Source organism: Enterobacter cloacae complex sp. 394F7 (genome assembly GCF_057320385.1).
The window spans coordinates 115022-230364 of record NZ_JBXWCS010000009.1 but is presented as its reverse complement, the minus strand read 5'-3'; the positions used below and the strand labels follow the sequence as shown (position 1 = coordinate 230364).

Sequence of the window (115343 nt, the reverse complement as noted above, 5' to 3'; positions counted from 1 at the left end):
CCGTTGTCTACCTGATTATCACTCTGGTTCTGAGCTTCGTTCTGCGTCGTCTTGAAAGAAGGATGAAAATCCTGTGATTGAATTTAAAAACGTATCCAAGCACTTTGGTCCAACCCAGGTGCTGCACAATATCGATCTGAGCATCAAACAGGGTGAAGTGGTTGTCATTATCGGGCCCTCTGGCTCCGGTAAATCCACGCTGCTGCGCTGCATCAATAAGCTGGAAGAGATCACCAGTGGCGATCTGATCGTCGATGGTCTGAAGGTAAATGATCCAAAAGTGGATGACCGTCTGATTCGTCAGGAAGCGGGCATGGTGTTCCAGCAGTTTTACCTGTTCCCGCACCTGACGGCGCTGGAAAACGTGATGTTTGGCCCGCTGCGCGTACGCGGTGCCAACAAAGCGGCGGCGGAAGCGCTGGCTAAAGATCTGCTGGCGAAAGTGGGCCTCGCAGAACGTGCTCACCACTACCCTTCTGAACTTTCCGGTGGACAACAGCAGCGTGTGGCTATCGCCCGCGCGCTGGCGGTTAAACCGAAAATGATGCTGTTTGATGAGCCAACCTCCGCACTCGACCCGGAGCTGCGCCACGAGGTGCTGAAAGTCATGCAGGATCTGGCCGAAGAGGGCATGACGATGGTGATCGTGACCCACGAAATCGGCTTCGCCGAGAAAGTAGCGTCCCGCCTTATCTTCATTGATAAAGGCCGTATCGCAGAAGACGGTAACCCGCAGGCGCTGATTGCAAACCCGCCAAGCCAGCGTTTGCAGGAGTTCCTGCAGCACGTCTCCTGATTGCCAGACCTCTGAAATACAAAGCCGGGCATGCCCGGCTTTTTTACGCCAGATTGTTCCCAAAACACGCCCTCCGCTCCCTGCCCTCTATACTTATCATTTTGTTCGACATTTTCACCGGAGGGCACCGTGCCGTGGATCCTGCTGTTGTTGCTTAGCTTGTTTAGTGCGCCATCGATAGCCGTTGCTATCCCCGGCGTCACCACCGGAACGTCCACTGCGCAGCAAAAAACGCCTCCACCGGAACCGGATGCAGAAGAGAAAAAAGCCGCCTACAGTGCGCTTGCCGATGTGCTGGAAAACGACACCTCCCGACAAGAGTTAGTCGATCAGCTGAGAAAAATTGCCGCCACACCGCCCCAGGAGCCCGTTCCAACCATCACCCCGCCGCCGGTAGAAGAGCAAAAAACGGTGCTGGAAAATGTGACTGAGGTTAGCCGCCACTATGCCGATGCCCTCTCCTCGCGCTTTGCCCAGCTCTATCGCAACCTGATGGGCTCTTCGCACAAGCCCTTTAACCCCCGGACGTTTACCGCGGCTGCCACGCAATTTTTATTGCTGGCGTCCGCCGTCTTCATTTTTTACTGGCTGGTGCGCCTGTGTGCGTGGCCTCTGTACCGAAAAATGGGGCAATGGGGTCGCAAGAAGAATCAGCAGAAAAGCAGCTGGTTGCATCTACCGCTGATGATCGCCGCCGCGTTTATCATTGATTTACTGCTGCTGGCGCTGACGTTGTTTACAGGGCAATTGCTGGCCGACAGGCTGAATACCGGCAACAAAACTATCGCCTTCCAGCAGGCGCTGTTTCTGAATGCCTTCGCCGTAATTGAGTTCTTTAAGGCGCTGCTGCGGCTGATATTTTGCCCACGCGTGCCGGATCTTCGCCCTTTCACTATTCGGGATAGCAGCGCCAGATACTGGGCGCTGCGTCTGAGCGTGCTCAGCGGGTTGATTGGTTATGGTCTGCTGGTTGCCGTGCCAATCATCTCCAACCAGGTGAATGTCCAGTCTGGTGCGCTGGCGAATGTGCTGATTATGATCTGCATTACCGTCTGGGCGCTCTACCTCATCTTCCATAACAAAAAGACGATCACCGAGAGCTTGCTGCATCTGGCCGACCGTTCCCTTTCGTTCTTTAGCCTCTTTATTCGCGCTTTTGCCCTGGTGTGGCACTGGCTGGCCAGCGCTTACTTCATTGTGCTGTGCTTCTTCTCGCTGTTCGATCCCGGCAACAGCCTGAAATTTATGATGGGAGCCACGTTTAAAAGCCTGGCCATTATTGGCGTCGCGGCCTTTGTTTCCGGCCTGCTCTCTCGCTGGCTATCGAAAACCATTACCTTGTCTGCGCAGGTCCAGCGCAATTACCCGGAGCTGCAAAAACGGGTGAACGGCTGGCTCTCGGTTTCACTGAAGGTGGCGCGCATTCTCACCGTCTGTGTGGCGATTATGCTGTTGCTCAATGCCTGGGGACTGTTCGATTTCTGGAACTGGCTGCACAACGGCGCGGGGGAAAAGACCGTTGATATTTTAATTCGTATCGCGCTGATCCTGTTCTTCTCTGCCGTAGGCTGGACGCTGCTGGCCAGCCTGATTGAGAACCGCCTGGTCTCTGACATTCACGGCAGGCCGCTGCCAAGCGCGCGTGCCCGCACCTTGCTCACCCTGTTCCGCAACGCGCTGGCGGTTATCATCAGTACCATCACGATTATGATTGTGCTTTCGGAAATCGGCGTGAATATCGCGCCACTGCTGGCCGGTGCGGGTGCGCTGGGTCTGGCTATCTCCTTCGGCTCGCAGACGCTGGTGAAGGACATTATCACAGGTATCTTTATTCAGTTTGAAAACGGCATGAACACCGGGGATCTGGTGACCATCGGGCCGCTGACCGGCACCGTTGAGCGAATGTCGATTCGATCCGTCGGCGTGCGCCAGGACACCGGGGCGTACCACATTATTCCGTGGTCATCGATTACCACCTTCGCCAACTTCGTCCGGGGTATTGGCTCGGTGGTGGCAAATTACGATGTCGATCGTCATGAAGATGCCGATAAAGCCAAGCAGGCGCTGCGGGATGCGGTAGATGAGATGATGGCCATGGAGGATATTCGCGGCCTGGTGATTGGCGAGCCGTCGTTTGCCGGTATTGTCGGGCTGACCAACACCGCCTTTACCCTGCGCGTGTCGTTCACCACCCAGCCGCTCAAACAGTGGACGGTACGTTTTGCCCTCGACAGCATGGTGAAAAAACACTTTGATCTGGCGGATGTGCGTATGCCGGTGCAGACGTATCAGGTGCTGCCGCCGCCCGCCTCGCCGCTCCCTCCGCAGGAGCCGACGCTGTAACCGAGCCGGGTGGCGGCTTCGCCTTACCCGGCTTACGACGGCGTGCTATTTGCGACGTTTGTTATCGTCCATAAACGTCCAGGCAATAAAGCGGCTCTGTTTTTGTCCTTGCGCCATCTCTTTTTTCACCACCTTCACGGCACCGGCTTCGGTCAGCGCGCGGTAGAGCGGCGGCAGGTTATCGCCGCGCGAAACCAGCGTGGTAAACCATTTCACCTGGCGGGCAAACTGTTTACTTTCCGCGATCATGCGCAGGATAAACGCCACCTCGCCCCCTTCGCACCACAGCTCCTGCTGCTGGCCGCCGAAGTTGAGCGCGCCATCTTCAGCCTGACCCAGATTGCGACGCTTACGTTCGCTCCCGGCCCGGGCGGCAGCCGCTGAATCATGGAATGGCGGGTTGCAGAGGGTGGCGTCGTAGTGCTCGTTCTTGTGGATAATGCCGTTGAAAATAGAGGCGGCATCTTTCTGACGGCGTAAGCGAATAGACCGACTTAAGCCAGGATTGGCATTAATGATCGCCTGCGCGCTGGCAAACGCCTCAGCGCCAATTTCGCTCCCGGTAAAGCGCCAGTGATATTCATGCACCCCGATCAGCGGATAAATCAGGTTCGCGCCGGTTCCAATATCCAGAACCGTGGCCTGCTGAGGAATAACGCCGCCACGATCGTCAGCCAGAAGATCGGCAAGATAGTGGAGATAGTCGGCACGCCCCGGCACGGGCGGGCAGAGAAAGCCTTCCGGGATATCCCAGTGCGTAACGCCGTAAAAATGCGCCAGCAGGGCTTTATTCAGCATTTTTACCGCCTGCGGGTCGGCAAAGTTGACCGAAGGCTCACCGGCTGGGGTCTGCACGATGTAGTCCTGCAGCGGAGGGCAGCTCTGGCATAACGCCTTCATGTCATAGCGGCTGCGGTGGCGATTTCGCGGGTGTAATCCCGGCTTGGAAGTCATGGCATTCTCCTTTAAACAGCGGCGTAAGATACCCTGTGCGGGAGCAACGGTAAATATCTCTCTGCTGTGCGCAAAAAAACGCCATAAATCAGTGACCTTTATGTCGCTGATCTGTCAGCGAATTGTCAATTTATATCGTTCAAAAAATAAGCAGATCATCATCAAATTTTTGCGCTAAATCACACTCGTCAGGCTTCTAAACTTAAAGGGAATCACCTGTTGTTTCCCCCTGAGGATGTGATTATGAAAAAATACCTGACTCTTGTTGTTATCGCTGGCGCGCTGGCGAGTGCGTCATTTTCTGCCATGGCCGTTCAGTCACTGACCGAAAGTACCGATACCAGCCAGCTGCGCCCTGCAGGCACCGTCTCGGTAAGTCGTGCAAGTAACCTTGACGATCTGCAAAACAAGCTGGCCGAAAAAGCGCGCGAAGAAGGTGCGAAAGGCTTCGTGGTGAATTCCGCCGGCGGCGATAACCATATGTATGGCACAGCAACCATCTATAAATAAGTTCCCCTTCCGAGAACCACTGCATCTGGCTGACAGATGCAGTTCTCAACTCCCGTCTTGACTGTACGTTTTTTGACCCCATATGAATAAGATACACACCGAACGTGAGGATAAGCCATGGCTTCCGGATGGGCGAATGATGACGCCGTTAACGAACAGATCAACAGTACCATTGAAGATGCTGTTGCCCGTGCTCGCGGTGAAATTCCGCGCGGGGAAAGTTTAACGGAATGTGAAGAGTGCGGAGAAACGATTCCGGAAGCGCGCCGTAAAGCCATGCCCGGCGTACGGTTATGCGTCTCCTGCCAGCAGAATAAAGATTCAAAAAACAAATCACATTCAGGATATAATCGCAGAGGATCGAAAGACAGCCAGTTACGTTGACTTTCCTTTACCGAAGTTCACCGCGCAAGCGATTTCCTTTACGCTCACGATTTTTTAACAGGCGCGTAGCAAAATGTGCCATGAATCATGCGTCTGTAAACCGGAGCGACAAGAACTGTAAATTGCCCTTCTGAATTTATTAATATTCAATAAGTTATTTGTCATTCAATTTTTTTGAGCAACCACGTCAATTCTCTTCGATTTTATCTGCCGAAAAAAAACGTGATACTTATCACATCGACGGAACATCGTCCCCTTAACAGAAAAACCTGCGAGAGATTAATTATGAAAACCATCAAATATGCTGTTGCTGCTGTTGCCCTGTCCGCTCTGTCTTTTGGCGCTTTCGCTGTAGAGCCCGTTTCTTCTGCTCAGGCACAGAACATGAATAAAGTAGGTGTGGTGAGTGCTGATGGCGCAACCACGCTGGACGGTCTGGAAGCCAAACTGGCTGAGAAAGCGGCAGCGGCCGGTGCAAGCGGATACACCATTACCTCCGCTAACGGCAATAACAAGCTGAGCGGCACTGCGGTTATCTACAAATAATCGACTGAATTAATGCTCCACCCTCACCGTACCCTCTGGTGAGCTGCTCCAACCCTCATTGACCCTGTTGTTACCCTTGCTTGCCCGTCCGCCACTGGACGGGCTTTTTTTTGCCTAAAACGCCTGTTCCACACGGGCTAACCCCGCCTGGACAGACTCCACTTCTCCGGTTGCCAGCAGGCAGCAGGCCATCTGCAGCTTAAGGGCGTGCGGAACAGGGACATTACCGGCTAGACACTGCTCAATCCAGTGCGCAGTCGTGTGCGGATCTTTGGCCTCCGGCAACACCACATCCACATTCTCTTCACCCCGCTCCAGCACGGGTCGCGTGCCGGCGGCATCAATCAGCACCAGCTGCGGGCAGCGCTGCGGATTGGCATAAACTTCCCCTTCGGTGCCATGCATCAGCAGCGCCCTGCCGCCGATATCTTCAAAGAACTTGCCCACCCGCGTGACATACTCCGGGTGCGATACACTGGAGAGGCGCAGGGCATCCGCTTCACCAAACGGCGTCGCCAGTTTCGCCAGGGTGTGCGCACTGTTGCGCACGCCCATGCGCCAGCGCATATCCAGCTGTTTTTCCAGCGGTGGACAGAGCGCCTTAACCGGAATAAAGACCGGCTGATGACCATCCAGCTTTGCCTGTGCCTGTCCGGCGTGCAGGGTCGGCTCGATACCTAACATGCCGAAAATGGTCTCCGTCAGGACGCGAGTCGGATCTTCGCTAACGCCATGGACAACTACCGGGAACCCGAGCTTATGCAGCAGAATAGCCAGCAGTGGCGTCAGATTCGCCTGTTTGCGCGCGCCGTTGTAGGTAGGGATGACAATCGGCATCGGTCTGGCTACCGGTGGCGTTAAGCGCAGCGTTTGCGCCTGCATCGCGTCATAGAAACCGCGCATCTCCGCTTCGCCTTCACCTTTAATGCGTAGCGCAATCAGGATACCGCCCATCTCCAGATCGGGCACGTCGCCGTTAAGCATATGGGTGTACAGCGCACGGGCCGTTTCCTGATCCAGGTCGCGGGCATGGTTTTTCCCCCGCCCTACCTCTTTGATAATTTTACGATAGTCCACGACATCTCTCCTTGCGGCTCTTTGCAGATACTATAGCCCTGATAAATGCCTGGCGGGTAATCATTTTCCTTTCTCTCCCGACACCCTGACAAACGCCCTTCGAGGGTAAAAATGGTCTGAAGATAAATTGAACGAAAAATAGTTCTCAGCGATAGTTCATGCCGAATTAATCAGCCACGTGATGATTAATACCTGAAGTGCCATACTTTCATTCAGAGGATTTAAATGAAAAAAATGATTATTGCGGGGATCGCCGCCGGGATGGCGTGTGCTTCCGTTTCTGTATTTGCGTCCAGTGGTGAAGGTCAAATTAATTTCACAGGTGAGATTATTGATTCTGCATGTACTGTGGTAAACGGTTTAAGCAATCCGCTTAATGTTTCATTAGGTAAGGTGTCTAAATCTGCATTTACCGGAAGTGGTTCGACGACCTCGACAACCCGCTTTAGTATTCAGTTAAAAGATTGTCCTGAAACGGTTACCAGCGCCTCGGTGACATTCGGCGGGACGCCTGACAGTAACAACAAAGATATTCTTGCTGTGACATCAGGAACCGGTTCGGCGTCAGGAGTGGGTGTTCAGTTGCTGGATAAAACGGAAAATCCACTGAGCTTATATACGGCCTCTGCTGCGTATACGCTCACGCCAGGTACCACAACAAACGATCTGCAGTTTGGTGCACGTTATATCCAGACCGGAGGAACGGTGTCTGCCGGACTGGCGAATGCCGCTTCTACCTTCACTATCGTTTACAACTAATAAAACAGATATTAGCTACCCCAGTGGCTAATATCTGTTATTGCTTTATTACGGTGTCACTATGCGAAAATATCTTCTGGCCTCCTCTTTTTTATTTATTGCTTCCGTTGCCCATGCGGGTATTACCATTGGCGGCACGCGCGTGGTCTACCCAGAAAGTAAAAAAGAATCCTCTATTGGGATCACCAACCCGGACAATCTCGATTATCTGGTGCAGTCATGGGTCGAAACGGAAGATAACGCACGTGAGAAAGCGCCGTTCCTGATCACGCCGCCGCTGTTTCGCCTTGATGCGAAGCAAGAGAACGTTCTGCGCATCATCAGAACCGGGGGAAACTTACCTGCCGATCGCGAATCGCTGTTCTGGTTGAATATTAAATCCATCCCCTCTTCTGCGCGTAATGAGAGCGTTAATACGCTGCAGATTGCGATTAAAACCCGCATTAAGCTGCTTTATCGTCCGTCAGGTATTACCGGTAAACCGGAAGATGTTGCCACGCAATTATCCTGGCACACCCGGGGAAACCAGCTGATTGTCGAAAACCCCACGCCGTTTTATATGAATTTCCAGGAAATAACTCTCGACGGTAAAAAGGTCGATAAAGCCACCTATGCCGGCCCAAAAAGTGAAACCCATTTCGCGACACCAGGAAATATTACAGCACACACCGTGACCTGGAAAATCATCAATGATTACGGCGGTATTAGCCAGTCCTATAGCGCACAGATTAAATAACGTCTGGAATAGCGAAAATCATTATGAGCTGGGACTACTCCACCGAACCACCCAAACAACACGGACGCTCAATGCTTATTGCATTGGGCTGCACGCTGTTGGGTGTGTGCGTGCAAAAAGTGCTGGCCGATGATTATTTCAACCCGGCGCTACTGGATATTGATAACCCAGGCCAGGGTAAAACCGACCTCAGTATTTATGAGATTGGTCCAGGTCAGGCTCCCGGTAAATATCACGTTGATGTCTACGTCAACAATAATAAAGTGGCAAGTAAAGAGATTGAGTTCACGCTGAAGAAAGACGCCAGCGGTAAATCAACCCTGCAGCCGTGCCTTAGCGCCGCCCAGCTAAAAAGCTTCGGTATTAATATCGAAAAATTCGGGCAGGACGATAAGGCGCAGTGCATTGACCTGAGCGTGATCCCCTCCGCCAGCGCAACGTTTCATGTTAATCCGCAGCAGCTGCTGTTAAGCATTCCCCAGACCGCAATTACTCAGGTACCGCGTGATTACGTCGACCCGCAGGAGTATGACGAGGGAATTAACGCCCTGCTGCTCAATTACAGCTTCACCGCCGGGAACAACCGCGGCAAAGGTGAAAACGGTAGCGATCAGCGCAGCGAGTTTCTTAACCTGCGTCCGGGTCTTAACCTCGGGGCGTGGCGTTTTCGTAACTACTCCACCTGGAGCAAAACCAGCGGTGACGGTGACGCAGAGAGCCAGTTTTCTTCGGTCTATACCTACGCCCAGCGCGATATTATCGCCCTTGGCGGGAACGTCACATTCGGCCAAAGCTCTTCCCCTTCCGATGTGTTTGACAGCATCTCTTACACCGGGGCGCAGATCGCCTCGGATGACGACATGCTCCCGGACAGCATGAAGGGCTTTGCGCCGGTGATCCGCGGTACGGCGCACAGTAACGCCCAGGTTATCGTTCGCCAGAATGGTTACGTCATTTACCAGAACTATGTCGCTCCCGGCGCGTTCGAGATCAACGATCTCTACCCCACCGGCGGAAGCGGCGATTTGAACGTCACCGTGAAAGAGACGGACGGCAGCGAACAGCATTTTGTGGTGCCTTATGCGTCAGTGCCGGTGTTGCAGCGTGAAGGCCGCTTTAAATACAGCCTCACCGCGGGGCGCTATCGCAGCTATGACAACGACGTCGAAAAAACCCCGTTTATGCAGGGTACGGCAATCTACGGCTTGCCTTACGGCTTTACGGTCTACGGCGGCGTGCAGGCAAGCCAGTATTACGATGCGCTGGCGCTGGGGGTCGGCAAGAATATCGGCGATCTCGGGGCCTTTTCGGTGGATGTCACCGACGCCAAATCAGAGATGCAGGATCAGGATCCCACCCGCGGGCGCTCCTGGCGCATCCGCTACAGCAAAGATTTCGCCACCACCGGTACCCATTTTTCCATTGCTGGCTATCGCTATAACAGCAAGGGGTTCTACACCCTGCAGGACACGCTGGATTCCCATACCCGTAATGACGACTGGGAAACGCCGGACACGCGCCGCAGCCGCGAGGAGGCGACTGTCGACCAGTCCCTGGGCGGGGCGTTTGGTTCCCTGACGTTAAGCCTGGTCAAAGAGAACTACTGGAATTCAAGCCAGGGGATGACCTCACTGAACCTCGGCTACAACAACTCCTGGCACGGGATCAGCTACGGTCTCAGTTACGGACTGGATAAAAACACGCGTGACAGCGGGGATGACAATAATGAGAAAACCAGCGAGCAGACGATTGCATTTAACGTCTCCGTTCCGCTCGATCGCTGGCTCAGCAACACCTGGGTGAACTACAACCTGAACAGCACGAAGCACGAAACAACCCAAAGCGTGGGTCTGAACGGCACGGCGCTGGCCGGTAATAACCTCAGTTGGGGGGTTCAGCAGGGCCATAGTCAGAGCAGTGGGGACAGCACCAGTCTGAATGCCGATTATAAAGGCACCTACGGCGAAGTGAGCGCCGGGTATTCCCAGGATAACCAGCAGCAACAGCTCAATGTCGGTCTTCAGGGCAGTATGATCGCCCATGCGCACGGCATCACCCTCGGTCAGCCGATGGGTGAGACCGCTGCGCTGATCGAAGCGCCGGGCGCAGACGACACCAACGTCACCAATCAGACAGGCATCAACACCGATTATCGCGGCTATGCCATTGTGCCGTACGTTTCGCCATACCGTCACAACACCCTCGCGCTGAACACCGAAACCTTGCCGGAAAATGCCGATATCGACCAGGCCGCAAAAACGGTGACACCAACGCGCGGCGCCATTGTGCGAGCACATTATGAAACGCACGTAGGCAGTCGGGTGTTGATGACACTAAAACACGCGGATGGTCGCCCGATCCCCTTTGGCGCAACGGCATCTCAGGCCCATCAGGACGGTGAATTTATCGTAGGCGACGGCGGGCAGGTGTACCTCACCGGTATGCACGAGACAGGTACGGTTAACGTCAGCTGGGGGAAAACCGCCGACAGCCATTGCACGGCAACTTATCACCTGCCCACCAAAGCCGACGGCCCTGTTCTTAACGTTACGGCGCAGTGTGTATGACCCTTCCCGAGGAAAAAATGAACATGTGTAGATATGTCTTCGCACTGCTGGTTTTACTCACGAGCGCGTGTCTGGTGCCGCATGCCCAGGCGGCAACCTCCTGTGACAGCGCCGATCTGCCTTATACCCTTGATGCGGGCACGCTTTCTGTACCCACAACACTCGATATTGGCGGCGTCATCCCGGGTTCGGCAAAGACCCATACCGTTAACGGCAGCTGTACCGGCACGATGACGAATCACACCCTTATTTCCTGCTATTACGGAACGGGAACGGAAGTGCCTGGCATGCCGGGCGTGTATACCACCAATGTTGACGGCATCGGCATTGAGCTTCTGAACAGCAGCGGGCAGATCGTTCGCGGCAAAGGGTACTCATGCGATACAACCGCCACGCCCATCGGGACGGTCAGCAGCGACAGCGGACAAACATTTTCTTTCAGCTACACCCAGCGGTTAATCAAAACGGCATCACATATCGGTAGCGGTACCCTTTCGCTCGCGCAGGATCCCTATGGATTCGGGGTTTTTAACTCTGTGGGGATTTCTGGTGCACGTAATACCAGCCACTATTCCGCCACGGTCAGCGAAAGAACGGCGACCTGTTCTATTGATCCGCTAAATCTGACGGTGACCCTCGGCAATTTCCCGGTGTCGCAATTTACCCACGTGGGCAGCTATACGGCCTGGAAGTATTTCAACATCACCGCCACCTGTACCGAAGAGGTCAATCTTACGGCCTCGGTAACCAGCGCAAATGGCATCAACAGCCAGTATGCAGATGTCCTGAACCTGACGCCCGGCAGCGACAGCGCCACGGGCGTGGGGGTGAGAATGCTGCTTGACGGTGTCGATCTTAAATACGACTACCCAATCCCGGTGGGTGGAAGAGCCGAACCAGGCGTTCCGGATGTGATCCCCTTCGCGGTGCAGTATTACCAGACAGATGCCAGCGTCACGGCGGGGAAAGCCAATACAATTGCCACCATCGATCTTGAATACCAGTAACGGAGCGAAGATGAAAACGTTATCCCTGTTGCTCGCTCTGACGAGCCTCTCTGCGAGCGCGACCGACGTCACGCTCAATATCGAAGGGAATATTTACGACACCACCTGCCAGGTAGACAGCGCCAGCCAGAACATGGTGGTGGATCTGGGACAGGCCGTCGCCAGTGATTTTAAGGATATCGGCGACACCGGCCCGTGGAAAAACTTCGATTTAAAGCTCACCAATTGTCCGCCCACGCTGACGGTTGCCACCATCAGCGTTGACGGCCCCCGCGATACGGAACACCCCTTTAAATTCGCCAATAGTGGCACCGCCAAAGGGGTGGCATTAGAGCTGGCCGACCGTCTGGATTACATCGTGCTTGCCCCCGAAGCCCGCTTTAGCGTGGTGATTGACGCCGGTACCCACACCGCCGATTTTCCCATGGCGGCACGCTATTACGCTACCGCCCTGCCTGTGACGGCGGGTACCTTCAACAGCGTTGTTCAGGCCACCTTTACTTACCAGTAGGACCGCGCCCCTTAGCACGGATGCTTTTCCGACGCCCGGCAGTCTGTTTTGCCGGGCGTTTTTTTATTTCAGGCACCTCCGGCTGTTCTATCGGGAACACCGGCAGGGCATTCAGCAGGCGCTGACCATAGTTTTTGGTGAGCAGACGCTTGTCATAGATCACCACTTCGCCCCAGCAGCCGTGGCTACGAATCAGACGACCCACCTGCTGAATCAGGTTAAACGACGCCGCCGGAAGACTTTGTACCTCAAACGGATAGCGGTTGAGGCTTTTCAGCCATTCTCCTTCGGTGATCACCACCGGGCTGTCGATGGGCGGGAAGGCGATTTTGTGAATATGCACCTGGGTCAGATAGTCGCCCTTCAGATCCAGACCTTCCGCAAAAGACTGTAACCCCACCAGCACGCTGCGCTCGCCGTTATCGATGCGCTGGCGGTGGAGCTCTACCAGCCGATAGCGCGGCTGATCGCCCTGCACCAGCAGCAGTAAACGCAGATCGGTAACATGTTCCAGAAAGCGCTGCATGGCGCGTCCGCTGGCAAACAGCACCAGCATGCCGGGGTATTTTTTACTCTCCAGCTGTTCGCGGAAATAGGCGGCCATTTCGGCAATATGCTGCTCTTCGTTATCGATAAGCGGCTCATAGCGCATGCGCGGGATCACCAGCTTGCCCTGCTCGCAGTGGTTAAACGGCGAGTCCAGCGCCACGAAACGGTCCCCCGCTTTTTCTTTCAGGCCGCTCATCTCCTGCAGCCGCGAGAAGCTGTTCAGGGAACGCAAGGTTGCTGACGTTACCACCACGTGCGGCACGCTACGCCAGATCAGCTTTTCCAGCTGATCGGCCACGCGGATGCCCACGCAGTGGAAAAAGAGGTGTACCTGCCCGTCTCTCACTTCGCGGGTGGCCCATTTGGTGACCGGCGCGCCGGACGCCTGCGCCATTGAGGCCAGCCGCCAGAGTTTGCTTTGCGCTTCAAACATGCCCAGCGCACGGTTCATTTGCAGCAGAATACGGTGCAAACGCACCACGTCATGGGTGCCGGTCTTTTCACTGAGATCGTTTAAGAACATCTCTGCCAGGCCGCGCAGCTTTTCCAGATGCTTCGCCAGCTGCTGGCAAATCTCCATCACCTCGTCCGGCAACTCCCCCATGGCAAAACGGTGCTCTGCCTCCTGAGTCGCCGGGAGATACAGATTCAGAATGTTGTTCAGGGATGCGATAAGGCCGTAGACCTCTTCACAGTGTTCACTCAGACGCTCGGGCACCGCCAGCGGCGGCGTGGTTTTAGGACGGAACTGCTCCATGCAGGTGGCCACCAGCTTGCAGAACAGATCGAGCTGCAGGCGGAACCACGGGGCCGTGATTTCAGCACTCATCTCCAGCGCATCCCGGGCTACGTCAGGCAAATGGTGGCCTTCATCAAGCACCAGCAGCAGGTTTTTCGGCTCCGGCAGCACCGCCTCGCTCTCCAGCGCCGCCATCACCAGCGCATGATTGGCGACCACCACTTCCGCTTCCTGGACCTCCCGCCGGGCGACAAAAAACGGGCACTCGCGGTAGTAGTGACAGTTACGGTTGAGGCAACTGGCTTTATCGGTGCTGAGCCTGCGCCATAAGTCATCGCCAATGGCCTGGCTGGTGTGATCGCGCAAACCGTCCCACCTGTAGCTGTCGAGATCGGCTTTCAGCTTCGCGCACTGTTCCTGCTCCGCCTTGTTGTTTGGCGTCAGTTCGTCATCAAGAAACGCCAGCAGATCCTGCTGGGTGGGCTCACTGCTGGCGAGCGCCGCCAGGTTACGCGGGCAGACATAACGTCCGCGGCCAAAGGCGGCGGTAAAACGCAGCTCGGGGATAATTTTGCGCAGCAGCGGCAGGTCTTTGCTGAAGATCTGATCCTGTAGCGCCACGTTAGCGGTGCTGACCACCAGCGTCTTTTGTTCTTCCCGCGCAATAGCGATGCCCGGGATTAAATAAGAGAGGGTTTTACCGACCCCGGTTGGCGCTTCAATGGCCAGATGTCGCCCGTCGTCACCGGCGAGCGTTTTTGCCACATCGGCAATCATCTGCCGCTGTGGTGCCCGGGGGATAAAGTCGGGGATCTGCTGCTGGAGTGCCTTATACCAGGCACCAATCTGCGCTTTCAGCGCCGCGGTTAAAGCCATCGGAAAACCTGAAATACTGTATAAACAGCCACTATTGTGGCACTTTATTTTCGTCGCCGCAAAAAGAAAAGCCCGGCTTTACGGCCGGGCTTCCAGATTACTGTGGGTTAGCCGGTTTACGCGGACGGCGACGGCGCTGCCCTTCTCCTGCCGGTTTCCCTTCGCCGTCGCGGCGAGGCGGTTTATTGCCCGACTTCGGCGCGCCGCCTTCGGCACGGCGTGGCTGCTGCTGACCACGGCCGCCGCCCTGACCGCGTCCACCGCCGCCACGCTGCTGGCGACCATTCTGAATTGGCTCCGCTTTAATGGACGGATCCACTTCGTATCCCGGCGTTTCAATACGCGGGATCTCTTTCTTCAGCAGACGTTCGATATCGCGCAGCAGTTTGTGTTCATCCACGCAGACCAGCGAGAGCGCTTCGCCAGTGGCCGCCGCACGACCGGTACGGCCGATACGGTGAACATAGTCTTCCGGCACGTTTGGCAGCTCGTAGTTCACCACGTGCGGCAGCTCTTCAATGTCCAGACCACGGGCAGCGATGTCGGTGGCCACCAGCACGCGGATATCACCGGATTTAAAGTCCGCCAGCGCACGGGTACGCGCCCCCTGGCTCTTGTTACCGTGGATAGCCGCACTGCGAATACCGTCTTTGTTCAGCTGTTCCGCCAGGTGGTTTGCACCGTGCTTGGTACGGGTAAAGACCAGCACCTGCTGCCAGTTACCCTGACCAATCATCTGGGAGAGCAGTTCCCGCTTACGCTTTTTATCAACGAAGTGCACGTGCTGGGTCACCTGCTCAGAGGCGGTGTTGCGACGCGCCACTTCAACTTCAAGCGGGTTATGCAGCAACTTTTCAGCCAGCGCTTTGATCTCGTCGGAGAAGGTCGCGGAGAACAGCAGGTTCTGACGGCGCGGCGGGAGCTTAGCCAGCACGCGGCGAATATCGTGGATAAAGCCCATGTCGAGCATGCGGTCGGCTTCGTCCAGCACCAGAATTTCGACGTTATCTAGCTTCACGGCGTTCTGATGTTCCAGATCCAGCAGACGGCCCGGCGTTGCCACCAGCACGTCCACGCCGCCGCGCAGTTTCATCATCTGTGGGTTAATGCTCACACCGCCGAAAACCACCAGCGAACGAATGTTGAGATAGCGGCTGTAATCACGCACGTTCTCGCCAATCTGCGCCGCCAGCTCGCGGGTTGGGGTGAGGATCAGCGCACGAACCGGGCGACGCCCCTTCGCGTGCGGCTGATTTTTTACCAGCAGCTCTAACAGTGGCAGGGTGAAGCCTGCAGTTTTACCGGTCCCGGTCTGGGCACTGGCCATCAGGTCACGGCCCTGCAGAACGGCAGGGATCGCCTGCTGCTGGATTGGGGTTGGCTCAACGTAGCCCTGCTCTGCGATCGCGCGCAGAATTTCCGGGTTCAGGCCAAGGGAATCAAAAGACATAAAAACTCCGAACCGCCCCGACCATCACAGGTGTAGTTTTCAGGGAGATATAACAATTAGGAGGACAAAAACCACAATGTCGCGAAGGGGCGGAGTGTAGCAGCTTTTGTGACGTGGCGCATAAAATATCCCTCCACCTTCCCTCGACGATTTCGCTAATCAGGCATAATCTTAATCAATCGATTGATTAATTTTTAATGCCGCTATGAATACAACCCCGACAACTTCTAAAGGCGAACAGGCTAAAAGCCAGCTTATTGCTGCCGCGCTGGCGCAGTTTGGTGAGTATGGCTTGCACGCCACCACCCGGGATATCGCGGCGCAGGCCGGGCAAAACATTGCGGCTATCCCCTACTATTTTGGCTCAAAAGAGGATTTATACCTCGCCTGTGCCCAGTGGATCGCCGATTTTATTGGCACGCAGTTTCACCCGCACGTGGAGGAAGCCACCGCGCTGCTCAGCCAGCCGTCGCCCAATCGTAACGCTATCCGCCAGCTGATCCTCAACGCCTGCCACAACATGATCCGCCTGCTGACGCACGACGACACGCTGAACCTGAGTCGATTTATCTCCCGTGAACAGCTCTTCCCCACTGCCGCCTACCAGCTGGTGCATGACCAGGTGATTGCCCCGATGCACACGCACCTGACCCGGCTGATTGCGGCCTATACCGGGCAAGACGCCAACGATACCGCTACGATTTTGCATACCCACGCCCTGCTGGGTGAGATTCTGGCCTTCCGTCTGGGGCGAGAAACGATTCTGTTACGCACCGGCTGGACACAATTTGATGAGGATAAAGCCGCGCAGATTAGCCAGGTTATCACCTGTCATCTGGATCTGATCCTGCAAGGCTTAACGCAAAGGAGCCTGAAGTCATGAAAAAACCTGTCGCCATCATTCTGGTGGTTGTTGTTTTGCTTGCCGCAGGCGTCGGTGGCTGGCTGTGGTATAAAAGCCATCAGGATCGCGGCCTGACGCTGTACGGTAACGTTGATATTCGCACCGTGAACATGAGCTTCCGCGTCGGGGGGCGGCTGGCGTCGCTTAACGTGGATGAGGGCGACACCATCAAAACCGGGCAGACGCTGGGGATGCTTGATAAAGCGCCCTACGAGAACGCGTTAATGCAGGCAAAAGCCGGGGTTTCCGTCGCCCAGGCGCAATATGATCTGATGCTGGCCGGTTATCGTGACGAAGAGATTGCCCAGGCTGCTGCCGCAGTCAAACAGGCGCAGGCAGCCTATGACTATGCGCAGAATTTCTATGCCCGCCAGCAGGGGCTGTGGAAAAGCCGCACTATTTCGGCCAACGATCTGGAAAACGCCCGTTCATCACGCGATCAGGCTCAGGCAACGCTGAAATCCGCACAGGACAAACTGAGTCAGTACCACACCGGTAACCGCCCGCAGGATATCGCCCAGGCCAAAGCCAGCCTTGAACAGGCGCAGGCCCAGCTGGCCCAGGCGGAACTCGATCTGCATGACACCACGCTGGTGGCACCGTCTGACGGCACGCTGATGACCCGCGCCGTGGAGCCCGGCAGCATGCTCAACGCCGGAAGCACCGTTTTAACCCTGTCGCTCACCCGTCCGGTATGGGTGCGCGCCTACATTGATGAACCAAACCTCGGCCAGATGCAGCCGGGTCGCGAACTGTTGCTCTATACCGACGGTCGTCCCGATAAGCCATATCACGGCAAAGTGGGCTTTGTTTCGCCCACCGCTGAGTTCACGCCAAAAACGGTGGAAACGCCGGATCTGCGTACCGACCTGGTGTATCGCCTGCGCATCATCGTCACCGATGCGGACGACGCGTTGCGCCAGGGCATGCCAGTCACCGTAAAAGTGAACAGCGGGGAACGACATGAATGACGCGGTTATCCGGCTCGACAATCTGGTCAAACGCTTCGCGGGCATGGAAAAACCGGCCGTCGCGCCGCTGAACTGTACCATCCAGAAAGGCTATGTAACCGGGCTGGTTGGCCCGGACGGCGCAGGCAAAACCACGTTGATGCGGATGCTGGCAGGCCTGCTTAAGCCCGATGAAGGGGCGGCCAGCGTGCTCGGGCTCGATCCGATTAAAGATGACGGTGCACTCCACGCCATGCTCGGCTATATGCCGCAGAAGTTTGGTCTCTATGAAGACCTGACGGTGATGGAGAACCTTAATCTGTACGCCGATCTGCGCAGCGTGACCGGTGAAACCCGCCAGCAGACTTTCGCCCGTCTGCTGTCCTTCACCTCCCTCGGTCCCTTCACCGATCGTCTGGCGGGTAAGCTCTCCGGCGGGATGAAGCAAAAGCTGGGGCTGGCCTGTACGCTGGTCGGCGAGCCGAAAGTGCTGCTGCTGGATGAGCCCGGCGTGGGCGTGGACCCCATTTCACGCCGCGAATTGTGGCAGATGGTGCACGAGCTGGCCGGTGACGGAATGCTGATCCTCTGGAGCACCTCCTATCTGGATGAAGCCGAGCAGTGTCGCGATGTGCTGCTGATGAACGAAGGCGAGCTGCTTTATCAGGGAGAACCGACGAAGCTGACCCAAAGCATGGCCGGACGCAGTTTCCTGATGCACAGCCCGCAGGAGTCGAACCGCAAACTGCTGCAACGGGTGCTGAAGCTGCCCCAGGTCAGCGACGGGATGATTCAGGGCCGTTCGGTGCGCGTGATCCTGACCAAAGAGGCGACCGAAGCGGATATTCGTCACGCGCCGGGCATGCCTGACATTGAGATGGAAGAGACGGCTCCCCGCTTTGAGGACGCGTTTATCGATCTGCTGGGCGGAGCGGGTACTTCGGAATCGCCGCTCGGGGCGATCCTGCACACGGTGGAAGGTACGCCGGGTGAGACGGTGATCGAAGCCAAATCCCTGACCAAAAAATTCGGTGATTTCGCCGCCACCGATAACGTCAATTTCGCGGTGAAGCGCGGTGAAATTTTTGGCCTGCTCGGGCCAAACGGCGCGGGGAAATCCACCACCTTTAAGATGATGTGTGGCCTGCTGGTGCCTACGTCCGGCAAAGCGCTGGTACTGGATATGGATTTGAAAGTCAGCTCCGGCAAGGCGCGTCAGCATCTGGGGTATATGGCGCAGAAGTTCTCGCTGTACGGCAATCTGACGGTCGAGCAGAACCTGCGCTTTTTCTCCGGCGTTTACGGCCTGCGAGGGCGCGCCCAGGACGAGAAAATCCACCGCATGAGCGAGGCGTTTGGCCTGACAGCTATCGCTTCCCACGCCACGGATGAGCTGCCCCTTGGCTTCAAACAGCGGCTGGCGCTGGCCTGTTCGCTGATGCACGAGCCCGATATTCTGTTTCTGGATGAACCCACGTCAGGTGTTGATCCCCTTACCCGCCGCGAGTTCTGGCTGCACATCAACAGCATGGTGGAGAAAGGGGTAACGGTGATGGTAACCACCCACTTTATGGACGAGGCGGAGTATTGCGACCGCATCGGGCTGGTCTATCGCGGCAAGCTGATTGCCCACGGCACGCCGGATGACCTGAAAGCCCAGGCCGCAGACAACGAGGTACCGGACCCGACCATGGAGCAGGCCTTTATCACCCTCATCCACGACTGGGATAAGGAGAATGCCGATGCGCAATAAGGCGATTTCCTGGCGCCGGGTGCGCGCGCTGTGCATCAAAGAGACGCGTCAGATCGTGCGTGACCCCAGCAGCTGGCTGATTGCGGTGGTTATCCCGCTTCTGCTGCTGTTTATCTTCGGCTACGGGATCAACCTCGACTCCAGCAAACTGCGGGTTGGCATTTTACTGGAGCAGCAGAGCGAAGAGGCTCTGGACTTCACCCACGCCATGACCGGCTCGCCCTACATTGACGCCACCATCAGCGACAACCGGCAGGAGTTGATTCAGAAGATGCAGGCCGGGAAGATCCGCGGTCTGGTGGTGATCCCGGTCGATTTCGCCGCCAACATGGCGCGGGCAGATACCGCTGCACCGATCCAGGTGATCACTGACGGCAGCGAGCCGAATACCGCCAACTTTGTCCAGGGCTACGTGGAGGGGATCTGGCAGCTCTGGCAGATGCAGCGCGCCGAAGACCGGGGCGAAACGTTCGACCCGCTGATCGACGTACAGATGCGCTACTGGTTTAACCCTGCCGCCATCAGCCAGCATTTTATTATCCCGGGTGCGGTCACCATCATTATGACGGTGATTGGCGCAATCCTGACCTCGCTGGTGATTGCCCGCGAGTGGGAGCGCGGCACCATGGAGGCGCTGCTTTCAACCGAAGTGACGCGCCTTGAGCTGCTGCTCTGTAAGCTTATCCCCTACTACTTCCTCGGCATGCTGGCGATGCTGCTCTGTATGCTGGTCTCGGTGTTTATCCTCGGGGTGCCGTACCGCGGCTCACTGGTGCTGCTCTTTTTCATTACCAGCCTGTTCCTGCTGAGCACGTTGGGCATGGGGCTGCTCATCTCCACCGTCACCCGCAACCAGTTTAACGCCGCGCAGGTGGCGCTGAACGCCGCCTTTTTACCGTCGATTATGCTGTCCGGGTTTATCTTCCAGATAGACAGCATGCCCGCGGTGATCCGTGCCGTGACCTACATAATTCCGGCGCGCTATTTCGTCAGCACGCTGCAAAGCCTGTTCCTGGCGGGGAATATTCCGGTAGTGCTGATTATCAATACCCTGTTTTTGCTGGCGTCGGCGGCGATGTTTATTGGGCTGACGTGGATGAAAACCAAACGGCGTCTGGATTAAGGAGCGAACATGTTTCACCGTTTATGGACGTTAATACGCAAAGAGCTGCAATCGCTGCTGCGCGAGCCGCAAACCCGCGCCATTCTGGTGTTGCCGGTGCTCATCCAGGTGTTTCTGTTCCCTTTTGCCGCCACGCTTGAGGTGACCAACGCCACCATCGCGATTTACAACGAAGACAACGGTAAACATTCCGTCGAGCTGACCCAGCGCTTTGCCCGGGCGAAGGCTTTTACCCATATCCTGCTGCTGAAAAGCCCACAGGCGATCCAGCCCACCATCGATACCCAGAAAGCGCTGCTGCTGGTGCGTTTTCCGGCTGATTTTTCCCGTAATCTGGACACCTTCCAGCCCGCGCCCATGCAGTTGATCCTCGACGGGCGTAACTCCAACAGCGCGCAGATTGCCGCGAATTATCTGCAACAGGTGGTGAAGGATTATCAGCAGGAGTTGATGGAGGGGAAACCGAAGCCCAACAACAGCGAGCTGGTGGTACGTAACTGGTACAACCCAAACCTCGACTACAAATGGTTTGTGGTGCCGTCGCTGATCGCCATGATCACCACCATTGGGGTGATGATCGTCACCTCCCTGTCCGTCGCCCGCGAACGCGAGCAAGGTACGCTCGATCAGCTGCTGGTCTCCCCGCTGGCGACCTGGCAAATCTTCGTCGGTAAAGCAGTTCCCGCCCTGATTGTTGCCACGTTCCAGGCCACCATCGTGCTGGGTGTGGGGATCTGGGCCTACCAGATCCCGTTCGCCGGGTCGCTGGCGCTGTTCTACTTCACGATGGTGATCTACGGGCTGTCGCTGGTCGGGTTTGGCCTGCTGATTTCCGCGCTCTGCTCCACGCAGCAGCAGGCGTTTATTGGCGTGTTTGTCTTTATGATGCCGGCCATCCTGCTCTCCGGGTATGTTTCGCCGGTTGAGAATATGCCGGTGTGGTTACAGGATCTGACGTGGATAAACCCGATTCGTCACTTTACGGATATCACCAAGCAAATTTATCTGAAGGATGCGAGTCTGGATATTATCTGGGGAAGTTTGTGGCCGCTACTGGTCATAGCGGCCACGACGGGTTCAGTGGCGTACGCGATGTTTAGACGCAACATTGCGTAGCTTTTTCTCTTTGGCCAGCAAAGAGACCACCGCAGGCCCTGCAAGAATGGCCAGACCGGCCAGCGCCAGCAGCAGGTTGTTTTGCAGCACACGGGACAGCAGCCACAGCACAATCATTGCGGCACCAAAGTACCAGGTGGTGGTGAGCTCTTCGAGCACATCACCCACCTCGCGCCAGCGCGCTTCATGATGGCGCTGCAGGAACAACATCGACAGCACGGTGACGCCATAGAGGACGCATAGTCCTAGGCCAACACGCACCAGCGTGCCGCTCATCCAGCCCATCACCAGTACGGCCACGACCAGTAAATGCAACATTATCTGCCAGCAACTTAGACCCGTTGCGACACGAACACGTTGTTGCCACTTCATGGCTTCTCTCCTGAAGGATTTTTCTCTGCTTAATCAGACTACCGCACTTTACGGAAAATTCCGTAACACCGCATCTTTTTGTGACGACGACTACACTTTATTTTCATTGGGATAGTCACTCAGGAAGGAGCTTATGACCAAAAAAATGCAGCATTTCTCGCTTAAAGTGCTGACGATAAACATTCATAAAGGCTTCACAGCATTTAATCGCCGCTTCATTTTACCGGAGCTGCGCGACGCGGTTCGCACCGTCAGCGCGGACATTGTCTGCCTGCAGGAAGTGATGGGCGCGCACGAGGTCCATCCGATGCACTTCGAAAACTGGCCCGACACGCCCCACTACGAATTTCTGGCCGACACCATGTGGAGTGATTACGCTTACGGCCGCAATGCGGTCTATCCTGAAGGGCATCACGGAAATGCGGTGCTGTCGCGTTATCCCATTGAACATTACGAGAACCGGGACGTCTCCGTCGGCGAAAGCGAAAAGCGTGGGCTGCTGTATTGCCGTATCACCCCGCCGGATCTCGATTTTCCGGTGCACGTTGGCTGTGTGCATCTCGGTCTGCGGGAAGCGCATCGCCAGGCACAGCTGCAGATGCTGGCCGAGTGGACTAATGCCCTGCCCGAAGGAGAGCCAGTGGTCATTGCCGGAGATTTTAACGACTGGCGGCAGCGGGCTAACCACCCTCTGAAGGTGGAGGCCGGGCTGGAGGAGATTTTCACCCGCGCGCACGGCAGACCTGCGCGCACGTTTCCGGTGCGCTTCCCGTTGCTGAGGCTTGACCGCATTTATGTGAAAAACGCCCATGCCAGCAGCCCGACCGCGCTGGCGTTGCTTAACTGGCGCCACCTTTCCGACCATGCCCCGCTGAGCGCGGAGATCCACTTATGAAATGTACCTGGCAGGAAGGCAACCGGATCACGCTGCTGGTCAACGGGGACGAATATTACCCCGCCGTTTTTGATGCGATAGACCACGCGCAGCATAAAGTGATCCTCGAGACCTTTATCTGGTTTGAAGATGATGTGGGCAAACAGTTGCACAGCGTGCTGCTGCGCGCCGCCCAGCGCGGCGTCAAAATTGAAGCGCTGCTGGATGGCTATGGCTCGCCCGATCTTAGCGATGCGTTCGTGAATGAGCTCACTGCTGCAGGCGTTGTGTTCCGCTACTACGATCCCGGCCCTCGCCTGTTCGGCATGCGTACCAATCTCTTTCGCCGGATGCACCGCAAAATCGTCGTCGTTGATGAGACGGTGGCGTTTGTCGGTGGCATTAACTACTCCGCCGAGCATATGTCTGACTACGGCCCGGAGGCCAAGCAGGATTACGCCATCCGCATCGAAGGGCCTGTGGTTCAGGACATTTTGCTGTTTGAACTGGAAAACTTACCCGGCAAAGAGGCCGCCCGACGCTGGTGGAAGCGCCGTCATCGCCCGGAAGAGAACCGGAAGCCCGGCGAAGCGCAGGCGCTGTTCGTCTGGCGGGATAATGGCGAGCACCGGGACGATATTGAGCGCCACTACCTGAAAATGCTGGCGAATGCCAAACGCGAAGTGATCATCGCCAACGCCTACTTCTTCCCGGGCTACCGGCTGCTGCACGCCATGCGCAGTGCTGCCCGACGCGGCGTCCGCGTGAAGCTGATTGTGCAGGGCGAGCCGGATATGCCCATCGTCAAAGTCGGCGCGCGGCTGCTCTATAACTACCTGCTCAAAGGCGGAGTGCAAATCTACGAATACCGTCGCCGACCGCTGCACGGCAAAGTCGCGCTGATGGACGATCACTGGGCGACCGTCGGCTCCAGTAACCTCGATCCGCTGAGCCTGTCGCTTAACCTGGAAGCGAACCTGATCATTCACGATCGTCAGTTTAACCAGACCCTGCGGGATAACCTGCAGGGGCTGATCGTCAACGACTGCGTGCGCGTGGACGAGTCCATGGTGCCAAAACGCACCTGGTGGAATCTGGGGATCAGCGTAGTGGTGTTCCACTTCCTGCGCCATTTCCCGGCGATGGTGGGCTGGCTGCCGGCGCATACCCCAAAACTTGCGCTGGTGGATCCGCCTGTTCAACCCGAGATGGAAACGCAGGACCGCATTGAGGCGGAAGATGGAGGGAAAACCTGATGTCTAAATCGCATCCACGCTGGCGAATGGCGAAAAAGATCCTGACCTGGCTGTTTTTTATTGCCGTTGCGGTGCTGCTGGTGGTTTACGCGCAAAAGGTGGACTGGGAAGAGGTGTGGAAAGTCATCCGCAACTACAACCGGATGGTGCTGCTGGGAGCGGTTGGGCTGGTGATTGTGAGCTATCTGATGTACGGCTGCTATGACCTGCTGGGCCGCGCCTACTGCGGCCACAAGCTGGCAAAACGCCAGGTCATGCTGGTGTCGTTTATCTGCTACGCCTTTAACCTGACGCTCAGCACCTGGGTCGGGGGGATTGGCATGCGCTATCGCCTGTACTCGCGCCTGGGACTGCCCGGTGGGACCATCACGCGTATATTTTCGCTGAGCATTACCACCAACTGGCTGGGTTATATTCTGCTGGGTGGGGTGATCTTTACCATCGGCGTGGTGCAGTTGCCCGCACACTGGTATATCGATGAAGCCACGCTGCGGATTTTAGGTTTCGCGCTCCTGCTCATTATCGCCCTGTATCTCTGGGCCTGCGCCTTTGCCAGACGCCGCCATATGACCATCAAAGGGCAAAAGCTGGTGTTACCTTCATGGAAATTTGCCGTGCTGCAGATGGCGGTTTCCAGCGCCAACTGGATGGCGATGGGGGCAATTATCTGGCTGCTCATTGGCGAAGATGTGAATTATTTCTTCGTGCTGGGGGTGCTGCTGGTGAGCAGTATTGCCGGGGTGATCGTACATATTCCGGCCGGGATTGGGGTGCTGGAAGCGGTATTTATCGCCCTGCTTGCCGGAGAACATGTTTCTCATGGAACGATTATCGCCGCCCTGCTCGCCTACCGCATGCTCTATTACTTCCTGCCGCTGGCGCTGGCCACGGTCTGTTATCTGGTGCTTGAGAGCCGGGCGAAGAAGCTGAGAGCGAAGAACGAGAAGGCGATGGCAAAATAGGCGCAGCGGTCTGATGCCCTCACCCCGGCCCTCTCCCACAGGGAGAGGGAGAAAAACCGCACCGTTAGGGTGAGGGGCAGTATTTAACGACGGTTGCCGAAAATACGCAGCAGCATCAGGAACAGGTTGATGAAGTCCAGATACAGCGTCAGGGCACCCAGAATTGAGTATTTCCGCAGGTTGGAACTGTCACGCACGTCAATCTGCTCGCCGATGTTTTTCAGCTTCTGGGTGTCGTAGGCGGTTAAGCCAACGAAAATCACCACCCCGATATAGGTCACCGCCCACATCAGCGCGTCGCTCTTCAGCCACAGGTTTACCAGCGACGCCAGCACAATCCCGATCAGCCCCATGAACAGCATGTTGCCAAGACCGCTGAGGTCACGTTTGGTGGTGTAACCGTACAGGCTCATCACACCAAACATCCCGCCGGTGACCACAAAGGTGCTGGCAATAGAAGAGTAGGTATAGACGATGAAAATGCTGGAAAGCGTCAGCCCCGTCAGTGCCGAATAGAGCATAAACAGGGTGGTCGCCATCCCGGCACTCAGCTTCTGTACCAGACCGGAGAGCACAAACACCAGTGCCAGTTGCGCAATGATTAACCCGAAGAAAACAATTCTGTTAGAGATAATAAACATCATTACCTCAGGGGTATTCGCTGCAAACATCGCAATAAACGCTGTGAGCAGTAATCCCACCGTCATCCAGCCATAAACCTGAGCCATATACGTCTGCAGGCCACTACGGGTCTGCTGTACTATCGAATCGGAACGCGGAAATCGGTCCATGATTCACTCCTGATTAAGTAGACACACACGTTAAGACTAACACATCCACATAAACCTGTTACCAACGGCTGGCGGCCTGTTTGTCGCTGTCGCGCGATTCAACCCAGCGCTCTCCCTCCGGCGTCGCTTCACGTTTCCAGAACGGGGCTTTGGTTTTCAGGTAATCCATGATGAACTCCCCGGCGGCAAACGCGCTGCCGCGATGGGCGCTGGTCACCCCCACGAAAACGATCTCCTCGCCCGGCCACATCTCACCGATGCGGTGGATAACGGTCACACGCCCGAGCGGCCAGCGGTCTCGCGCCTCTTCGACGATCGCAGCCAGAGATTTTTCGGTCATGCCCGGATAGTGTTCCAGCGTCAGCGCTTTTACGCTGTCGCCAAGGTTGTGGTTACGCACTTTACCGGTGAAGGTCACAACAGCACCGTCTTCATCGCGCTCTGCCAGCCAGTGATATTCCGTACCGACGTTAAAGCGCTCAGGGCTAACCAGAATTCGCGTATCAGCCATCTTAACCCCCCGTCACCGGTGGGAAGAAGGCCACTTCATCACCTGCCGCCAGCGGATGGGTAAACTCCACCAGCGTCTGGTTGACGGCGGCCAGCAGCTTCCCTTCATCCAGCGCCAGCGCCCAGCGGTCGCTTTGCGCCGCCAGATGCGCACGCAGTGCGGCAACGTCTTTAAACGTCGCTTCCAGCGTCAGGCTGTCGGTATTCACCAGTTCACGCACCTGGGCAAAAAAGAGCACCTTAATCATGGCTGTCCACCTTAAAATCACCGGATTTGCCGCCGCTTTTCGCCAGCAGACGAACCGGGCCAATCACCATATCTTTCTGCACCGCTTTGCACATATCGTAGATAGTCAGCGCGGCAACGGACGCCGCCGTCAGCGCTTCCATCTCCACGCCCGTTTTACCGGTTAAACGACACAGCGATTCGATGCGCACGCGGTTGTGCTCTGGCTGGGCCTGAAGATTGACCTCCACCTTGCTGAGCATCAGCGGGTGGCAGAGCGGAATTAAGTCCCAGGTGCGTTTCGCCGCCTGGATCCCGGCGATGCGGGCAGTGGCAAAGACATCACCCTTATGGTGGCTGCCGTCGATAATCATCGCCAGGGTGCCTGGCAGCATGGTAACGAACGCTTCGGCACGCGCCTCGCGGACCGTTTCGGCCTTGGCGGAAACGTCCACCATATGCGCTTCGCCAGCGGCGTTAATGTGGGTCAGTTGCGACATAGCTTATTTCTTTAAATGGGGATGAAAATTACACGGACGGGTACGGGCATCCAGCTGCGGGGCGATAATGTTGTCCCACGCGGTGCGGCAGGCTTTGGTCGAGCCCGGCATGGCGAATATCAGGGTGTTGTTCGCCATGCCCGCCACCGCACGTGACTGCAGCGTCGAGGTACCTATCTCTTCAAACGACAGCATGCGGAACACTTCGCCGAAGCCTTCTACCTCGCGGTCAAACAGCGGGATAAGCGCCTCTGGCGCCTGGTCGCCTGCGGTAAAACCGGTGCCGCCGGTGATCAACACCACCTGCACCTCATCGCTGGCAATCCACTGGGAGACCTGCGCGCGTATGGCATAGCGGTTCTCTTTGACGATCGCTTTATCAACGATCTTATGCCCGGCGTCATGGGCGGCTTCGCGCAGCCAGTGGCCGGAGGTGTCATCCTCTTCGCCACGACGGTCGGAAACGGTAAGGATGGCAATACGTGTCGGGATAAATTCCGCGCTGACCTGACTCATCTTCTGGTTCCTTCTTAAGCCTGATTACCCGCCAATGTATGACAGGTTCTGAGTAATGCCGGTGTTGCCCTGATGCAGGAAGTGGGTCTGTTTTTTATGCGTCAGCGCCTCAGAAATACGCGCTTCCAGCGCGGCCTGTTGCGCATCGTCTTCCAGCAGATCGCGAAGGTTGACGCCGCCATCCCCGAACAGACACAGATGCAGTTTGCCCACCGAGGAGACGCGCAGGCGGTTACAGCTGGCGCAGAAATCTTTCTCGTAAGGCATGATAAGTCCAATCTCCCCTTCGTAATCCGGGTGACAAAAGACCTGCGCCGGGCCGTCGCTGCGCTGGCGGATCTGGTGGATCCAGCCGCGTTTAAGCAGCTCATCGCGCAACACCATGCCGGAGATATGGTGGCGGCGGAACAGCTCGCTGCCCTCGCCCGTCTCCATGAGTTCAATAAACCGCAGTTGAATGGGGCGGGATTTGATCCACGCCAGGAAGGTGTCCAGCTGATGATGGTTTACATCACGCATCAGCACGGTGTTGACTTTGACCTTATCGAACCCGGCGGTAAACGCAGCATCAATACCGTCCATCACCTGCTGGAATTTATCCTGGCCGGTAATGGCATGAAACTGACGGGCATCCAGGCTGTCCACGCTGACGTTAATGGCCGTTAAGCCCGCATCACGCCAGGTTGCGACATCGCGCGCCATGCGGTAGCCATTGGTGGTCACCGCAATCTGACGGATGCGTTCGTTTTCACGCACGGCGGCAATAATGTCGGGGAAGTCACGGCGCAGCGAAGGTTCTCCGCCGGTCAGACGCACTTTTTCCGTGCCGAGTGCCGAGAACGCGCGCGTAACGCGGCGAACTTCATCCACGGAGAGAAAGCCGTTATTGGTGACGCTGCCCGGTTTGTAGCCGTCGGGCAGACAGTAGGTGCAACGGAAGTTGCACACATCGGTAATCGACAGACGTAAGTAGTAAAACTTACGCGCGAAAGCATCAGTAAGTTGTGAAGCCATGTACACCTTTCCAGATACGGGAGGCACAGTCATTTCTTTCTGTACCCTGGTGGCATAGTTGCCACGGCCAGGGCGCCATATCTTTCGACACAGGCACCAGGGCTAGAGTGTATGTTTTCAAATTTGAAAACGTGGTTATGGCGATAGTAGCGCGTAAATCACCCTTTCGCCATTACCGCCTAACGCTATATAAACATGTATATAGCGACCTGATCGTGCATTTTTGTTACAGAATACGCCAAAACAGCAGATTCGCATTGATATACGTCATTTTGCCCTGGCTGAAGCATCGTCTTTTAGGGGTAGTTAGGTTACTGTTACGCAGATCGAACGTGATAAGGAATATGTATGCGCAATCGCACTTTTGCGGATCTTGACCGGGTGGTGGCACTAGGTGGAGGCCATGGTCTGGGCCGGGTGATGTCCTCTTTGTCATCCCTTGGCTCAAGACTGACAGGGATAGTAACAACAACGGATAACGGCGGATCGACGGGGCGGATCCGACGCGCAGAAGGCGGCATTGCCTGGGGCGATATGCGTAACTGCCTGAACCAGTTAATTACCGAACCGAGCGTCGCCTCGGCGATGTTTGAGTACCGTTTTGGCGGTAACGGGGAACTTTCCGGGCATAACCTTGGAAATTTGATGCTTAAAGCGCTGGATCACCTGAGCGTGCGCCCGCTGGAAGCGATCAATCTCATCCGCAATCTGCTCAAAGTGGATGCGTTCCTGATCCCGATGTCTGAACAACCGGTCGATTTGATGGCCATCGACGTGGAAGGCCATGAAGTGTACGGCGAAGTAAATATTGATCAGCTTACGCTGCCGCCGAAAGAGCTGATGACTTACCCGGCCGTTCCCGCCACGCGCGAAGCAGTTGAGGCCATCGCCGAGGCGGATTTGATCCTGATTGGCCCGGGCAGTTTTTACACCAGCCTGATGCCGATTTTACTGGTGAAAGAGCTGGCGCAGGCTCTGCGCAGAACGCCCGCCCCGATGGTGTACATCGGTAATTTAGGCCGCGAATTGAGTCCGGCAGCGGCCAGCCTGTCGCTGGCGGATAAACTGGAGCTGATGGAGCAGTACGTCGGTAAAAAAATCATCGACGGTGTTGTGGTCGGGCCGAAAGTGGATGTAACGGGTATTGGCGATCGCGTGGTGGTGCAGGAGCCGCTGGAGGCCAGCGATATCAAATACCGTCATGACCGTCACTTGTTGCGTGACGCGCTGGAGAAGGCGATTCAGGAGTTGGGTTAGGCTCGTTTTGTGCGGCCTGATGCCCTCATCCTGGCCCTCTCCCACCGGGAGAGGGCGAAAACACGCTGCTTTACCTAAGATGCGGCGATGAAAAGATCCCGCAGCTGATGCAGCTGGTCGCGAATTTGCGCTGCCTCTTCGAACTCCAGGTTCTGGGCGTGCTGCATCATCTGCGCTTCCAGCTCGTGGATTTTCTGCTGCAGCGCTTTCGGCGTCAGCGCGACGGTATCTTCCTCCACCACGGAACGCGCCTTGCCGCGTCCTTTCGCTTTGGTCTTCGCAATGTTCTGACCCAGCGCCAGAATATCCACCACCTTCTTGTTCAGACCCTGCGGCGTAATGCCATGCTCTTCGTTGTAGCGCTGCTGTTTCTCGCGACGGCGTTCCGTTTCGCCAATCGCTTTCGCCATCGACGGGGTGATTTTATCGCCGTAGAGAATCGCTTTACCGTTGACGTTACGCGCGGCGCGGCCAATGGTCTGGATCAGCGAGCGCTCAGAACGCAGGAAGCCCTCTTTGTCAGCGTCGAGGATTGCCACCAGCGAGACTTCCGGCATATCCAGACCCTCTCGCAACAGGTTGATCCCCACCAGCACGTCAAACTCGCCCAGACGCAGGTCGCGGATAATTTCCATACGCTCCACGGTATCGATATCCGAGTGCAGATAACGCACCTTCTCGCCGTGTTCTTCCAGATATTCGGTCAGGTCTTCCGCCATACGTTTGGTCAACGTGGTGACCAGCACGCGCTCGTTGATTGCCGAACGGGCGCGGATCTCGGAGAGCAGATCGTCCACCTGAGTCGCAACCGGACGGACTTCGATCACCGGATCCAGCAGCCCTGTCGGACGAACCACCTGGTCAACCACCTCATCGCCCGATTTCTCCAGCTCGTAGTTGCCCGGCGTCGCCGAAACGTAAATGGTTTGCGGTGCCAGCGCTTCAAACTCTTCAAACTTCATCGGACGGTTGTCCAGCGCCGACGGCAGGCGGAAGCCGTATTCCACCAGCGTCTCTTTACGCGCGCGGTCACCGCGATACATCCCGCCGATCTGCGGGATCGTGACGTGGGATTCGTCGATCACCAGTAACCCGTCCGCCGGAAGGTAGTCAAACAACGTCGGCGGCGGCTCGCCCGGCCCACGGCCAGAGAGGAAACGGGAGTAGTTTTCGATGCCGGAGCAGTAGCCCAGCTCGTTCATCATCTCCAGATCGAACTGGGTACGCTGGCTCAGGCGTTGCTCTTCCAGCAGCTTATTGTTCGCCAGCAACACCTTACGGCGTTCCGCCAGCTCCTCTTTGATCTCTTCCATCGCCTGCACAATACGCTCGCGTGGCGTTACGTAGTGCGTTTTCGGGTAGATGGTGTAACGCTGAATAACGGACTCGACGTGGCCGGTGAGCGGGTCGAACAGCGACAGGCGTTCCACCTCTTCGTCAAACAGCTCAACGCGCAGGGCAATGTCGTCCGATTCCGCCGGGAAGATGTCGATAACCTCGCCGCGTACGCGGAACGTACCGCGCTGGAACGCCTGGTCGTTACGGGTGTACTGCAACTCCGCCAGTCGGCGCAAAATCGCACGCTGATCGATGATCATCCCCTGCGTCAGGTGCAGCATCATCTTGAGGTAAAGATCCGGGTCGCCCAGACCGTAGATGGCAGACACCGACGCGACCACCACCACATCACGACGTTCCAGCAGCGCCTTCGTCGCCGAGAGACGCATCTGCTCAATGTGTTCGTTCACCGAGGCATCTTTCTCGATGAAGGTGTCAGAGCTCGGCACATAGGCTTCTGGCTGGTAGTAATCGTAATACGAGACGAAATACTCGACGGCATTCTCCGGGAAGAACTCTTTCATCTCGCCATACAGCTGCGCCGCCAGCGTTTTGTTGGGCGCCAGCACCATGGTGGGGCGTTGCAGATCCGCAATGACGTTGGCGATGGTGAAGGTTTTACCCGAACCGGTCACCCCCAGCAGCGTCTGGTGTGCCAGCCCATCTTCCAGCCCCTCTTCAAGACGACGGATCGCCTCAGGCTGGTCGCCAGAAGGACGGAAAGCAGAATTCAGTTTGAACGGTTTACTCATCGGCGACAACCTGGTGATGTAAAAAGCGGCAGGTGAGTAATTTTACTCGTTGTGGCCAGGAATGCCAGTAAAAAACACTGGATGTAAAACCAGTAGCGTGTCACGATATTTAGCATAGCACCCGAAGGATTAGCGTATTCCCGGTCAAAATTTCGACTGAGACGACATAAAACACCAGCCCTACCCGGTTATCCCCAGAACATTTTCATTTTTAACATTTGTCAAGCCAGGTAATGGTAGTTTTATGGCAACCGGTGACACTTTTATGACGGCAATTGATTTTATCTAACCAGTTAAATCTTAAAGGATATTTTCCAGAGCCGCGTTTCGCGTCAATTTGGGCGTAACCCGCGTCTTCTCTCGCTTATCGCGTGTTTTCTAACTCTAATGCACATGGTTATCCACAGGAATAGTGGATAACTGCGTCCAGCCCATACAGACTGCCGCTCAGCAAATTCCCGGTTTTTCCCACGAGGCGGTGACAAAAAATTTTTATCGCTAATTTTTGCCAATCAACCGTTGCGTTATACATAACCAACCAATGAGATCTTGCTCACAATTCAGCCATTTCAGTCCCTGCACCACCGCTAACAGTTCTGGCACTGAGACAGTGCAATCCGCTTATCGATCGGTCGTTTTGCGACGGCATTATCCTAAAAAAGTCTCTTTTTTAATCAGTTCAACGGTTCTGGCAGGAGATTTGCAGCTTCATTAACGAGCCTCACCCACATACATTTTTAAGGAGAGAAAGATGTTGAGTCTGCGTGCAGTCAATCAGTTTTACGGAAACCAACATACGCTATGGAATGTCGATTTGGATTTACCGCAGGGCTTATGCACAGGGGTGATTGGCCTGCCCGGCATGGGAAAAACCACCCTCATCAACTGCATCACCGGCGCGTTACCGGTGCAGAGCGGAACCATCGTCTGGCACGAAGCCGGTGCCCCACCCTGTGATTTACTGCGTCAGGCACCGGATCAACGCGCGCTGCCGGGGATTGGCTACGTGCCACAGGACCGACGGATTTTTTCGCAACTGACCATTGAGGAAAACTTGCACATCGCCATGCGGGCGACAGGGGCAACGGACACACGCGCAAAAAGCGATGTCTATGACCTGTTCCCGCAGCTGTGGGCGCTGCGACAGATTCGGGCGAACGGGCTCTCCCCGGACGATCAGTATCAGCTGGCGCTGGCTAACGCGCTGGTCAACCGACCGCGGGTATTGATTCTGGATGAGCCACTGCAGGGCGCAGGGTACAGCTTTGCTCAGAAGCTGGGCCATCTGCTGGCGAGGCTTAATCGTGAGCTGGGGATGACGGTGTTATTAGCCGAGCAGCAACTGTCGTTTATCCGCCGGGTAGTGGATCGCTTCTGTATGTTGTATCGCGGGCGTAACGTGGCCCAGGGCCACGTTACCGAGCTGGATGACGAGCTTATTGCCCACTGGATGTCGCGGGAAGCAAGGCACTGAGGTCGAGGTAATGTCCGGTGTCGGCGTGCTCAGCACCGTCCGCAAGCCATGGGATCTCCCCAAGGAACGGCGCAGGAAGCACTCGCCTGAGCGTGGCCAGATACTCCTGATGACGCTTACCGGGTGCGACCACGTCGTTGGCTATCCAGCCCGCCAGACGCAGCCCGGCCTGCTGAACGGCCTGTGCCGTTAACATGGCGTGGTTGATACAGCCGAGCTTCACCCCGACCACGAGGATCACCGGAAGCTGCTCGCGCTGGACCCAGTCCGCAAACGTCAGTTCGTCCGACAGCGGCGTAAACCAGCCCCCTGCGCCTTCCACCAGTACCCAGTTAGCCTGGCGTTCCAGTGCGCGCAGGCCGTCCGAGAGCACGGAAAACGCGATGGGGCGGCCTTCGTCGGCGCTGATAATGTGCGGCGACGTCGGCTCGGCAAAGGTATAAGGATTCACCGCCGCATAGTCCAGCGGCAGCGTGCTGTTACGCTGCAGCGCCAGCGCGTCGGTGTTGCGTAACCCCTGTGCCGTCATCTCACTTCCGGAGGCGACGGGCTTGTACCCGGCGGTGGTTTTGCCCTGCAGACGAGCCGCCTGCAACAGCGCGGAACTGGCCACCGTTTTACCCACTTCGGTATCCGTTCCAGTGACAAAATAACGTTCAGTCACGTTCGATAATCCCATGAAAGAGTTGATAAGAGAGCGGGAAAGTGCCCCGCCGCTGCGGCCAGGCCAGCTCCAGGCGCTGCAACTGCCCGCGCGTGAGCGGTTTTCTCTCGCGCCCGGCATGCAGATGCGTAGCGCCAATGCCCTTCAGCGAGCGCATGGCGCTGAACGCATCGCTAAAGTTCAGCGTGATGGTCTGCACCTGGCTTTGATAGCGCCAGCCCGTCAGCGCGTCCGTCACCTGGTCATACGCTAAAAAGCGGTTGGCGTGCGGCTGTTCGTCTACCGCTTTCCATGCCTGATTCAGCTCGGGCAGCGAGCTTTCCAGCAGGGTGGTAAAGGCCACCTTTCCGCCCGGACGCGCCACGCGATACAGCTCGTTTAACGCCTGCGAAAGGCTACTGCACCACTGTACCGCCAGGTGACTCCACACCAGATCGAACTGCGCATCCGGCAGCGGAAGCGACTCAATATCGCCAGTCAGATAGCGGTCAGCCGCCTGTTGCTGTCGCGCCTCGTCCAGCATCTGCTCAGAGAGATCGAGTGCGGTGACGTGGCTTCCGGCGTCGCGCCAGTAGCGGCTGTTGCCGCCGGGGCCGCATCCGGCATCCAGTACGTACGGGAAACGACGCGCACCGAGTAGCTCAAGCAGCCCCTGAGCGCTCTGACGCTGAAGCTCATCATGCTGAGAATAACTGCGTGCAGCACGGCCAAACGCCGCCGCAATGGCCTGTTTATTGACTGGCGACATGGAGAGCCTCCAGCAGCGCATCGATATCTTCTGCTTTGTGCGCCGCCGTCAGCGTCAAACGCAGACGCGCCGTACCCGGCGGCACGGTGGGCGGACGGATGGCCGTGACCCACATTCCCCGTTCGCGCAGCGTCTGTGCCAGCGCGAGCGCACGGTTGTTTTCCCCCACGATAACGGGCTGGATGGCGCTCTGCGAATCGGTGCTTTGGAAAGGAAGCCGATCCAGACCCTGACGGAAACGCTGAATATGTTCTGCCAGACGCGCGCGCCGTTCAGCCCCCTCTTCAACGCGGATCACCTCCAGCGAGGCAGAGAGCGCCACCGCCTGCGCAGGCGGCATACTGGTGCTGTAAATCAGATGTCGGGCGAACTGCAGCAGATAATCGGCGACGGACTCGCTGCACAGCACGGCGGCCCCGCTCACGCCAACGCCTTTGCCAAAGGTGACGATCAGCAGTTCCGGCTTCACGCCCTGCTGACTGGCGCTACCGCGACCGTCCTCACCCATCACGCCAATACCGTGGGCATCATCCACCAGCAGCCAGGCGTTTTGCTGTTTCGCAACGTCAGACAGCGCACGAAGCGGCGCGCTGTCGCCATCCATGCTAAAGACCCCTTCCGTCACCACCAGCTGTTGTCCGGCACAGGGTTTATCCAGCAGCGTGGCGAGCGAAAGCGCATCGTTGTGGGCAAAGCGCCGCAGCTGTGCCGGGCTGAGACTCGCCGCCTCCAGCAAAGAGGCGTGGCTTAAACGGTCCGCGGTGATACGATCGTCCTTGCCCATCAGCGCGGCAATCACCGCCTGATTGGCGGCAAAGCCGGAGATGAACAGCAGCGCGCGCGGATAGCCCAGCCAGTCGGCAAGCGTCTCTTCCAGCCCCTGATGCGCTGTTGTATAGCCGCTGACGTGCCCCGAACCGCCGCTGCCCACGCCGTAGTGTTCCGCTCCCTGCTGCCAGGCGCGGACAATCGCCGGATGCTGGCTCAGGCCGAGATAATCATTGCTGGAAAAATTACAGTACTGCCGCCGGGCGTGGGTCAGAAAACGGCCTGCACCGTTTTCCACTACCCTGCGAACGCGAAAAGCATCCCGCGCCCGGCGCTCTTCCAGCGCGGATTGAATACGAGCCTGCCAGGTCATACGGATGCCGCGTTGTAGAACTGTTCGGTATCGGCGTTGAAAATCTGCTGCTCCAGCTGCTGCTGTTGCTCGTTATCTCCCGCCAGCACCTCGGTCTGATGCGGGTTCAGCCCCAGCTTGCGGAACAGCTGGACGTCTTTGTCCTCTTCCGGGTTCGGCGTGGTCAGCAGCTTGCAGCCGTAGAAGATGGAGTTAGCGCCAGCCATAAAGCACATCGCCTGCGTCTGCTCGTTCATCTGTTCGCGACCGGCAGAAAGGCGGACGTATGAGGTTGGCATCATGATGCGCGCGACCGCGATGGTGCGGATAAAATCAAACGCATCGACATCCTCGTTATCCGCCAGCGGCGTGCCTTTGACCTTCACCAGCATGTTGATTGGCACGCTTTCCGGCGGGGTCGGCAGGTTCGCCAGTTGCAGCAGCAGACCTGCGCGATCTTTCACCGTTTCGCCCAGCCCCACAATCCCGCCCGAGCACACTTTGATGCCCGCTTCGCGCACTTTGTCCAGCGTATCCAGACGCTCCTGATAGGTACGGGTGGTGATGATGTTGCCGTAAAACTCTGGTGAGGTGTCAAGGTTGTGGTTGTAATAATCCAGCCCTGCAGCAGACAGGCGCTGCGCCTGCTCTTCGTTCAGCGTGCCGAGGGTCATACAGGCTTCCAGCCCCATCTCTTTGACCCCTTTCACCATCTGCTCCAGATACGGCATGTCACGATCGTGTGGGTTTTTCCATGCCGCCCCCATGCAGAAACGGGTAGAGCCCGCGTTTTTCGCCTTACGCGCGGAGTCGAGCACCTGCTCCACTTCCATCAGACGTTCGGATTCCAGCCCGGTTTTATAGCGCGCGCTCTGCGGGCAATATTTGCAATCTTCCGGGCAGGCACCGGTCTTGATCGACAGCAGCGTACTGACCTGAACATGGCGCGGATCGAAGTGCTGACGATGCACCTGTTGGGCTTCGAACATCAGCTCCAGGAAAGGTTTATTGAATAATTCAGTGACTTGCGACATCGTCCAGCGTGCGTGGTGAGCCATGGGGCTTCTCCAAAGGGTTTTGTTAATTTTCGGTTCGGTTTATACTCGTAAACCTAAAACTTTTCAAAATGGTTTACAAGTCGATTATGACCCAGGACGATCTCGCCTTCGACCAGCAGCATATCTGGCACCCTTACACCTCCATGACCCGCCCGCTTCCGGTCTACCCGGTGGCCTCGGCCCACGGCTGCGAACTGCACCTTGCCAGCGGCGAGCCGCTTGTTGACGGTATGTCATCCTGGTGGGCGGCCATTCACGGGTACAACCACCCGCGTCTGAATGCCGCGATGAAAGCGCAGATTGAGCAGATGTCGCACGTGATGTTTGGCGGCATTACCCATCAACCGGCGGTTGATCTCTGCCGTCGTCTGGTGGCGATGACGCCCGATGCGCTGGAGTGCGTGTTCCTTGCCGACTCCGGCTCGGTGGCGGTGGAAGTGGCGATGAAAATGGCGCTGCAGTACTGGCATGCCAGGGGGGAATCCCGTCAGCGATTCCTGACCTTCCGCAACGGCTACCACGGCGATACCTTTGGCGCGATGTCGGTGTGCGATCCGGATAACTCCATGCACAGCCTGTGGAAGGGGTACCTGCCGGAAAACCTGTTTGCCCCGGCCCCGCAGAGCCGTTTTGACGGCGAGTGGAATGAAATGGACATGGTCGGCTTTGCGCGGCTGATGGCTGCCCACCGTCATGAGATTGCCGCCGTGATCCTCGAACCGATTGTTCAGGGTGCTGGTGGGATGCGCATGTACCATCCCGAGTGGTTAAAACGCATTCGTAAAATGTGTGACCGCGAGGGCATCCTGCTGATTGCCGATGAGATCGCCACCGGATTTGGCCGCACGGGTAAGCTGTTTGCCTGCGAACATGCGGATATCACACCGGATATCCTGTGCCTGGGGAAAGCGCTGACCGGCGGCACCATGACGCTCTCCGCCACCCTCACTACCCGCCAGGTGGCCGACACCATCAGCGATGGCGAAGCGGGCTGCTTTATGCATGGCCCGACCTTTATGGGCAATCCGCTGGCCTGCGCGGTGGCAAACGAAAGTCTCGCGATCCTGCAAAACGGCGAGTGGCAAACGCAGGTTGCGGCGATTGAGGCGCAGCTGAAAGAAGAGCTCAGTGCCGCCTCGGGGGCGAATTTCGTGGCGGACGTGCGCGTGCTGGGTGCCATCGGCGTGATTGAGACCACCCATCCGGTGAATATGGCGGCATTGCAGCGCTTCTTTGTAGAGCGGGGGGGCTGGGTGCGGCCTTTCGGCAAACTTATCTACCTGATGCCACCGTATATCATCACGGCTGAACAGCTACGCACGTTAACCGCCGCGGTGGTTGAAGCCGTTAACATTCCGGCGCATTTCACGATTTGACCCTATGCGTTACACTTCCTGAACGAGTGAATAACGAGGGCAAACCGTATGAAAATCATCAGTAAAGATCTGCGTGACGGCGAAAAACTGCCTGAACGCCACGTCTTCAACGGGATGGGGTATCAGGGAGATAATATCTCTCCGCACCTGGCATGGGACGATGTGCCAGCGGGCACCAAAAGCTTTGTGGTCACCTGCTACGACCCGGATGCGCCAACCGGCTCCGGCTGGTGGCACTGGGTTGTGGCCAACCTGCCCGCCGATACGCGCGTTCTGCCGCAGGGTTCCGGCTCCGACCTGGTCGCCCTGCCGGAAGGCGCCATTCAGACGCGCACCGATTTTGGGAAAGCCGGTTACGGTGGCGCGGCGCCGCCAAAAGGGGAAACGCACCGCTATATCTTCACGGTTCACGCGCTGGATGTAGAGAAGATTGAGGTCGACGAAGGGGCGAGCGGCGCGATGGTAGGGTTTAATGTGCATTTCCATTCGCTGGAGAGCGCGTCGATTACGGCGATGTATTCGTAATTGTGCGGGGTGATGCCCTCACCCCGGCCCTCTCCCACAGGGAGAGGGAGAAAACCTGACAATTCCCTCTCCCTGTGGGAGAGGGTTAGGGTGAGGGGGAAAAAATCACAACACCGGCGGCAGCAACCCCACCAGACGCCCCTCTTCCAGAAGCTGCATCGCCTTATCAATATCCGGCGCAAAGAAGCGGTCATCATCGTAATGCGATACGTGCTCACGCAGCACATGGCGTGCCTGTTCCAGCAGCGGGCTGGACTTCAGCCCTTCACGCAGATCGATCCCCTGACACGCCGCCAGCCATTCCACTGCCAGCACGCCACGGGTATTGGCGGCCATCTCCCACAGACGACGTCCGGCTGCCGGAGCCATTGAGACGTGGTCTTCCTGGTTGGCAGAGGTTGGCAGGCTGTCCACGCTGTGCGGATGCGACAGCGCTTTGTTTTCGCTCGCCAGCGCTGCGGCCGTCACCTGGGCAATCATAAAGCCTGAATTCACCCCGCCGTTGCGCACCAGGAACGGTGGCAGCTGGGACATATGCTTATCCATCATCAGCGCAATGCGCCGCTCGGACAAGGCGCCCACTTCGGCAATCGCCAGCGCGATGTTATCCGCCGCCATCGCCACGGGCTCGGCGTGGAAGTTACCACCGGAGACCACCTCGTTTTCCTGGGCGAACACCAGCGGGTTATCGGACACCGCGTTGGCTTCCACCAGCAGCACTTCTGCGGCCTGGCGCAGCTGCGTCAGACACGCGCCCATCACCTGCGGCTGACAGCGCAGCGAGTACGGATCCTGTACCTTGTCACAGTTATGGTGCGAATCAGCAATCTCACTGGTCTCCGTCAGCAGATGGCGATACATTGCGGCAGCGTCAATTTGTCCGCGCTGGCCTCGTACATCATGAATACGCGCGTCAAACGGACGACGCGAGCCCAGCACCGCCTCCGTGGTCAGCGCACCGCACACCACGGCCGAGGCGAACAGATCTTCGGCTTCAAACAGACCGCGCAGCGCAAAGGCCGTGGAGGCCTGCGTGCCGTTAAGCAGCGCCAGCCCCTCTTTTGCCGCAAGGGTGATTGGCGCTAATCCGGCCTTTTTCAGCGCCTCTTTTGCCGGGAGCCACTCTCCCTGCCAGCGCGCCTGACCTTCCCCCAACAACAGCAGCGACATATGCGCCAGCGGGGCGAGATCGCCGGAGGCGCCAACAGAGCCTTTGGCGGGGATCCACGGATAGACTTCCGCGTTCACCAGCGCCATCAGGGCCTGGATCACGCTCAGACGAATGCCGGAAAAGCCGCGCGCCAGACTGTTAATTTTGAGCACCATCATCAGACGGACAATCTCGTCGTCCAGCGGCTGGCCAACGCCTGCGGCATGGGAAAGCACCAGCGAACGCTGGAGATTTTCCAGATCGTGCGTGGCAATGCGCGTCTGCGCCAGCAGACCGAAACCGGTGTTGATACCGTAGGCGGTACGCCCCTCGGCAATAATGGCTTCAACGCAGGCCACGCTGTCGTTAATGGCGGCATGGGCGCTTTCATCCAGCGAGAGCGTGACCGGCTGACGCCAGACGTGACGCAGCTGTTTGAGCGTGAGCGAGCCGGGAGTGAGTGTTAACGCGTTCATTCATGCTTTCCTTGTGTGGCAGGGATCATCGGCAGGTTAAGTCCCTGCTCTGTGGCACATTCAATAGCAATCTCGTATCCCGCATCTGCGTGACGCATCACGCCGGTTGCCGGGTCGTTGTGCAGCACGCGTGCGATACGCGCGGCGGCTTCATCCGTTCCGTCACAGACGATAACCATCCCGGAATGCTGGGAGAAGCCCATCCCCACGCCGCCACCGTGGTGCAGCGATACCCAGGTCGCGCCGCTGGCGGTGTTGAGTAAGGCATTCAGCAGCGGCCAGTCGGAGACCGCATCTGAGCCGTCGCGCATGGCTTCGGTTTCGCGGTTCGGGCTGGCGACGGAGCCAGAATCCAGATGGTCGCGACCAATCACAATCGGGGCTGACACTTCGCCGCTGCGCACCATTTCGTTAAAAGCCAGACCCAGCTTTTGCCGCCACGCCAGCCCGACCCAGCAGATACGCGCCGGCAAGCCCTGGAAGTTAATGCGCTCGCGGGCCATATCCAGCCAGTGGTGCAGGTGTTCATCGTCCGCGACAATTTCCTTCACTTTGGCATCGGTTTTGTAGATATCTTCCGGGTCGCCGGACAGGGCCACCCAGCGGAACGGACCGATACCGCGACAGAACAGCGGACGAATATAGGCAGGGACAAATCCCGGGAAATCAAAGGCGTTGCTGACGCCCATCTCTTTTGCCATCTGGCGGATGTTGTTGCCGTAATCGAAGGTCGGAATGCCCATCTCGCTGAATGCCAGCATGGCGGAGACATGTTCTGCCATCGAACGCTTAGCGGCCAGTACCGTGCCTTCAGGATCGGTTTCTGCTTTTTGCTGGTAGGCTTCCCACGTCCAGCCTTTTGGCAGATAGCCGTGCAACGGATCGTGGGCGCTGGTCTGGTCGGTAACGAGGTCAGGGCGAACGCCACGGGCCACGAGTTCCGGCAGGATCTCTGCCGCGTTGCCGCACAACGCTATCGATACCGCTTTGCCTTCCGCGGTGTATTTTTTGATACGCGCCAGCGCGTCATCGAGGCTGTCGGCCTGTTCGTCAACATAGCGGGTACGCAGACGGAAATCGATGCGGCTCTGCTGGCACTCAATGTTCAGCGAGCAGGCGCCAGCCAGCGTCGCGGCCAGCGGCTGTGCACCGCCCATGCCACCCAGACCCGCGGTCAGTACCCAGCGGCCTTTCAGCGAGCCGTTGTAGTGCTGACGACCGGCTTCGACGAAGGTTTCATAGGTGCCCTGCACAATCCCCTGGCTGCCAATGTAGATCCAGCTACCCGCGGTCATCTGGCCATACATCGCCAGCCCTTTGGCATCCAGTTCGTTAAAGTGTTCCCAGGTCGCCCAGTGTGGGACCAGGTTAGAGTTGGCAATCAAAACGCGCGGCGCGTTTTTGTGGGTTTTAAACACACCGACCGGCTTGCCGGATTGCACCAGCAGGGTTTCGTCGTGTTCCAGTTCGGTCAGGGCCTTAACAATGGCGTCATAGCATTCCCAGTTGCGCGCGGCGCGGCCAATGCCGCCGTACACCACCAGTTCGTGGGGGTTTTCCGCAACCTCAGGATCAAGGTTGTTCATCAACATGCGCAGTGGTGCTTCGGTGAGCCAGCTTTTGGCGGTAAGGGTGGTGCCGCGCGCGGCGCGGACATCCTGCTGACGGTATTTACCTGACGACATTGTGTGCTCCTCATACGGGACAGATGATGCATTTAGATATACTTGTATAGACAAGCACACACAAGGTCAGATTTAACAAAAAAGATACAAATTTGTTATATTGCGTTAGCTATCACGCTTTTAAAACTTATGACATAAAGTGGCCCTGCAACCGATAGCGGCTACCGGGGAACAGCAGTCTTGCATGCGACACAATCTGCGCGGATGACCAGGTGCGGCGGCGGATCAGCAGGCAGGGATCGTGCTCTTTGATACGCAGCAGCTCGCACTCCTGCGGCGTCGCGCGCACCGCTTCCACAATGTGCTCCCCTTCCGTCAGCGGTGCGACAAGCGAGAGAAAGGCATGCGGCGTGGTTTGAGTGTAATCCTGGTCCAGATAGTCCGGTATCCGTTCGGCGTTTACGCAGCGATCCTCAATCTGCACCGGCACGTCATTTTCGAAATGCACCATTACGGAATGGAAGATCCGGGTTCCCTCCTTGACGTTCAGTACCGCAGCCTGCTCGGCGCTGGCCTGCGTCTCTTCAAGCACCAGCACTTCGCAGTGGTGCTGATGGTTTCGCGACGCTATCTCGTCCGCAATGCTGCGGATTTCAAACAGCGCCGATTGTCCTTTTGGCTCCGCCACAAACGTCCCGACCCCCTGCAGACGCACCAGCAGGCCTTCGTCGGTTAGCTCGCGTAACGCCCGGTTGATGGTCATCCGGCTAAAACCAAACTGCGCCACCAGATCGGCTTCAGAGGGAATGCGGTCATGCGGCCGCCAGACGCCGGTGGCGATTTTTTCGCTGATCGTCTGCTTCACCTTTTCGTAGAAAGGCGCGGGAGAGCCGGACGGCGGCTGAGGTGAGCGTGAGAACATCGTGACTCCTTAAATGTTGTTATGCCCACCAGTGAGCAATTTGCCAGGCCAGACGGGCGGCAAGCTTCGCCCCCTGTCCGTCCCGATCGTAGTGAGGGTTAAATTCTACCAGATCGGCGGCCTGCAGTTTTCCGCTACGGCAAATGCGCTCGATCGCGGGCAGGAGATCCCGCGCAGGCACGCCTAACGCCGCGGGGGCTGACACGGCGGGCATCTCGGCTGCGGGCAGAACGTCCAGATCAATGGTGAGGTAAACACGATCGGCCTGCGCCAGCACCTGTTCCAGGGCTGATAGCGCATCCAGGTGGAAATGCAGATCGTCCACCAGCGTGGCGTTAAGCCGTTCAGCCTCGTCAAACAGCGCCTGGGTGTTCGCCGCGCGGCTGACGCCAAAACAGGCGTACTGAAATTCCCGCGCGTGGTCAGCACAGTAGTTCGCCAGCTGACGAAACGGGGTGCCGGAGGTGGCCCGTTCGGCCTTGCGCAAATCAAGATGCGCATCCAGGTTGATGACCGCCACGCGCTCATTCGGGAACGCCTCAAGAATACCACGGCCGTGGGCCCAGGCGGTCTCGTGTCCGCCGCCCAACACCAGCGTACGCATGCCAGCCTGCTGACAGGTGACCACGGCATCGCTCAGTGCCTGTTGGCCCTCTTCCAGTTGGTCATCCTCAACGTAAACCGACCCCATGTCCACCAGCCGTTCGTGGCCGGAATGCGTTGCCATGTTCGCCAGCGCCTTACGCAGCACGTCGGGAGCCTGCGCCGCACCCTGCCTGCCCTGATTACGCCTTACTCCTTCATCACAGGCAAAGCCTATCAGCGCAATCGCGGATGAAACCGGGGTAAATTGCGACGGCTGGCGTATGGTCTGAAAAATACGTTTTGCGTTGCTGGCCTCGGCGCTGTCGTCGCGCCCCTGCCAGACGGTCTTAGCAACGGGCTGCCAACTCATACTGCCTCCCCCCGGAAAATGCGTTGATACAGCGGATTGCGTCCCGGCTCGTAAACCATTTCTACCGGATGGTCTGCATCCCAGACGATAAAATCAGCCATGAAACCGGCCTTTAACTGCCCGTGCGTTGTGCCACGCCCCAGCGCCTGCGCGGCGTGCCGCGTGACGCCAGCCCAGGCCTCTTCAGGCGTCAGGCCAAACTGTACGCAGGCCATGTTCATGGCCAGATGAATGCTCGCGAACGGGCTGGTGCCGGGGTTGTAATCCGTGGCGACCGCCATCGGTACGCCCTGCGCCCGGAGCTGTTCAACCGGTGGACGCTGACGCTCCTGAAGAAAATAGAACGCGCCAGGCAGCAGTACCGCGACCGTGCCGCTTTGCGCCATGGCCTGAACACCGTCCTCATCCAGGTATTCGATATGATCGGCAGATAACCCTTTAAATCGGCTGACCAGCGCCGCACCGCCCAGGTTAGAAAGTTGCTCCACGTGCCCTTTCACCGGAATACCCCGTGCGCGGGCGGCCAGGAAAAGCCGCTCGGTTTGTGCCGGCGTGAAGCCGACGTTTTCACAAAAAACATCCACCGCTTCGAACAGGCCTTTTTGCCACAGTTCGGGCATGATCTGCTCGCACACCAGTGTGAGGTACGCGTCTGGATCGTGGCGGTATTCCGCCGGAACCGCATGTGCCGCCAGCAGGGTTGGGCTGATCTCAACCGGATTACTCAGGCTGAGCTGGCGTGCGACCTGCAGCATTTTTTCTTCAGCCGCGGCGTTAAGACCGTAGCCGGATTTGATTTCCAGGGTGGTCACCCCTTCATTCATTAACCGCTCCAGCCGCTGCTGCGCCAGTGTAAGCAAATTTTCCGGCGAACTGTCGCGGGTTGCCGAGACGGTGGCGTTAATTCCGCCCCCCTGTGCGCTGATGGTCTGATAGGAGACACCGTTGAGACGCTGCTCCCACTCCGCCGCGCGATTGCCGCCAAACACCAGGTGGGTATGGCAGTCGATAAGACCCGGCGTGACCAGGCGTCCACCGAGATCGACGCATTTATCATGCCCGGAAGGGAGGTCTGCTTCAGGAATGACGGCCAGAAGGGTTTGACCGCGCACCACAAGGGCATGATGCGCTTGCAGTCCATACGATTCTTCACCAGGAACCATTGTCGCCAGTCGCGCATTTCGCCATATCACATCGTCGGGATGAAGTTGCAGCATAAGCCTTTCACTTGTCATGGGTTGTATAGACATTTATTTTCATCTGCTGGCTGCTGTCAACCGCCTTTATGAAAATGTTATTTATTTGTGACGACTTTCCCGCCCCCTGCGGGCGAAAAATGCAACTTTTCCCCTTTTTATCTTCCCGTTTCGCTCAACTTAGTATAAAAAAGCAGGCTATTTCGTCTATCTCGTTTAAGACTTGCATACCCAGGAGCTTCACCTTGAACATTTCCAGGATTTCCCGTCTGGCGTTGGCACTCGCCTTTGGCGTGACATTATCCGCATGCAGTTCAACGCCACCGGATCAGCGACCTTCTGAGCAGGTCGCGCCAGGCACCGCGTCCCGTCCGATTTTGTCCGCTGATGAAGCGAAAAACTTCGATCGCGCGCACTACTTCTCCGCGATGGATCCAAACGCTGCGCCGTGGACGCCGTCTTCGATTAACCTGCCGAAGCAGCCAAACTTTGTTGTGGGTCCGGCAGGGGCGCAGGGCGTGACGCATACCTCTATCCAGGCTGCGGTTGACGCTGCCATCACCAAACACAGCGCATCTCGCCAGTACATCGCGATCATGCCAGGTGAATATGAAGGTACCGTTTACATTCCGGCAGCACCGGGCAGCATCACCCTTTACGGTCTGGGTGAAAAAGCCATCGACGTTAAAATTGGTCTGGCGATTGATTCCGAAATCGACAGCACCACCTGGCGTCACCTGGTCAACCCGGCGGGTAAATACATGCCGGGCAAACCGGCCTGGTATATGTTTGATAACTGCCAGAGCAAGCGTTCCGCCACCATTGGCGTGATGTGCTCTGCGGTCGTCTGGTCTCAGAACAACGGTCTGCAGTTGCAGAACCTGACCATTCAGAACACCCTGGGTGACAGCGTTGATGCGGGTAACCACCAGGCCGTGGCGCTGCGTAGCGATGGCGACAAGGTGCAGCTCAATAACGTGAACATTCTGGGTCGTCAGAACACCTTCTTCGTCACCAACAGCGGCGTACAGAACACCCTGCAGAATAACCGTCTGACCCGTACGCTGGTGACCAACAGCTACATCGAAGGTGACGTGGATCTGGTCTCCGGTCGTGGCGCGGTGGTATTTGATAACACCGATTTCCGCGTCGTGAACTCACGTACCCAGCAGGAAGGTTATGTCTTTGCGCCAGCGACACAGTCAAACCTGTTCTACGGCTTCCTCGCCGTCAACAGCCGCTTCAACGCTGCCGGTGACGGCGTGGCGCAGCTGGGTCGCTCCCTGGATGTGGATTCTGCAACCAACGGCCAGGTCGTGATCCGTGACAGCGTCATCAACGAAGGTTTCAACATGGCAAAACCATGGGGTGATGCCGCCATCTCCAAACGTCCGTTCTCCGGCAATACCGGTTCTGTGGACGATAAAGGAAACGTGCAGCGCAACCTGAACGACGCTAACTTCAACCGCATGTGGGAATACAACAACCGCGGTCTGGGTAGCAAAGTGGTTGCTGAGCCGAAGCAGTAATCTTTTTTTGCCGGGTGGCGGCTTCGCCTTACCCGGCCTGTCCGTTAATGCCGTACCACCGGGCATAAAAAAACCTCGCGTTCGCGAGGTTTTTTGTTTTAAGCCGCTTAATAAGCGTTGACCACTACCCACATTGGCCCCTGGCCTACCGCATAGCGCCCTTTCTCTTCCAGCAGGCCCTGCTCGCCTTTGATTTCATACAGCGCGATGTGGTGAGACTTCTGCCCCGCTGCAATCAGGTATTTACCGCTGTGATCGATATTAAAGCCACGCGGCTGCGTTTCCGTCGGCTGGAAGCCTTCTACTGCCAGCACGCTGCCGTCTTCCGAAACGCTAAAGATGGTGATCAGGCTGGAAGTACGGTCACAGGCGTAGAGATGGCGACCATCCGGCGTAATATGAATATCCGCCGCCCAGCGGGTGTCGGAGAAATCAGCCGGCATCATATCCAGCGTCTGCACGCACTCAATCTGGCCGTTAGGATCTTTCAGTTCCCAGACGTCCACCGAGCTGTTCAGCTCGTTCACCACGTAGGCGTACTGCTGATTCGGATGGAAGACCATATGACGTGGACCCGCGCCTTCAACGGTCGTCACTTCCGCCGGATTCTGCGCCACCAGGTGACCATCGTCGCTCAGGGTAAACAGGCAAATTCGATCCTGCTTCAGCGCCGGTACCCACAGCGTGCGGTTGTCCGGGGAGATATTCGCCGAGTGGCAACCTTCCAGCCCTTCCACCACATCCACGGTGTCGACCGGAATGCCCTCTTCCAGACGCGTCACGCTGACACAGCCCGCGTTATAGGAGCCGCTGAAAACAAAGTTGCCCTTGCGATCGGTTGAGATGTGGGTTGGGCTACCCGGCAATGGCGCTTCCGCAGTGTAAGTCAGCGCGCCGTCATCCGGAGAGATGCGGTAGGCCAGCACGCGAAACTCCGGGCGCACACCCACGTACAAGAAACGTTTATCCGGACTGATCGCCATTGGCTGTACCTGACCTGGCACATCAACAACCTGCACCAGCGTGAGGGTCCCCTCGGCATTTAAACGCCAGACGTGGATCTGCTGGCTTTCAGGACTGGCGGTATAAACGGTTTGTTTCATGAATATTCACTCCTCACTGCGCATGAAAGTAGTTAACTTTTGACGGTGAATGCTGAATTGTCGACGGGAGTTTTGACGCGTTCGCCTCTCGGTGTACCATCCCATCAGATCGTAAATTCAATATTAACCCGGAAAAACAAATGACCTCGCGTGTGATTGCTCTGGATTTAGACGGTACCTTACTGACGCCGCAAAAAACCCTTCTCCCCTCCTCCCTTGAAGCGCTTAAACGTGCGCAGGAAGTGGGATATCAACTCCTTATCGTAACGGGTCGACATCACGTTGCCATTCACCCTTTTTATCAGGCACTGGCGTTAGATACACCTGCAATTTGTTGTAATGGCACTTATTTGTATGATTATCAGGCAAAAAAGGTTTTAGAATCCGACCCGCTGCCGGTTCCCCAGGCATTGCAGTTAATTGATCTGCTGGATGAACATGCCATCCACGGCCTGATGTATGTCGATAATGCGATGGTCTATGAGCGCCCAACTGGCCACGTTATCCGCACCACCAACTGGGCTCAGTCTCTGCCAGAAGCGCAGCGTCCGGTCTTTACCCAGGTCTCCTCCCTGCGCCAGGCGGCTCAGGATGTGGAAGCTATCTGGAAATTCGCATTGACCGATGAAGACACCACCAAACTGAATACCTTCGCGAAACATGTTGAACAGACGCTGGGGCTGGAGTGTGAATGGTCCTGGCATGACCAGGTGGATATCGCCCGCAAAGGCAACAGTAAAGGCAAGCGCCTGACGCAGTTCGTGGAGTCTCAGGGATGGTCAATGCAGGATGTGATCGCCTTTGGCGATAACTACAACGACATCAGCATGCTGGAAGCCGCCGGAACGGGCGTGGCAATGGGCAATGCCGATGACGCGGTGAAAGCGCGCGCTAACGTGGTGATTGGCGATAACACCACCGACAGCATCGCGCAGTACATTTATACCCACCTGCTGTAATCAGGTGGTAATGGAGACGCTCTTGATTTGCGCGTAAAGCCACAGGCCAGGTTTGATCCCTAACTCATCCCTGGCCCACGGGCTGATCCGTGCCCAGAGCGTCCTGCTCCCCACCTCAAGCTGCACCTCTACCTGACCGTTATCATCAAAACACTCGGCGACCTTCGCGCGCAGGATATTTCGGATACTGGTCTGCAGCGGAGGCTGTAAAACCAGAGAGACATCCGACGCCTGAATACGAATACGCAGCGCCGACTGCAGAGGCTTGTCGATTTTATTCACCCACAGGTGCTGGTCGCCCAACGCCAGGGCGGTCATCGCGTAATGCGGATGGTGCTCCAGCACGCTCACCTTCAGGATGCTGCTCTGCTGCTCCCGGGGCAGCCACGGGTGCATGACGCTACTGCCCCAGACCTCTTCAAGATTGCCAAACGCCTTAACGCTGCCGTTTTCCAGCACCAGTACGTTATCCGCCAGATGCAGAATTTCATCCAGGGAGTGACTGACGTACAGCATCGGGATCTTGATTTCACGCGCCAGGCGCTGGAGATACGGCAGGAGTTCACGTTTACGCGGAATATCCAGCGAGGCCAGCGGCTCATCAAGCAGCAGGAGTTCGGGGGCGGTGAGCAACGCGCGCCCTATCGCCACCCGCTGTTTCTCACCGCCAGAGAGCGAAGAAGGCAACCGGTCAAGCAGTGGCTCAATGCCCAGCAGCGCCACCAGCTTGTCAAACTGCGCGGCCATGCTTTTGGCCATGCCGTAACGCAGATTCCCGCGCACGCTGTAGTGCGGGAATAACCGCGCATCCTGAAACACATAGCCAATACGCCGTTTATCCGGTGTCAGGTAAATGTTGTTTTCAACGTCATTCAGGACGCGATCGTTCAGCACAATGCGCCCTGCCTGAGGGCGTGTCAGGCCACCGATCGCATTAATGAGCGAGGTTTTCCCGGCGCCGGAGACCCCAAAGATGGCGGTAATACCGGTGGCGGGCAGCGTCTCGTTCAATGTAAGGGTGTGGTTTCCCAGCGTCTGGGTGAAATGGAGTTCCAGCATAACTATTTCCCCATCCGCTCGCGGCTGAGTCGCGCCAGCCATTCAGAGACCAGCAGCGATATCAGCGCCAGCACAATTGAGATAACACACAGACGCGCCGCAGCACCTTCGCCACCCGGCGTCTGTATCAGCGTATACATGGCCGAAGGGATCGTCCGCGTTTCACCGGGGATGTTCGAAACAAAGGTAATGGTGGCACCGAATTCACCCAGCGAACGGGCAAAAGCCAGTACCGTACCGACAATAATGCCCGGCAGCGTGAGCGGTAACGTAATGGTGAAAAAGACGCGCCAGCGCCCGGCACCCAGCGTGCGGGCGGCCTGTTCCAGTTTGATATCCACCCCTTCCAGCGCCAGGCGGATAGCCCTCACCATCAGCGGAAATGACATCACCGCCGCGGCCAGCACCGCACCGCGCCAGCTAAAGGCAAAGGTCAGCCCGAACCAGTCGTACAGCCACTGGCCGATAAACCCGCGTCGCCCCATGGACACCAGCAGCAGATACCCCACCACCACGGGTGGCAACACCAGCGGAAGATGGAGAACGCTGTCAAGCAAGGCTTTGCCGGGAAACTTACAGCGCACCAGCAACCAGGCAAAGAAGATCCCAAAGGGCAAACTTAGCGCAACCGCCAGGGAAGAGACTTTCAGGCTCAGCAGTACAGCCTGCCATTCAGGATCGGTCAATATCATTCGTGAGTCGTAAATCCATAACGTTTAAAGATTGCGGACGCTTCCGGCCCCTTCAGGTACGCCTGGAAGGCCGTCACGGTCGCATTTTTATGTCCATCAACAATCGCAACAGGATATTCCACTTTCTTGTGGGCGTCTTCCGGGAACGTGCCAACCACTTTGACCCCCTTGCTGGCAACGGCATCCGAGCCGTAGACAATGCCCAGCGGAGCCTCATGGCGTTCCACCAGCGCCAGCGCACCGCGTACGTCTTCCGCCGGCGCCAGATCTGAAGACAGTGTCTGCCACGCGCCCAGCTTCTGCAGGTCCTCTTTCGCGTAAATCCCAGCCGGTACATGGTCCGGATCGCCCACCGCCAGGCGGCCACCGTTCAGAAGACGCGTCCAGTGAGTCTCTTTGTTGATGGCGATATCACCCTGCGGACTGGCTTTTGGCGCGACCACGACAAGGCTATTCCCCAGCAGCGTTTCGCGGGTTGTCGTATCCACGGCTTTCTTCTCAACCACGTAATCCATCCATTTCTGATCGGCAGAGATGAACAGATCGGCCGGCGCCCCCGCTTCTATCTGGCGCGCCAGTGTAGAAGAGGACGCAAAAGAGGAGACGACGTCGACGTTCTTCTCTTTTTTATACGCAGCAGCAATATCCTGCATCGCATTCGTCAGCGACGCCGCCGCAAAAACCGTAATTTTACCTTCGTCGGCCAGCGCGTGTCCGGTCAGCGAAAGTGCCAGCGTTGCCCCTGCGAAAAAGCGTAACCCTGTACGTGCCATCTGTAGCTCCTGTGAGTTTCGTTATATACGCAATAATATAACGACAACGCCGGAGATATCCCAGCGTTAAATCGTACCGATCAAGAGGTACAATTACCGGATGCTTTAAATCATATCGGCGATGACGAAAAATACTTGAGAGCAAAACGCCCGGGCAAGCCGGGCGTTTTGTGGGGAATCAGTGCTGCTTTTTAGCGCGGTCTCTGTGACCAATGTTCGAAAAGACGTTGAACACTTCACCCAGGCCGTAGATGGCACCGAGGATGATGGCCATCACTACTGGTACCATGATCACGGCGAATACCAGACTTTTCAACAACTCTAACATGGTTTTCTCCAGATATTGTGGACGGCTTATTCTACCCTGAAAAGTAAGAAAAACATCCCCTTTTGTGCGGTCCCCTTTGCGCCCTGTGCCATTTGGTTCACAATAGCCCTTTTGTCAGGACACTCCGTTATGCAGGCTGAAATTCTCCTTACCCTACGACTTCAGCAGAAGCTTTTCGCCGATCCGCGACGTATCGCCCTGCTTAAACAAATAGAACAAACGGGTTCAATAAGCCAGGGGGCAAAAAACGCGGGCATTAGTTATAAAAGCGCCTGGGATGCGATCAACGACATGAATACCCTGAGCGAGCAGATGCTGGTTGAGCGAGCCACGGGCGGCAAAGGGGGCGGTGGCGCCGTGCTGACCCGCTACGGCCAGCGTCTGATTCAGCTTTATGACCTGCTGGCCCAGATCCAGCAGAAAGCGTTCGATGTGCTAAGTGACGATGATAACCTCCCGCTGGACAGCCTGTTAGCCGCCATTTCTCGCTTCTCACTCCAGACCAGCGCCCGCAACCAGTGGTTTGGCACGGTCACCGCGCGCGATAACGGGCAGGTCCAGCAACATATCGAGATCCTGCTTGCCGACGGCACCACCCGCCTGAAAGCCGCGATTACCGCCCAAAGCGGAGAGCGCCTGGGGCTGGATGAAGGCAAGGAGGTGCTGGTGTTGCTGAAAGCGCCGTGGGTCGCAGTGACGCGCGATGCCGAACGCGCCAAAGCGGCAGACAACCAGTTGCAGGGCACCATCCAGCACATTGAACGTGGTGAAACGCAGTGTGAGGTCCTGATGACCCTGCCGGACAGCCAGGTGCTGTGCGCGACGGTTGCCCTGAGCGAGGCGCACGAATTAGAAGAAGGTGCTGTGGTTACCGCATATTTCAACGCAGACCGGGTGATTATCGCCACATTGTGCTAAGCGGATTGACAAGCGTGCCGACAGTGAGTATCCCTGACAGCTGACGCTGCAAAAAATGGGATAAATCATGTCATCATTGCATATTTCGCAAGGTACGTTTCGTCTTAGCGATACCCGAACGCTGACGCTTGCTGATTTAACATTACGCGCGGGTGAGAGCTGGGCATTTGTGGGCACCAACGGGAGCGGCAAGTCCGCGCTGGCCCGGGCGCTGGCCGGAGAGCTCACCCTGCTTAAAGGCGAACGCCAGAGCCATTTTACACGTACGACGCGCCTGTCGTTTGAACAGCTGCAGAAGCTGGTGAGCGATGAATGGCAGCGTAACAACACGGACCTCCTCAGCCCGGGCGAAGAAGACACGGGCCGCACAACGGCAGAAATTATTCAGGATGAAGTCAACAATCCTGCCCGTTGTCAGCAGCTGGCGGAGCAGTTTGGTATCACCGCCCTTCTCAACCGCCGCTTCAAATACCTTTCTACCGGCGAGACGCGTAAAACGCTGCTCTGCCAGGCGCTGATGAGCGAACCTGAGCTGTTAATCCTGGATGAGCCGTTCGACGGTCTGGACGTGCAGTCCCGCGCCCAGCTGGCAGACCTGCTGGCCTCGCTTAACCAGCAGGGCTACACCCTTGTGCTGGTGCTTAACCGTTTTGATGAAATCCCGGATTTTGTGCAGAACGCCGGGGTGCTGGCGGACTGCAGCCTTACCGAAACCGGCGAAAAATCGGTACTGCTGAAGCAGGCGTTGATTGCCCAACTGGCGCACAGCGAAAAGCTCGACGGCATTACCCTGCCCGAACCCGACGCCCCTTCGGTACGTCTCGCTTTAGATCCTAATCAGCCGCGGATTGTGCTGCGTAACGGGGTGGTCTCTTATGACGATCGTCCGATCCTGAATCATCTCAGCTGGACGGTTAATCCGGGCGAACACTGGCAGATTGTCGGCCCCAACGGCGCGGGGAAATCGACGCTGCTGAGTCTGATCACCGGCGATCACCCTCAGGGCTACAGCAACGATTTGACCCTGTTTGGCCGCCGTCGCGGAAGCGGTGAAACCATCTGGGATATCAAAAAGCATATCGGCTATGTAAGCAGCAGCCTGCATCTGGATTACCGGGTCAGCACCACCGTACGCAATGTGATCCTCTCCGGGTACTTTGATTCCATCGGTATTTATCAGGCGGTATCGGACAAACAGCACAAGCTGGCCCAGCAGTGGCTGGATATTCTGGGGATGGACAACCGGGTCGCTGACGCGCCGTTTCACAGTCTGTCCTGGGGGCAGCAGCGTCTGGCATTAATCGTCCGGGCGCTGGTGAAACACCCGACGCTGCTGATCCTCGATGAGCCGCTTCAGGGGCTGGATCCGCTGAACCGCCAGTTGATCCGCCGCTTTGTGGATGTGCTGATTGGCGAAGGTGAAACCCAGTTACTGTTTGTCTCACATCATGCTGAAGACGCACCGGCCTGCATCACGCACCGTCTGGAGTTTATCCCGGATGGTGAGCACTATCGTTACCTGCTGAGCAAAATCGATTAACTTGCGGAGGGCGCCGCCCTCCGCTTTTCAGATAACCTGCAGTGATACTTCTTTATCTCTTTGATCTACAATGCGACTGGATCAAAAAAAAGCGGGTTTGAAAAACAGTGTAAACGATTCCACTAATTTATCCCATGTCACACTTTTCACGTCTCTGTTATGCTATGGTTATTACATACCATAAGCCTAATGGAGCGAAATATGCGAGTTCTGGTAACAGGTGGTAGCGGTTACATAGGAAGTCATACCTGTGTGCAACTGCTGCAAAACGGTCATGATGTCATCATCCTCGACAACCTGTGCAATAGTAAGCGCAGCGTGCTGCCTGTGATTGAACGTCTTGGCGGAAAACAACCGACGTTTGTCGAAGGTGACATCCGCAATGAAGCGTTGATGACCGAGATCCTCCACGACCATGCTATTGAAACGGTGATCCACTTCGCGGGCCTGAAAGCGGTCGGTGAGTCGGTCGCGAAGCCGCTTGAGTATTACGACAATAACGTCAACGGTACCCTGCGTCTCATCTCCGCCATGCGCGCGGCGAACGTCAAAAACTTCATCTTTAGCTCATCCGCCACCGTCTACGGCGACCAGCCGAAAATCCCTTACGTCGAGAGTTTCCCCACCGGGACACCGCAAAGCCCGTACGGCAAAAGCAAACTGATGGTGGAGCAGATCCTGACCGACCTGCAAAAAGCACAGCCGGAGTGGAGCATCGCCCTGCTGCGCTACTTCAACCCGGTCGGTGCCCATCCGTCAGGCGATATGGGTGAAGATCCGCAGGGCATTCCAAATAACCTGATGCCGTATATCGCCCAGGTGGCGGTGGGTCGCCGCGATTCCCTGGCGGTGTTCGGCAATGACTACCCGACTGCAGATGGCACCGGCGTGCGTGATTACATCCACGTTATGGATCTGGCCGACGGCCACGTGGCGGCAATGCAGCAGCTGGCCGACAAGCCGGGCGTGCATATTTACAACCTCGGCGCCGGTATTGGCAGCAGCGTGCTGGATGTGGTTAACGCCTTCAGCAAAGCCTGCTGTAAGCCGGTCAACTATCACTTCGCCCCCCGCCGCGAAGGAGACCTCCCGGCATACTGGGCTGATGCAACCAAAGCCGATAAAGAGCTTAACTGGCGTGTTACCCGCACGCTGGATGAAATGGCACAGGATACCTGGCACTGGCAGTCTCGCCACCCACAAGGTTATCCGGACTAAGGATCCGTCATGACTTCATTCAATCCCGTCGATCATCCGCATCGTCGTTTTAACCCGCTTAGCGGGCAATGGATTTTGGTGTCTCCGCATCGCGCCAAGCGCCCCTGGCAGGGGGCGCAAGAGACGCCTGCAAAACAGACGCTGCCACAGCACGACCCGGACTGCTTCCTGTGTCCGGGCAACACCCGCGTAACGGGAGATAAAAACCCGGACTACAAAGGCACCTTCGTTTTCACCAACGATTTTGCCGCGCTCATGACCGACACGCCGGACGCGCCGCAGAGCGATGATCCGCTGATGCGTTGTGAAAGCGCCCGGGGAACCAGCCGCGTGATCTGCTTCTCGCCCGATCACAGCAAAACGCTACCGGAGCTTAGCGTTGATGCGCTGAAAGAGGTGGTGAGCACCTGGCAGGCACAAACTGCGGAGCTGGGCCAGACTTATCCGTGGGTGCAGGTATTCGAAAATAAAGGCGCCGCGATGGGCTGCTCTAACCCGCATCCACACGGGCAGATCTGGGCGAACAGTTTCCTGCCCAACGAAGCCGAACGAGAAGATCGCCTGCAAAAAGCCTATTACGCGGAAAACGGCTCCCCGATGCTGGTGGACTACACCCGGCGTGAACTGGCCGACGGTAGCCGTACTGTGGTCGAAACGGAACACTGGCTGGCCGTTGTGCCGTACTGGGCGGCGTGGCCCTTTGAAACGCTGCTGCTGCCTAAAGCACATGTTCAGCGCATTACGGATCTCAGCGACGCACAGCGTGACGATCTTGCGCTGGCGCTGAAAAAGCTGACCAGCCGTTACGACAATCTGTTCCAGTGCTCCTTCCCGTACTCAATGGGCTGGCACGGCGCACCGTTTAACGGCGAAGAGAATCAACACTGGCAGTTGCATGCCCATTTCTATCCGCCGCTGCTGCGTTCTGCGACGGTGCGTAAATTTATGGTGGGCTATGAAATGCTGGCGGAAACCCAGCGTGACCTGACGGCAGAACAGGCCGCAGAACGCCTGCGTGCCGTTAGCGATGTCCATTATCGCGAATCAGGAGTCTAATAAATGAGTCTGAAAGATAAAACACAATCCCTGTTTGCTGAAAAATTTGGCTACCCTGCCACCCACGTTATCCAGGCACCTGGCCGCGTAAACCTGATTGGTGAACACACCGACTACAACGACGGTTTTGTTCTGCCCTGTGCCATTGATTACCAGACGGTGATCGCCTGCGCAAAGCGCGATGACCACAAAGTGCGCGTGATTGCGGCGGATTACGGTAATGAGATGGACGAGTTTTCCCTCGATGCCCCGATTGTTATCCACGACAGCCAGCAGTGGTCCAACTATGTGCGCGGCGTGGTGAAACATCTGCAAAAGCGTAACAAGAATTTTGGCGGTGCGGATCTCGTCATCAGCGGCAACGTGCCACAAGGGGCTGGTTTAAGCTCGTCGGCATCCCTGGAAGTGGCGGTGGGAACCGTCTTCCAGCAGCTGTACCATCTGCCGCTGGACGGGGCGCAAATCGCACTGAACGGCCAGGAAGCGGAGAATCAGTTTGTGGGCTGCAACTGCGGCATCATGGACCAGCTTATCTCCGCGCTGGGCAAAAAAGAGCATGCGTTACTGATTGACTGCCGAACGCTTGGAACCAAAGCCGTTCCCCTGCCAAAGGGTGCCGCGGTCGTGATTATCAACAGCAACTTTAAACGTACGCTGGTGGGCAGCGAGTACAACACCCGCCGCGAGCAGTGCGAAACCGGCGCACGCTTCTTCCAGCAGCCGGCCCTGCGCGACGTGACGCTTGATGAATTCAACAAAGTGGCGCACGAGCTGGATCCAGTAGTGGCAAAACGCGTTCGTCATGTGCTGACCGAAAACGCCCGAACCGTTGAAGCCGCTTCCGCGCTGGCCAAAGGAGATCTGAAACGTATGGGGGAACTGATGGCAGAGTCCCACGCCTCCATGCGCGATGACTTCGAAATCACCGTTCCGCAAATCGACACCCTGGTGGAGATTGTCAAAGCGGTCATCGGCGATAAAGGCGGTGTACGCATGACGGGCGGTGGTTTTGGTGGCTGCATCGTCGCTCTGGTGCCGGAAGATCTCGTCCCGGCCGTCCAGTCAGCGGTGGAGAAACAGTACGAAGCCAAAACGGGCATTAAAGAAACGTTCTATGTTTGTAAAGCATCACAAGGAGCCGGACAGTGCTAAACGAAACGCCAACCCTCGCACCGGATGGTCTGCCGTATCGCCTGTTAACCCTGCGCAACAGCGCGGGGATGGTTGTTACGCTCATGGACTGGGGTGCCACCCTACTTTCCGCCCGCGTACCAATGCCAGACGGCAGCGTGCGCGAAACCCTTCTCGGCTGCGCCTCGCCTGAGCAGTATATCAACCAGGCCGCCTATCTTGGCGCGTCCGTCGGGCGCTATGCGAACCGCATTGCGAAAAGCCGTTTTGAGCTCGACGGTGTTCGCTACACGTTGCTGCCAAGCCAGGGTGAGAACCAGCTGCATGGTGGACCGGAAGGATTTGACAAACGCCGCTGGAAAATTGTCCAGCAAAACGACCGGGAAGTGCTGTTTTCACTTGACTCGCTGGATGGCGACCAGGGATTCCCGGGTAACCTTACCGCGTTTGCACGCTTTACGCTGACCGACGACAACCGTATCGCCATTGAATACCGTGCGACGGTCGATAAGCCGTGTCCGGTCAACCTGACCAACCACGCCTACTTCAATCTGGACGGTAACCAGTGCGATGTGCGTAACCATAAGCTGCAGATCCTTGCGGATGCCTATTTGCCGGTGGACGAGATGGGCATTCCGTATCAGGGGCTGAAGCCCGTGGAAGGTACCAGCTTTGACTTCCGCAACGCAAAATCCATCGCCCAGGATTTTCTGAGCGATGACGATCAGCGCAAGGTGAAAGGTTACGACCATGCGTTCCTGCTGCAGGCACAAGGCGATGTGAAACAGCCTGCTGCACAGGTCTGGTCTGCGGATGAAAAACTGCAGATGACGGTCTACACCAGCGCCCCTGCCCTGCAATTCTACTCCGGTAACTATCTTGGCGGGACAACCGCACGTGAGCACGGCGAGTACAGCGACTGGCAAGGTCTGGCGCTGGAGAGCGAGTTCCTGCCGGACAGCCCGAACCATCCCGAATGGCCACAGCCGGACTGTGTGCTGCGCCCGGGTGAAGAGTACGTCAGTGTCACCGAGTATCATTTTACTCCGCACGCTTAACCTCCGGCCGCAACATCGTCAGCCCTCCCCTGGAGGGCTTTTTTCTGCACGCCTTGCTGAAAATAGCGCCAATCGCAGACAAAATCATAACCCTGGATTCACAAGCACCTTACACTCAGAGACTATTTTCGCTATGGTTAGGGTTAAGCGTTGCTGCTGGCACGGCCACGGCAATATAATGAGAATTGTTATCATTCTAAAAATGCTTGAGGAGTAAGAGATGGCTATTACTAAGCTGGTTCTGGTGCGCCACGGCGAAAGCCAGTGGAACAACGAAAACCGCTTCACCGGTTGGTACGACGTTGATCTGTCAGAGAAAGGCGTAAGCGAAGCAAAAGCAGCAGGTAAACTGCTGAAAGAAGAAGGCTTCAGCTTTGATTTTGCTTACACCTCTGTGCTGAAACGTGCCATCCACACCCTGTGGAACGTGCTGGACGAGCTGGATCAGGCCTGGCTGCCGGTTGAGAAATCCTGGAAACTGAACGAGCGTCACTACGGTGCGCTGCAGGGTCTGAACAAAGCCGAAACCGCTGAGAAGTACGGTGACGAGCAGGTTAAACAGTGGCGTCGCGGCTTCGCGGTAACCCCACCAGAGCTGACCAAAGATGACGAGCGCTATCCGGGCCACGACCCGCGTTACGCGAAACTGACCGACGCTGAGCTGCCAACCACCGAGAGCCTGGCGCTGACCATTGACCGCGTTGTTCCTTACTGGAACGAAACCATTCTGCCACGCCTGAAAAGCGGTGAGCGCGTGATCATCGCCGCTCACGGTAACTCCCTGCGCGCGCTGGTGAAATACCTGGACAACATGGGTGAAGACGAGATCCTCGAACTGAACATCCCGACTGGCGTACCGCTGGTGTATGAGTTCGACGAAAACTTCAAGCCAATCAAACACTACTATCTGGGTAACGCGGATGAGATCGCAGCGAAAGCCGCGGCTGTTGCGAACCAGGGTAAAGCGAAGTAATTTTCGCCGGACATAAAAAAAGCGCGGAGCCTTCCGCGCTTTTTTATTTGTGCCGGAGGAATCAACCGCGACGGGCTTTTACCGCATTCGCCAGCTGACGCAGGATGGCGTCGGTATCTTCCCAGCCAATGCAGGCATCCGTCACGCTCTTGCCATAGACCAGCGGCTCGCTGCCTTCGAGGTTCTGGTTACCCTCAACCAGATGGCTTTCAATCATCACCCCTATCACCGCTTTCTCGCCGCCAGCAATCTGCTGACAAACATCTGCGCCGACTTCCATCTGCTTTTTAAACTGCTTGCTGGAGTTGGCGTGGCTGAAGTCGATCATCACCTGAGGCGGCAGCCCCGCTTTTTCCAGCCCGACCTTCACCTCTGCGACATGTTTTGCGCTGTAGTTAGGCTCTTTACCGCCGCGTAGAATGATATGGCAGTCACCGTTACCGCTGGTGTTAACAATGGCAGAGTGACCCCATTTGGTCACGGACAGGAAGCAGTGTGGTGCCCCTGCCGCATTGATGGCGTCAATAGCGACTTTGATGGTGCCATCGGTACCGTTTTTAAAACCCACCGGGCAAGAGAGGCCGGACGCCAGTTCACGGTGAACCTGAGATTCAGTGGTACGCGCGCCAATGGCGCCCCAGCTCATCAGGTCTGCCAGATATTGTGGCGTAATCATATCCAGGAACTCACCGGCGGCTGGCAGGCCACTGTCGTTAATCTCCAGCAAAAGCTTGCGCGCAATACGCAGGCCGTCGTTAATCTGGAAGCTGTTGTCCATATGCGGATCGTTAATCAGCCCTTTCCAGCCAACGGTGGTGCGCGGCTTTTCAAAGTACACGCGCATCACAATTTCCAGCTCATCTTTAAGCTCTTCGCGCAGCTTAAGCAGTCTCGCGGCATACTCTTTTGCCGCAGCAGGATCGTGGATTGAGCACGGGCCAATCACCACCAGAAGACGATCGTCATTACCTTTCAGGATCTTGTGGATCGCTTTACGAGCATGAGAAACCGTGTTTGCGGCATTTTCAGTGGCGGGGAATTTCTCAAGGAGTGCTACAGGAGGTAATAACTCATTGATCTCTTTAATGCGTAAATCGTCGTTCTGATAATTCATCTTCTTTCCAGCTCTGCCATATCTTTTGTAATGAAAGCAATCCTTTCAATCTATCTTGTCGACCAGGAAGTGTAAACACGGTTTTACACTTCACGCAGATAATTCCTGGAATTCGCCTAAAAATCGCCACAAAATAGCGAAAAACGAGATCTAACCTAAGCTTTTTAACTGTAACAACCATTTTTGCTTTATTAAACGCGATTCCCTACTGACGTAAGTCCGTCTGGCGGGATCTTTCGCCTCTGAAAAAGATGCACTGTTGGAGAATGTTATCCAGCGTAACGACAAGAACAGGAGCACCATGATGAAAATGACGAAACTGGCAACTCTCTTCCTGACGGCAACCCTCACCCTGGCAAGCGGCAGCGTTCTTGCGGCTGAAACGAGCTCATCGGGTAACGGCGATGCTAACGCGGCTGCGTCAGCAGGCCAGGTGGCCCCTGATGCCAAACAGAATGTCGCCCCGAACAATGTCGATAACAGCCAAATTAATAACGGGAACACGAACACCGGTGGCACGATGCTGCACCCTGATGGTACCGACTCCGGTACCATGAATCATGACAATATGAGCAAGGATGAGGTTCACAAAAACACAATGTGTAAAGACGGCCGTTGCCCGGACGCGAATGACAAAGTGGGCGATGATGCCAATACCAAAACGGATGGTACAACCCAGTAACCGGTTAGGGATTTAACTGCGAAAGGAGAGCTCAGGCTCTCCTTTCTTTTTGAGTAACTTATTAAAAACGCTACACTAATAACAATAACGAATCAGGAAAGATAACATGGCTCACACACATTCCCACGCCTTGGGCGACGACAACGCTAAACGCCTGCTGCTGGCCTTCGGCGTTACCGCCACCTTCATGATTATTGAGGTCATCGGTGGTTTGATCTCCGGCTCCCTGGCGCTGCTGGCTGACGCCGGACATATGCTTACCGATGCAGCAGCGCTGCTTTTTGCCCTCCTGGCCGTACAGTTTGCCCGTCGTCCTCCTAATGCACGCCATACATTCGGCTGGCTGAGGCTGACGACGCTTGCCGCGTTTGTTAATGCGATTGCGCTGGTGGTCATTACCCTTCTTATCGTCTGGGAGGCCATTCAGCGCTTCAGACACCCTCAGCCGGTCGCCGGGATGACAATGATGGCGATCGCCGTGGCGGGGCTGCTTGCCAATCTTCTGGCCTTCTGGATTTTGCATCGCGGCAGTGGCGAAAAGAACCTTAACGTACGCGCCGCGGCTCTGCATGTGATGGGAGATTTACTGGGCTCGGTGGGAGCCATAGTTGCCGCACTGGTGATCCTCTACACCGGCTGGACGCCTGTCGACCCTATTCTTTCTGTACTGGTCTCGTGTCTGGTGTTACGCAGCGCCTGGCGGCTATTGAAGGAGAGCGTCAATGAGTTGCTGGAGGGGGCGCCCGCCTCTGTGGATATCGCCGAGTTAAAGCGTAATCTGCACCGTTCAGTTCCTGAGGTACGTAACGTCCACCACGTGCACGTCTGGCTGGTGGGCGAGAAACCGGTTATGACGTTGCACGTCCAGGTGATCCCGCCGCACGACCACGATGCGCTGCTCGAACGCATCCAGCACTTTCTTGAACATCACTATGAAATTGGTCACGCGACCATCCAGATGGAGTACCAGCCCTGTAACGGGCCGGATTGCCACCTGAATGAGGCGCAGTCCGACCATTCACATCATCATCACCATTAACTGGAGAGCGCGTGCGAGCCTCGCTCACGCGCGCTGTTAATCCACATCCGGCTTCCGTTCAGGGCAATGAAGGTCAACAGCAGATATTCCAGAGACATCGCATAGACGCCCTGCAGGGCGAAAATCACCACGCTGATGACATTGATGATGACCCACAGCAGCCAGTTCTCAACGTATTTACGGGTCATCAGGATCATCGCCGCAATGGACAGCACCATCATGCAGGAATCCCAGAACGGGAAAGCATCCGGCTGAAGCACTGGCATTGTCACCTGTAACCCGATGCCGGACATGGCCGCCACAGCAATGCGGGTCAGGAAAGCAAATACCGGGTTGATGTAGACCGTCATTAAACCAATGGCGACCACACACGCGACAAACCAGGCGATGGCTTTCGGCAAGGGTAACCAGCGGATCTGCAGCTCGGCCTCCTGCTGGCTGTTCTGCCGAGACCACGCGTACCACCCGTAGATATTGGCCGCAAAAAAGAACAGCTGCAAAAGCAAGCTTGCGTAGAGCTGGATCTGGAAGAAGATAATCGCAAAAAGCGTAACGTTAATGAGCCCGAACGCGTAATTACTGATCTTCTCCAGGCTTGCGAGCCAGATACAGAGTAATCCCGCCAGCGTGCCAACCGCTTCAATCCATGACAGGTCATAGCCACCTGCACCAATCGGTATATGAACCAGAATGTTTTGTGTGCTAAAAAAATCCATCTTTTCCCCGGGACGTAGTGAATTAAGTACGTAGTGTAGCCGCAAAATCCAGCATGCGGTTAAGTGGAACTAACGCGCCTTCACGCAGAGCGGCATCCACATGGATCTCATGCGCCGCACCGCCGGTTTCTAACCCTTCGGCAATCGCTTTCAGGCCGTTCATCGCCATCCACGGACAGTGCGCACAGCTGCGGCACGTGGCTCCCTCGCCTGCGGTTGGCGCTTCGAGGAGCTCTTTCTCCGGCACGGCCTGCTGCATCTTGTAGAAGATACCGCGATCGGTCGCCACGATAAGCTGCTTATGCGGCAACGTTCTGGCAGCATTAATAAGCTGGCTGGTTGAACCCACGGCATCGGCCATATCGACAATCGACTGCGGTGATTCAGGATGAACAAGAATAGCGGCATCAGGGTTAAGCGCCTTCATGCGGGACAGTGCCTGCGTCTTGAACTCGTCATGAACGATGCAGGCGCCCTGCCAGCAGAGCACGTCTGCCCCGGTCTGCTTCTGGACGTAGTTTCCAAGGTGGCGGTCAGGTGCCCAGATAATTTTCTCACCCAGGCTGTCCAGGTGCTCAATCAGTTCAACGGCGATGCTCGACGTAACAACCCAGTCTGCGCGCGCTTTCACTGCTGCCGACGTATTAGCGTACACCACCACGGTCCGGTCAGGATGGGCATCGCAGAAGGCCGAGAATTCGTCAATCGGACAGCCGAGATCCAGTGAACACTCCGCGTTCAGCGTTGGCATCAGGATGGTTTTTTCAGGGCTAAGGATTTTTGCCGTTTCCCCCATAAAACGCACCCCCGCAACCAGTAGCGTGGAAGCAGGATGTTTTGCACCAAAGCGCGCCATCTCCAGAGAGTCAGAAATACAGCCTCCGGTCTCTTCCGCCAGCTGCTGGATTTCCGGGTCGGTGTAGTAATGTGCCACCATCACGGCATCTCGCTCTTTGAGAAGACACTTGATTTTCTCACGGTAGAACTGCTTTTCATCCATGCTCAGCGGAACAGGCTTCGGCGGGAAGGGATAGATTGCGGCTTCAGGATCAAACATCACGCTCATTATGGCTTCTCGTTTTACTGGCTTAACAATATTGCCTTTCTTTTGCCTGACATAGCAAAACGCAGGGCAATTGTGTTTTGTATACTAAACAAGATAGCGAATCTGGAGTAAAAAGTCACCGGGAATAGATGTGCGGAGCATTTGTTGTATCGCAGATAGCAAAAAAGCGCCTTTAGGGCGCTTTTTAACATTGGTGGGTCGTGCAGGATTCGAACCTGCGACCAATTGATTAAAAGTCAACTGCTCTACCAACTGAGCTAACGACCCCTTGCGGGATTTTTCTTCGAAGTGGTGGGTCGTGCAGGATTCGAACCTGCGACCAATTGATTAAAAGTCAACTGCTCTACCAACTGAGCTAACGACCCATTCGGGTGCTGACTTCGAAGATTTTACTCGGTTCCACGTTTGAAGTGGTGGGTCGTGCAGGATGACTCGGCTTCGCCTCGCCCTTCGGGCCGTTGCTAAAGCAACGTTATCCTTCACGTTTAATATCTGAGTAAGACATTAAAATTGGTGGGTCGTGCAGGATTCGAACCTGCGACCAATTGATTAAAAGTCAACTGCTCTACCAACTGAGCTAACGACCCGAGTGGTGGGTGATGACGGGCTCGAACCGCCGACCCCCTCCGTGTAAAGGAGATGCTCTACCAACTGAGCTAATCACCCACTCTGTACTGCCGGAACTGCTTTAAGTGGTGGGTCGTGCAGGATTCGAACCTGCGACCAATTGATTAAAAGTCAACTGCTCTACCAACTGAGCTAACGACCCACTTTTACGCTGCTTTCACGTTGTTTGATATCCCGTGGCAACGGCGGCATATATTACTGATTTAAGAATTCTGCGCAACAAAAATTTCGATGAAGATCACTTAACTGCTTAGTAATCATGCTGCACGACCAGAAATAACGCGATTTCTGGTCATGCGATAATCATCCCATCGAACTCAGACGTTTTTGCGCTTGTTTGGCCCCTTCCGTGCCCGGGAATTTTGCAACCACCTGCTGATAAACCGCTTTGGCTTTCGCAGTGTCACCTTTGTCCTGCATGATCACGCCGACCTTAAACATCGCATCAGGCGCTTTTGGCGATTTCGGGTAATTTTTCACCACAGAAGCGAAATAAAACGCCGCATCGTCTTTTTTACCCTTGTTGTAATTCAACTGACCCAGCCAGTAATTTGCGTTTGGCTGGTAAGTGGAATCCGGGTATTTCTTAACGAAGTTCTGAAACGCAACGATAGCATCATCCTGGCGCGATTTATCCTGTACCAGTGCAATGGCCGCGTTGTAATCCGTGTTCGCGTCACCGCTCTGCACAGGCGCCCCTGTCGCAGCAGAGGCATCGGCTGAAGGCGCTGGCGCGTCTGTGGCCGCTCCGCTTTGATCGCCCGCTGCTGGTTGCGCTGCTGCCCCCCCGCTGCTCAGGCTATCAATCTGCAGTAAGATCTGCTTTTGACGTTCCACAACCTGGTTAAGCTGATACTGGCTCTCCTGAATCTGACCACGGAGGGAGTCGATATCAGTTTGGTTATCGGAAAGTTGTTGCTGGAGTTGGGTTAAAAGCTGACTGTGAGCGTTAGAGATACGCTCGAGTTGAGTGACCCGGTCTTCCACCGAGCCTGAGCCGACACTACTGATTGGTGCCTGAGCAAAAGCGGCCCAGGGGGCCGCTATTCCAACCAGTAACGACAGACTCAACAGATGATGTCTGAAGTTACTGCTCATGCAATTCTCTTAGTAAACCAGTACGGCACGACGGTTTTTGGCGTAAGCCGCTTCGTCATGACCCAGTACTGCAGGTTTTTCTTTACCGTAAGAAACGATGGAGATCTGGTCAGCAGAAACGCCTTTACCCTGCAGGTACATTTTAACAGCGTTAGCACGACGTTCACCCAGGGAGATGTTGTACTCTGGAGTACCACGTTCGTCCGCGTGACCTTCTACGGTGACTTTGTAAGACGGGTTGCTACGCAGGAAGTTAGCGTGAGCATCCAGCATCGCAGCGAAGTCAGAACGGATGTCGTATTTATCCAGATCGAAGTAAACGATGTTGTTCTGCTGCAGCTGCTGCATCTGAAGACGCGCTTGCTCTTCAGAGGACATGTTGCCATTGCCGTTCGCGTCCATACCGGTGCCGGCACCCATCATGCCTTCGCCGCTCTGGTCATTGCTGGCGTTCTTGTTAGAAGAACACGCTGCGATTGCCATTACAGGCAGAGCGATCATCAGCCCCTTCAGCACTTTGTTCAGTTGCATTTCTATGATTCCTTTAGTAATCAATTAATTATTATTTACAGATACGGCGACCAGGCAGGAGATTTTACCTGTCCATCAGTTGCCGGAATACGCGCTTTGAAACGCCCATCTGTAGAAACCAGATTCAGCACAGATCCCATCCCCTGAGAAGAGCTGTAGATTACCATAGTGCCGTTAGGTGCCAGACTTGGCGTTTCATCCAGGAACGTTGACGACAGAACTTGGACGCCACCCGCTACCAGATCTTGTTTGGCAATGTGCTGCTGCCCACCGTTGGAGCTGACCATTACCATAAATTTACCGTCGCTGCTCACATCTGCGTTCTGGTTCTGAGAGCCTTCCCAGGTGATACGCTGCGGAGCACCGCCGTTGATGTTCACTTTATAGATTTGTGGACGGCCTGCCTGGTCAGAGGTAAACGCCAGGTTCTGGCTGTCCGGGAACCATGATGGTTCCGTGTTGTTGCTGCGACCATCCGTCACCTGACGGATCTGACCAGAACCAATGTCCATCACGTACAGGTTCAGGCTACCGGTTTTGGACAGCGCAAAAGCCAGTTTAGAGCCGTCCGGCGAGAACGAAGGCGCACCATTGTGACGTGGGAACGACGCCACCTGACGAACAGCACCGTTAGCCAGCGTCTGGATAACCAGCGCAGAACGACCGCTTTCGAAGGTCACGTAGGCCAGTTTAGATCCGTCCGGAGACCAGGCTGGAGACATCAGTGGCTGAGAAGAGCGTTTCACCAGGAACTGGTTGTAACCGTCGTAGTCAGAGACGCGCAGCTCATACGGGAACTGGCCGCCGTTGGTCTGTACCACATAGGCGATACGGGTACGGAACGCACCTTTAATACCGGTCAGTTTTTCGAATACCGCATCGCTGGCAGCGTGAGCCGCATAGCGCAGGTACTGTTTAGTGACCTTGTAAGAGTTCTGAGCCAGAACGGTACCCGGTGCACCGCCGGTATCCACCAGCTGCCAGGCCACGTTGTAAGAGCCGTCCGGGTTAGGGGTAACCTGACCCACAACCACGGCATCAATGCCCAATGCAGACCACGCGGCAGGTTGAACTTCCTGCGCGCTACCCGGCTGCTGAGGCAGACGAGAACGATCTAACGGGTTGAATTTACCGCTGTTACGCAGGTCAGCAGCCACGATGCCGCCGGCATCTTCAGGCGCCGCACCAGGGCCAGCCCACTGGAATGGAACTACACCGATTGGGCGTGCCGAGTCCACCCCCTGGGTGATCTCGATACGTACTTCTGCGTGCAGTACAGCTGCCCACAGCATTAAGAAACTAAATGCTACACGTAATGCCTGCTTCATCATATCTCCCTTATCTGGGTAACCTTACCCACGATAATTTAGCAGAATGTTAACAAACCCAAATAGACAAAACTACTAAACCCTGGTTACGACAATAGACTGTTTTCCATACTTCCGTAAGGAGAGTCGATTACAGCTTAAAGTCCAGTTTGGCATCTTTTATCTTTTCATAAACAGCCTCACTAGGCGGTTTAGGAATGTTCGCCGATCTTGCTGCGGCCAATGCTGCCTGACAAAGCGCAGGATCGCCCCCTTCAGACGTCACATTTTTCAACCGGCCGTCTGGCGCAAGGTTGATATGCAGCACGCACTGTTTACCCTGATAAAGGCCTGCATCAAACAGGCGACTCTGAATAGCCACCTGAATCTGCTTAGCGTAAGCGCTGATATCCGCCCCCGTCGCACCACCGTTGGCACCTGAAGTACCGCTGTCTTTAGACGGCTGACCACTCCCCTTTGCCCCACCGCCTGTTTTCGGCGCATTCTTACCGGAACTGAGATCGCCCAGCAGATCGTCAACGCCCGCAGCGGCCGCGGCTTTCTCTGCAGCAGCCTTTTTCGCTGCAGCCTTTTCAGCAGCCGCTTTTTTATCGGCAGCAGCCTTCTCAGCTGCAGCTTTTTTGTCGGCAGCCGCTTTCTCGGCGGCAGCTTTCTTCTCCGCAGCCGCTTTTTCAGCAGCGGCGGCTTTTTCTGCGGCAGCTTTCTCGGCAGCAGCGGCTTTCTTCGCAGCCTCGGCAGCCGCTTTCTTCTCGGCTTCCTGAGCCGCTTTTTTAGCAGCTTCGGCTTCCGCTTTCTTCTGAGCATCAGCAGCGGCTTTTTTCGCGGCTTCTGCTTCCGCTTTCTTCTGAGCATCAGCGGCGGCTTTCTTCGCGGCTTCCGCTTCCGCTTTCTTCTGGGCGTCGGCAGCGGCTTTCTTCGCCGCTTCTGCCGCTAATTTCGCCTGGGCATCAGCCTGTGCTTTGGCATCCGCTGCGGCTTTCGCTGCCGCTTCTTCCGCCTGCTTTTGCTGTTCCTGGGCTTTCTTCGCGGCCTCTTCGGCTTGCTTCTGCTGTTGTGCCTGCTCTTTCGCGGCTTCCTGCGCCTGCAAACGTTCTTTCTCAAGCTGCTTCAGACGTTCCTGCTCGGCGGCCTGCTTTTCACGCAGTTCCTCCGCTTGCTGTTGCGCCTGTTTTTCTCGCTGCTCTTCAGCCCGTTTTGCACTCGCCTGCTGCTGTTGCTGACGGTTATAGTTCTGCACGACCGCACCGGGATCCACCATGACGGCGTCGATAGAAGAACCGCCACCGCCGCCTGATGCATCAATATGCTCGTCGAACGAACTCCAGATCAGCCCTGCAAAAAGGATCACATGCAGCACTGCGGAGACGATTATCGCTCGCTTAAGCTTGTCGTTCTGTTCGGTTGCCTTTGACACTATCGGTTCCCAAAAACTACGCGGATGATCAAATAGGCTGAGTCATTAAGCCGACAGACTTAACACCCGCACTATGTAGCAAGTTCAGCGCTTTAATAATTTCATCGTAAGGCACGTCTTTCGCACCACCGATTAAGAAGACCGTTTTCGGATTTGACTCCAGGCGTCGTTGCGCTTCAGCAATCACCTGCTCCGGTGGTAGCTGATCCATACGATCTTTCTCTACCACGACGCTGTATTGCCCTACGCCGGAAACCTCAATGATGACCGGAGGATCGTCATTGGTGCTTACCGCCTGTGATTCTGTCGCATCCGGCAGATCAACTTCCACGCTCTGGGTAATGATGGGCGCTGTCGCCATAAAGATCAGCAGCAACACCAGCAGTACGTCCAGCAGCGGAACGATATTGATTTCGGACTTGAGCTCGCGACGACCTCGTCCACGCGATCTGGCCATGGTTTACCCCTTGTTACTCTCGGTGCTGGTAAACGCCTGACGGTGCAGAATCGCGGTGAACTCTTCCATGAAGTTGTCGTAGTTCAGTTCCAGTTTATTCACGCGCTGGTTCAGACGGTTGTAAGCCATAACCGCCGGGATTGCCGCAAACAGACCGATAGCGGTTGCAATCAGTGCTTCTGCAATACCCGGTGCAACCATCTGCAACGTCGCCTGCTTCACTGCGCCCAGCGCGATAAAGGCGTGCATGATCCCCCACACCGTACCAAACAGGCCGATATACGGGCTGATGGAACCCACCGTTCCCAGGAAAGGAATGTGCGTTTCAAGATTTTCCAGCTCGCGGTTCATGGAGATACGCATCGCACGCGAGGCTCCTTCCACCACCGCTTCAGGCGCGTGGCTGTTCGCACGGTGCAGACGGGCAAACTCTTTGAATCCGCTGTAGAAAATTTGTTCGGAGCCAGCGAGACTATCGCGACGACCCTGACTTTCCTGATACAGACGGGACAGTTCGATACCCGACCAGAACTTATCTTCAAACGCTTCCGCTTCACGGCCAGCCGCATTGAGAATACGCGTTCTCTGGATGATGATGGCCCAGGATGCGATTGAAAAACCAATCAAAATCAGCATGATAAGTTTAACCAGAAGGCTTGCCTTCAGGAACAAATCAAGGATATTCATGTCAGTCACTGCTTAAACTCCGCGACAATAGACTTAGGAAGCGCACGAGGCTTCATTATGGTTGGATCAACACAAACAATCAGTACTTCAGCTGAGTTCAGTACGGTGTTCTCTGCATTGACTATCCGCTGCGTGAAAACCAGCGAGGTTCCGCGCATTGATGTAATTTCAGTTTGGACTTCGAGCATATCGTCGAGTCTGGCAGGCGCAAAATACTCAAGCGTCATCTTGCGTACCACAAAGGCAACTCGCTCAGCCAACAGTACCTGTTGACTAAAGTGATGATGGCGCAGCATCTCTGTGCGTGCCCGTTCATAAAAAGCAACGTAGCTGGCGTGGTAAACCACACCACCGGCATCGGTATCTTCGTAATAGACACGAACCGGCCATCGAAACAGCGTTGTATTCACTTTACATCCCGGTAATGCAACAAAAGTTTATGCTTTAAACTTCGCTACTATACGCGCGGGAATGATGGTTTGGAATGGGAGAAAGTAAACGGAGAGTAAATTTTTATGGGCTCGGGTAAGCCCATATGGTTAACGGACATTTCTTATTCAGAAGAAGAAGAAAATCAATCCAGCAAGCAGCACGATATCGGCGATAAGCGGGCAGAAAATGCCCTGCCAGTGAATCGCTTTCGGACGAAAGCCTACGCCGTGGATCACACCTGCGCACACCGCCCACATAATGAGAAAGCCGTGCCAGATCTCAAGCTCGCTGGTCTTCGCTGCAAAACGCGAAGGGTCCCAGAAGATACACCCTGCCAGCAGTAATGCCATCACTAAAGAAAGCGCCCGTAACGGGCGCTTATCCATTACCGCATATAACGTTGCGATAATCTTCATTAGTGTTTTTCTTCACCCGCTTTGGTCGCTTCAACGTGCTCAAGCGCCAGGGCAGTGATGACACCAAAAGCACAGGCAAGAAGCGTCCCTAAAATCCATGCGAAATACCACATATTCAGCTCCTTACTTAGTACATAGAGTGGGTGTTGCTTTCGATATGTTCTTTAGTGATACGACCGAACATTTTCCAGTAACACCAGATGGTGTAGGCCAGAACAATCGGAACGAACACGCAAGCAACATAAGTCATTAAGTTCAGCGTCATATGGCTGGAGGTTGCATCCCACATGGTCAGGCTAGCATTCAGCATGGTGCTGGATGGCATCACGAATGGGAACATAGCGATACCTGCAGTCAGGATGATGCACGCCAGCGTCAGTGATGAGAACACGAACGCCAGAGCGCCTTTTTCCAGACGAGACGTCAGAACCGTCAGCAGCGGCAGCAACACACCCAACGCCGGAATAGCCCACAGCACAGGCATCGCGTTGAAGTTCACCAGCCATGCACCGGCCTCACGCGCCACTTCTTTGGTCAGCGGGTTAGACGGCGCGACGTGGTTAATCGCAGACGTCACCACGTAACCATCAATACCGTAGACCACCCAAACACCTGCCAGCGCGAAGCAGACCAGTGTGATCAGGGCAGCAACCTGAGCCGTTGCACGAGAACGCAGATGCAGCTCACCAACAGTACGCATCTGCAGATAGGTTGCGCCCTGGGTGATGATCATCGCCACACTGACTACGCCTGCCAGCAGACCAAACGGATTCAGCAGCTGGAAGAAGTTACCGGTGTAGTAAAGACGCATGTACTCGTCCATGTGGAACGGTACACCCTGCAGCAGGTTACCGAATGCCACACCAATCACCAACGGTGGAACGAAGCTACCAATGAAGATGCCCCAGTCCCACATGTTACGCCAGCGGGTGTCTTCAATCTTGGAACGGTAGTCGAAACCGACCGGACGGAAGAATAAAGACGCCAGAACCAGAATCATCGCCACGTAGAAACCGGAGAACGCAGCCGCGTAAACCATCGGCCAGGCAGCAAACAGCGCGCCGCCTGCGGTGATCAGCCACACCTGGTTACCGTCCCAGTGCGGGGCGATGGAGTTGATCATGATTCGACGCTCGGTGTCATTACGACCGAGGAAACGGGTGAGCATCCCCACCCCCATGTCGAAACCATCCGTGACAGCAAAACCGATCAGCAGAACACCGATCAACAGCCACCAGATAAAACGCAATACTTCATAATCGATCATTTGATGACTCCTGTCTTAGCGTGCCGGCTGAGTAGTCACACCGGACTGCTCGTAGTGATAGCGACCGGTTTTCAGGCTGCTTGGGCCAAGGCGCGCGAACTTGAACATCAGGAACAGTTCAGCCACCAGGAACAGGGTGTAGAGACCACAGATCAGCAGCATTGAGAAGATCAGATCGCCTGCTGTCAGCGAGGAGTTGGCCACCGCCGTTGGCAGCACCTCACCAATCGCCCATGGCTGACGTCCATACTCCGCAACAAACCAGCCGGACTCAATTGCGATCCACGGCAGCGGGATAGCATACAGCGCCGTACGCAGCAGCCATTTTTTCTCGCCGATGCGGTTACGAATCACAGACCAGAAGGACGCCGCAATGATCAGCAGCATGATGATGCCGCAGCCTACCATGATACGGAATGCAAAGTAGAGTGGCGCTACGCGTGGAATAGAGTCTTTGGTTGCCATCTGGATCTGCGCTTCCGTCGCGTCGGAGACGTTCGGGGTATAGCGTTTCAGCAGCAGACCGTAGCCCAGATCTTTCTTCACGTCGTTGAACTGGTCACGAACGGCCTGGTCGGTAGAACCGGCACGCAGCTGTTCCAGCAGAGCGTAGGCTTTCATACCGTTACGGATACGGCCTTCGTGCTGCTCCATCAGCTCTTTCAGACCCGTCACCTGTTTGTCAACAGAACGGGTGGCGATGATACCCAGCGCATAAGGAATTTGAATGGCGAAGCGGTTTTCCTGGGCGTCCTGGTCCGGAATACCGAACAGGGTAAAGGCAGCCGGGGCCGGTTGGGTTTCCCATTCAGCTTCGATTGCGGCGAGCTTGGTTTTCTGTACGTCACCCATTTCATAACCGGATTCATCACCCAGCACGATAACGGAGAGGATGGCAGCCATACCGAAGCTTGCAGCGATAGCAAAGGAACGTTTAGCGAAGGCGAAGTCACGACCACGCAGCATATAGTAGGAGCTGATGCCCAGAATGAACATCGCGCCGCACACATAGCCAGAGGCCACGGTGTGGACGAATTTAACCTGAGCAACCGGGTTCAGGACCAGCTCGGCAAAGCTGACCATCTCCATACGCATGGTTTCGAAGTTGAAATCAGACGCAATCGGGTTCTGCATCCAGCCGTTTGCCACCAGGATCCACAGCGCGGACAGGTTAGACCCTAATGCCACCAGCCAGGTCACCGCCATATGCTGGACTTTGCCCAGACGGTCCCAGCCGAAGAAGAACAGACCTACAAAGGTGGATTCGAGGAAGAAGGCCATCAGACCTTCAATGGCCAGCGGCGCACCGAAGATATCCCCTACATAGTGGGAATAATATGACCAGTTAGTCCCGAACTGGAACTCCATGGTCAAACCGGTAGCCACGCCCAGTGCGAAGTTGATACCAAACAACTTGCCCCAGAACTTGGTCATATCTTTATAAATCTGTTTGCCGGACAGAACGTATACCGTTTCCATGATGGCCAGCAGGAACGCCATACCGAGCGTCAGCGGCACAAACAGGAAGTGGTACATCGCGGTCAAGGCAAACTGTAAGCGCGACAGTTCGACTACGTCTAACATTATGACTCCTTGCTCATCGCATGAAGACTCCGAGAGTGAACCCCAGGAAAAGGATCCACACGCATGCCCCAATACAAAGTTATCTGCTCCCCTTCTTCGTTGCCTATTCTCTACAGAATGAAAAAGCAGTGATGAAAGGTTACAAATACGTTAATAAAAAACTCAAATTGGTCCCGCAAATATAATACGCTGCAAAACCCTTACAATAAACAGGTTTTTATTGAATCATATTTACGTTTTTCGACGGCGATCAATTTATAGCAAAATTACCACTTTTCGACCATTTTGATCGGGGACAATTTAGCGCTTTTAAGCACCTTTTTCCAAGGATTAAACTTTGATTTAAATCAAAAACAACGACCGATGTTAACTATGTTTAAACGCGGTAAGAATGGTAAAAACCATGTTAACGATATGTGCATACAAAGCTGTGATTGGTTATCGAAGAAGGGAAAAAATATAAACAGAAGTGATTTTAATTAACGCAAAAGAAAAACACCTTTTCGACGCGGGGCAATCCTTAAAGCGTAGTCGGGCCAGGTTATTTTTCCAGAGTTTGACTGCAACCCTTCGAAATTACATTTAATTTACTTTTCGCGCTCTATAAGTTAACACCGTAGCGTGACTATTTAATGAAAAAAGGCTGCACCTGGCAGCCTTTTTTCGTTTTTCAGGCAAGAAGAATGCTAAAGGTTCGTGACTGCCCCGGTCTGAACGTGCCGGTAATCCCCTGCTCTTTACGATCATCCAGTAACCGTTCATTCAGGTCCGTTTCGCCGCACCGTTTCAACGCCGGGTTAACGGATAACGTCGTCTCGCAGACGCTGGACTCCGAAGGGTTGAACAGGCGAAGAATAAGTTCATCCCGATCTTCCGCTTTTTTGAGCGCGCTGAGCACGCATCCCGTCGGGGAAAGCGCCAGCAGACTGTAACTTTCCGGCGTGGTGAACGACGCACGGTTTAATTTCATCGCATCCCAGGGGATCTTGTTATAGCACTGCACCGGCGTTAACCACGCCTTAGCCTGCTGCGTGACGCCCGAGCTTTCAGGGGTGCCACTGAAACTGAACAGGCTAAAACGGCAGGTTAACGGACCACGCATCTGGGAATCCGGGACGGGCATCTTAATCCCCGAAGGTCTGCCAGGGCGCAACAGCAAATCTTCTTTTCCGAGTAACCCCACGCCGCGCAGCAGAGTCAGCGCAAAGGCTTTTTTGGTATCGCCCACTACTTCAAATTCACGTAGTCCTTCTGTAAACAGCGCAAGCCCGTTTCGCTTTTCCTGCAGCACGGCATAGTTGAGCAAATTCCAGACAGGAACGGGCGCTTCTTTCCAGCCCTCTTCCTGCCAGCGTTGCATCGCAGCGTCCTGCACGGGGCGAGTAATGGTGCCAAACTGCGTATCCGCGAGCACGTGCTGAGTCGTAAACGGTGTGGGGATCAGCACCCGAACGCGGTGGTCATCCGCCTGGTTATCCAGACGCACCGCCACATCAATACGTCTGCTGTTGTGGCTGAGCGTAATGTCAAATGCCACATCAAGAGAACCCTTTCGCTGACGTGCAGCGCGTTCAGAGAGGTTTGCCGGTACAGCAATACGGTGGCGGATCACCGCCCTGCTCTGCCAGGCTTCGTGTATGACGTCAACCTGATGCTCGCCCTGTGCCGAAGTGAGCCTCCACTCTTCCCGTGAAGGCGAGTAGTCGTACTCATCGCCATCATCCGAACTCTCTTCAATCTCCAGTACCCGGTCGTAAATCAGGCCGGTTTCTTTGTCGCGCAGACGCAGCGTACCGTCGTCGTTTATATCAATCTGCCAGAAGGCGTTTTCCAGTAAGGCACCGGTGTTTTGCGCCGGAGAGAGCACCTTTCCGGCTACGTGCGGTTCAATAAACAGCGTACGGTAGCCCATCGACGGCAGGATCTGGCTGAGCTGGATATCAAACTCCATAAACGGTTCGTAGTTACCGTAATGGACAATCTGCCGGTCAATGAGACCAGGGTCGAGCTCGCGCGCGCTGCGAATGAAATACGGGATCTCGTTGCCTTTCTCATCACGCAGACGAAACTGGCTGGCGCGCAGCCGAATCGTGGTGTTCATCACCTCTTCTCGCGGCCAGGGCATCAGGTTGAACATCACCAGCTTATCGGCGTCGGATTGCGGCATGTTGTCGACAATCTTGCGCATATAGAAGCGCACCAGGTTGTCTGCCATATCCTCAGCCAGCTCAAAGCGGGAAACAATCTCGCGATGCACCTTGTCGCTGCAGCAGCAGCCGATGCTGTCATGGGCGTGATTCTTGAGGATCTCTTTCCACATTTTCTCCAGCAGACCGTGGTGATAGTCGAAGCCGAGAGTCCAGGCAAGCGTCGCCAGCGGCTCAAGCACGTTGACGATTTTATTCTCGATACGCGCATGGGCGATTTTAATGTCCATGCGCGTGGAGCCGATTGTCCGGTGCACGCGCATGTATTTCCCGTCGATAAACTCCCCTTTCAGCGTCGCCAGTTCATCGCGCCGCGCCTCAATACGATCAAACACCTCCTCGAAGCGGCTCATCACAAACTGACGTTGCGGATAGATTTCACGAAGCTTCTCCATCACCGCAAAAAGGTTCTGCTGCAGCGGCATCTGGTCGTGGCCGTTGGGCAGCAAAATCTCTTTGGTGACGGAGGCGTTTTCCAGGACCTCGAAATAACTGTCGAGCCGTTTTCGTAGCCCGGCCTCATCCTCAGGTAAGTACTTACCAATCGCATAGCCCAACGGCAGCACCTGTGCCGTCACTTCACTGCCGTCCTGGCTCTGCCAGAGAAATTCGGTTTTATCGGTACCGTGTCGTTCAGAACAGCCGCGCCAGAACATCGTGCGGGTAATGCCAAAGCCGTTATAAATATGCGGAAGCTGGCCTGACATCCCAAACGAATCCGGCAGATAACCGATCATCATCGGCTCGCCGAACGCCATACAGTCGCGAATACCGTACATCAGGTTGCGGACAATCGACTCGCCGCTGACGATCGTGGTATCGGTCTGGGTATACCACGGGCCGATAATCAGTTTTCCGCGCTCGACAAGCGCCTTCACCCGCGAGCGATTTTCGGGCTTGACGGCAAAGTAATCCTCCAGCACTGCCGTCTGTCCGTCGAGAACGTAATATTTATAGGCCTCGTCCTGCTCCAGACGGGTCAGGATCTCTTCCATATTATTGACCAGAAGAATACGCGACTCTTCGGTGGTGAAGTACCACTCACGGTCCCAGTGCATATGCGGCGTGATATGAACGCGAGATACAGCTTTCATCTTCGTTTCCTGTGTTGTGCGTTTTACGGTATGGCGTCTTCAGAGATGTATTTGCCCGTTTTGACCGCCTGACGTCGCCAGAGCAGCAGAATAAATGTGGAGATAGCGGTCCCCACCAGCGCCGCGCCAAACCAGCCTGCCGCTGCAACCACACCGCTCAGCCCTGCATCATGAAGTAAAAAGAGCGAGAAAATGCCTGCGCCCGGCGTGGACAGGCCGATCCCCATCGCGCCAACAATCGCCCCTGTCACCATGGAGCCCAGCACAAATGAGCCAATGACGCGGAGGGGATCTTCAATCGCCATCGGTATCGCCCCTTCGGTAATGCCCGCGAGGCCAAGCAGCCACGTTGATTTGCCGGTTTCAATTTCAAACGGTTTAAACAATCTCGGCGCCAGCATCGTTGACGCCGTCACGGTAAAGGCCGAGACCATCTTGACGGAGGCGAAAATTGCATAGGGGCCATACACCCCGTTGGCCATCGCCCCGAGGCAGAACGCGTAGGAGGCTTTGTTAACCGGCCCGCCCAAATCGAACGAACACATAAAGCCAAGGATCGCGCCCAGGAGCAGCGCATTCGCGCCAGAAAGACCATTAAGCCAGGCGGTGAGCGCGTTGTTTATCCAGGCCACCGGTTCGCCAATCACAAACAGCATCAGGCTGCCCGCGCCCAGTACGCCAATGACCGGATAAAGATAAAAGGTTAAGAAGCCGTTGAAGCGGCTACTGAGACGAATGTGATTTTTCACCCAGCGCATCAGGTAGCCCGCAATCAGCCCGCCTGCGATGGCCCCCAGAAAACCGGAACCAATCATATTGGCAGCCAGACCGGCAGCGAAACCCGGCGTCAGCGCCGGTTTATCCGCCAGTGAATAAGCGGTATACGCCGCCAGAACGGGAACCATCAGCATGCCGAGCATGCCGCCGCCAAGCTTGCGGTACATCCACAGCCACGAATTTTCCTGATCGAATAAGTGCTGCAGCCCCAGAATTTGCGCCAGCAATACCGACACGGCCAGCACCGTACCACCGGCGACAATCAACGGCACCGCAAAGGAGATGCCGCTCAGGAGCGCCTGCTTGAGCTCGGTTTTGACACTCTTTTTTGTTTCAGTATCGACGGGCGCATGCCGCGCAGCGTCGGCAGGCTTTAACGCCAGCGCGCGTTCTATTAACGCTTCAGCATGACGTAGTGGCTCCGCAACGGGTACGGAAACGGTGGGGATCCCCGCAAAGCGTTCACTCTCTTTGATCGCCACTTCTGCGGCAAAGATACATGCTCTGGCCTCCTGCAGTTGCTGCGAGGTGAGGCGTCCCTCAATGCCGTTCGCCCCCTGCTTTTCCACCACCACGTTGACGCCCATCCTGCGTCCCGCTTTTTCCAGGTACTCCGCCGCCATATAGGTGTGGGCAATCCCGGCCGGGCAGGCGGTAACGCAGACAATAGTCGGGGCACTCTCCTGGATGGCGTCGGCCTGCTCCCCGGGTGCGGCGTCCAGCGCGGTCAGCACACCTTCTGCCGTGGTCGCCGCCATTACGCGGGCCCTGAGATCGTCATCCGCCAGGCGAGACGTGAGCGCCGTTAACACCTCAATATGCGTTGATCCGGCTTCGCCGGAGGGATCGCGAGCAGGAAAATGAGCGTGACCTCTTCCGGCCCGTCCACCCCTTCCCATTCCAGCGGCTCGCACAGCGTTGCGACGGCAAATGCCGCCTCTTTTACCGTGGCCGATTTGCCATGGGGGACAGCCAGCCCCTCACCCAGCGCGGTTGGGCCAAGCGATTCCCGTTGAAAAACGTCCACCAGAAAAGCCTCGGCGTCAGTGATTTTGCCCAGCGCCTCCAGCCGCATCGCGAGCTGACGTATTGCCTCATCACGGCGGGTAAACTGCGCCTGAACGCAGACAGCACGTGGATCGGTCAGGGTCGTCAGGTTCATAGAGATCCTCACAGTTGCATCGTTATAGTCTGCGAAGGATTGTGGCAGAGCGGATAATACATTTATGTGATCATTTTCACTAACATCAACATTTGTATTTAAGTTGTATTATTTACAAATCATTAGTTGAATGCATAATTCTCAGAAAAGGTATTAATCAGGCGCGATAAAATGGGCAATAAACCGCGATACCGGCAGATAGCGGATGTCTTCCGCGAAAAAATTAACGCCGGAGAATTAAAACCGGGTGACGCGCTACCAACGGAATCCAGCCTTCAGGAGGCGTTTAGCGTCAGCCGCGTCACCGTCCGGCAGGCCCTGAAACTGCTTGCCGACGAACAGATCATCGAAAGCATCCAGGGCAGTGGTTCATATGTAAAAGAGGAGCGGGTGAATTACGACATTTACCAGCTCACCGGCTTTTACGAAAAACTGGCGGACCGAAACGTTGATACGCACAGCGATGTTAAAATTTTTGAAGTGGTAAAAGCCGATACAAGACTCGCGGCTACGCTGGCAATTGGCGAGGATGATAAGGTCTGGCACGTCAAGCGCGTACGCTTCATCAAGCAGAAGCCGGTAAACCTGGAAGAAACTTGGATGCCGCTGGCGATGTTCCCCGACCTCACCTGGGAAGTGATGGAAAAGTCGAAATACCACTACGTTGAACAGATCAAAAAGCTGGTCATCGATCGCAGTGAACAGGAGCTGGTGCCGGTCATGCCCTCAGAAGAGGCGATTGCCGCGCTGGCGCTCGATCCGGCAAAACCGATCCTGGAAAAAGTCTCCCGCGGTTTCCTGAAAGATGGCCGGGTTTTCGAATACAGCCGCAACGTGTTCAATACCGACGATTACAAATTCACCCTCGTGGCGAAACGCAGGCAATAAAAAAGGCCGCTTTACAGCGGCCAACCATGTCGAAACGGACATTTTTTATTTCAACGCGCCCCTTTCAGGGCGCAGAGAGGACTTACTTAATGATGGATTTCAGTGCTTCGCCGATATCCGCCAGGCTGCGAACGGTCTTCACGCCTGCGGCTTCCAGCGCTGCGAATTTCTCATCAGCCGTACCTTTACCACCGGCGATAATCGCGCCTGCGTGACCCATACGCTTACCTTTCGGCGCGGTCACACCCGCGATGTAACCGACTACTGGCTTGGTTACGTGTTCTTTGATGTAAGCAGCCGCTTCTTCTTCCGCGCTACCACCGATCTCACCGATCATGACGATCGCCTCGGTCTGTGGATCTTCCTGGAACAGCTTCAGGATGTCGATGAAGTTAGAGCCTGGGATTGGGTCACCGCCGATGCCCACACAGGTGGACTGGCCGAAGCCGTAGTCGGTGGTCTGCTTAACCGCTTCATAGGTCAGCGTACCGGAACGGGAAACGATGCCCACTTTACCCGGCTTGTGAATGTGACCTGGCATGATGCCGATTTTGCATTCGCCTGGGGTGATCACGCCCGGGCAGTTCGGGCCGATCATGCGCACGCCCGCTTCGTCCAGCTTCACTTTCACGGTCAGCATATCCAGCGTCGGGATACCTTCAGTGATGGTGATGATCAGTTTGATGCCAGCGTCGATCGCTTCCAGAATGGAGTCTTTGCAGAACGGTGCCGGAACGTAGATAACGGTCGCTGTTGCGCCCGTCGCTTCTACGGCTTCACGCACGGTGTTAAACACCGGCAGGCCCAGGTGCGTGGTGCCACCTTTACCTGGTGTTACGCCGCCAACCATCTGCGTACCGTAGGCAATGGCCTGCTCGGAGTGGAAAGTCCCCTGGCTACCGGTGAAGCCCTGGCAGATAACCTTGGTATCTTTATTGATTAAAACTGACATTATTTCCCCTCCACTGCGGCAACAACCTGCTGAGCTGCATCCGTCAGACTTTTCGCTGCAATAATATTCAGGCCGCTGTCAGCCAGTTTTTTCGCGCCGAGTTCAGCGTTGTTACCTTCAAGACGCACAACAACCGGAACGTTAACGCCCACTTCTTCTACCGCGCCGATGATGCCGTCTGCGATCAGGTCGCAACGTACGATACCGCCGAAGATGTTCACCAGAACGGCTTTCACGTTGTCGTCAGAGAGAATGATTTTGAACGCTTCGGTTACGCGCTCTTTGGTTGCGCCACCGCCTACGTCGAGGAAGTTCGCTGGCTCGCCGCCGTGCAGCTTAACGATGTCCATGGTGCCCATCGCCAGGCCCGCACCGTTAACCATGCAGCCGATGTTGCCATCCAGCGCCACGTAGTTCAGTTCCCACTGAGCAGCCTGTGCTTCACGCGGGTCTTCCTGAGACTGGTCACGCATTTCGCGCAGATCCGGCTGGCGGAACAGGGCATTGCCGTCAGCACCCAGTTTGCCATCGAGGCAGATCAGATCGCCCTGAGTGGTGATCACCAGCGGGTTGATCTCGATCAGCGCCAGATCGCGCTCCAGGAAGATGGTCGCCAGACCCATGAAGATCTTGGTGAACTGCTGAACCAGCTTGCCTTCCAGACCCAGTTTGAACGCCAGCTCACGGCCCTGGTAAGGCATTGGACCTGCCAGTGGATCGATAGCCACTTTATGGATCAGGTGTGGCGTCTCTTCCGCCACTTTTTCGATTTCCACGCCGCCTTCGGTAGACGCCATGAACACCACGCGACGCGAGCTACGGTCTACCACCGCGCCCAGATACAGCTCTTTCGCGATGTCGGTTGCCGCTTCAACCAGGATCTGGTTGACTGGCTGGCCGTTCGCATCTGTCTGGTAAGTGACCAGACGCTTGCCGAGCCAATGTTCAGCAAATGCACGAATTTCTTCTTTGCTCTTAACAACCTTCACACCGCCCGCTTTACCACGGCCACCAGCGTGAACCTGACATTTAACTACCCACGGGCCGGAACCGATTTTAGATGCGGCTTCTTCTGCTTCACGCGGGGTAGTACAGGCATAACCCACCGGAGCCGGTAAGCCATACCGGGCAAACAGCTGTTTGGCCTGATATTCATGTAAGTTCATGTGTTCTATCCATCCTTCAGGGTAATCGTTATCTTCAAACCTGCAGGCCGGTGCAAGGCGTATCCGGCCTACAGGGCAGGTGATGCTAAAAGGGACTAGACGTCCAGCAGCAGACGCGTTGGATCTTCCAGCAGCTCTTTAATCGCTACCAGGAAGCCCACGGACTCGCGGCCGTCGATCAGACGGTGATCGTAAGAGAGCGCCAGATACATCATTGGCAGGATCTCCACTTTACCGTCTACTGCCATCGGACGATCTTTAATGGCGTGCATACCCAGGATCGCGCTCTGCGGCGGGTTGATGATCGGGGTAGACATCAGCGAGCCAAATACGCCGCCGTTGGTAATGGTGAAGTTACCGCCGGTCAGGTCGTCTACGGTCAGCTTGCCGTCGCGGCCTTTCACGGCCAGCTCTTTAATATTTTTCTCGATGTCGGCCATACCCAGGGTATCCACATCACGCAGAACCGGAGTCACCAGACCACGTGGCGTAGACACCGCCATGCTGACGTCGAAATAGTTGTGGTAAACCACGTCATCACCATCGATGGACGCGTTCACTTCCGGGTAGCGTTTCAGCGCTTCAACAACCGCTTTCACGTAGAAGGACATAAAGCCCAGACGGATACCGTGACGTTTTTCAAACGCGTCACCGTACTGCTTACGCAGGTCCATGATTGGCTTCATGTTCACTTCGTTGAAGGTGGTCAGCATCGCGGTGGAGTTTTTCGCTTCCAGCAGACGCTCTGCCACACGCTTACGCAGGCGAGTCATTGGCACGCGTTTTTCACTGCGCGCACCCAGAGCAGGCGGTGCTGCTGGGGCTGCCACAGGGGCTTTCGCTTCTGCCTGAGCAGGCGCTTTCGCCAGGTGTTTGTCGATGTCTTCACGGGTCAGACGACCGCCTACACCGGTACCTTTGATGGCTGCCGGGTCAAGGCTGTGTTCAGCCAGCAGGCGACGGATCGCCGGGCTGAGCGCGTCGTTGGTCTGTTCTTCCAGAGAAGCCTGCTGGCGCTGAGCCGGCGTAGAGGCTTTCTCTTCAGACTTCGCGCTGGACTCTTTGCCCGCGCTGTTGCCTTCACGCAGGCGACCCAGGATCTGGCGAGAGGTTACGGTGGTGCCTTCGTCTTCCAGCACCGCGTCCAGAACGCCATCCGCCGAAGCCGGTACTTCCAGTACCACTTTGTCAGTTTCGATTTCTACCAGCACTTCATCGCGCTTAACGGCATCGCCTGGTTTTTTATGCCAGGTAGCGACGGTCGCATCTGCTACAGATTCAGGCAGGTCGGGAACAAGAATATCTACGCTACTCATTATGTATCCTTTAATTAATCGACGTTCAGCGCGTCATTGACCAGATCTTGTTGCTGCTTCTGGTGAACGGACATATACCCTACCGCCGGAGAGGCGGAGGCCGGGCGACCTGCATAACGCAGGGCAGACCCAAATGGAATCACTTCACGGAAATGATGCTGGCTGCAGTACCATGCGCCCTGGTTGAGCGGCTCTTCCTGGCACCAGACAAAATCATGCACGTGAGCGTACGGTTTCAGCGCTTCCTGCACCGCCTGGTGCGGGAATGGATAAAGCTGTTCGATACGCACGATGGCGACATCTTTCTGATCGTTCTTACGGCGCTGTTCCAGCAGGTCGTAATAAACCTTACCAGAACACATCACCACACGCTTCACAGCCTGCGGATCCAGTTCATCAATCTCACCGATGGCTGGCAGGAAGGTGCCATTCGCCAGCTCATCCAGGCTGGACACCGCCAGTGGGTGACGCAGCAGGGATTTTGGTGACATGACCACCAGCGGACGGCGCATACCGCGCAGCGCCTGACGACGCAGCATGTGGTAAACCTGAGCCGGGGTGGACGGTACGCAAACCTGCATGTTCTGCTCAGCGCAGAGCTGCAGATAACGTTCCAGGCGCGCGGAGGAGTGCTCAGGACCCTGGCCTTCATAACCATGTGGCAGGAGCATCACCAGGCCACACATACGGCCCCATTTCTGTTCGCCAGAAGAGATGAACTGGTCGATAACCACCTGAGCACCGTTGGCGAAGTCACCGAACTGCGCTTCCCAGATGGTCAGCGTACGCGGCTCTGCGGTAGCGTAACCGTATTCGAAGGCCAGCACCGCTTCTTCAGAGAGCACGGAGTCCCAGACCTTGAACTGGCCCTGACCGTTGTGCACGTGCTGCAGCGGGGTGTAGGTTGAACCGTTAGACTGGTTGTGAACTACCGCGTGACGGTGGAAGAAGGTGCCACGGCCCGCATCTTCACCGGACAGACGAACAGGAATACCTTCGTCAACCAGCGTCGCGTAAGCCAGCGTTTCTGCACCGCCCCAGTCGAACAGCTTCTCACCTGCCGCCATAGACTGACGGTCGGCATAAATTTTTGCCACGCGAGACTGCATCTCGATGGCGTCTGGCACGGTGCTGATGCGTTTAGCCAGCTCCTGCAGGCGCTTCATCTCGACCTTGTTCGGGTAACTCTCATCCCACTCGTGGTTGAGGTACGGCGACCAGGTAAAGGAGTGCATGTTCATCGGACGCAGCTCTTTCACCACGCACTCACCCGCATCCAGCGCGTCGCGGTAGAGGTTGACCATTTCGGTCGCATCTTCCAGCGTCGCCACTTTTTCGCTTTCCAGCTTGTCAGCGTAGATTTTGCGCGGCGTCGGGTGTTTTTTGATTTTCTGGTACATCAACGGCTGGGTTGCACTTGGCTCGTCGGCTTCGTTGTGGCCGTGACGGCGGTAGCAGAACAGGTCGATGAACACATCGCGTTTGAAGGTGTTACGGAAGTCCAGCGCCAGACGGGTCACGAAGGCGACCGCTTCCGGGTCATCCGCGTTAACGTGGAAGATTGGCGCCTGTACCATCTTGCCGATGTCGGTGCAGTAAGGGGTTGAACGCGCATCCAGTGGGTTAGACGTTGTGAAGCCCACCTGGTTGTTGATGACGATACGAACGGTACCGCCCACTTCATAACCACGCGCTTTGGACATGTTCAGGGTTTCCTGAACCACGCCCTGCCCTGTGACCGCCGCATCACCGTGAATAGTAATTGGCAGCACTTTGTTGCTGCTTGGCTCGTCCAGACGATCCAGACGCGCACGCACGGAACCGATAACTACCGGGCTGACGATCTCCAGATGCGACGGGTTAAACGCCAGCGCCAGGTGAACCAGACCGCCTTCGGTTTCGATATCAGACGAGAAGCCCATGTGGTACTTCACGTCACCGGTGCCGAGATGTTCTTTATGTTTGCCCGCGAATTCGTCGAACAGGTCCTGCGGTTTTTTACCCAGCACGTTGACCAGCACGTTCAGACGACCACGGTGCGCCATGCCCAGTACCACTTCACGGGTACCGCTCTTGCCTGCATGACGAATCAGCTCTTTCAGCATTGGCACTAACGCATCGCCGCCTTCCAGCGAGAAGCGTTTTGCGCCCGGGAACTTCGCGCCCAGATAGCGCTCAAGCCCTTCCGCTGCGGTCAGTTCGTTCAGGAAGCGTTTTTTCTCGTCAGCCGAGAAGGTCGCGTGGCCCGCTACGGATTCGATACGCTGCTGGATCCAGCGTTTCTCTTCGGTAGAAGTGATATGCATGTATTCCGCGCCGATGGAGCCGCAGTAGGTTTGCTTGAGGGCGTCGATCAGATCGCCCAGCTTCATCGTGTCTTTACCGATGGCAAAAGAACCTACGTTAAAGCTTTCCTGGAAATCGGCCTCGGTCAGATCGTGATACGCCGGATCGAGATCCGCCACACGGTCTTGTTTCCACAGTCCCAGCGGATCGAGATTCGCATGCTGGTGACCGCGGAAGCGATAAGCGTTAATAAGCTGCAGGACTTTAACCTGCTTCGCGTTGGTGTCAGGGTCGGAAATCGCAGAAGAGTAACGTGAGGCATCCTTCGCCAGACGACGGAAATAATCACGTGTTTTGGAATGGAATTGATCCGGTTTGACTCCCGTGCCAGGCAACTGCTGGAACATGGAACGCCAGTTTGCGTCCACTGAGTCAGGATCGGTTAAGAAGTCTTCATAGAGCTGTTCTATCCAGCTCTGGTTGGCCCCAGAGAGGTAAGAAGAGTCCAGCCAGGCTTTCATTGCGCCGTTCTGCATCGTGATCCCTTAAGCATTTTTATGCTTACTTTCGCCGTAGAAACTACCACGCACACCGCGTGTACGTGCCGGGGTTCACCTGCGAGCTCTTTTCATTTGGCCCGCGAAGGAACCTTTAGAAACTGTCTTAAGGGTTTCCCCTCACCCCGACCCTCTCCCAAAGGGAGAGGGGGAAGGTCGTCGGCAGTTTTTAAAGATTTCCTGCAATTATCCCCTCTCCCTTTGGGAGAGGGTTAGGGTGAGGGGGAACAGCGCCCCCTCTCACTACTTACGCACTGCGCTGCAGCAGCATCGACTTAATATGGCCGATGGCGCGCGTCGGGTTCAGCCCCTTCGGACACACACTGACGCAGTTCATGATGCTATGGCAGCGGAATACGCTGAAAGCGTCACTTAAACCTTCCAGACGGCTATCGGTTTCGGTGTCGCGGCTATCGATCAGGAAGCGATAGGCAGCCAGCAGACCGGCCGGGCCGATGAACTTGTCCGGGTTCCACCAGAACGACGGGCACGACGTTGAACAACATGCACAGAGAATACACTCATACAAGCCGTCGAGTTTTTCACGCTGCTCAGGAGACTGTAAATGCTCACGAGCGGGTGGATTTTGCCCATTATTCAATAAGTAAGGTTTAATCTTCTCATATTGTGCATAGAATTGCCCCATGTCTACCACCAAATCACGCACGACCGGCAGGCCTGGCAGAGGACGGATAACAATTTTCTGGCCCGGGCGCTGCAACGCGGAAATTGGCGTGATGCAGGCCAGACCATTTTTGCCGTTCATGTTGACGCCGTCAGAGCCACACACCCCTTCACGGCAGGAGCGACGGAACGACAGTGTCGGATCTTTTTCTTTCAGCTGGATTAACGCATCCAGCAGCATCATGTCACGACCTTCTTCCGCTTCCAGCGTGTAATCCTGCATGCGCGGAGCGTCATCTACATCCGGGTTATAACGATAAACTGAGAATTCGAGTTTCATTGTCCTGTCTCCGCATTAGTAAGTACGAATCTTCGGCGGGAACGCCGGACGCAGTTTCGGTTCCATGTTCACCTGACGGCGCGTCATGGTTTCCGACTCTGGCAGATACAGGGAATGGCACAGCCAGTTTTCATCGTCACGATCCGGGAAGTCGAAGCGGCTATGCGCGCCACGGCTTTCGGTACGGAAGTTGGCCGACATCGCGGTTGCGAACGCGGTTTCCATCAGGTTATCCAGCTCCAGACACTCAACGCGCTGGGTGTTGAACTCGCTGGAAGTATCATCCAGACGGGCGTTTTTCAGGCGCTCGCGGATCGCTTTCAGCTGCTCAAGACCTTTCGCCATCGCGTCACCTTCACGGAATACCGAGAAGTTGTGCTGCATACATTCCTGCAGCGCTTTGCGGATTTCCACCGGATCTTCACCGTTACGGTTACCGTTCCAGCGGTTCAGACGCTCAAGCGATGCATCAATTTCGTCGTCAGTGGCGTCACGCAGCGCGCCCTGTTCGGCAATGGATTCCTGCAGGTGCAGACCCACCGCACGACCAAACACCACCAGGTCCAGCAGGGAGTTCCCCCCCAGACGGTTGGCACCGTGTACGGACACACAGGCAATTTCGCCTACCGCGAACAGGCCTGGGATGACCACATCTTCGCCCTGCTCGTTTACGGTCAATGCCTGGCCGGTCACTTTGGTCGGAATACCGCCCATCATGTAGTGGCAGGTAGGAATAACCGGAATTGGCTCTTTCACCGGGTCGACGTGGGCGAAGGTACGGGACAGCTCCAGAATACCCGGCAGACGGGATTCCAGTACCTCTTTACCCAGGTGGTCGAGTTTCAGCTTGGCGTGTGGACCCCATGGGCCATCACAGCCGCGACCTTCACGGATTTCGATCATGATGGAACGCGCCACCACGTCACGACCCGCCAGGTCTTTCGCATTCGGGGCATAACGTTCCATGAAACGTTCGCCGTGTTTGTTCAGCAGGTAACCGCCTTCACCACGGCAGCCTTCTGTCACCAGAACACCCGCACCGGCGATACCGGTTGGGTGGAACTGCCACATCTCCATATCCTGCACCGGCACGCCAGCGCGGATAGCCATCCCAACGCCATCACCGGTATTGATGTGGGCGTTAGTGGTGGACTGGTAAATACGCCCTGCACCGCCGGTTGCCAGCACGGTTGCGCGCGCTTTGAAGTAGACCACTTCACCGGTTTCAATGCACAGCGCAGTACAACCAATAATCGCGCCATCGGCGTTTTTCACCAGATCCAGCGCATACCACTCGGAGAAGATAGTAGTGTGGTTTTTCAGGTTCTGCTGATACAGAGTATGCAGCAGCGCGTGACCGGTACGGTCAGCCGCCGCCGCGGTACGTGCCGCCTGCTCGCCGCCGAAGTTTTTCGACTGGCCGCCAAACGGACGTTGATAGATGGTGCCATTTTCCAGACGGGAGAACGGCAGACCCATATGATCCAGCTCCAGAATCGCTTCCGGGCCAGTCTTACACATATATTCGATGGCATCCTGGTCGCCGATGTAGTCGGACCCTTTTACCGTGTCGTACATGTGCCATTCCCAGTTATCTTCATGGGAGTTACCCAGCGCAACGGTAATACCGCCCTGCGCAGATACCGTGTGGGAACGGGTCGGGAATACTTTAGAGAGCAGCGCACAGGTCTGGCCGCTCTGGGAAATTTGCAGCGCGGCGCGCATACCTGCGCCACCCGCACCAATCACAACAGCATCAAATTCTCTGACTGGCAGTTTCATTACACACCCCACACCACAACGAATCCATAAATAACGTAAACCACCAGTGCAACGACAATGGCCAGTTGCAGAGGAAGGCGAATCGCCAGCGGTTTAACGTAATCGGTCAACACCTGCCACATGCCAATCCAGGCATGAATAAGAATGGAGAACAGCGCCAGCAGGGTGAACACTTTGGTGAAGGCAGATCCGAAGAACCCACTCCAGATTTCCCACGTCAGCGTGCCGCTGGTCGCGAAGAAACCGATCATATAGATGATGTAGAGGGTGAGAACGATGGCGGTAGCACGGACCAGAATGAAGTCATGTACGCCGTTGCGTCCTAATGCGGAGGCGTTGCTTACCATACGAGAACTCCTGCGAGAAGTGAAAGCACGACTGTAATCACAAATGAAATGTTAGCGGAACGTTTCCCGGCTTCGAAAGTCTCTTCCAGGTAACCAAAGTCCATCAGCATATGGCGAACACCCACCACAACGTGGTACGCCAGTGCGGTCAGAATGCCCCACATGATGAATTTCACGAAGAAGCTGTTCATGATGGCAGAGGCCTGGAGGAATCCTTCAGGAGAAGAGAGGCTGGTGCCCAGTAACCACAGCAGAATGCCTACCGCCACAAACGTAATCACACCCGATACACGGTGCAGAATGGACGCTATTGCTGTTACGGGGAACCGGATCGTTTTGAGATCCAGATTGACAGGTCTTTGTTTTTTCACATTTCTTATCATGAATAACGCCCACATGCTGTTCTTATTGTTTCCTTCCTCCGGACTGCGATGCGGGTCAGACAGCGTTCCTTTTCTATAACTGCGCGTCATGCAAAACATTGCTTCCAAATGCTAAAACGACACGTTACAACGCTGGGTGGCTCGGGATTGCAGGGTGTTCCGGAGACCTGGCGGCAGTATAGGCCGTTCACAAAATCATTACAATTAACCTACATACAGTTTGTCGGGTTTTCTCTGGAACAGTGATCAGGGTCACGATAACAACATCTTTTTAATTTTTAATCATCTGATTTGACAAATGTTAAACAATATTGTTACAAACGTCATCAGAAAAGGCATATAATGCGCAAAAGTTATGAGGTCTCTCTTTCACCTGACAAATAGTTATGTAACAGTGTGATGGTATTGACCGAAGTTATCAGGACAGTTATTAGTGATATACAGGTTTGAAAAATTCGGACTGCAAAAACGCTGATTTGCTGTTGTTTCACTGATATTTCATTCGTTTACCTGCAAGGCGCCATAGCTCTGTACCCTGGTTTGTCCTCGTGAGCTGAGCGGTAAGCCAAATAACAATCTGGTAACGGTGATTAACAGCTGAAAGCAAATCCGGTAAAGCGCAGTCTTAAGCATAAGGCGCTAAGGAGACCGTAAATGGCTGATACAAAGGCAAAACTCACCCTCAACGGTGGTGATGCTATTGAACTGGATGTGCTAAAAGGCACGCTCGGTCAGGATGTTATTGATATCCGTACGCTGGGTTCCAAAGGAATGTTCACCTTTGACCCTGGATTTACCTCTACCGCATCTTGCGAATCCAAAATCACCTACATTGACGGTGACGAAGGTATCCTGCTCCATCGCGGCTTCCCCATCGATCAGTTAGCCACCGAATCCAACTATCTGGAAGTGTGCTACATCCTGCTGAACGGCGAAAAGCCGACGCAGGCTCAGTATGATGAATTCAAAACCACCGTCACCCGTCACACCATGATCCATGAGCAGATTACCCGTCTGTTCCATGCGTTCCGTCGTGACTCTCACCCGATGGCGGTGATGTGCGGGATTACCGGTGCGCTGGCGGCGTTCTACCACGACTCCCTTGACGTGAATAACCCACGCCACCGCGATATCGCCGCGTTCCGCCTGCTGTCCAAAATGCCAACCATGGCAGCGATGTGCTACAAATACTCCATCGGTCAGCCGTTCGTGTATCCACGTAACGACCTCTCCTATGCCGGTAACTTCCTGCGCATGATGTTCTCTACGCCGTGCGAAGAGTACGAAGTGAATCCGGTGCTGGAACGCGCGATGGACCGTATTCTGATCCTGCACGCTGACCACGAACAGAACGCCTCTACCTCCACCGTCCGTACCGCAGGCTCTTCAGGTGCGAACCCGTTCGCCTGTATCGCTGCGGGCATCGCCTCCCTGTGGGGACCGGCGCACGGCGGCGCGAACGAAGCTGCACTGAAGATGCTGGAAGAGATCAGCACCGTTGAGCACATTCCTGAATTCGTGCGCCGCGCGAAAGACAAGAATGACTCCTTCCGTCTGATGGGCTTCGGTCACCGTGTGTACAAAAACTACGACCCACGTGCAACCGTGATGCGTGAAACCTGCCACGAAGTGCTGAAAGAGCTGGGCACCAAAGACGATCTGCTGGAAGTGGCGATGGAGCTGGAACACATCGCGCTGAACGACCCGTACTTCATCGAGAAGAAACTCTACCCGAACGTAGACTTCTACTCTGGCATTATTCTGAAAGCGATGGGCATTCCGTCTTCCATGTTCACCGTGATCTTCGCCATGGCGCGTACCGTGGGCTGGATTGCGCACTGGAACGAAATGCACAGCGAAGGCATGAAAATCGCCCGTCCTCGTCAGCTGTATACCGGCTACGAGCAGCGTGATTTTAAGTCTGATCTTAAGCGCTAAAAGACGTGGGTGCGGCCTGATGCCCTCACCCCGGCCCTCTCCCACCGGGAGAGGGTGAAAACATTAAAAACGGTAACCTGAGGGTTACCGTTTTACTTTTTACCTCTGGCACCCGGGACACCAGTAAAACGGTCGTGAAGAGAGCGTTGTCTTCTCAATCACCCCACCGCACCGCTCGCACCTCTTCCCCGCCCGATGAAACACCTTAAAGCGGAACAGCGCCCCGTGATGTTTGTTCTCATCTACCACGCCGCGGGTGTTGTACGATAGCCGCGGAATATCCAGCAGCGCGTGAGAGAGCACTTCCAGCTGGTCATCGCTCAACTGCGACGCTTTGTGCTGCGGTGCCAGCCCGACCTCCCAGAGAATTTCGACGCGAAGGTAATTGCCTAATCCGGCCAGGAACGCCTGATCGAGCAGTAGCCCGGAAAATTGCCGGTTGCGGAATTTAGGGGATAACAGGCGGGCTTTGACATCGTTCGCCGTCAGACGCATATCCAGCACGTCCGGCCCGACCCGCTGTAAGAACGGGTGCGTAAGCAGTTGCTCCGGCGTTAACATTTCGATATCAGACGCGCTATACAGCAAAATCGCTTTATCCGCGGTTTGCAGCCTGACGCGCAGCACGCGGGTGGTTTGCGGCTGCTCGTTGGCATTAACCACCCGCCAGACGCCGTAAAGCTGGTTGTGGCTGTATAACGTCAGGTTATGGGAAAAATGCGTGAGTAACGCCTTTCCCCGTGTTTCGATGTGGGTCACCGTTTGTCCCACCAGCGGTGCTTCAAACGGCTTCAGTTGAGGAAAAGCAAACCAGACGTCCGTCAGGGGTTTGCCTTTTATCGCCGCCTCGAGGCTATCCGCAGCACGGCGGATCTCCGGGCCTTCTGGCATCTCTTTATCCTTATGATTTTCAGGCGCTGACGAGGATCCCCTGCTCTGCAAACGCCGCCCGTAAGCGGCGGGCAAACTGCAGCGCGTGCTCGCCATCACCGTGTAAGCATACTGTGTCAGCCTGAACGCTGGCCGTTGTACCTTCGACCGTTGTTACTGTTCCCTCGCGCACCATCTGAAGGGTCTGCGCCAGCGCCAGAGACTCATCGGTGATCAGCGCGTTGGGCCGGGAACGGGGAACCAGGGTTCCGTCGGGCTGATAGCCTCGGTCGGCAAACACTTCCTGGCGGGTGGTTAACCCCAGACGCTGACCGGCGCGAATCAGCTCGCTCCCCGCCAGGCCAACCAGGATCAGTTGTGGGTTGCAATCGAACACCGCCCGGGCGATGGCCTCTGCCAGCGCGGGGTCGTTCGCCGCCTGATTATAGAGCATGCCGTGCGGCTTCACGTGGCGCAGCGCGCCCTGCTGCGAACGCACAATCGCCTCGAGCGCGCCAATCTGGTAAAGCGTCTGAGCGTAGACCGTCTCGGGCGGGAGATCCATCGCCGTGCGGCCAAAGTTCTCCCGGTCAGGGAAGCTCGGATGCGCCCCTATCGCAACACCATTTTTGATGGCGTTGCGCACGCTCGCCAGCATCGTTTGGGCATCACCCGCGTGAAAACCGCAGGCGATATTCACCGAGGTGACCAGGGTCATCAGTTCAGCGTCGGCGCTGCCGCCCTCGCCCAGATCGGCGTTCAAATCAATCTTTACCATCAAGCCTCCACGCCAGTTGTGCCAGATAACGCAGCTGGTCCTGCCGCGCCTTCAGCGCCTCCTCCAGGGAGCATTGCACGAAGTGAATCGGCTGTCCGAGAGGGATTTGCGCCAGATGGTAGCGATCGGCCTCAATAATGCAGGCGATGCGCGGGTAACCGCCCGTGGTCTGTGCATCGTTCATCAACACAATCGGTTGACCGTTACCCGGTACCTGAATGACGCCGGGCAACAGACCGTGTGAAAGCAGCTCGCGGTCCGTCGTACGGGTCAGCGGCTGCCCCTGAAGACGATACCCCATGCGGTTACTCTGCGGGCTAATCTTCCACGGCGAGCGCCAGAAAGACTCCTGAGACACCTCATCAAATTCCTGATACTCCGGCCCCGGCAGGGCGCGGATCTGGTTTCCCCACAGGAGCTGTTTTACACCCTGCGCGGTTGAAAAGTGCCGCGTTGACGGTTTTATCGCCAGACGATCGCCATCGCGCAACAATCGTCCTTCGTGACCGCCAATTCCGGCTTTCTGATCGGTACTGGATGAGCCCAACACCTCCGGCACGTCAATCCCACCGGCAACGGCAAGATAACTGCGAACCCCATGCTGAGGTCGCTTAAGCGTTAAACGCTGTCCGGCTTTTGCCCGCAGTCGCCAGCCGGTCCAGACCGCTTTGCCATCAAGCGTGGCATCGCACCCGGCGCCGGTTAACGCAAACCAGGTCTCCTGACTAAATTCAATGACACACTGCCCCAGCGTAATTTCGAGCGCAGCCGTATTGCCGGGATTGCCCACCAGCACGTTGGCAATCTCCAGTGCTGGCCTGTCCAGCGCGCCACAGTAGCTCACGCCAGACTGGCGCATGCCAAAGCGACCCGCATCCTGAACGGAGGTGTAAAGCCCGGCGCGAATAAGCGTTAACATACTCCCTCCTTCTGCGGGATAAAGCGAAGGGTGTCGCCAGGACGCAGGAGGACCGGCGATTCCAGCCCCGGTGCAAATAACGGCATGGATGTGTGTCCGATGAGCTGCCAGCCCCCCGGCGACGCGAGCGGATAAATGCCCGTCTGTTCGCCACCAATCGCGACGGTACCCGCCGGCACGCTCAGGCGCGGTTCAGCGCGGCGTGGCGTGTGTAACGCCGGGGAGAGTCCGCCCAGATACGGGAAGCCAGGCTGGAATCCCAAAAACCAGACCACATAATCAACGGAGGCGTGCAGCTCAACGACCTGTTTTTCGGTTAGCCCGCAGTGTTCAGCCACCACGCCAAGATCGGGTCCCCCTGTGCCGCCATACACTACCGGGATCTCAATCGTGCGGGATTCCGGCTCCAGCGCTTCGCTCTCCTCCCACCAGCGCTGTAAACGCTCGATGGCATCCAGTGCCAGCGTATGCGGATTACGCAGAACCACGGTGATGTTATTCATCCCCGGGATCGCTTCAACCACCTCAGGCACCTCCACCAGACGCTGCGTTAGCCGCCAGATACGCTTTTGGGTCGCAAGGGTAACAGGCGGCTCCAGCTCCAGCACCACCGCCGTTTCACCCAGAAGATAACAACGCGCTCGCTGCACTCAGGTACCTCTCATCAGGCCGGGTTAGGGATATCAATAAACGTAACATCCAGATCGGTATTTTCGGTCAGCCATTCGCTCAGGGCGCGAATGCCGCCGCGTTCGGTGGCATGGTGACCTGCCGCGTAAAAATGCAGCCCCTGTTCACGGGCTGAATGAATAGTCTGCTCGGAGACTTCACCGGTGATAAACGCATCAACACCAAAACGCGCGGCGCTATCAATGAAGCCCTGACCGCCACCCGTGCACCAGGCGACACGCTTCACCGTATCCGGACCGGTATCACCGCTCCACAGCGGACGACGTCCCAGACGCGCTTCAATCCATGAGGCCAGCTCAAGGCCCGGCACTGGCATCGACAGCTCGCCCCACGGCACCAGCGGCTCAATTTCACCCATCACGGTGATCCCTAACAGCTGCGCGAGCTGAACGTTGTTGCCAAGTTCGGGGTGCGCATCCAGTGGCAGATGATAGCCATACAGGTTGATATCATTTGCCAGCAACGTTTTCAGACGGTTGCGCTTCATGCCGCGAATGATCGGTGATTCGTTTTTCCAGAAATAGCCGTGATGGACGATGACAGCATCGGCCTCCTGACGCACGGCTTCATCCAGCAACGCCTGACTGGCGGTCACGCCGGTGATAATTTTTTGCACCGTGTCGCGCCCTTCGACCTGTAACCCGTTCGGGCCGTAGTCGCTGAAGGCGCTGCTGTTCAGTTTTTCGTTGATCAGACTTTCCAGTTCGGTGTTTTTCATCATGACTCTCTTAAGCTTTACGGGCCGCTTCGTACGCCGCCAGCGTGGCGACGCGCGCCTGTTTATGTTCAACAATCGGGCGAGGATAATCGAGCGTTACGCCCTGTTTGTCCGCCCATGCCCACGGGTCGTGGATCGCCTTAGCGGGGACCGCTTTCAGCGCAGGCAACCAGTGGCGGATAAACGTCCCGTCCGCATCAAATTTTTGTCCCTGCGTGGTGGGATTAAAAATCCGGAAGTAAGGTGCCGCATCGGTTCCGGTCGAGGCCGCCCATTGCCAGCCGCCATTATTCGCCGCCAGATCGCCATCGATCAGCTGAGAAATAAAATACCGCTCCCCGACACGCCAGTCGATAAGCAGATCTTTCACCAGGAAGCTGGCGGTAATCATCCGCAGGCGGTTATGCATCCATCCGGTTTCATTCAGCTGGCGCATCGCGGCGTCCACAATCGGGTAGCCGGTTTCTCCCTTTTGCCAGGCCTGCAGCAGCGTCTCGTTCTGCTGCCACTGCACATTTTCGGTCCAGCGAATGAAAGGTCGATGTTTACATAATTCAGGGTGATACGTCATCAGATGACGGTAGAATTCGCGCCAGATAAGCTCGTTAAGCCATACCGAACCAGCGCCCCCTTCCAGCGCCTGGGGCTGCTCTGCCAGAAGACGGTGTAAACACTGGCGCGGAGAAAGCACGCCCAGCGCTAAACAGGCCGACAACCGGCTGGTACCTTCAATGGCGGGGAAATCCCGGCGTGCGTCGTAAGCGGCCGCCCCCGTTTTGCAGAACTGGCGCAACTGCGCGATTGCCGCTTTTTCATCAGCCGGGAATAAAGCGTGGTCATACGCCTGTTGCGGATAGTCAAACGTCAGTTCAGGCAGGTTGTTTACACTCTCCCCTCGCGCGGACGGCGCGGCAACACACTCCGGCAACGCCTCTTTCAGCCGTTTGATAAATGCATTTTTAAACGGCGTAAAGACCTTATACATCTCGCGATTGCCGGTCATCACGCTGCCCGGGGGCAGCATCACGCTGTCATCAAATCCCTGACACTCTACGTCCCCGAGGATCCGCTCCAGCTGACGATCGCGCTGCTGTTCATTGAATTCGTACTGGTAGTTGTAAAAAAGATGCGTGACGTCGTTCTGCTGACAGACCTCCTGTACCGCGCTGAGTTGAGCGGCAAAATCACTGACCTCTTTGTAAATCAACGGAATGCCTTTTTCCGCCAGCGAACGTTGCAGGGCATTCAGATGCGAACAGAGATAAGCGGCTTGACGGGGGGCCATATCATGCTGCTGCCACTGTCCGGGGGTAGCGATAAACAGCGCCAGCACGCGGGCGTGTTCAGAGCGACAGGCTGCCGCCAGGGCGATGTTGTCATGCAGGCGCAGATCCGCGCGAAACCAAACCAGATGGGTGGGCATAAAACTCCAGGCAATTGTCCATTATATCCGTAAGGGCATGCCGTAAAAGGAAAAAGGCACGTATTGAACTACTTTGCCATGAAGTGTAGACGGGATGAAATAAGGGAGTGGCAGTTTGATTACTCAGGAAAAGAAGATATGCCTGAAAACCACCCAACGGACCGCGAATCCGGAGGGACAAAAAAACCGCCACATTGCTGTAGGCGGTTTTTTTATTGCTGTGTGTAGTCTTAGTATCAGTAAAAATCACAGGTCGCTTTTTCGGCCTGATCCATCCACACCGGCTTCTCGCTGGTTTTCGCCCAGACGCGGTGCAGATAGCTGTAAAAACGTGCGCGATCTTTCCAGAACAACATCACCGGCAGGGCCAGCACGCCAGCCACTACGGCGAAAGCGCGACGCATGAACACGATATGAGCAGGATACTCTTTATAAAGATCCATATTTTTCTCCCCTGTAGTTGGCCGGAAACTGACTCCGGAAAATTCAAAAACTGTGACCTGGCTAAAATAATATCGCTTTGTTTGTAATTTTACTACTCATCCGACCACTTATTTTCACCTGTTTAACCAAAATTTACATTCACGCCGTAATTAAGTTACAAAAAAGTTAAAGGTTTACTTAACAATAGTTAAATTGTGGGCTTTGCCATTTTTATACTTTTTTTACACCCCCCGTCCTGATTTTTGCGAAATCTTTGCGCCATAAATCCTACCGTTAGCACAAATACAAATGTCACCCGGAGGTGGATTGTGAGTGCAGGTCTTATTGCCGGCATCGTGCTGGTGTTCCTGTTATTGGGTTATCTGGTTTATGCCTTGATTAATGCGGAGGCATTCTGATGGCTGCTCAGGCGTTTTTGCTTATTGCCAGTTTTTTAGGGGCGCTGTTCCTTCTGGCAAGACCGATGGGAACAGTGCTGGCAAGGATGATCAACAACGTGCCGCTGCCGGTGGCAGGTCGCGTTGAAAAAGGGATCTGGCGCGTTCTGGGCATTCGGGAGGGGGAAATGAACTGGCGTCAGTATCTGCTGGCGATCCTGCTGCTGAATATTGTCGGCCTTGTCGCCCTCTTCGCCATGCTGATGCTGCAGGGTAGCTTACCGCTCAACCCGCAGCAGTTGCCGGGTCTGTCCTGGCATCTGGCGCTGAACACGGCAGTCAGCTTTGTCACTAACACCAACTGGCAGTCCTATGCCGGGGAAACCACGCTGAGCTACTTTAGCCAGATGGCCGGGTTAACCGTGCAAAACTTCCTCTCTGCTGCCACCGGCATTGCGGTGATCTTCGCGCTCACGCGTGCCTTTGCGCGTCAAAATATCAGCACGCTGGGCAACGCATGGGTCGATCTGACACGCATCACGCTGTGGATACTGCTCCCTGTTGCCCTCATTATCGCGCTGTTCTTTATTCAGCAAGGTACCCTGCAAAACCTGCTGCCCTACGCGCCGTATACTTCTCTGGAAGGGGCAAAACAGCTTTTGCCTATGGGGCCGGTGGCGTCGCAGGAAGCCATTAAGATGCTCGGGACTAACGGCGGTGGCTTCTTCAACGCCAACTCGTCGCATCCGTTTGAAAACCCAACCGCGCTGACCAACTTTGTCGAAATGCTGGCGATCTTCCTGATCCCCGCCGCGCTCTGTTTTGCCTTTGGCGATGTGGTCAACGACCGCCGTCAGGGACGCACCCTTCTGTGGACCATGTCTCTGATCTTCGTGGTCTGCGTCGCGCTGGTGATGTGGGCGGAATGGAAAGGTAATCCGCATTTCCTGACGCTGGGCGCTGACAGCGCAATCAACATGGAAGGGAAAGAGAGTCGCTTTGGCATCCTGTCCAGCAGTTTGTTTGCCGTGGTTACCACCGCAGCCTCGTGCGGGGCGGTTAACGCCATGCATGACTCCTTTACGGCACTGGGTGGCATGATCCCAATGTGGCTGATGCAGATTGGCGAAGTGGTGTTTGGCGGCGTGGGCTCTGGTCTTTACGGCATGCTGCTGTTTGTGCTGCTGGCGGTGTTTATTGCCGGTCTGATGATTGGCCGTACCCCGGAATACCTGGGCAAAAAAATCGACGTCCGGGAAATGAAATTAACCGCGCTGGCCATTCTGGTCACGCCTGCCCTCGTGCTGCTCGGCACCGCGCTGGCACTGATGACCGAAGCCGGCCGCAGCGGCATCTTTAACCCGGGTATCCATGGCTTTAGTGAAGTGCTCTACGCCGTCTCGTCTGCGGCTAACAACAACGGCAGCGCCTTTGCAGGCTTAAGTGCCAACTCGCCTTTCTGGAACTGTCTGCTGGCATTCTGCATGTTTGTCGGCCGCTTCGGCGTGATTGTGCCGGTGATGGCCATCGCCGGATCGCTGGTGAATAAAAAAATCCAACCGACCACCACCGGTACATTACCGACACACGGTGCGCTGTTTATTGGCCTGCTGACCGGCACCGTGTTGCTGGTAGGCGCCCTGACCTTTATCCCCGCCCTCGCGTTAGGCCCGGTCGCGGAAACCCTCTCTTTACGCTGATTTTGCGGAGAATTGTCATGAGTCGTAAACAACTGGCCCTGTTCGAACCGTCGTTAGTTCGTCAGGCCCTCATGGATGCGGTGAAAAAGCTGAGCCCGCGCGTACAGTGGCACAACCCGGTGATGTTTATCGTCTGGGCAGGCAGCGTGCTGACTACCGTCCTGGCGCTTGCCATGGGAACAGGTCACCTCCCGGGCAACGCGATGTTTACCGGAACCATCAGCCTGTGGCTGTGGTTTACCGTGCTGTTTGCCAACTTTGCCGAGGCGCTGGCGGAAGGCCGCAGTAAAGCGCAGGCCAACAGCCTGAAAGGGGTAAAAAAGACCGCCTTCGCACGCAAATTACGTGAGCCAAAATACGGCGCGCAGATGGACCACGTGCCGGCAGATGAGCTGCGTAAAGGCGATGTGGTGCTGGTGGAAGCCGGTGACATCATCCCGTGTGATGGCGAAGTCATTGAAGGGGGCGCCTCGGTAGACGAGAGCGCCATTACCGGGGAATCCGCGCCGGTCATTCGTGAATCTGGCGGTGACTTCGCCTCGGTCACGGGCGGGACGCGTATTCTCTCCGACTGGCTGGTGATCCAGTGCAGCGTCAACCCGGGTGAAACATTCCTCGACCGGATGATCGCCATGGTAGAAGGCGCGCAGCGTCGTAAAACACCCAACGAAATTGCCCTCACCATTCTGCTGGTGGCGCTGACCATCGTCTTCCTGTTGGCTACCGCCACGCTGTGGCCCTTCTCCAGCTACGCGGGCACCGCGGTCAGCATCACCGTGCTGGTGGCGCTACTGGTCTGCCTGATCCCAACCACCATCGGCGGCCTGCTCTCCGCTATTGGTGTGGCGGGTATGAGTCGCATGCTGGGCGCGAACGTTATCGCCACCAGCGGACGCGCCGTAGAGGCCGCCGGTGACGTGGATGTGCTGCTGCTGGATAAAACCGGGACCATCACCCTCGGCAACCGCCAGGCCTCCGAGTTTTTACCTGCCCCGGGCGTGGATGAAAAAACGCTGGCCGATGCCGCCCAGCTCTCGTCTCTTGCCGATGAAACGCCGGAAGGCCGCAGCATCGTGATTCTGGCGAAACAGCGCTTTAATCTGCGCCAGCGTGATGTGCAGAGCCTGCACGCCACTTTTGTCCCCTTCACGGCACAAACCCGAATGAGCGGTATCAACATTCAGGAGCGCATGATCCGTAAAGGTTCCGTTGATGCCATTCGTCGCCACATTGAAGCCAACAACGGCCATTTTCCACCGGAAGTGGACAATCTGGTTGAGAGCGTTGCCCGCCAGGGGGCCACACCGCTGGTCGTAGCCGAAGGGGCGAATGTGCTGGGGGTGATTGCGCTGAAGGACATCGTCAAAGGCGGCATTAAAGAGCGTTTCGCCCAGTTGCGTAAAATGGGGATCAAAACGGTGATGATCACCGGGGATAACCGGTTGACTGCCGCCGCGATTGCCGCAGAAGCGGGCGTGGATGATTTCCTCTCGGAAGCCACACCGGAAGCCAAGCTGGCGTTGATCCGTCAGTACCAGGCGGAAGGTCGTCTGGTCGCGATGACCGGTGACGGTACCAACGACGCCCCTGCCCTCGCACAGGCCGACGTGGCGGTGGCGATGAACTCCGGTACCCAGGCGGCAAAAGAGGCGGGCAACATGGTCGACCTTGACTCTAACCCGACCAAGCTGATTGAAGTGGTGCATATCGGTAAACAGATGCTGATGACGCGCGGGTCATTAACCACGTTCAGTATCGCCAATGACGTGGCGAAGTATTTCGCCATTATTCCCGCAGCGTTCGCGGCCACCTATCCGCAGCTAAACGCGCTGAACGTGATGCATCTGCACTCCCCGTCTTCGGCCATTCTCAGTGCGGTGATTTTCAACGCCCTGATTATTGTCTTCCTGATCCCGCTGGCGCTGAAAGGGGTGAGCTATAAACCGCTGACGGCTGCTGCCATGCTGCGCCGTAACCTGTGGATTTACGGGCTGGGCGGGCTGCTGGTGCCCTTTATCGGGATTAAAGCTATCGACCTGCTGTTAACGCTGTTCGGGCTGGTTTAAAAGGTGAATCAAATGACGATGTTACGTCCCGCTATACTTCTGTTTATTCTGCTGTCTCTCATTACCGGTGGGCTTTACCCGCTGCTGACCACCGCGCTGGGCCAGTGGTGGTTCAAGGATCAGGCCAATGGCTCGCTGATCATACAGCAGGGTGAAAACCGCGGCTCCCGCCTGATTGGTCAAAACTTTACGGATGCCCGGTACTTTCAGGGACGCCCTTCCGCTACCGCCGATAGCCCGTATAATCCGATGGCATCCGGCGGGAGCAACCTGGCGGGCAGTAATCCTGAACTGGACAAAGCCATCGCTGAGCGTGTGGCGGCCCTGCGCAGTGCCAACCCGCAGGCCAGCCGGGAGATTCCAGTTGAACTGGTGACTGCCTCCGCCAGTGGGCTGGACTACAGCCTGACGCCTGAAGCGGTGGCCTGGCAGATACCGCGCGTCGCCGCGGCCCGTCATCTTAGCGTCGAGCAGGTCAGCCAGCTGGTGGCAGCGCACACGCAAAAGCCGCTGGTCAGTTTCATTGGCATGCCGGTAGTAAATATTGTTGAGCTGAATCTGGCGCTGGACGCGCTAAGGAATAACTAAATGACCGACGAGCCCTTGCGCCCGGATCCTGACAGGCTGCTGGAACAGACAGCTGAAGCCCATCGCGGCAAGCTGAAAATTTTCTTCGGTGCCTGCGCGGGCGTCGGGAAAACCTTCGCCATGCTGACAGAAGCTCAGCGGCTTCGGGCTCAGGGGCTCGATATTCTGATCGGCGTGGTGGAAACCCACGGCCGTAAAGAAACCGCGGCGTTGTTAAAGGGGCTGGCCACGCAGCCTCCTCGCCGTATCAGCCATCGTGGCAGGCTGGTGACGGAGTTTGATCTCGACGCCGCCCTCGCCCGCCGCCCCGCCCTTATTTTGATGGACGAACTGGCGCACAGCAATGCGCCAGGCTCGCGACACCCCAAACGCTGGCAGGACGTTGAAGAGTTACTTGAAGCCGGGATTGACGTCTTCACCACGGTGAATGTTCAGCATCTTGAAAGCCTGAACGACGTGGTCAGCGGCGTGACCGGCATTCAGGTGCGCGAAACGGTGCCGGATCCGTTCTTTGACTCCGCTGATGAAGTAGTGCTGGTGGACCTGCCGCCAGACGATCTGCGCCAGCGCCTGCATGAAGGGAAAGTCTATATTGCAGGCCAGGCCGAACGCGCTATCGAACACTTCTTTCGTAAAGGCAACCTGATTGCCCTGCGCGAACTGGCCCTGCGCCGCACCGCCGATCGCGTGGATGACCAGATGCGTGCCTGGCGCGATCTGCAAGGACAGGAACGCGTCTGGCATACGCGGGATGCCATCCTGCTGTGCATTGGTCACGGTAGCGGCAATGAAAAGCTTGTCCGTACCGCCGCCCGGCTGGCTGCGAAATTTGGCAGCGTCTGGCATGCGGTGTATGTCGAAACGCCGCAGCTTCACGCCCTGCCAGAAAACCAGCGTCGCGCGATCCTCAGTTCGCTGCGCCTGGCCCAGGAGCTGGGGGCGGAAACCGCGACCCTCTCCGATCCGCAGGAAGATAAAGCCATTCTGCGCTACGCGCGTGAGCACAACCTGGGCAAAATTGTCATTGGCCGTCGCCAGCACCGGCGCTGGTTTAGCCGCGAATCGTTTGCCGACAAGCTGGCCCGGCGTGCACCCGACCTGGATCTGGTGGTCGTGGCGCTGGACGACAAACCCACGCCGTTACCCAACCGTGCGCCAGACAGCCGCACGTTCACCGATAAATGGCGCATCCAGCTTCGCGGTTGCCTTATCGCCGTCGTGCTTTGCGCCCTGATTACCTTTATTGCCAGCCAGTGGCTGATTGCATTTGATGCCGCCAACCTGGTGATGATCTACCTGCTCGGCGTGGTGGTGGTGGCGCTCTTCTACGGGCGCTGGCCGTCAGTCCTGGCGACGGTGATTAACGTCATCAGCTTCGATCTCTTCTTTATCGACCCGCGCGGAACGCTTGCCGTCTCGGATGTACAGTACGTCCTCACATTTGCCGTCATGCTCACCGTCGGGCTGGTGATCGGGAATTTGACGGCAGGCGTTCGCTATCAGGCGCGTATCGCCCGCTATCGCGAACAGCGCACCCGACATTTATACGAGATGTCTAAATCGCTGGCGGTAGGCCGCACGCCGCTGGATATCGTCCAGACCAGCGAGCAGTTTATCCGCTCGACCTTTAATGCCAGCAACCTGATTTTACTCCCGGACGAGCACGGGAAATTACGCCCGCTGACGTCGGCCTCGGGCATGACGCCCTGGGATGAAGCCATTGCGCGCTGGAGCTTCGATAAAGGTTTACCGGCCGGTGCAGGGACAGACACCCTGCCCGGCGTGCCGTATCAGATCCTGCCGCTGCGCAGTGCCGATAAAAATCAGGGGCTGGTCATCGTCGAGCCGTCTAATCTGCGCCAGCTGATGATCCCCGAGCAGCAAAGGCTGCTGGAGACCTTTACGCTGCTGGTTGCCAGTGCGCTCGAAAGACTGGCGCTGACGGCGAGCGAAGAGCAGGCGCGTCTGGCAAGCGAGCGTGAAAGCATTCGTAACTCGTTGCTGGCGGCCCTCTCCCACGATCTTCGCACGCCTCTCACCGTGTTGTTTGGCCAGTCGGAAATTCTGACCCTGGATCTGGCGGCTGAAGGTTCAAAACATGCCCTGCAGGCCAGCGAGATCCGCCAGCACGTGCTGAACACCACGCGGCTGGTGAATAACCTGCTCGATATGGCGCGGATACAGTCTGGCGGGTTCAACCTCAAAAAAGAGTGGCTCACGCTTGAGGAAGTGGTAGGAAGCGCGCTGAAAATGCTGGAGCCCGGTCTCGGCGGACGGCATATCGCCCTGAACATGCCCGATCCCCTGACATTAATTCACGTTGATGGCCCGCTGTTTGAGCGGGTGTTAATTAATCTGCTGGAAAATGCGGGTAAATATGCCGGAGCACACGCGCAAATTGGGGTGAATGCTTCGGTGGAAGATCACACCCTGCGGCTCGATGTCTGGGACACCGGGCCCGGTATTCCTGCCGGGCAGGAAAAAGCGATATTCGAAAAATTCTCACGAGGCAATAAAGAGTCTGCCATTCCGGGGGTTGGGCTGGGTCTGGCGATCTGCCAGGCCATTATTGACGTCCATGGCGGCACCATTTCGGCGGAGAACCGCCCGGAAGGAGGTGCACGTTTTTGTGTTACACTTCCTCTGGACGCCCCGCCAGAACTTGATGAATTACCAGAGGATTTGTGATCAACGTCCTGATTGTAGAAGATGAACTCGCCATTAGCCGGTTTCTGCGCGCTGCGCTGGAAGGTTACGGTCTGCGCGTTCATGATGCCGGTACGCTCCAGCGCGGGTTGATTGAAGCCGCTACCCGCAAGCCGGACCTGGTGATCCTCGATCTCGGTTTGCCGGATGGCGACGGTATCGATTTTATTCGCGAGGTGCGCCAGTGGAGCCAGATGCCCATTCTGGTGCTCTCCGCACGCACCGAAGAGTCAGATAAAATCGCCGCACTGGATGCCGGGGCGGACGACTATCTTATTAAACCTTTTGGGATTGGTGAGTTACAGGCTCGCCTTCGTGTGGCGCTGCGTCGCCACGGTGCCGCCACGCCTGCCGACCCAACGTACACTTTCGGTGATGTGCAGGTTGATCTCGCTTCGCGACGTATTGTGCGCGGTGAAGAGGAGATCCATCTCACGCCGATAGAGTTCCGCCTGCTTGCGGTTTTGCTCAACAACCACGGTAAGGTGCTGACCCAACGTCAGCTGCTGGCTCAGGTGTGGGGACCCAACGCCGTGGAACATAGTCACTATTTACGCATATATATGGGCCACCTGCGCCAGAAACTTGAAACCGACCCCGCACGTCCTCGCCATTTATTAACTGAAACCGGTATCGGTTATCGGTTTATGCTTTGAATAACTATTCAATTTTATTTCCAATAAAAACAAACCCACCCACATAATTCCGTTTAAATAAGCCATAAGCGATAATTTTGGCTTATTTTCGCTCATTCAAAACAGAAACAACACAATCCGTTAACGCATCATCAACAAACCAGTGTTTTGATCTGCGATATTCATCGAAAACGAATAATTATTTCTGATTTGATCGGTTAAGGGTGATCTGATTCACAGTTAATCGCTTTTTCCTGGATAAAATGACCATGCTTTCAATTACTGAAAGGAAAATGAAACATGGAAAACAATAATCGCTTGATGCCCCATATAAGGCGGACAACACATATCATGATGTTTGCCCACCGAAACTGCTTTGACTTCCATCTCTTTAATGCCCGGTAGTCCTTCGACTTCTGGCGCACCCGCTTGCAGGTTAACCTGAAAAAACTCTATTTTACAGGCCGTTGCCTGTGAAGGCGTGCGTTCATTCAATTTAATTCAGACTTATCCGCAGCCGGGCGGACTGAATCTCATTCATTAAAAAGCAACTTACTGATTTTTTATCAGCGGCCACACTTTGCTTTTTTTTCCGGACATTATCGATTTCTTTCTAGCGAGAAATCGAGGGACGAATATTGCCTTAAATAAAGAGTGAAAGATGAAAAGTTTAAAAATTGCAGCCAGCCGTGCATGCCCTGATTGCTTTACCACTCACCGTGAACTGGTAGATGTCAGCACCTCTGATTATATTGACGTCGCCGCCATTGTTCTGGCCGTGAGCGATATTTCCAGTGGCACTCTGGAAGAAATAGAAGCTACCGGGTTTGGTATTCCCGTATTTATTGCGACACATAAAGAAGAGTTCATTCCGGCTGAATATTTATCGCGCATTCACGGTGTGTTTGAGTGTTCAGAGACCAGTAACGACTTTTACGGACGTCAACTGGAAGCGGCCGCGCAGAAGTACGAAACCCAGCTACGCCCCCCGTTTTTCCGCGCACTGGTCGACTACGTGAATCAGGGCAACAGCGCATTCGATTGTCCGGGGCATCAGGGTGGGCAATTTTTCCGCCGTCATCCTGCCGGTAATCAATTTGTCGATTTCTTCGGCGAAACGCTTTTCCGCTCCGATCTGTGCAACGCCGACGTGGCCATGGGGGATCTGCTGATTCATGAAGGCGCGCCGTGCATTGCCCAGCAACACGCGGCGAAAGTGTTTAATGCGGATAAAACCTACTTTGTGCTGAACGGTACCTCATCATCCAACAAAGTGGTGCTAAACGCCCTGCTCACCCCCGGCGACCTTGTGCTGTTCGATCGTAATAACCATAAATCCAACCACCACGGAGCCCTGCTTCAGGCGGGTGCCACGCCGGTCTATCTGGAAACGGCGCGCAACCCGTACGGCTTTATTGGTGGCATTGATGCCCACTGCTTTGAGGAGAGCTACCTGCGCGAGCTGGTATCGGAAGTGGCGCCGGGTCGTGCGCGTGACGAACGTCCGTTCCGTCTGGCGGTGATCCAGCTGGGCACCTACGATGGCACCATTTATAACGCCCGCCAGGTCGTCGATAAAATTGGTCACCTGTGCGACTACATCCTGTTCGATTCTGCCTGGGTGGGCTACGAGCAATTTATTCCGATGATGGCCGACTGCTCTCCGCTGCTGCTGGAGCTGAACGAAAACGATCCGGGGATCCTGGTTACCCAGTCAGTCCATAAACAGCAGGCGGGTTTTTCGCAGACCTCGCAAATTCACAAGAAAGACCGCCATATTAAAGGCCAACCGCGCTATGTCCCGCACAAGCGCCTGAATAACGCCTTTATGATGCACGCCTCCACCAGCCCGTTCTACCCCCTGTTTGCCGCACTGGATATCAACGCCCGCATGCACGAGGGGCAGAGTGGCCGCAATATGTGGATGGACTGCGTGGTTACCGGCATTGAAGCACGCAAGCTGATCCTGGAGAACTGCCAGTTTATTCGCCCGTTCGTGCCGGAGCTGGTAGATGGCCGTCCGTGGGAAAGCTGGGACACGGCTGAAATTGCCACCGACCTGCGCTTCTTCCACTTTGTGCCGGGTGAAAACTGGCACGCTTTTGAAGGGTATGCCGAGCATCAATACTTTATCGACCCGTGCAAACTGCTGTTGACCACGCCGGGCATCAACGCCCGTACCGGCGAGTATGAGGATTTCGGCGTGCCCGCCACCATCCTGGCTAACTTCCTGCGTGAAAACAGCATCGTGCCCGAGAAATGCGATCTCAACTCGATCCTGTTCCTGCTGACCCCTGCAGAAGATATGGGCAAGCTGCAGCAGCTGGTGGCACAGCTGGTGCGTTTCGAAAAACTGCTTCAGACCGATGCGCCATTAAAAGAGGTGCTTCCGTCTATCTGTAAGCAATACCCGGAACGCTACGCCGGTTATACCCTGCGCCAGATATGCCAGGAGATGCATGAACTGTACGCCCGCCATAACGTGAAACAGCTGCAAAAAGAGATGTTCCGTAAGTCTCACTTCCCTCGCGTGATGATGAACCCGCAGGACGCAAACTATGCGTATCTGCGTGGTGAGGTTGAACTGGTCTCGCTACGTGATGCGGAAGGCCGTATTGCCGCCGAAGGCGCCCTGCCTTACCCACCAGGCGTGCTGTGCGTGGTTCCGGGTGAAGTCTGGGGAGGCTCCGTCCTGCGCTACTTTGCCGCGCTGGAAGAGGGTATCAACCTTTTACCGGGCTTCGCACCGGAACTGCAGGGTGTGTACGTCGAGGAGTGTGACGGACGCAAACAGGTTCGCTGTAACGTCATCAAACAACCCGCCGCTCAGCCCGCGCTGCTGAAAGGAGAAAAATTATGAGTAAGTCCAATAAGATGGGCGTGGTGCAGCTGACCATCCTCACCATGGTCAACATGATGGGGTCAGGGATTATTATGCTGCCCACCAAACTTGCCGAGGTGGGTACCATTTCGATTATCTCCTGGCTGGTAACCGCGGTCGGCTCCATGGCGCTGGCATGGGCATTTGCCAAATGCGGAATGTTCAGCCGCAAGTCAGGCGGGATGGGCGGCTACGCCGAATACGCCTTCGGCAAATCTGGCAACTTTATGGCTAACTACACCTATGGCGTGTCGCTACTGATCGCCAACGTGGCGATTGCCATCTCCGCCGTGGGTTACGGTACGGAGCTGTTTGGTGCCACGCTCAGTCCGGTGCAAATTGGTTTAGCCACCATCGGCGTACTGTGGATCTGCACCGTGGCCAACTTTGGCGGCGCGCGCATCACGGGCCAGCTGAGTAGCATCACCGTCTGGGGCGTGATTATCCCGGTTGTGGGTCTGTGCATTATCGGCTGGTTCTGGTTCAGTCCGACCCTGTACGCGAACTCCTGGAACCCGCACCATGTGCCGTTCTTTTCCGCTGTGGGGTCCTCTATCGCCATGACGCTGTGGGCCTTCCTTGGTCTGGAATCTGCCTGTGCGAATGCGGAAGTGGTAGAGAACCCGGAAAAGAACGTCCCGATTGCCGTTCTTGGCGGAACGCTGGGCGCGGCGGTGATCTATATCGTCTCCACTAATGTTATTGCCGGTATCGTACCGAACATGGATTTGGCTAACTCCACGGCGCCGTTTGGGCTGGCCTTCGCGCAGATGTTCACCCCGGAAGTCGGGAAAGTGATCATGGGGCTGATGGTCATGTCCTGTTGCGGTTCACTCCTCGGCTGGCAGTTCACCATTGCGCAGGTGTTTAAATCTTCGGCTGACGAAGGTTACTTCCCGAAAATCTTCTCCCGCGTGACCAAAGCCGATGCGCCGGTGCAGGGCATGCTGGCCATTGTCATCTTCCAGAGCGGATTGTCGCTGATGACCATTAGCCCGTCGCTGAACAGCCAGTTCAACGTGCTGGTCAACCTGGCGGTGGTGACAAATATCATTCCGTATATTCTGTCGATGGCGGCGCTGGTGATCATTCAGAAAGTGGCGAAAGTTGATCCCCGCAAAGCTCGGGCGGCCAATATTGTGGCGCTGATTGGGGCGATTTACAGCTTCTATGCGCTCTACTCATCCGGCCAGGAGGCGATGCTTTATGGTGCGATGGTGACCTTTATGGGCTGGACGCTGTACGGGCTGGTCTCACCGCGGTTTGAATTAAAGAATAAACATAGTTAGGTAAAAGCAAAACGGCAACCCAGGGGTTGCCGTTTTTCGTGTTTTCACCCTCTCCCTGTGGGAGAGGGCCGGGGTGAGGGCATCAGCCCGCGCCGAACACCACTTACGCGTTTTTCAGCACTTCGCTGACAATCTCTACCGCTTCTTTCTCAATCTGCTGGCGATGCTCAGCGCCGAGGAAGCTTTCACAATAGATTTTGTACGCATCTTCCGTACCGGATGGACGCGCGGCGAACCAGCCATTTTCGGTCATCACCTTCAGCCCCCCGATAGAGGCACCGTTACCCGGCGCTGCCGTCAGACGGGCCGTGATGGGATCACCGGCCAGCGTGCTGGCACTGACCATCTCCGGAGAGAGTTTAGACAGGGCTGCTTTCTGTGCGGAGGTCGCGCTTGCCTGGATACGGTTGTAGCTCGGTGCACCAAAGCGCGCCGCCAGCTCGTCGTAGTGTTCCTGCGGGTTCTTGCCGGTGACCGCGGTGATCTCCGCCGCCAGCAGACACATGATGATACCGTCTTTGTCGGTTGACCATGGTGTGCCATCGAAACGCAGGAAGGATGCCCCCGCGCTCTCTTCACCACCAAAGCCGAAGCTGCCGTCATGCAGACCGTCAACAAACCATTTAAAACCAACCGGCACTTCCACCAGCTTGCGGCCCAGCGCGTCGACCACGCGGTCGATCATGGCTGAAGAGACCAGCGTTTTACCGACAGCCACCTCTTTGCCCCACTGCGGGCGGTGCTGGAACAGGTAGTTGATTGCCACAGCCAGGTAGTGGTTTGGGTTCATCAGCCCGGCCGGGGTAACGATACCGTGGCGGTCATAATCCGGGTCGTTGGCGAAGGCCAGATCGAATTTGTCACGCAGTGCCAGCAGGCCTGCCATCGCGCACTCGGAGGAGCAGTCCATACGGATCGCGCCGTCTTTATCAAGGTGCATAAAGCGGAAGGTCTGATCGACGTGATCGTTAACGATGGTCAGATCCAGCTTGTAATGCTCTGCAATGCGTTTCCAGTATTCAATACCGGAGCCGCCCAGCGGATCCACACCCAGCTTCAGGCCGGCTTTCTGGATAGCCGCCATATCGACGATATCCGCCAGCCCTTCCACGAACGGCTGCACCAGATCCTGCTCTTTCACGTGGCCGGACGCCATGGCCGCATCCAGAGAGATACGCTTAACGCCTTTCAGACCATCGGCCATTAAGGCGTTGGCGCGGTCTTCCACCACTTTGGTGACGTTGGTATCTGCCGGGCCACCGTTAGGTGGGTTGTATTTGATACCACCGTCTTCTGGCGGGTTGTGAGAAGGCGTGATAACGATACCGTCAGCCTGTGGGCCACCTTTTTTGTTGTGCACAAGGATAGCGTTAGAGACGGCAGGCGTTGGGGTGAAACCGTTATTTTCCTGCACAATTACATCAACGCCGTTCGCCGCCAGAACTTCCAGCACGGAAATGAATGCCGGTTCAGACAGGGCGTGAGTATCTTTCCCCACGTAGCACGGACCGGTAACACCGTTTTTGGCGCGCTCTTCCGCGATGGCCTGAGCAATGGCCAGAATGTGCGGTTCGTTAAAGCTATGGCGTGCCGCGCTACCGCGATGGCCTGATGTCCCAAACTTCACTGCGTGTTCTGCGTTGCCCACGACCGGTTTCAGCACATAATACTGCGCGGTCAGCTGAGCGACGTTAATCAAATCGCTTTGTTGTGCAGGTTGGCCTGCACGGCTGTGATTTGCCATTACCGGGTCCTTCTGATGCAAGGGTTAAATTGTACCGCAAACCTTTTCAATCAATTCCGCCGGGAACTGCATGGACTGCATGATGTGTTCAACCATGCTGCACTTGCGGCCCGTATTGGTATTGGTGATGACCCAGTACGGTGTGCCAGGGACATGTTTAGGTTTGGTCTGGTTGCCATTTTGCAGCAGCGTCTGCTCGTCGCCCGCGAAATAGACGCGCGTGCGACCGTGCAGCGACTCAGTCGCTTCAGCAAACGCCTTGTTATCCAGTGAATAAAGTGTAGACAGCACCAGCATGAAGCGGTTGACCGCTTTTTTCTGCTCTGCATATTCATCAGACAGCAGCAGCTCGCGCATCGCACGTACTTTGTCTTTCACCTGCACGGCGGCAGGTTTTGCTTGTGCAACAACACTCGGCTGAGACACGACATCTTTAGTGGCTGGGGTAGCAGACGGTGAGGCGGCGGAAATTTTAAGCATTCGCCGTAAAATGTCGGACGCGCTCTCCCCGATATGCCGCGTTTGGCTGGCAATAAACTGATAGAGTTCGTCATCAACTTCGATTGTTTTCATCTTAATCCAGTGCGATATCTTATCTGAATACAAGTCGTTGAGATTATAAAGTCAAATCCCAACAGCGGATAGCGTCAAACCAGGTTGGCGGCAAAAGTCAGATTAAACTGGAACCTTGCAGCCGGGCGGCAGAATGGTCAACATAATACCCTAACCTGTCACACCTAAAAAAAGAACTTTGCCATGAAATTGAATACCCGAGCGCAATCTGCACAATCGCCGAACACGAATCCTCCCATCGTACTGGTTCACGGGCTGTTTGGCAGCCTGGATAACCTGGGCGTGCTGGCACGCGATCTGGTTACCGATCACGATATTTTGCAGGTGGATATGCGAAATCATGGCCTTTCCGGGCGTTCAGAAGAGATGACCTATGCGGCCATGGCGCAGGATCTGCTGGATACGCTGGATGCCAACAATCTCGAGAAAGTGACGTTGATCGGGCATTCAATGGGCGGCAAAGCGGTCATGGCCCTGACGGCTCTGGCACCAGAAAGAATAAGTGGCCTGGTGGTCATAGATGTCGCCCCGGTGGATTACCACGTCCGTCGCCATGATGAGATTTTCGCCGCCATCAACGCGGTGACCAACGCTGGCGTCTCGACGCGCCAACAGGCAGCCGTCGTTATGCGTGAGCATCTGGATGAAGAAGGGGTTATCCAGTTTCTGCTGAAATCGTTCGTTGACGGCCAGTGGCGGTTCAACGTGCCGGTGCTGTGGGAGCAGTACGATAACATCGTCGGTTGGGAAACCGTTCCGGCATGGCCGCACCCTACCCTCTTCATTCGTGGCGGCAATTCGCCCTACGTTACCGACGCCTGTCGCGATACCCTGCTGGCGCAATTCCCGCAGGCACGCGCTCATGTCATAGCTGGCGCCGGACATTGGGTTCATGCGGAAAAACCAGATGCCGTCTTACGCGCCATTCGCCGCTATCTGACTGATACGGCAAATTGATTAAAAAGAGAGCGACTGGAAGGCTGCGGGCTTCCAGTCGTTGGCGTGCCGTTTTTGGTGATGTATGATGGCGCGCTTATCGCCCAGGCATTAGCAGGGCGGCGTGTTTCCCCCGAAGTCTCAGAATCATGGCCAAAGAACAAACGGACCGTACGACACTAGATCTGTTCGCGAATGAGCGTCGACCGGGACGACCAAAAACGAATCCGCTTTCGCGCGACGAACAGCTGCGTATTAATAAACGCAACCAGCTTAAACGCGATAAAAATCGTGGGCTTAAGCGTGTCGAACTGAAGCTCAACGCCGACGCTGTCGATGCGCTAAACGAACTGGCTGACGCGCGTAATATCAGCCGCAGCGAGCTGATCGAAGAGATGTTACTCACCCAACTCGAGACCATGCGCAGTAAGGCATAAGTCCGAAAAATCCCTTTATTACCCTTTTCATGTAGCACAGAGTGCAGTCCTGCGCGATAGCTGTTTCCGCAGGGTTGCCTGTTCTGCTATTATTGCCTTTATCCGTGGACAAATTGCGCCACCATACCATTAAGTATCAAGAGGTTATTTTACTCATGGCAATTATCGGCATTTTCTTCGGCAGTGATACCGGCAATACCGAAAATATCGCAAAAAACATTCAGAAACAGCTCGGTAAAGACGTTGCCGATGTGCACGACATCGCCAAGAGCAGCAAAGAAGATCTCGAAGGCTATGACATCCTGCTGCTGGGTATTCCGACCTGGTATTACGGTGAAGCCCAGTGTGACTGGGATGATTTCTTCCCAACGCTGGAAGAGGTGGATTTCAACGGCAAGCTGGTTGCCCTGTTTGGCTGCGGCGACCAGGAAGATTATGCAGAGTACTTCTGTGATGCGCTGGGCACCATCCGCGACATTATTGAGCCAAACGGTGCCGTTATTGTAGGTCACTGGCCTACCGCTGGTTACCACTTCGAAGCGTCTAAAGGTCTGGCAGACGACGATCACTTCGTGGGTCTGGCGATTGACGAAGATCGTCAGCCAGAACTGACCGCCGAGCGCGTTGAAAAATGGGTTAAGCAGATCCGTGAAGAGCTGCACCTGGACGATATTCTTAACGCCTGATGATTCTTGCGGCGCAACGGTGGTTGCGCCCATAAACCAGGTCAAACCGATTAAATTAATTGCTACAATCTTTTAACTTTTTCGCCCAGACCTGTACAATGACCCCCTGATAAAACGTGGCTTTCACAATGCAAGTTTGTTGGTGATACCACGTTTTTATAAGCATACTTTACCTGAGACTTGCAGTTTTCATTTAGCCATGGCAGTTCTATAATGAGACGCATTATCCCGGGTGCAATTTCTGTCACTTCCTACAGAAGTGAATCGTTTAGCAACAGGACAGATTCCGCATGACTGACAACAATACCGCATTAAAGAAGGCTGGCCTGAAAGTTACGCTTCCTCGGTTAAAAATCCTTGAAGTGCTTCAGGGTCCAGACAATCACCATGTCAGTGCGGAAGACCTTTATAAGCGTCTTATCGACATGGGCGAAGAGATTGGGCTGGCAACCGTCTATCGTGTGCTGAACCAGTTTGATGACGCGGGCATTGTCACCCGTCATAATTTCGAAGGCGGTAAATCTGTATTCGAACTGACTCAACAGCATCACCACGATCACCTGATCTGCCTGGATTGCGGCAAGGTCATTGAATTCAGCGATGATTCCATTGAATCTCGCCAGCGTGAAATCGCCGCACGTCACGGTATCCGCCTGACGAACCACAGCCTGTACCTGTATGGTCACTGCGCTGAAGGCGATTGCCGCGAAGACGATCACGCGCACGACGCGAAATAAACACGTTTCATACTCTGAGCCAGCCGCAAGGTTGGCTTTTTTTTTGCCTGCGGTCTGGCAAAAAAAAGCCCGGCAGCGCAGCGCTACCGGGCATGATAACAGCGGGTTAAAGGCTGTTGTTGCTGCGAATCTCTTTCCAGATCTGATCGCAACGCTTCGCGACTTCCTGATCGTTACCGGTTTTACGCGCCTGGATACAGGCCTGGTAATCCATTACGCGAATAT

108 protein-coding genes, 5 tRNA genes, 1 pseudogene and 1 riboswitch (2 of these 115 running past the window's edge) are annotated in these 115343 nt (G+C 55.9%); of the genes and pseudogenes, 49 read left to right on the top strand and 65 right to left on the bottom strand.

The window, feature by feature from the left end; genetic code table 11:
- The 3 genes from glnP to ybiO form a co-directional block, all read left to right on the top strand.
- Positions 1 to 77, top strand: the end of a protein-coding gene (gene glnP / locus AC2FAK_RS15245) for a glutamine ABC transporter permease GlnP (protein ID WP_003858462.1). The gene continues 583 nt to the left of window position 1, outside the view; only the last 77 of its 660 coding nucleotides appear in the window; its start codon lies beyond the left edge, outside the window; its stop codon occupies positions 75 to 77.
- Positions 74 to 796: a glutamine ABC transporter ATP-binding protein GlnQ gene (gene glnQ, locus AC2FAK_RS15240; protein WP_013097465.1), complete on the top strand. Its 723-nt coding sequence runs from the start codon at positions 74 to 76 to the stop codon at positions 794 to 796. The genes glnP and glnQ overlap by 4 nt, the downstream gene beginning before the upstream one ends.
- 129 nt (positions 797 to 925) lie before the next feature.
- Positions 926 to 3139, top strand: coding sequence for a mechanosensitive channel protein (ybiO, locus tag AC2FAK_RS15235; RefSeq protein ID WP_020684998.1), 2214 nt, complete (start codon positions 926 to 928; stop codon positions 3137 to 3139).
- A 45-nt stretch (positions 3140 to 3184) separates the two neighbouring features.
- Here ybiO and rlmF read toward each other — a convergent pair whose 3' ends face one another.
- On the bottom strand, positions 3185 to 4093 hold the full coding sequence (gene rlmF, locus AC2FAK_RS15230) for a 23S rRNA (adenine(1618)-N(6))-methyltransferase RlmF (RefSeq protein WP_013097467.1): 909 nt from the start codon (positions 4091 to 4093) through the stop codon (positions 3185 to 3187).
- A gap of 243 nt (positions 4094 to 4336) precedes the next feature.
- Between rlmF and mcbA the strand changes: the two genes are divergently transcribed.
- The 3 genes from mcbA (at position 4337) to ybiJ (ending at position 5533) form a co-directional block, all read left to right on the top strand.
- Positions 4337 to 4603 (top strand): DUF1471 family periplasmic protein McbA, encoded by a 267-nt coding sequence (mcbA, locus tag AC2FAK_RS15225; protein ID WP_013097469.1) that lies wholly within the window; start codon positions 4337 to 4339, stop codon positions 4601 to 4603.
- 117 nt (positions 4604 to 4720) lie between these two features.
- Positions 4721 to 4987 carry a DksA/TraR family C4-type zinc finger protein gene (locus AC2FAK_RS15220; protein WP_013097470.1) on the top strand — a complete coding sequence of 89 codons (267 nt, stop codon included), beginning with the start codon at positions 4721 to 4723 and terminating at the stop codon, positions 4985 to 4987.
- A 285-nt stretch (positions 4988 to 5272) separates the two neighbouring features.
- Positions 5273 to 5533 (top strand): DUF1471 family protein YbiJ, encoded by a 261-nt coding sequence (gene ybiJ / locus AC2FAK_RS15215; RefSeq protein WP_013097471.1) that lies wholly within the window; start codon positions 5273 to 5275, stop codon positions 5531 to 5533.
- A gap of 114 nt (positions 5534 to 5647) precedes the next feature.
- Here the strand turns inward: ybiJ and ybiB are convergent, their stop codons facing one another.
- Positions 5648 to 6610 (bottom strand): DNA-binding protein YbiB, encoded by a 963-nt coding sequence (gene ybiB / locus AC2FAK_RS15210; protein WP_029882476.1) that lies wholly within the window; start codon positions 6608 to 6610, stop codon positions 5648 to 5650.
- Positions 6611 to 6835: 225 nt separating this feature from the next.
- On the opposite strand from ybiB, the gene AC2FAK_RS15205 reads away from it, so the two are divergent.
- The 5 genes from AC2FAK_RS15205 to AC2FAK_RS15185 all read left to right on the top strand — a co-directional run bounded on the left by AC2FAK_RS15205 (position 6836) and on the right by AC2FAK_RS15185 (position 12190).
- Positions 6836 to 7369, top strand: coding sequence for a fimbrial protein (locus AC2FAK_RS15205; RefSeq protein WP_029882477.1), 534 nt, complete (start codon positions 6836 to 6838; stop codon positions 7367 to 7369).
- Between the two features lie 61 nt (positions 7370 to 7430).
- Entirely contained in the window at positions 7431 to 8105 is a 675-nt protein-coding gene (locus AC2FAK_RS15200; RefSeq protein ID WP_047024368.1) for a fimbrial biogenesis chaperone, read from the top strand.
- A 71-nt stretch (positions 8106 to 8176) separates the two neighbouring features.
- Positions 8177 to 10672, top strand: coding sequence for a fimbria/pilus outer membrane usher protein (locus tag AC2FAK_RS15195; protein WP_095454614.1), 2496 nt, complete (start codon positions 8177 to 8179; stop codon positions 10670 to 10672).
- A 17-nt stretch (positions 10673 to 10689) separates the two neighbouring features.
- Complete coding sequence (locus AC2FAK_RS15190) at positions 10690 to 11679, top strand: fimbrial protein (protein ID WP_028027902.1); 990 nt, start codon at positions 10690 to 10692, stop codon at positions 11677 to 11679.
- 10 nt (positions 11680 to 11689) lie between these two features.
- On the top strand, positions 11690 to 12190 hold the full coding sequence (locus AC2FAK_RS15185) for a fimbrial protein (RefSeq protein WP_058680897.1): 501 nt from the start codon (positions 11690 to 11692) through the stop codon (positions 12188 to 12190).
- Here AC2FAK_RS15185 and dinG read toward each other — a convergent pair.
- Entirely contained in the window at positions 12177 to 14354 is a 2178-nt protein-coding gene (gene dinG / locus AC2FAK_RS15180) for an ATP-dependent DNA helicase DinG (RefSeq protein ID WP_058680898.1), read from the bottom strand. The genes AC2FAK_RS15185 and dinG overlap by 14 nt on opposite strands.
- Before the next feature lie 97 nt (positions 14355 to 14451).
- Positions 14452 to 15804: an ATP-dependent RNA helicase RhlE gene (rhlE, locus tag AC2FAK_RS15175; protein ID WP_038418948.1), complete on the bottom strand. Its 1353-nt coding sequence runs from the start codon at positions 15802 to 15804 to the stop codon at positions 14452 to 14454.
- Between the two features lie 205 nt (positions 15805 to 16009).
- On the opposite strand from rhlE, the gene cecR reads away from it, so the two are divergent.
- Genes cecR through AC2FAK_RS15150 form a run of 5 tightly spaced genes read left to right on the top strand, consistent with a single transcriptional unit; the run spans position 16010 to position 21650 of the window.
- Positions 16010 to 16687, top strand: coding sequence for a transcriptional regulator CecR (gene cecR / locus AC2FAK_RS15170; protein ID WP_058680899.1), 678 nt, complete (start codon positions 16010 to 16012; stop codon positions 16685 to 16687).
- Entirely contained in the window at positions 16684 to 17679 is a 996-nt protein-coding gene (gene hlyD, locus AC2FAK_RS15165) for a secretion protein HlyD (RefSeq protein WP_038984989.1), read from the top strand. The genes cecR and hlyD overlap by 4 nt, the downstream gene beginning before the upstream one ends.
- Entirely contained in the window at positions 17672 to 19411 is a 1740-nt protein-coding gene (locus tag AC2FAK_RS15160; RefSeq protein WP_058680900.1) for an ATP-binding cassette domain-containing protein, read from the top strand. Before hlyD ends, AC2FAK_RS15160 begins: the two co-directional genes overlap by 8 nt.
- The gene (locus AC2FAK_RS15155) at positions 19401 to 20534 is read left to right on the top strand and encodes an ABC transporter permease (RefSeq protein ID WP_058680901.1); all 1134 of its coding nucleotides are present in this window, start codon (positions 19401 to 19403) and stop codon (positions 20532 to 20534) included. Before AC2FAK_RS15160 ends, AC2FAK_RS15155 begins: the two co-directional genes overlap by 11 nt.
- Before the next feature lie 9 nt (positions 20535 to 20543).
- Entirely contained in the window at positions 20544 to 21650 is a 1107-nt protein-coding gene (locus AC2FAK_RS15150) for an ABC transporter permease (RefSeq protein WP_014831156.1), read from the top strand.
- On the opposite strand, the gene AC2FAK_RS15145 is transcribed toward AC2FAK_RS15150, so the two are convergent.
- Positions 21612 to 22022: a YbhQ family protein gene (locus tag AC2FAK_RS15145; protein ID WP_014831155.1), complete on the bottom strand. Its 411-nt coding sequence runs from the start codon at positions 22020 to 22022 to the stop codon at positions 21612 to 21614. The two genes, AC2FAK_RS15150 and AC2FAK_RS15145, sit on opposite strands and share 39 nt — an antisense overlap.
- A 133-nt stretch (positions 22023 to 22155) precedes the next feature.
- Here AC2FAK_RS15145 and AC2FAK_RS15140 point away from each other — a divergent pair, with 133 nt between their 5' ends.
- Genes AC2FAK_RS15140 through AC2FAK_RS15130 form a run of 3 tightly spaced genes read left to right on the top strand, consistent with a single transcriptional unit; the run spans position 22156 to position 25114 of the window.
- On the top strand, positions 22156 to 22917 hold the full coding sequence (locus AC2FAK_RS15140) for an endonuclease/exonuclease/phosphatase family protein (RefSeq protein ID WP_058683717.1): 762 nt from the start codon (positions 22156 to 22158) through the stop codon (positions 22915 to 22917).
- The gene (clsB, locus tag AC2FAK_RS15135) at positions 22914 to 24152 is read left to right on the top strand and encodes a cardiolipin synthase ClsB (protein WP_020684983.1); all 1239 of its coding nucleotides are present in this window, start codon (positions 22914 to 22916) and stop codon (positions 24150 to 24152) included. Before AC2FAK_RS15140 ends, clsB begins: the two co-directional genes overlap by 4 nt.
- Positions 24152 to 25114, top strand: coding sequence for a lysylphosphatidylglycerol synthase domain-containing protein (locus tag AC2FAK_RS15130; RefSeq protein WP_013097488.1), 963 nt, complete (start codon positions 24152 to 24154; stop codon positions 25112 to 25114). Before clsB ends, AC2FAK_RS15130 begins: the two co-directional genes overlap by 1 nt.
- A gap of 83 nt (positions 25115 to 25197) precedes the next feature.
- On the opposite strand, the gene AC2FAK_RS15125 is transcribed toward AC2FAK_RS15130, so the two are convergent.
- The 6 genes from AC2FAK_RS15125 to moaA all read right to left on the bottom strand — a co-directional run bounded on the left by AC2FAK_RS15125 (position 25198) and on the right by moaA (position 28671).
- Positions 25198 to 25905 (bottom strand): Bax inhibitor-1/YccA family protein, encoded by a 708-nt coding sequence (locus tag AC2FAK_RS15125; RefSeq protein WP_095452891.1) that lies wholly within the window; start codon positions 25903 to 25905, stop codon positions 25198 to 25200.
- 58 nt (positions 25906 to 25963) lie between these two features.
- Entirely contained in the window at positions 25964 to 26416 is a 453-nt protein-coding gene (gene moaE / locus AC2FAK_RS15120) for a molybdopterin synthase catalytic subunit MoaE (protein ID WP_058660634.1), read from the bottom strand.
- A gap of 1 nt (position 26417) precedes the next feature.
- Positions 26418 to 26663, bottom strand: a complete 246-nt coding sequence (gene moaD / locus AC2FAK_RS15115; RefSeq protein ID WP_013097491.1) for a molybdopterin synthase sulfur carrier subunit — start codon at positions 26661 to 26663, stop codon at positions 26418 to 26420.
- On the bottom strand, positions 26656 to 27141 hold the full coding sequence (gene moaC, locus AC2FAK_RS15110; RefSeq protein WP_020684982.1) for a cyclic pyranopterin monophosphate synthase MoaC: 486 nt from the start codon (positions 27139 to 27141) through the stop codon (positions 26656 to 26658). The genes moaD and moaC overlap by 8 nt, the downstream gene beginning before the upstream one ends.
- Positions 27142 to 27144: 3 nt before the next feature.
- A complete protein-coding gene (moaB, locus tag AC2FAK_RS15105; protein ID WP_013097493.1) occupies positions 27145 to 27657 on the bottom strand; it encodes a molybdenum cofactor biosynthesis protein B in 513 nt (170 codons plus the stop codon).
- Between the two features lie 24 nt (positions 27658 to 27681).
- On the bottom strand, positions 27682 to 28671 hold the full coding sequence (gene moaA / locus AC2FAK_RS15100) for a GTP 3',8-cyclase MoaA (protein ID WP_058680904.1): 990 nt from the start codon (positions 28669 to 28671) through the stop codon (positions 27682 to 27684).
- Positions 28659 to 28793: riboswitch (molybdenum cofactor riboswitch) on the bottom strand. Its footprint overlaps the gene before it by 13 nt.
- Before the next feature lie 226 nt (positions 28794 to 29019).
- On the opposite strand from moaA, the gene yvcK reads away from it, so the two are divergent.
- Positions 29020 to 29928 (top strand): uridine diphosphate-N-acetylglucosamine-binding protein YvcK, encoded by a 909-nt coding sequence (gene yvcK, locus AC2FAK_RS15095; RefSeq protein WP_013097495.1) that lies wholly within the window; start codon positions 29020 to 29022, stop codon positions 29926 to 29928.
- Positions 29929 to 30002: 74 nt separating this feature from the next.
- Here the strand turns inward: yvcK and uvrB are convergent, their stop codons facing one another.
- Positions 30003 to 32018: an excinuclease ABC subunit UvrB gene (gene uvrB / locus AC2FAK_RS15090; protein ID WP_013097496.1), complete on the bottom strand. Its 2016-nt coding sequence runs from the start codon at positions 32016 to 32018 to the stop codon at positions 30003 to 30005.
- A gap of 751 nt (positions 32019 to 32769) precedes the next feature.
- Between uvrB and AC2FAK_RS15085 the strand changes: the two genes are divergently transcribed.
- Complete coding sequence (locus AC2FAK_RS15085) at positions 32770 to 33492, top strand: ABC transporter ATP-binding protein (protein WP_013097498.1); 723 nt, start codon at positions 32770 to 32772, stop codon at positions 33490 to 33492.
- Here the strand turns inward: AC2FAK_RS15085 and bioD are convergent.
- From bioD to bioB, 4 genes are read right to left on the bottom strand one after another with little or no spacing between them, the layout of a single operon-like run.
- On the bottom strand, positions 33455 to 34156 hold the full coding sequence (gene bioD, locus AC2FAK_RS15080) for a dethiobiotin synthase (RefSeq protein WP_072203627.1): 702 nt from the start codon (positions 34154 to 34156) through the stop codon (positions 33455 to 33457). The genes AC2FAK_RS15085 and bioD overlap by 38 nt on opposite strands.
- Complete coding sequence (gene bioC / locus AC2FAK_RS15075) at positions 34149 to 34904, bottom strand: malonyl-ACP O-methyltransferase BioC (RefSeq protein ID WP_058680906.1); 756 nt, start codon at positions 34902 to 34904, stop codon at positions 34149 to 34151. Before bioC ends, bioD begins: the two co-directional genes overlap by 8 nt.
- Complete coding sequence (bioF, locus tag AC2FAK_RS15070; protein WP_058680907.1) at positions 34888 to 36045, bottom strand: 8-amino-7-oxononanoate synthase; 1158 nt, start codon at positions 36043 to 36045, stop codon at positions 34888 to 34890. Before bioF ends, bioC begins: the two co-directional genes overlap by 17 nt.
- A complete protein-coding gene (bioB, locus tag AC2FAK_RS15065) occupies positions 36042 to 37082 on the bottom strand; it encodes a biotin synthase BioB (RefSeq protein WP_014831141.1) in 1041 nt (346 codons plus the stop codon). Before bioB ends, bioF begins: the two co-directional genes overlap by 4 nt.
- Before the next feature lie 68 nt (positions 37083 to 37150).
- On the opposite strand from bioB, the gene bioA reads away from it, so the two are divergent.
- Both bioA and AC2FAK_RS15055 read left to right on the top strand, forming a co-directional pair.
- The gene (bioA, locus tag AC2FAK_RS15060) at positions 37151 to 38458 is read left to right on the top strand and encodes an adenosylmethionine--8-amino-7-oxononanoate transaminase (RefSeq protein WP_095454615.1); all 1308 of its coding nucleotides are present in this window, start codon (positions 37151 to 37153) and stop codon (positions 38456 to 38458) included.
- Between the two features lie 48 nt (positions 38459 to 38506).
- Positions 38507 to 38983: a kinase inhibitor gene (locus tag AC2FAK_RS15055; RefSeq protein WP_013097504.1), complete on the top strand. Its 477-nt coding sequence runs from the start codon at positions 38507 to 38509 to the stop codon at positions 38981 to 38983.
- Positions 38984 to 39088: 105 nt separating this feature from the next.
- On the opposite strand, the gene hutH is transcribed toward AC2FAK_RS15055, so the two are convergent.
- The 5 genes from hutH to hutI all read right to left on the bottom strand — a co-directional run bounded on the left by hutH (position 39089) and on the right by hutI (position 45328).
- Positions 39089 to 40609 carry a histidine ammonia-lyase gene (hutH, locus tag AC2FAK_RS15050; RefSeq protein ID WP_058680579.1) on the bottom strand — a complete coding sequence of 507 codons (1521 nt, stop codon included), beginning with the start codon at positions 40607 to 40609 and terminating at the stop codon, positions 39089 to 39091.
- Complete coding sequence (gene hutU, locus AC2FAK_RS15045; RefSeq protein WP_013097506.1) at positions 40606 to 42294, bottom strand: urocanate hydratase; 1689 nt, start codon at positions 42292 to 42294, stop codon at positions 40606 to 40608. The genes hutH and hutU overlap by 4 nt, the downstream gene beginning before the upstream one ends.
- 127 nt (positions 42295 to 42421) lie before the next feature.
- Positions 42422 to 43156 (bottom strand): histidine utilization repressor, encoded by a 735-nt coding sequence (locus tag AC2FAK_RS15040; RefSeq protein WP_013097507.1) that lies wholly within the window; start codon positions 43154 to 43156, stop codon positions 42422 to 42424.
- A 19-nt stretch (positions 43157 to 43175) separates the two neighbouring features.
- On the bottom strand, positions 43176 to 44111 hold the full coding sequence (gene hutG / locus AC2FAK_RS15035) for a formimidoylglutamase (RefSeq protein WP_029882492.1): 936 nt from the start codon (positions 44109 to 44111) through the stop codon (positions 43176 to 43178).
- On the bottom strand, positions 44108 to 45328 hold the full coding sequence (gene hutI, locus AC2FAK_RS15030) for an imidazolonepropionase (protein WP_095454616.1): 1221 nt from the start codon (positions 45326 to 45328) through the stop codon (positions 44108 to 44110). The genes hutG and hutI overlap by 4 nt, the downstream gene beginning before the upstream one ends.
- Before the next feature lie 224 nt (positions 45329 to 45552).
- Between hutI and AC2FAK_RS15025 the strand changes: the two genes are divergently transcribed.
- Entirely contained in the window at positions 45553 to 46836 is a 1284-nt protein-coding gene (locus tag AC2FAK_RS15025; RefSeq protein ID WP_095454617.1) for a putative acyl-CoA thioester hydrolase, read from the top strand.
- A gap of 107 nt (positions 46837 to 46943) precedes the next feature.
- On the opposite strand, the gene pgl is transcribed toward AC2FAK_RS15025, so the two are convergent.
- Positions 46944 to 47939, bottom strand: coding sequence for a 6-phosphogluconolactonase (gene pgl / locus AC2FAK_RS15020; protein WP_095454618.1), 996 nt, complete (start codon positions 47937 to 47939; stop codon positions 46944 to 46946).
- Positions 47940 to 48079: 140 nt separating this feature from the next.
- Between pgl and AC2FAK_RS15015 the strand changes: the two genes are divergently transcribed.
- Positions 48080 to 48898, top strand: coding sequence for a pyridoxal phosphatase (locus AC2FAK_RS15015; RefSeq protein WP_014831131.1), 819 nt, complete (start codon positions 48080 to 48082; stop codon positions 48896 to 48898).
- Here AC2FAK_RS15015 and modC read toward each other — a convergent pair whose 3' ends face one another.
- The 4 genes from modC to AC2FAK_RS14995 form a co-directional block, all read right to left on the bottom strand.
- Positions 48899 to 49957: a molybdenum ABC transporter ATP-binding protein ModC gene (modC, locus tag AC2FAK_RS15010; RefSeq protein ID WP_014831130.1), complete on the bottom strand. Its 1059-nt coding sequence runs from the start codon at positions 49955 to 49957 to the stop codon at positions 48899 to 48901.
- A 2-nt stretch (positions 49958 to 49959) separates the two neighbouring features.
- Complete coding sequence (modB, locus tag AC2FAK_RS15005; RefSeq protein WP_013097514.1) at positions 49960 to 50649, bottom strand: molybdate ABC transporter permease subunit; 690 nt, start codon at positions 50647 to 50649, stop codon at positions 49960 to 49962.
- Positions 50646 to 51422, bottom strand: coding sequence for a molybdate ABC transporter substrate-binding protein (gene modA, locus AC2FAK_RS15000; RefSeq protein WP_095454619.1), 777 nt, complete (start codon positions 51420 to 51422; stop codon positions 50646 to 50648). Before modA ends, modB begins: the two co-directional genes overlap by 4 nt.
- 178 nt (positions 51423 to 51600) lie before the next feature.
- Positions 51601 to 51750, bottom strand: coding sequence for an AcrZ family multidrug efflux pump-associated protein (locus tag AC2FAK_RS14995; RefSeq protein WP_013097516.1), 150 nt, complete (start codon positions 51748 to 51750; stop codon positions 51601 to 51603).
- Between the two features lie 129 nt (positions 51751 to 51879).
- On the opposite strand from AC2FAK_RS14995, the gene modE reads away from it, so the two are divergent.
- The 7 genes from modE to gpmA all read left to right on the top strand — a co-directional run bounded on the left by modE (position 51880) and on the right by gpmA (position 59644).
- Complete coding sequence (gene modE, locus AC2FAK_RS14990; RefSeq protein WP_095454620.1) at positions 51880 to 52668, top strand: molybdenum-dependent transcriptional regulator; 789 nt, start codon at positions 51880 to 51882, stop codon at positions 52666 to 52668.
- A gap of 67 nt (positions 52669 to 52735) precedes the next feature.
- The gene (gene modF, locus AC2FAK_RS14985; protein ID WP_095454621.1) at positions 52736 to 54208 is read left to right on the top strand and encodes a molybdate ABC transporter ATP-binding protein ModF; all 1473 of its coding nucleotides are present in this window, start codon (positions 52736 to 52738) and stop codon (positions 54206 to 54208) included.
- A gap of 201 nt (positions 54209 to 54409) precedes the next feature.
- On the top strand, positions 54410 to 55426 hold the full coding sequence (galE, locus tag AC2FAK_RS14980) for a UDP-glucose 4-epimerase GalE (RefSeq protein ID WP_095454622.1): 1017 nt from the start codon (positions 54410 to 54412) through the stop codon (positions 55424 to 55426).
- Between the two features lie 9 nt (positions 55427 to 55435).
- Positions 55436 to 56482, top strand: a complete 1047-nt coding sequence (gene galT, locus AC2FAK_RS14975; RefSeq protein WP_013097520.1) for a galactose-1-phosphate uridylyltransferase — start codon at positions 55436 to 55438, stop codon at positions 56480 to 56482.
- A gap of 3 nt (positions 56483 to 56485) precedes the next feature.
- Positions 56486 to 57634 (top strand): galactokinase, encoded by a 1149-nt coding sequence (gene galK / locus AC2FAK_RS14970; RefSeq protein ID WP_013097521.1) that lies wholly within the window; start codon positions 56486 to 56488, stop codon positions 57632 to 57634.
- Complete coding sequence (gene galM / locus AC2FAK_RS14965; RefSeq protein ID WP_013097522.1) at positions 57628 to 58671, top strand: galactose-1-epimerase; 1044 nt, start codon at positions 57628 to 57630, stop codon at positions 58669 to 58671. Before galK ends, galM begins: the two co-directional genes overlap by 7 nt.
- Positions 58672 to 58891: 220 nt before the next feature.
- Positions 58892 to 59644, top strand: a complete 753-nt coding sequence (gene gpmA / locus AC2FAK_RS14960; RefSeq protein WP_008501111.1) for a 2,3-diphosphoglycerate-dependent phosphoglycerate mutase — start codon at positions 58892 to 58894, stop codon at positions 59642 to 59644.
- Positions 59645 to 59705: 61 nt separating this feature from the next.
- Here the strand turns inward: gpmA and aroG are convergent, their stop codons facing one another.
- Complete coding sequence (gene aroG, locus AC2FAK_RS14955) at positions 59706 to 60758, bottom strand: 3-deoxy-7-phosphoheptulonate synthase AroG (protein WP_013097523.1); 1053 nt, start codon at positions 60756 to 60758, stop codon at positions 59706 to 59708.
- 304 nt (positions 60759 to 61062) lie between these two features.
- Between aroG and AC2FAK_RS14950 the strand changes: the two genes are divergently transcribed.
- Together AC2FAK_RS14950 and zitB are read left to right on the top strand one after the other, a co-directional pair.
- A complete protein-coding gene (locus AC2FAK_RS14950) occupies positions 61063 to 61440 on the top strand; it encodes a YbgS-like family protein (RefSeq protein WP_020685076.1) in 378 nt (125 codons plus the stop codon).
- A gap of 106 nt (positions 61441 to 61546) precedes the next feature.
- Positions 61547 to 62479: a CDF family zinc transporter ZitB gene (gene zitB / locus AC2FAK_RS14945; protein ID WP_094916471.1), complete on the top strand. Its 933-nt coding sequence runs from the start codon at positions 61547 to 61549 to the stop codon at positions 62477 to 62479.
- Here zitB and pnuC read toward each other — a convergent pair.
- The 20 genes and pseudogenes from pnuC to mngA form a co-directional block, all read right to left on the bottom strand.
- Positions 62476 to 63195: a nicotinamide riboside transporter PnuC gene (gene pnuC, locus AC2FAK_RS14940; RefSeq protein WP_020685075.1), complete on the bottom strand. Its 720-nt coding sequence runs from the start codon at positions 63193 to 63195 to the stop codon at positions 62476 to 62478. The genes zitB and pnuC overlap by 4 nt on opposite strands.
- Positions 63196 to 63217: 22 nt before the next feature.
- On the bottom strand, positions 63218 to 64261 hold the full coding sequence (nadA, locus tag AC2FAK_RS14935; RefSeq protein ID WP_095454623.1) for a quinolinate synthase NadA: 1044 nt from the start codon (positions 64259 to 64261) through the stop codon (positions 63218 to 63220).
- Positions 64262 to 64452: 191 nt separating this feature from the next.
- A tRNA-Lys gene (locus AC2FAK_RS14930) sits at positions 64453 to 64528 on the bottom strand.
- A 22-nt stretch (positions 64529 to 64550) separates the two neighbouring features.
- Positions 64551 to 64626: transfer RNA gene (locus AC2FAK_RS14925), tRNA-Lys, on the bottom strand.
- A gap of 146 nt (positions 64627 to 64772) precedes the next feature.
- Positions 64773 to 64848: transfer RNA gene (locus tag AC2FAK_RS14920), tRNA-Lys, on the bottom strand.
- A 3-nt stretch (positions 64849 to 64851) separates the two neighbouring features.
- Positions 64852 to 64927 (bottom strand) — tRNA-Val (locus tag AC2FAK_RS14915).
- Between the two features lie 27 nt (positions 64928 to 64954).
- Positions 64955 to 65030: transfer RNA gene (locus AC2FAK_RS14910), tRNA-Lys, on the bottom strand.
- A gap of 161 nt (positions 65031 to 65191) precedes the next feature.
- The gene (gene cpoB, locus AC2FAK_RS14905) at positions 65192 to 65986 is read right to left on the bottom strand and encodes a cell division protein CpoB (protein ID WP_013097528.1); all 795 of its coding nucleotides are present in this window, start codon (positions 65984 to 65986) and stop codon (positions 65192 to 65194) included.
- Between the two features lie 9 nt (positions 65987 to 65995).
- Entirely contained in the window at positions 65996 to 66517 is a 522-nt protein-coding gene (gene pal, locus AC2FAK_RS14900) for a peptidoglycan-associated lipoprotein Pal (RefSeq protein ID WP_006177214.1), read from the bottom strand.
- 35 nt (positions 66518 to 66552) lie between these two features.
- Entirely contained in the window at positions 66553 to 67845 is a 1293-nt protein-coding gene (gene tolB, locus AC2FAK_RS14895; RefSeq protein WP_013097529.1) for a Tol-Pal system beta propeller repeat protein TolB, read from the bottom strand.
- A 130-nt stretch (positions 67846 to 67975) separates the two neighbouring features.
- Entirely contained in the window at positions 67976 to 69259 is a 1284-nt protein-coding gene (gene tolA / locus AC2FAK_RS14890; RefSeq protein ID WP_038418917.1) for a cell envelope integrity protein TolA, read from the bottom strand.
- A gap of 28 nt (positions 69260 to 69287) precedes the next feature.
- The gene (gene tolR, locus AC2FAK_RS14885; protein WP_003858589.1) at positions 69288 to 69716 is read right to left on the bottom strand and encodes a colicin uptake protein TolR; all 429 of its coding nucleotides are present in this window, start codon (positions 69714 to 69716) and stop codon (positions 69288 to 69290) included.
- Between the two features lie 3 nt (positions 69717 to 69719).
- Complete coding sequence (gene tolQ / locus AC2FAK_RS14880) at positions 69720 to 70412, bottom strand: Tol-Pal system protein TolQ (protein ID WP_013097532.1); 693 nt, start codon at positions 70410 to 70412, stop codon at positions 69720 to 69722.
- A complete protein-coding gene (gene ybgC, locus AC2FAK_RS14875) occupies positions 70409 to 70813 on the bottom strand; it encodes a tol-pal system-associated acyl-CoA thioesterase (RefSeq protein ID WP_003858593.1) in 405 nt (134 codons plus the stop codon). Before ybgC ends, tolQ begins: the two co-directional genes overlap by 4 nt.
- Before the next feature lie 147 nt (positions 70814 to 70960).
- Positions 70961 to 71251, bottom strand: a complete 291-nt coding sequence (gene ybgE, locus AC2FAK_RS14870; RefSeq protein ID WP_013097534.1) for a cyd operon protein YbgE — start codon at positions 71249 to 71251, stop codon at positions 70961 to 70963.
- The gene (gene cydX, locus AC2FAK_RS14865; RefSeq protein WP_003858598.1) at positions 71251 to 71364 is read right to left on the bottom strand and encodes a cytochrome bd-I oxidase subunit CydX; all 114 of its coding nucleotides are present in this window, start codon (positions 71362 to 71364) and stop codon (positions 71251 to 71253) included. Before cydX ends, ybgE begins: the two co-directional genes overlap by 1 nt.
- 14 nt (positions 71365 to 71378) lie before the next feature.
- A complete protein-coding gene (cydB, locus tag AC2FAK_RS14860) occupies positions 71379 to 72518 on the bottom strand; it encodes a cytochrome d ubiquinol oxidase subunit II (RefSeq protein ID WP_013097535.1) in 1140 nt (379 codons plus the stop codon).
- Between the two features lie 15 nt (positions 72519 to 72533).
- On the bottom strand, positions 72534 to 74102 hold the full coding sequence (gene cydA / locus AC2FAK_RS14855) for a cytochrome ubiquinol oxidase subunit I (RefSeq protein ID WP_013097536.1): 1569 nt from the start codon (positions 74100 to 74102) through the stop codon (positions 72534 to 72536).
- A gap of 670 nt (positions 74103 to 74772) precedes the next feature.
- Complete coding sequence (gene mngB, locus AC2FAK_RS14850) at positions 74773 to 77403, bottom strand: mannosylglycerate hydrolase (protein ID WP_095454624.1); 2631 nt, start codon at positions 77401 to 77403, stop codon at positions 74773 to 74775.
- Between the two features lie 23 nt (positions 77404 to 77426).
- Positions 77427 to 79342, bottom strand: a pseudogene (gene mngA, locus AC2FAK_RS14845) (PTS 2-O-a-mannosyl-D-glycerate transporter subunit IIABC).
- A gap of 171 nt (positions 79343 to 79513) precedes the next feature.
- Between mngA and AC2FAK_RS14840 the strand changes: the two are divergent.
- A complete protein-coding gene (locus AC2FAK_RS14840) occupies positions 79514 to 80230 on the top strand; it encodes a GntR family transcriptional regulator (RefSeq protein WP_013097539.1) in 717 nt (238 codons plus the stop codon).
- Between the two features lie 82 nt (positions 80231 to 80312).
- On the opposite strand, the gene sucD is transcribed toward AC2FAK_RS14840, so the two are convergent.
- The 8 genes from sucD to sdhC form a co-directional block, all read right to left on the bottom strand.
- Complete coding sequence (gene sucD, locus AC2FAK_RS14835; protein ID WP_008501094.1) at positions 80313 to 81182, bottom strand: succinate--CoA ligase subunit alpha; 870 nt, start codon at positions 81180 to 81182, stop codon at positions 80313 to 80315.
- A complete protein-coding gene (gene sucC, locus AC2FAK_RS14830; RefSeq protein WP_006809579.1) occupies positions 81182 to 82348 on the bottom strand; it encodes an ADP-forming succinate--CoA ligase subunit beta in 1167 nt (388 codons plus the stop codon). Before sucC ends, sucD begins: the two co-directional genes overlap by 1 nt.
- Positions 82349 to 82443: 95 nt before the next feature.
- Positions 82444 to 83664, bottom strand: a complete 1221-nt coding sequence (gene odhB / locus AC2FAK_RS14825) for a 2-oxoglutarate dehydrogenase complex dihydrolipoyllysine-residue succinyltransferase (RefSeq protein ID WP_095454625.1) — start codon at positions 83662 to 83664, stop codon at positions 82444 to 82446.
- Positions 83665 to 83678: 14 nt separating this feature from the next.
- Positions 83679 to 86486 carry a 2-oxoglutarate dehydrogenase E1 component gene (gene sucA, locus AC2FAK_RS14820; RefSeq protein WP_023622290.1) on the bottom strand — a complete coding sequence of 936 codons (2808 nt, stop codon included), beginning with the start codon at positions 86484 to 86486 and terminating at the stop codon, positions 83679 to 83681.
- 268 nt (positions 86487 to 86754) lie between these two features.
- A complete protein-coding gene (sdhB, locus tag AC2FAK_RS14815) occupies positions 86755 to 87471 on the bottom strand; it encodes a succinate dehydrogenase iron-sulfur subunit SdhB (RefSeq protein WP_008501090.1) in 717 nt (238 codons plus the stop codon).
- A 15-nt stretch (positions 87472 to 87486) separates the two neighbouring features.
- Positions 87487 to 89253: a succinate dehydrogenase flavoprotein subunit gene (gene sdhA, locus AC2FAK_RS14810; protein WP_485453297.1), complete on the bottom strand. Its 1767-nt coding sequence runs from the start codon at positions 89251 to 89253 to the stop codon at positions 87487 to 87489.
- Positions 89253 to 89600, bottom strand: coding sequence for a succinate dehydrogenase membrane anchor subunit (gene sdhD / locus AC2FAK_RS14805; RefSeq protein WP_008501088.1), 348 nt, complete (start codon positions 89598 to 89600; stop codon positions 89253 to 89255). The genes sdhA and sdhD overlap by 1 nt, the downstream gene beginning before the upstream one ends.
- Positions 89594 to 89998, bottom strand: a complete 405-nt coding sequence (gene sdhC / locus AC2FAK_RS14800; RefSeq protein ID WP_020684965.1) for a succinate dehydrogenase cytochrome b556 subunit — start codon at positions 89996 to 89998, stop codon at positions 89594 to 89596. The genes sdhD and sdhC overlap by 7 nt, the downstream gene beginning before the upstream one ends.
- A gap of 639 nt (positions 89999 to 90637) precedes the next feature.
- Here sdhC and AC2FAK_RS14795 point away from each other — a divergent pair.
- Complete coding sequence (locus AC2FAK_RS14795) at positions 90638 to 91921, top strand: citrate synthase (RefSeq protein ID WP_020684964.1); 1284 nt, start codon at positions 90638 to 90640, stop codon at positions 91919 to 91921.
- A gap of 99 nt (positions 91922 to 92020) precedes the next feature.
- Here AC2FAK_RS14795 and nei read toward each other — a convergent pair whose 3' ends face one another.
- From nei to AC2FAK_RS14760, 7 genes are all read right to left on the bottom strand, one after another.
- Positions 92021 to 92812, bottom strand: a complete 792-nt coding sequence (gene nei, locus AC2FAK_RS14790) for an endonuclease VIII (protein WP_058680571.1) — start codon at positions 92810 to 92812, stop codon at positions 92021 to 92023.
- A gap of 19 nt (positions 92813 to 92831) precedes the next feature.
- Entirely contained in the window at positions 92832 to 93569 is a 738-nt protein-coding gene (pxpA, locus tag AC2FAK_RS14785; RefSeq protein ID WP_020684961.1) for a 5-oxoprolinase subunit PxpA, read from the bottom strand.
- A complete protein-coding gene (gene pxpC / locus AC2FAK_RS14780) occupies positions 93556 to 94488 on the bottom strand; it encodes a 5-oxoprolinase subunit PxpC (RefSeq protein ID WP_062676702.1) in 933 nt (310 codons plus the stop codon). Before pxpC ends, pxpA begins: the two co-directional genes overlap by 14 nt.
- On the bottom strand, positions 94482 to 95138 hold the full coding sequence (gene pxpB, locus AC2FAK_RS14775; RefSeq protein ID WP_058680569.1) for a 5-oxoprolinase subunit PxpB: 657 nt from the start codon (positions 95136 to 95138) through the stop codon (positions 94482 to 94484). The genes pxpC and pxpB overlap by 7 nt, the downstream gene beginning before the upstream one ends.
- A gap of 14 nt (positions 95139 to 95152) precedes the next feature.
- Positions 95153 to 95896: a type 2 GTP cyclohydrolase I gene (locus AC2FAK_RS14770; protein WP_014831107.1), complete on the bottom strand. Its 744-nt coding sequence runs from the start codon at positions 95894 to 95896 to the stop codon at positions 95153 to 95155.
- Positions 95897 to 95906: 10 nt separating this feature from the next.
- On the bottom strand, positions 95907 to 97319 hold the full coding sequence (gene phrB / locus AC2FAK_RS14765) for a deoxyribodipyrimidine photo-lyase (RefSeq protein ID WP_058680568.1): 1413 nt from the start codon (positions 97317 to 97319) through the stop codon (positions 95907 to 95909).
- 236 nt (positions 97320 to 97555) lie between these two features.
- Entirely contained in the window at positions 97556 to 97762 is a 207-nt protein-coding gene (locus tag AC2FAK_RS14760) for a YbfA family protein (protein ID WP_013097552.1), read from the bottom strand.
- A gap of 309 nt (positions 97763 to 98071) precedes the next feature.
- Here AC2FAK_RS14760 and kdpF point away from each other — a divergent pair, with 309 nt between their 5' ends.
- The 9 genes from kdpF to potE all read left to right on the top strand — a co-directional run bounded on the left by kdpF (position 98072) and on the right by potE (position 110005).
- Positions 98072 to 98161: a K(+)-transporting ATPase subunit F gene (gene kdpF, locus AC2FAK_RS14755; protein ID WP_014069365.1), complete on the top strand. Its 90-nt coding sequence runs from the start codon at positions 98072 to 98074 to the stop codon at positions 98159 to 98161.
- Positions 98161 to 99840 carry a potassium-transporting ATPase subunit KdpA gene (kdpA, locus tag AC2FAK_RS14750; protein WP_095454626.1) on the top strand — a complete coding sequence of 560 codons (1680 nt, stop codon included), beginning with the start codon at positions 98161 to 98163 and terminating at the stop codon, positions 99838 to 99840. The genes kdpF and kdpA overlap by 1 nt, the downstream gene beginning before the upstream one ends.
- 17 nt (positions 99841 to 99857) lie before the next feature.
- Positions 99858 to 101906, top strand: coding sequence for a potassium-transporting ATPase subunit KdpB (gene kdpB, locus AC2FAK_RS14745; RefSeq protein WP_058680566.1), 2049 nt, complete (start codon positions 99858 to 99860; stop codon positions 101904 to 101906).
- 12 nt (positions 101907 to 101918) lie between these two features.
- The gene (gene kdpC, locus AC2FAK_RS14740; RefSeq protein WP_013097555.1) at positions 101919 to 102494 is read left to right on the top strand and encodes a potassium-transporting ATPase subunit KdpC; all 576 of its coding nucleotides are present in this window, start codon (positions 101919 to 101921) and stop codon (positions 102492 to 102494) included.
- The gene (gene kdpD, locus AC2FAK_RS14735; protein ID WP_058680565.1) at positions 102495 to 105182 is read left to right on the top strand and encodes a two-component system sensor histidine kinase KdpD; all 2688 of its coding nucleotides are present in this window, start codon (positions 102495 to 102497) and stop codon (positions 105180 to 105182) included.
- Positions 105179 to 105856, top strand: a complete 678-nt coding sequence (gene kdpE / locus AC2FAK_RS14730) for a two-component system response regulator KdpE (protein WP_320736869.1) — start codon at positions 105179 to 105181, stop codon at positions 105854 to 105856. The genes kdpD and kdpE overlap by 4 nt, the downstream gene beginning before the upstream one ends.
- 279 nt (positions 105857 to 106135) lie before the next feature.
- Positions 106136 to 106240, top strand: coding sequence for a leader peptide SpeFL (gene speFL / locus AC2FAK_RS14725; RefSeq protein WP_003858645.1), 105 nt, complete (start codon positions 106136 to 106138; stop codon positions 106238 to 106240).
- 256 nt (positions 106241 to 106496) lie between these two features.
- The gene (gene speF, locus AC2FAK_RS14720; RefSeq protein ID WP_029883013.1) at positions 106497 to 108695 is read left to right on the top strand and encodes an ornithine decarboxylase SpeF; all 2199 of its coding nucleotides are present in this window, start codon (positions 106497 to 106499) and stop codon (positions 108693 to 108695) included.
- On the top strand, positions 108692 to 110005 hold the full coding sequence (gene potE / locus AC2FAK_RS14715) for a putrescine-ornithine antiporter (RefSeq protein ID WP_013097559.1): 1314 nt from the start codon (positions 108692 to 108694) through the stop codon (positions 110003 to 110005). The genes speF and potE overlap by 4 nt, the downstream gene beginning before the upstream one ends.
- Positions 110006 to 110108: 103 nt before the next feature.
- Here the strand turns inward: potE and pgm are convergent, their stop codons facing one another.
- Positions 110109 to 111749 carry a phosphoglucomutase (alpha-D-glucose-1,6-bisphosphate-dependent) gene (pgm, locus tag AC2FAK_RS14710; protein ID WP_020684950.1) on the bottom strand — a complete coding sequence of 547 codons (1641 nt, stop codon included), beginning with the start codon at positions 111747 to 111749 and terminating at the stop codon, positions 110109 to 110111.
- A gap of 24 nt (positions 111750 to 111773) precedes the next feature.
- The gene (gene seqA / locus AC2FAK_RS14705) at positions 111774 to 112322 is read right to left on the bottom strand and encodes a replication initiation negative regulator SeqA (RefSeq protein WP_023621116.1); all 549 of its coding nucleotides are present in this window, start codon (positions 112320 to 112322) and stop codon (positions 111774 to 111776) included.
- A gap of 183 nt (positions 112323 to 112505) precedes the next feature.
- On the opposite strand from seqA, the gene ybfF reads away from it, so the two are divergent.
- The 4 genes from ybfF (at position 112506) to fur (ending at position 115118) form a co-directional block, all read left to right on the top strand.
- Positions 112506 to 113279 (top strand): esterase, encoded by a 774-nt coding sequence (gene ybfF, locus AC2FAK_RS14700; RefSeq protein WP_023621115.1) that lies wholly within the window; start codon positions 112506 to 112508, stop codon positions 113277 to 113279.
- Positions 113280 to 113407: 128 nt separating this feature from the next.
- Complete coding sequence (gene ybfE / locus AC2FAK_RS14695; protein WP_013097563.1) at positions 113408 to 113695, top strand: LexA regulated protein; 288 nt, start codon at positions 113408 to 113410, stop codon at positions 113693 to 113695.
- Between the two features lie 155 nt (positions 113696 to 113850).
- A complete protein-coding gene (fldA, locus tag AC2FAK_RS14690; protein WP_008501067.1) occupies positions 113851 to 114381 on the top strand; it encodes a flavodoxin FldA in 531 nt (176 codons plus the stop codon).
- Between the two features lie 290 nt (positions 114382 to 114671).
- Positions 114672 to 115118, top strand: a complete 447-nt coding sequence (gene fur, locus AC2FAK_RS14685; protein WP_010428651.1) for a ferric iron uptake transcriptional regulator — start codon at positions 114672 to 114674, stop codon at positions 115116 to 115118.
- 106 nt (positions 115119 to 115224) lie between these two features.
- Here fur and chiQ read toward each other — a convergent pair whose 3' ends face one another.
- Positions 115225 to 115343: the end of a ChiQ/YbfN family lipoprotein gene (gene chiQ, locus AC2FAK_RS14680; protein ID WP_020684948.1), read on the bottom strand. The gene runs 211 nt beyond the window's last position; only the last 119 of its 330 coding nucleotides appear in the window; its start codon lies off the right edge, out of view — the gene reads right to left on this strand; its stop codon occupies positions 115225 to 115227.

Excerpts from the sequence above, each read along its gene's own strand:
- rlmF (WP_013097467.1), bottom strand. The coding sequence starts at position 4,093 with ATGACTTCCAAGCCGGGATTACACCCGCGAAATCGCCACCGCAGCCGC.
- mcbA (WP_013097469.1), top strand. The coding sequence starts at position 4,337 with ATGAAAAAATACCTGACTCTTGTTGTTATCGCTGGCGCGCTGGCGAGT.
- AC2FAK_RS15220 (WP_013097470.1), top strand. The coding sequence starts at position 4,721 with ATGGCTTCCGGATGGGCGAATGATGACGCCGTTAACGAACAGATCAAC.
- ybiJ (WP_013097471.1), top strand. The coding sequence starts at position 5,273 with ATGAAAACCATCAAATATGCTGTTGCTGCTGTTGCCCTGTCCGCTCTG.
- AC2FAK_RS15205 (WP_029882477.1), top strand. The coding sequence starts at position 6,836 with ATGAAAAAAATGATTATTGCGGGGATCGCCGCCGGGATGGCGTGTGCT.
- AC2FAK_RS15200 (WP_047024368.1), top strand. The coding sequence starts at position 7,431 with ATGCGAAAATATCTTCTGGCCTCCTCTTTTTTATTTATTGCTTCCGTT.
- AC2FAK_RS15195 (WP_095454614.1), top strand. The coding sequence starts at position 8,177 with ATGCTTATTGCATTGGGCTGCACGCTGTTGGGTGTGTGCGTGCAAAAA.
- AC2FAK_RS15190 (WP_028027902.1), top strand. The coding sequence starts at position 10,690 with ATGAACATGTGTAGATATGTCTTCGCACTGCTGGTTTTACTCACGAGC.
- AC2FAK_RS15185 (WP_058680897.1), top strand. The coding sequence starts at position 11,690 with ATGAAAACGTTATCCCTGTTGCTCGCTCTGACGAGCCTCTCTGCGAGC.
- dinG (WP_058680898.1), bottom strand. The coding sequence starts at position 14,354 with ATGGCTTTAACCGCGGCGCTGAAAGCGCAGATTGGTGCCTGGTATAAG.
- rhlE (WP_038418948.1), bottom strand. The coding sequence starts at position 15,804 with ATGTCTTTTGATTCCCTTGGCCTGAACCCGGAAATTCTGCGCGCGATC.
- cecR (WP_058680899.1), top strand. The coding sequence starts at position 16,010 with ATGAATACAACCCCGACAACTTCTAAAGGCGAACAGGCTAAAAGCCAG.
- hlyD (WP_038984989.1), top strand. The coding sequence starts at position 16,684 with ATGAAAAAACCTGTCGCCATCATTCTGGTGGTTGTTGTTTTGCTTGCC.
- AC2FAK_RS15160 (WP_058680900.1), top strand. The coding sequence starts at position 17,672 with ATGAATGACGCGGTTATCCGGCTCGACAATCTGGTCAAACGCTTCGCG.
- AC2FAK_RS15155 (WP_058680901.1), top strand. The coding sequence starts at position 19,401 with ATGCGCAATAAGGCGATTTCCTGGCGCCGGGTGCGCGCGCTGTGCATC.
- AC2FAK_RS15150 (WP_014831156.1), top strand. The coding sequence starts at position 20,544 with ATGTTTCACCGTTTATGGACGTTAATACGCAAAGAGCTGCAATCGCTG.
- AC2FAK_RS15145 (WP_014831155.1), bottom strand. The coding sequence starts at position 22,022 with ATGAAGTGGCAACAACGTGTTCGTGTCGCAACGGGTCTAAGTTGCTGG.
- AC2FAK_RS15140 (WP_058683717.1), top strand. The coding sequence starts at position 22,156 with ATGACCAAAAAAATGCAGCATTTCTCGCTTAAAGTGCTGACGATAAAC.
- clsB (WP_020684983.1), top strand. The coding sequence starts at position 22,914 with ATGAAATGTACCTGGCAGGAAGGCAACCGGATCACGCTGCTGGTCAAC.
- AC2FAK_RS15130 (WP_013097488.1), top strand. The coding sequence starts at position 24,152 with ATGTCTAAATCGCATCCACGCTGGCGAATGGCGAAAAAGATCCTGACC.
- AC2FAK_RS15125 (WP_095452891.1), bottom strand. The coding sequence starts at position 25,905 with ATGGACCGATTTCCGCGTTCCGATTCGATAGTACAGCAGACCCGTAGT.
- moaE (WP_058660634.1), bottom strand. The coding sequence starts at position 26,416 with ATGGCTGATACGCGAATTCTGGTTAGCCCTGAGCGCTTTAACGTCGGT.
- moaD (WP_013097491.1), bottom strand. The coding sequence starts at position 26,663 with ATGATTAAGGTGCTCTTTTTTGCCCAGGTGCGTGAACTGGTGAATACC.
- moaC (WP_020684982.1), bottom strand. The coding sequence starts at position 27,141 with ATGTCGCAACTGACCCACATTAACGCCGCTGGCGAAGCGCATATGGTG.
- moaB (WP_013097493.1), bottom strand. The coding sequence starts at position 27,657 with ATGAGTCAGGTCAGCGCGGAATTTATCCCGACACGTATTGCCATCCTT.
- moaA (WP_058680904.1), bottom strand. The coding sequence starts at position 28,671 with ATGGCTTCACAACTTACTGATGCTTTCGCGCGTAAGTTTTACTACTTA.
- yvcK (WP_013097495.1), top strand. The coding sequence starts at position 29,020 with ATGCGCAATCGCACTTTTGCGGATCTTGACCGGGTGGTGGCACTAGGT.
- uvrB (WP_013097496.1), bottom strand. The coding sequence starts at position 32,018 with ATGAGTAAACCGTTCAAACTGAATTCTGCTTTCCGTCCTTCTGGCGAC.
- AC2FAK_RS15085 (WP_013097498.1), top strand. The coding sequence starts at position 32,770 with ATGTTGAGTCTGCGTGCAGTCAATCAGTTTTACGGAAACCAACATACG.
- bioC (WP_058680906.1), bottom strand. The coding sequence starts at position 34,904 with ATGTCGCCAGTCAATAAACAGGCCATTGCGGCGGCGTTTGGCCGTGCT.
- bioF (WP_058680907.1), bottom strand. The coding sequence starts at position 36,045 with ATGACCTGGCAGGCTCGTATTCAATCCGCGCTGGAAGAGCGCCGGGCG.
- bioB (WP_014831141.1), bottom strand. The coding sequence starts at position 37,082 with ATGGCTCACCACGCACGCTGGACGATGTCGCAAGTCACTGAATTATTC.
- bioA (WP_095454615.1), top strand. The coding sequence starts at position 37,151 with ATGGTTTACAAGTCGATTATGACCCAGGACGATCTCGCCTTCGACCAG.
- AC2FAK_RS15055 (WP_013097504.1), top strand. The coding sequence starts at position 38,507 with ATGAAAATCATCAGTAAAGATCTGCGTGACGGCGAAAAACTGCCTGAA.
- hutH (WP_058680579.1), bottom strand. The coding sequence starts at position 40,609 with ATGAACGCGTTAACACTCACTCCCGGCTCGCTCACGCTCAAACAGCTG.
- hutU (WP_013097506.1), bottom strand. The coding sequence starts at position 42,294 with ATGTCGTCAGGTAAATACCGTCAGCAGGATGTCCGCGCCGCGCGCGGC.
- AC2FAK_RS15040 (WP_013097507.1), bottom strand. The coding sequence starts at position 43,156 with ATGTTCTCACGCTCACCTCAGCCGCCGTCCGGCTCTCCCGCGCCTTTC.
- hutG (WP_029882492.1), bottom strand. The coding sequence starts at position 44,111 with ATGAGTTGGCAGCCCGTTGCTAAGACCGTCTGGCAGGGGCGCGACGAC.
- hutI (WP_095454616.1), bottom strand. The coding sequence starts at position 45,328 with ATGCTGCAACTTCATCCCGACGATGTGATATGGCGAAATGCGCGACTG.
- pgl (WP_095454618.1), bottom strand. The coding sequence starts at position 47,939 with ATGAAACAAACCGTTTATACCGCCAGTCCTGAAAGCCAGCAGATCCAC.
- AC2FAK_RS15015 (WP_014831131.1), top strand. The coding sequence starts at position 48,080 with ATGACCTCGCGTGTGATTGCTCTGGATTTAGACGGTACCTTACTGACG.
- modC (WP_014831130.1), bottom strand. The coding sequence starts at position 49,957 with ATGCTGGAACTCCATTTCACCCAGACGCTGGGAAACCACACCCTTACA.
- modB (WP_013097514.1), bottom strand. The coding sequence starts at position 50,649 with ATGATATTGACCGATCCTGAATGGCAGGCTGTACTGCTGAGCCTGAAA.
- modA (WP_095454619.1), bottom strand. The coding sequence starts at position 51,422 with ATGGCACGTACAGGGTTACGCTTTTTCGCAGGGGCAACGCTGGCACTT.
- AC2FAK_RS14995 (WP_013097516.1), bottom strand. The coding sequence starts at position 51,750 with ATGTTAGAGTTGTTGAAAAGTCTGGTATTCGCCGTGATCATGGTACCA.
- modE (WP_095454620.1), top strand. The coding sequence starts at position 51,880 with ATGCAGGCTGAAATTCTCCTTACCCTACGACTTCAGCAGAAGCTTTTC.
- modF (WP_095454621.1), top strand. The coding sequence starts at position 52,736 with ATGTCATCATTGCATATTTCGCAAGGTACGTTTCGTCTTAGCGATACC.
- galE (WP_095454622.1), top strand. The coding sequence starts at position 54,410 with ATGCGAGTTCTGGTAACAGGTGGTAGCGGTTACATAGGAAGTCATACC.
- galT (WP_013097520.1), top strand. The coding sequence starts at position 55,436 with ATGACTTCATTCAATCCCGTCGATCATCCGCATCGTCGTTTTAACCCG.
- galK (WP_013097521.1), top strand. The coding sequence starts at position 56,486 with ATGAGTCTGAAAGATAAAACACAATCCCTGTTTGCTGAAAAATTTGGC.
- gpmA (WP_008501111.1), top strand. The coding sequence starts at position 58,892 with ATGGCTATTACTAAGCTGGTTCTGGTGCGCCACGGCGAAAGCCAGTGG.
- aroG (WP_013097523.1), bottom strand. The coding sequence starts at position 60,758 with ATGAATTATCAGAACGACGATTTACGCATTAAAGAGATCAATGAGTTA.
- AC2FAK_RS14950 (WP_020685076.1), top strand. The coding sequence starts at position 61,063 with ATGAAAATGACGAAACTGGCAACTCTCTTCCTGACGGCAACCCTCACC.
- zitB (WP_094916471.1), top strand. The coding sequence starts at position 61,547 with ATGGCTCACACACATTCCCACGCCTTGGGCGACGACAACGCTAAACGC.
- pnuC (WP_020685075.1), bottom strand. The coding sequence starts at position 63,195 with ATGGATTTTTTTAGCACACAAAACATTCTGGTTCATATACCGATTGGT.
- nadA (WP_095454623.1), bottom strand. The coding sequence starts at position 64,261 with ATGAGCGTGATGTTTGATCCTGAAGCCGCAATCTATCCCTTCCCGCCG.
- cpoB (WP_013097528.1), bottom strand. The coding sequence starts at position 65,986 with ATGAGCAGTAACTTCAGACATCATCTGTTGAGTCTGTCGTTACTGGTT.
- pal (WP_006177214.1), bottom strand. The coding sequence starts at position 66,517 with ATGCAACTGAACAAAGTGCTGAAGGGGCTGATGATCGCTCTGCCTGTA.
- tolB (WP_013097529.1), bottom strand. The coding sequence starts at position 67,845 with ATGAAGCAGGCATTACGTGTAGCATTTAGTTTCTTAATGCTGTGGGCA.
- tolR (WP_003858589.1), bottom strand. The coding sequence starts at position 69,716 with ATGGCCAGATCGCGTGGACGAGGTCGTCGCGAGCTCAAGTCCGAAATC.
- ybgE (WP_013097534.1), bottom strand. The coding sequence starts at position 71,251 with ATGAAGATTATCGCAACGTTATATGCGGTAATGGATAAGCGCCCGTTA.
- cydX (WP_003858598.1), bottom strand. The coding sequence starts at position 71,364 with ATGTGGTATTTCGCATGGATTTTAGGGACGCTTCTTGCCTGTGCTTTT.
- cydB (WP_013097535.1), bottom strand. The coding sequence starts at position 72,518 with ATGATCGATTATGAAGTATTGCGTTTTATCTGGTGGCTGTTGATCGGT.
- cydA (WP_013097536.1), bottom strand. The coding sequence starts at position 74,102 with ATGTTAGACGTAGTCGAACTGTCGCGCTTACAGTTTGCCTTGACCGCG.
- mngB (WP_095454624.1), bottom strand. The coding sequence starts at position 77,403 with ATGAAAGCTGTATCTCGCGTTCATATCACGCCGCATATGCACTGGGAC.
- AC2FAK_RS14840 (WP_013097539.1), top strand. The coding sequence starts at position 79,514 with ATGGGCAATAAACCGCGATACCGGCAGATAGCGGATGTCTTCCGCGAA.
- sucD (WP_008501094.1), bottom strand. The coding sequence starts at position 81,182 with ATGTCAGTTTTAATCAATAAAGATACCAAGGTTATCTGCCAGGGCTTC.
- sucC (WP_006809579.1), bottom strand. The coding sequence starts at position 82,348 with ATGAACTTACATGAATATCAGGCCAAACAGCTGTTTGCCCGGTATGGC.
- odhB (WP_095454625.1), bottom strand. The coding sequence starts at position 83,664 with ATGAGTAGCGTAGATATTCTTGTTCCCGACCTGCCTGAATCTGTAGCA.
- sucA (WP_023622290.1), bottom strand. The coding sequence starts at position 86,486 with ATGCAGAACGGCGCAATGAAAGCCTGGCTGGACTCTTCTTACCTCTCT.
- sdhB (WP_008501090.1), bottom strand. The coding sequence starts at position 87,471 with ATGAAACTCGAATTCTCAGTTTATCGTTATAACCCGGATGTAGATGAC.
- sdhA (WP_485453297.1), bottom strand. The coding sequence starts at position 89,253 with ATGAAACTGCCAGTCAGAGAATTTGATGCTGTTGTGATTGGTGCGGGT.
- sdhD (WP_008501088.1), bottom strand. The coding sequence starts at position 89,600 with ATGGTAAGCAACGCCTCCGCATTAGGACGCAACGGCGTACATGACTTC.
- sdhC (WP_020684965.1), bottom strand. The coding sequence starts at position 89,998 with ATGTGGGCGTTATTCATGATAAGAAATGTGAAAAAACAAAGACCTGTC.
- AC2FAK_RS14795 (WP_020684964.1), top strand. The coding sequence starts at position 90,638 with ATGGCTGATACAAAGGCAAAACTCACCCTCAACGGTGGTGATGCTATT.
- nei (WP_058680571.1), bottom strand. The coding sequence starts at position 92,812 with ATGCCAGAAGGCCCGGAGATCCGCCGTGCTGCGGATAGCCTCGAGGCG.
- pxpA (WP_020684961.1), bottom strand. The coding sequence starts at position 93,569 with ATGGTAAAGATTGATTTGAACGCCGATCTGGGCGAGGGCGGCAGCGCC.
- pxpC (WP_062676702.1), bottom strand. The coding sequence starts at position 94,488 with ATGTTAACGCTTATTCGCGCCGGGCTTTACACCTCCGTTCAGGATGCG.
- AC2FAK_RS14770 (WP_014831107.1), bottom strand. The coding sequence starts at position 95,896 with ATGAAAAACACCGAACTGGAAAGTCTGATCAACGAAAAACTGAACAGC.
- phrB (WP_058680568.1), bottom strand. The coding sequence starts at position 97,319 with ATGCCCACCCATCTGGTTTGGTTTCGCGCGGATCTGCGCCTGCATGAC.
- AC2FAK_RS14760 (WP_013097552.1), bottom strand. The coding sequence starts at position 97,762 with ATGGATCTTTATAAAGAGTATCCTGCTCATATCGTGTTCATGCGTCGC.
- kdpA (WP_095454626.1), top strand. The coding sequence starts at position 98,161 with ATGGCTGCTCAGGCGTTTTTGCTTATTGCCAGTTTTTTAGGGGCGCTG.
- kdpB (WP_058680566.1), top strand. The coding sequence starts at position 99,858 with ATGAGTCGTAAACAACTGGCCCTGTTCGAACCGTCGTTAGTTCGTCAG.
- kdpC (WP_013097555.1), top strand. The coding sequence starts at position 101,919 with ATGACGATGTTACGTCCCGCTATACTTCTGTTTATTCTGCTGTCTCTC.
- kdpD (WP_058680565.1), top strand. The coding sequence starts at position 102,495 with ATGACCGACGAGCCCTTGCGCCCGGATCCTGACAGGCTGCTGGAACAG.
- speFL (WP_003858645.1), top strand. The coding sequence starts at position 106,136 with ATGGAAAACAATAATCGCTTGATGCCCCATATAAGGCGGACAACACAT.
- speF (WP_029883013.1), top strand. The coding sequence starts at position 106,497 with ATGAAAAGTTTAAAAATTGCAGCCAGCCGTGCATGCCCTGATTGCTTT.
- potE (WP_013097559.1), top strand. The coding sequence starts at position 108,692 with ATGAGTAAGTCCAATAAGATGGGCGTGGTGCAGCTGACCATCCTCACC.
- pgm (WP_020684950.1), bottom strand. The coding sequence starts at position 111,749 with ATGGCAAATCACAGCCGTGCAGGCCAACCTGCACAACAAAGCGATTTG.
- seqA (WP_023621116.1), bottom strand. The coding sequence starts at position 112,322 with ATGAAAACAATCGAAGTTGATGACGAACTCTATCAGTTTATTGCCAGC.
- ybfF (WP_023621115.1), top strand. The coding sequence starts at position 112,506 with ATGAAATTGAATACCCGAGCGCAATCTGCACAATCGCCGAACACGAAT.
- ybfE (WP_013097563.1), top strand. The coding sequence starts at position 113,408 with ATGGCCAAAGAACAAACGGACCGTACGACACTAGATCTGTTCGCGAAT.
- fldA (WP_008501067.1), top strand. The coding sequence starts at position 113,851 with ATGGCAATTATCGGCATTTTCTTCGGCAGTGATACCGGCAATACCGAA.
- fur (WP_010428651.1), top strand. The coding sequence starts at position 114,672 with ATGACTGACAACAATACCGCATTAAAGAAGGCTGGCCTGAAAGTTACG.